The organism is Arthrobacter sp. TJ-263 (genome assembly GCF_058269155.1).
The window spans coordinates 268,799-384,141 of record NZ_JBZCNE010000002.1; the positions used below are offsets into that span (position 1 = coordinate 268,799).

At 69.2% G+C, this 115,343-nt stretch carries 88 protein-coding genes, 2 tRNA genes and 1 pseudogene (1 of these 91 cut by a window edge); 38 read left to right on the plus strand and 53 right to left on the minus strand.

Going from position 1 to position 115,343, the window contains the following annotated elements:
- Positions 1-2,661: PA14 domain-containing protein (locus AC4D2F_RS11830; protein WP_490910731.1), on the minus strand; the 2,661-nt coding region annotated here is incomplete at its 3' end.
- Positions 2,662-3,953: 1,292 nt separating this feature from the next.
- On the opposite strand from AC4D2F_RS11830, the gene AC4D2F_RS11835 reads away from it, so the two are divergent.
- Positions 3,954-5,249, plus strand: coding sequence for an O-antigen ligase family protein (locus AC4D2F_RS11835; protein WP_490910732.1), 1,296 nt, complete (start codon positions 3,954-3,956; stop codon positions 5,247-5,249).
- A gap of 336 nt (positions 5,250-5,585) precedes the next feature.
- Positions 5,586-6,866: pseudogene (locus AC4D2F_RS11840) on the plus strand (IS256 family transposase).
- A 152-nt stretch (positions 6,867-7,018) separates the two neighbouring features.
- Here AC4D2F_RS11840 and AC4D2F_RS11845 read toward each other — a convergent pair.
- From AC4D2F_RS11845 to AC4D2F_RS11865, 5 genes are all read right to left on the minus strand, one after another.
- Complete coding sequence (locus tag AC4D2F_RS11845) at positions 7,019-8,242, minus strand: lipopolysaccharide biosynthesis protein (protein WP_490911098.1); 1,224 nt, start codon at positions 8,240-8,242, stop codon at positions 7,019-7,021.
- Positions 8,243-8,368: 126 nt separating this feature from the next.
- Positions 8,369-9,439: a glycosyltransferase family 4 protein gene (locus AC4D2F_RS11850; protein WP_490910733.1), complete on the minus strand. Its 1,071-nt coding sequence runs from the start codon at positions 9,437-9,439 to the stop codon at positions 8,369-8,371.
- The gene (locus AC4D2F_RS11855) at positions 9,440-10,579 is read right to left on the minus strand and encodes a glycosyltransferase family 4 protein (RefSeq protein WP_490910734.1); all 1,140 of its coding nucleotides are present in this window, start codon (positions 10,577-10,579) and stop codon (positions 9,440-9,442) included. It lies immediately after the preceding gene.
- 28 nt (positions 10,580-10,607) lie between these two features.
- Positions 10,608-11,174: a glycosyltransferase gene (locus tag AC4D2F_RS11860; protein WP_490910735.1), complete on the minus strand. Its 567-nt coding sequence runs from the start codon at positions 11,172-11,174 to the stop codon at positions 10,608-10,610.
- A 958-nt stretch (positions 11,175-12,132) separates the two neighbouring features.
- Entirely contained in the window at positions 12,133-13,284 is a 1,152-nt protein-coding gene (locus tag AC4D2F_RS11865) for a glycosyltransferase (RefSeq protein WP_490910736.1), read from the minus strand.
- A 790-nt stretch (positions 13,285-14,074) separates the two neighbouring features.
- Here AC4D2F_RS11865 and AC4D2F_RS11870 point away from each other — a divergent pair.
- The 4 genes from AC4D2F_RS11870 (at position 14,075) to AC4D2F_RS11885 (ending at position 19,841) form a co-directional block, all read left to right on the plus strand.
- Positions 14,075-15,529, plus strand: coding sequence for a tyrosine-protein kinase domain-containing protein (locus AC4D2F_RS11870; protein ID WP_490910737.1), 1,455 nt, complete (start codon positions 14,075-14,077; stop codon positions 15,527-15,529).
- Positions 15,530-15,627: 98 nt separating this feature from the next.
- Positions 15,628-17,022 (plus strand): sugar transferase, encoded by a 1,395-nt coding sequence (locus tag AC4D2F_RS11875; RefSeq protein ID WP_490910738.1) that lies wholly within the window; start codon positions 15,628-15,630, stop codon positions 17,020-17,022.
- Between the two features lie 168 nt (positions 17,023-17,190).
- Positions 17,191-18,960, plus strand: coding sequence for a DUF4012 domain-containing protein (locus AC4D2F_RS11880; protein WP_490910739.1), 1,770 nt, complete (start codon positions 17,191-17,193; stop codon positions 18,958-18,960).
- A 266-nt stretch (positions 18,961-19,226) separates the two neighbouring features.
- Entirely contained in the window at positions 19,227-19,841 is a 615-nt protein-coding gene (locus AC4D2F_RS11885; RefSeq protein WP_490910740.1) for an LPXTG cell wall anchor domain-containing protein, read from the plus strand.
- Between the two features lie 360 nt (positions 19,842-20,201).
- On the opposite strand, the gene AC4D2F_RS11890 is transcribed toward AC4D2F_RS11885, so the two are convergent.
- The 6 genes from AC4D2F_RS11890 to AC4D2F_RS11915 form a co-directional block, all read right to left on the minus strand.
- On the minus strand, positions 20,202-22,907 hold the full coding sequence (locus AC4D2F_RS11890; protein WP_490910741.1) for a helix-turn-helix transcriptional regulator: 2,706 nt from the start codon (positions 22,905-22,907) through the stop codon (positions 20,202-20,204).
- The gene (locus AC4D2F_RS11895; protein WP_490910742.1) at positions 22,904-25,609 is read right to left on the minus strand and encodes a helix-turn-helix transcriptional regulator; all 2,706 of its coding nucleotides are present in this window, start codon (positions 25,607-25,609) and stop codon (positions 22,904-22,906) included. Before AC4D2F_RS11895 ends, AC4D2F_RS11890 begins: the two co-directional genes overlap by 4 nt.
- A 196-nt stretch (positions 25,610-25,805) precedes the next feature.
- Positions 25,806-26,786 carry a ribose-phosphate diphosphokinase gene (locus AC4D2F_RS11900; protein WP_104121083.1) on the minus strand — a complete coding sequence of 327 codons (981 nt, stop codon included), beginning with the start codon at positions 26,784-26,786 and terminating at the stop codon, positions 25,806-25,808.
- Positions 26,783-28,309 (minus strand): bifunctional UDP-N-acetylglucosamine diphosphorylase/glucosamine-1-phosphate N-acetyltransferase GlmU, encoded by a 1,527-nt coding sequence (gene glmU, locus AC4D2F_RS11905; protein WP_490910743.1) that lies wholly within the window; start codon positions 28,307-28,309, stop codon positions 26,783-26,785. The genes AC4D2F_RS11900 and glmU overlap by 4 nt, the downstream gene beginning before the upstream one ends.
- A 73-nt stretch (positions 28,310-28,382) precedes the next feature.
- Positions 28,383-28,454, minus strand: a tRNA-Gln gene (locus AC4D2F_RS11910).
- 129 nt (positions 28,455-28,583) lie between these two features.
- On the minus strand, positions 28,584-28,718 hold the full coding sequence (locus AC4D2F_RS11915; protein ID WP_258069957.1) for a hypothetical protein: 135 nt from the start codon (positions 28,716-28,718) through the stop codon (positions 28,584-28,586).
- A gap of 142 nt (positions 28,719-28,860) precedes the next feature.
- Between AC4D2F_RS11915 and AC4D2F_RS11920 the strand changes: the two genes are divergently transcribed.
- Positions 28,861-29,391: a hypothetical protein gene (locus AC4D2F_RS11920; RefSeq protein WP_490910744.1), complete on the plus strand. Its 531-nt coding sequence runs from the start codon at positions 28,861-28,863 to the stop codon at positions 29,389-29,391.
- Here the strand turns inward: AC4D2F_RS11920 and AC4D2F_RS11925 are convergent.
- The 5 genes from AC4D2F_RS11925 to AC4D2F_RS11945 all read right to left on the minus strand — a co-directional run bounded on the left by AC4D2F_RS11925 (position 29,366) and on the right by AC4D2F_RS11945 (position 38,455).
- The gene (locus tag AC4D2F_RS11925) at positions 29,366-30,907 is read right to left on the minus strand and encodes a dynamin family protein (protein ID WP_490910745.1); all 1,542 of its coding nucleotides are present in this window, start codon (positions 30,905-30,907) and stop codon (positions 29,366-29,368) included. The two genes, AC4D2F_RS11920 and AC4D2F_RS11925, sit on opposite strands and share 26 nt — an antisense overlap.
- On the minus strand, positions 30,904-32,778 hold the full coding sequence (locus AC4D2F_RS11930) for a dynamin family protein (RefSeq protein ID WP_490910746.1): 1,875 nt from the start codon (positions 32,776-32,778) through the stop codon (positions 30,904-30,906). The genes AC4D2F_RS11925 and AC4D2F_RS11930 overlap by 4 nt, the downstream gene beginning before the upstream one ends.
- 89 nt (positions 32,779-32,867) lie before the next feature.
- On the minus strand, positions 32,868-34,157 hold the full coding sequence (locus tag AC4D2F_RS11935) for an IniB N-terminal domain-containing protein (protein ID WP_490910747.1): 1,290 nt from the start codon (positions 34,155-34,157) through the stop codon (positions 32,868-32,870).
- 114 nt (positions 34,158-34,271) lie between these two features.
- The gene (locus AC4D2F_RS11940) at positions 34,272-36,449 is read right to left on the minus strand and encodes a LuxR C-terminal-related transcriptional regulator (protein ID WP_490910748.1); all 2,178 of its coding nucleotides are present in this window, start codon (positions 36,447-36,449) and stop codon (positions 34,272-34,274) included.
- Positions 36,446-38,455, minus strand: a complete 2,010-nt coding sequence (locus AC4D2F_RS11945; RefSeq protein ID WP_490910749.1) for an Hsp70 family protein — start codon at positions 38,453-38,455, stop codon at positions 36,446-36,448. The genes AC4D2F_RS11940 and AC4D2F_RS11945 overlap by 4 nt, the downstream gene beginning before the upstream one ends.
- Positions 38,456-38,730: 275 nt before the next feature.
- Between AC4D2F_RS11945 and AC4D2F_RS11950 the strand changes: the two genes are divergently transcribed.
- Positions 38,731-40,080, plus strand: a complete 1,350-nt coding sequence (locus AC4D2F_RS11950; RefSeq protein WP_490910750.1) for a right-handed parallel beta-helix repeat-containing protein — start codon at positions 38,731-38,733, stop codon at positions 40,078-40,080.
- Positions 40,081-40,144: 64 nt separating this feature from the next.
- Here AC4D2F_RS11950 and AC4D2F_RS11955 read toward each other — a convergent pair whose 3' ends face one another.
- From AC4D2F_RS11955 to AC4D2F_RS11990, 8 genes are all read right to left on the minus strand, one after another.
- Positions 40,145-41,554 (minus strand): UDP-glucose dehydrogenase family protein, encoded by a 1,410-nt coding sequence (locus tag AC4D2F_RS11955; RefSeq protein ID WP_104168402.1) that lies wholly within the window; start codon positions 41,552-41,554, stop codon positions 40,145-40,147.
- A 55-nt stretch (positions 41,555-41,609) separates the two neighbouring features.
- Complete coding sequence (locus AC4D2F_RS11960) at positions 41,610-42,695, minus strand: right-handed parallel beta-helix repeat-containing protein (protein WP_490910751.1); 1,086 nt, start codon at positions 42,693-42,695, stop codon at positions 41,610-41,612.
- Complete coding sequence (locus AC4D2F_RS11965; protein WP_490910752.1) at positions 42,692-44,533, minus strand: right-handed parallel beta-helix repeat-containing protein; 1,842 nt, start codon at positions 44,531-44,533, stop codon at positions 42,692-42,694. The genes AC4D2F_RS11960 and AC4D2F_RS11965 overlap by 4 nt, the downstream gene beginning before the upstream one ends.
- Entirely contained in the window at positions 44,530-45,873 is a 1,344-nt protein-coding gene (locus AC4D2F_RS11970; protein WP_258069958.1) for a glycosyltransferase, read from the minus strand. Before AC4D2F_RS11970 ends, AC4D2F_RS11965 begins: the two co-directional genes overlap by 4 nt.
- Before the next feature lie 528 nt (positions 45,874-46,401).
- Complete coding sequence (locus AC4D2F_RS11975) at positions 46,402-48,222, minus strand: ABC-F family ATP-binding cassette domain-containing protein (protein ID WP_490910753.1); 1,821 nt, start codon at positions 48,220-48,222, stop codon at positions 46,402-46,404.
- Between the two features lie 36 nt (positions 48,223-48,258).
- Positions 48,259-49,230, minus strand: a complete 972-nt coding sequence (locus AC4D2F_RS11980; RefSeq protein ID WP_490910754.1) for a 4-(cytidine 5'-diphospho)-2-C-methyl-D-erythritol kinase — start codon at positions 49,228-49,230, stop codon at positions 48,259-48,261.
- A gap of 92 nt (positions 49,231-49,322) precedes the next feature.
- Positions 49,323-50,216 (minus strand): 16S rRNA (adenine(1518)-N(6)/adenine(1519)-N(6))-dimethyltransferase RsmA, encoded by an 894-nt coding sequence (gene rsmA / locus AC4D2F_RS11985; RefSeq protein ID WP_490910755.1) that lies wholly within the window; start codon positions 50,214-50,216, stop codon positions 49,323-49,325.
- A 365-nt stretch (positions 50,217-50,581) separates the two neighbouring features.
- Positions 50,582-51,541: a TatD family hydrolase gene (locus tag AC4D2F_RS11990; protein ID WP_104168407.1), complete on the minus strand. Its 960-nt coding sequence runs from the start codon at positions 51,539-51,541 to the stop codon at positions 50,582-50,584.
- A 187-nt stretch (positions 51,542-51,728) separates the two neighbouring features.
- On the opposite strand from AC4D2F_RS11990, the gene AC4D2F_RS11995 reads away from it, so the two are divergent.
- Genes AC4D2F_RS11995 through AC4D2F_RS12005 form a run of 3 tightly spaced genes read left to right on the plus strand, consistent with a single transcriptional unit; the run spans position 51,729 to position 56,791 of the window.
- Positions 51,729-52,748: an AAA family ATPase gene (locus tag AC4D2F_RS11995; protein WP_490910756.1), complete on the plus strand. Its 1,020-nt coding sequence runs from the start codon at positions 51,729-51,731 to the stop codon at positions 52,746-52,748.
- A 48-nt stretch (positions 52,749-52,796) separates the two neighbouring features.
- A complete protein-coding gene (locus tag AC4D2F_RS12000; protein ID WP_490910757.1) occupies positions 52,797-54,338 on the plus strand; it encodes a DUF58 domain-containing protein in 1,542 nt (513 codons plus the stop codon).
- Entirely contained in the window at positions 54,335-56,791 is a 2,457-nt protein-coding gene (locus tag AC4D2F_RS12005; protein WP_490910758.1) for a transglutaminase TgpA family protein, read from the plus strand. The genes AC4D2F_RS12000 and AC4D2F_RS12005 overlap by 4 nt, the downstream gene beginning before the upstream one ends.
- Before the next feature lie 82 nt (positions 56,792-56,873).
- Here the strand turns inward: AC4D2F_RS12005 and AC4D2F_RS12010 are convergent, their stop codons facing one another.
- Positions 56,874-58,355 (minus strand): NAD-dependent succinate-semialdehyde dehydrogenase, encoded by a 1,482-nt coding sequence (locus tag AC4D2F_RS12010; protein ID WP_490910759.1) that lies wholly within the window; start codon positions 58,353-58,355, stop codon positions 56,874-56,876.
- Positions 58,356-58,502: 147 nt separating this feature from the next.
- Complete coding sequence (gene rsmI, locus AC4D2F_RS12015; protein ID WP_258070010.1) at positions 58,503-59,372, minus strand: 16S rRNA (cytidine(1402)-2'-O)-methyltransferase; 870 nt, start codon at positions 59,370-59,372, stop codon at positions 58,503-58,505.
- A gap of 204 nt (positions 59,373-59,576) precedes the next feature.
- On the opposite strand from rsmI, the gene AC4D2F_RS12020 reads away from it, so the two are divergent.
- Both AC4D2F_RS12020 and AC4D2F_RS12025 read left to right on the plus strand, forming a co-directional pair.
- A complete protein-coding gene (locus AC4D2F_RS12020; RefSeq protein ID WP_490910760.1) occupies positions 59,577-61,199 on the plus strand; it encodes a dolichyl-phosphate-mannose--protein mannosyltransferase in 1,623 nt (540 codons plus the stop codon).
- Between the two features lie 50 nt (positions 61,200-61,249).
- Positions 61,250-63,085 carry an AMP-dependent synthetase/ligase gene (locus AC4D2F_RS12025; protein WP_490910761.1) on the plus strand — a complete coding sequence of 612 codons (1,836 nt, stop codon included), beginning with the start codon at positions 61,250-61,252 and terminating at the stop codon, positions 63,083-63,085.
- 40 nt (positions 63,086-63,125) lie between these two features.
- On the opposite strand, the gene AC4D2F_RS12030 is transcribed toward AC4D2F_RS12025, so the two are convergent.
- Together AC4D2F_RS12030 and AC4D2F_RS12035 are read right to left on the minus strand one after the other, a co-directional pair.
- The gene (locus AC4D2F_RS12030) at positions 63,126-64,409 is read right to left on the minus strand and encodes a TIGR01906 family membrane protein (RefSeq protein ID WP_490910762.1); all 1,284 of its coding nucleotides are present in this window, start codon (positions 64,407-64,409) and stop codon (positions 63,126-63,128) included.
- Positions 64,410-64,518: 109 nt separating this feature from the next.
- A complete protein-coding gene (locus tag AC4D2F_RS12035; RefSeq protein WP_490910763.1) occupies positions 64,519-65,508 on the minus strand; it encodes a stage II sporulation protein M in 990 nt (329 codons plus the stop codon).
- A 112-nt stretch (positions 65,509-65,620) separates the two neighbouring features.
- Here AC4D2F_RS12035 and AC4D2F_RS12040 point away from each other — a divergent pair, with 112 nt between their 5' ends.
- The gene (locus tag AC4D2F_RS12040) at positions 65,621-66,421 is read left to right on the plus strand and encodes an RDD family protein (RefSeq protein WP_490910764.1); all 801 of its coding nucleotides are present in this window, start codon (positions 65,621-65,623) and stop codon (positions 66,419-66,421) included.
- Here AC4D2F_RS12040 and AC4D2F_RS12045 read toward each other — a convergent pair.
- From AC4D2F_RS12045 to AC4D2F_RS12060, 4 genes are all read right to left on the minus strand, one after another.
- Entirely contained in the window at positions 66,418-67,671 is a 1,254-nt protein-coding gene (locus AC4D2F_RS12045; RefSeq protein ID WP_490910765.1) for a L,D-transpeptidase, read from the minus strand. The genes AC4D2F_RS12040 and AC4D2F_RS12045 overlap by 4 nt on opposite strands.
- A 149-nt stretch (positions 67,672-67,820) precedes the next feature.
- Positions 67,821-69,320, minus strand: coding sequence for an adenosylhomocysteinase (gene ahcY, locus AC4D2F_RS12050; protein ID WP_490910766.1), 1,500 nt, complete (start codon positions 69,318-69,320; stop codon positions 67,821-67,823).
- Between the two features lie 58 nt (positions 69,321-69,378).
- Complete coding sequence (locus tag AC4D2F_RS12055; RefSeq protein ID WP_490910767.1) at positions 69,379-69,570, minus strand: hypothetical protein; 192 nt, start codon at positions 69,568-69,570, stop codon at positions 69,379-69,381.
- Positions 69,571-69,699: 129 nt separating this feature from the next.
- Entirely contained in the window at positions 69,700-70,086 is a 387-nt protein-coding gene (locus tag AC4D2F_RS12060; RefSeq protein ID WP_104168421.1) for a DUF3499 domain-containing protein, read from the minus strand.
- 136 nt (positions 70,087-70,222) lie between these two features.
- Between AC4D2F_RS12060 and AC4D2F_RS12065 the strand changes: the two genes are divergently transcribed.
- On the plus strand, positions 70,223-70,717 hold the full coding sequence (locus AC4D2F_RS12065) for a metallopeptidase family protein (RefSeq protein ID WP_104168422.1): 495 nt from the start codon (positions 70,223-70,225) through the stop codon (positions 70,715-70,717).
- A 39-nt stretch (positions 70,718-70,756) separates the two neighbouring features.
- Here AC4D2F_RS12065 and AC4D2F_RS12070 read toward each other — a convergent pair whose 3' ends face one another.
- From AC4D2F_RS12070 to AC4D2F_RS12080, 3 genes are read right to left on the minus strand one after another with little or no spacing between them, the layout of a single operon-like run.
- Positions 70,757-72,499, minus strand: a complete 1,743-nt coding sequence (locus AC4D2F_RS12070; protein ID WP_490910768.1) for a DUF5719 family protein — start codon at positions 72,497-72,499, stop codon at positions 70,757-70,759.
- Positions 72,496-75,987 (minus strand): glycosyltransferase, encoded by a 3,492-nt coding sequence (locus tag AC4D2F_RS12075; RefSeq protein ID WP_490911099.1) that lies wholly within the window; start codon positions 75,985-75,987, stop codon positions 72,496-72,498. Before AC4D2F_RS12075 ends, AC4D2F_RS12070 begins: the two co-directional genes overlap by 4 nt.
- A complete protein-coding gene (locus AC4D2F_RS12080; RefSeq protein ID WP_104168425.1) occupies positions 75,933-76,502 on the minus strand; it encodes a WhiB family transcriptional regulator in 570 nt (189 codons plus the stop codon). Before AC4D2F_RS12080 ends, AC4D2F_RS12075 begins: the two co-directional genes overlap by 55 nt.
- A 258-nt stretch (positions 76,503-76,760) precedes the next feature.
- Here AC4D2F_RS12080 and AC4D2F_RS12085 point away from each other — a divergent pair, with 258 nt between their 5' ends.
- Complete coding sequence (locus AC4D2F_RS12085; protein WP_490910769.1) at positions 76,761-77,522, plus strand: TIGR03089 family protein; 762 nt, start codon at positions 76,761-76,763, stop codon at positions 77,520-77,522.
- Here AC4D2F_RS12085 and AC4D2F_RS12090 read toward each other — a convergent pair.
- Positions 77,497-78,051, minus strand: a complete 555-nt coding sequence (locus tag AC4D2F_RS12090) for a GtrA family protein (RefSeq protein ID WP_490910770.1) — start codon at positions 78,049-78,051, stop codon at positions 77,497-77,499. The genes AC4D2F_RS12085 and AC4D2F_RS12090 overlap by 26 nt on opposite strands.
- Positions 78,052-78,344: 293 nt before the next feature.
- On the opposite strand from AC4D2F_RS12090, the gene AC4D2F_RS12095 reads away from it, so the two are divergent.
- From AC4D2F_RS12095 to AC4D2F_RS12115, 5 genes are read left to right on the plus strand one after another with little or no spacing between them, the layout of a single operon-like run.
- Positions 78,345-79,517 (plus strand): 5-(carboxyamino)imidazole ribonucleotide synthase, encoded by a 1,173-nt coding sequence (locus tag AC4D2F_RS12095; protein ID WP_490910771.1) that lies wholly within the window; start codon positions 78,345-78,347, stop codon positions 79,515-79,517.
- Entirely contained in the window at positions 79,514-80,062 is a 549-nt protein-coding gene (gene purE / locus AC4D2F_RS12100; RefSeq protein WP_104168428.1) for a 5-(carboxyamino)imidazole ribonucleotide mutase, read from the plus strand. Before AC4D2F_RS12095 ends, purE begins: the two co-directional genes overlap by 4 nt.
- Positions 80,059-81,672: an LCP family glycopolymer transferase gene (locus AC4D2F_RS12105; protein ID WP_490910772.1), complete on the plus strand. Its 1,614-nt coding sequence runs from the start codon at positions 80,059-80,061 to the stop codon at positions 81,670-81,672. Before purE ends, AC4D2F_RS12105 begins: the two co-directional genes overlap by 4 nt.
- Before the next feature lie 50 nt (positions 81,673-81,722).
- Positions 81,723-83,006, plus strand: a complete 1,284-nt coding sequence (manA, locus tag AC4D2F_RS12110) for a mannose-6-phosphate isomerase, class I (protein WP_490910773.1) — start codon at positions 81,723-81,725, stop codon at positions 83,004-83,006.
- Between the two features lie 4 nt (positions 83,007-83,010).
- A complete protein-coding gene (locus tag AC4D2F_RS12115) occupies positions 83,011-84,003 on the plus strand; it encodes a lipid II:glycine glycyltransferase FemX (protein ID WP_490910774.1) in 993 nt (330 codons plus the stop codon).
- 19 nt (positions 84,004-84,022) lie between these two features.
- Here the strand turns inward: AC4D2F_RS12115 and glpX are convergent, their stop codons facing one another.
- On the minus strand, positions 84,023-85,075 hold the full coding sequence (glpX, locus tag AC4D2F_RS12120) for a class II fructose-bisphosphatase (RefSeq protein WP_052274139.1): 1,053 nt from the start codon (positions 85,073-85,075) through the stop codon (positions 84,023-84,025).
- A gap of 153 nt (positions 85,076-85,228) precedes the next feature.
- Between glpX and AC4D2F_RS12125 the strand changes: the two genes are divergently transcribed.
- The 5 genes from AC4D2F_RS12125 to AC4D2F_RS12145 all read left to right on the plus strand — a co-directional run bounded on the left by AC4D2F_RS12125 (position 85,229) and on the right by AC4D2F_RS12145 (position 90,507).
- Positions 85,229-85,981 (plus strand): DUF4245 domain-containing protein, encoded by a 753-nt coding sequence (locus tag AC4D2F_RS12125; protein ID WP_490910775.1) that lies wholly within the window; start codon positions 85,229-85,231, stop codon positions 85,979-85,981.
- Between the two features lie 26 nt (positions 85,982-86,007).
- Positions 86,008-86,622 (plus strand): carbonic anhydrase, encoded by a 615-nt coding sequence (locus AC4D2F_RS12130; RefSeq protein ID WP_104168808.1) that lies wholly within the window; start codon positions 86,008-86,010, stop codon positions 86,620-86,622.
- A gap of 21 nt (positions 86,623-86,643) precedes the next feature.
- Positions 86,644-88,119: a class II fumarate hydratase gene (locus AC4D2F_RS12135; protein ID WP_490910776.1), complete on the plus strand. Its 1,476-nt coding sequence runs from the start codon at positions 86,644-86,646 to the stop codon at positions 88,117-88,119.
- Positions 88,120-88,228: 109 nt separating this feature from the next.
- Positions 88,229-88,885, plus strand: coding sequence for a TetR/AcrR family transcriptional regulator (locus AC4D2F_RS12140; RefSeq protein WP_490910777.1), 657 nt, complete (start codon positions 88,229-88,231; stop codon positions 88,883-88,885).
- A complete protein-coding gene (locus AC4D2F_RS12145; protein ID WP_490910778.1) occupies positions 88,882-90,507 on the plus strand; it encodes an MDR family MFS transporter in 1,626 nt (541 codons plus the stop codon). The genes AC4D2F_RS12140 and AC4D2F_RS12145 overlap by 4 nt, the downstream gene beginning before the upstream one ends.
- Positions 90,508-90,546: 39 nt before the next feature.
- On the opposite strand, the gene AC4D2F_RS12150 is transcribed toward AC4D2F_RS12145, so the two are convergent.
- Together AC4D2F_RS12150 and AC4D2F_RS12155 are read right to left on the minus strand one after the other, a co-directional pair.
- On the minus strand, positions 90,547-91,017 hold the full coding sequence (locus tag AC4D2F_RS12150) for an NUDIX hydrolase (protein ID WP_104168434.1): 471 nt from the start codon (positions 91,015-91,017) through the stop codon (positions 90,547-90,549).
- A gap of 5 nt (positions 91,018-91,022) precedes the next feature.
- Positions 91,023-91,529 carry a prepilin peptidase gene (locus AC4D2F_RS12155; RefSeq protein WP_490910779.1) on the minus strand — a complete coding sequence of 169 codons (507 nt, stop codon included), beginning with the start codon at positions 91,527-91,529 and terminating at the stop codon, positions 91,023-91,025.
- A gap of 58 nt (positions 91,530-91,587) precedes the next feature.
- Between AC4D2F_RS12155 and AC4D2F_RS12160 the strand changes: the two genes are divergently transcribed.
- Positions 91,588-92,343 (plus strand): hypothetical protein, encoded by a 756-nt coding sequence (locus AC4D2F_RS12160; protein ID WP_490910780.1) that lies wholly within the window; start codon positions 91,588-91,590, stop codon positions 92,341-92,343.
- Between the two features lies 1 nt (position 92,344).
- Here the strand turns inward: AC4D2F_RS12160 and phoH2 are convergent, their stop codons facing one another.
- Positions 92,345-93,676: an RNA 5'-3' helicase PhoH2 gene (gene phoH2, locus AC4D2F_RS12165; RefSeq protein ID WP_104168437.1), complete on the minus strand. Its 1,332-nt coding sequence runs from the start codon at positions 93,674-93,676 to the stop codon at positions 92,345-92,347.
- A 150-nt stretch (positions 93,677-93,826) separates the two neighbouring features.
- Positions 93,827-94,594 carry an isoprenyl transferase gene (locus tag AC4D2F_RS12170; protein ID WP_104168810.1) on the minus strand — a complete coding sequence of 256 codons (768 nt, stop codon included), beginning with the start codon at positions 94,592-94,594 and terminating at the stop codon, positions 93,827-93,829.
- Between the two features lie 195 nt (positions 94,595-94,789).
- Here AC4D2F_RS12170 and trhA point away from each other — a divergent pair, with 195 nt between their 5' ends.
- The gene (gene trhA / locus AC4D2F_RS12175; RefSeq protein ID WP_490910781.1) at positions 94,790-95,542 is read left to right on the plus strand and encodes a PAQR family membrane homeostasis protein TrhA; all 753 of its coding nucleotides are present in this window, start codon (positions 94,790-94,792) and stop codon (positions 95,540-95,542) included.
- Positions 95,543-95,552: 10 nt separating this feature from the next.
- Here the strand turns inward: trhA and AC4D2F_RS12180 are convergent, their stop codons facing one another.
- Positions 95,553-95,906, minus strand: a complete 354-nt coding sequence (locus AC4D2F_RS12180) for a hypothetical protein (protein ID WP_181033679.1) — start codon at positions 95,904-95,906, stop codon at positions 95,553-95,555.
- 92 nt (positions 95,907-95,998) lie between these two features.
- On the minus strand, positions 95,999-96,922 hold the full coding sequence (gene mca / locus AC4D2F_RS12185; RefSeq protein ID WP_104168439.1) for a mycothiol conjugate amidase Mca: 924 nt from the start codon (positions 96,920-96,922) through the stop codon (positions 95,999-96,001).
- An 80-nt stretch (positions 96,923-97,002) separates the two neighbouring features.
- On the opposite strand from mca, the gene AC4D2F_RS12190 reads away from it, so the two are divergent.
- Both AC4D2F_RS12190 and greA read left to right on the plus strand, forming a co-directional pair.
- Positions 97,003-97,437 carry a DUF4307 domain-containing protein gene (locus AC4D2F_RS12190; RefSeq protein WP_490910782.1) on the plus strand — a complete coding sequence of 145 codons (435 nt, stop codon included), beginning with the start codon at positions 97,003-97,005 and terminating at the stop codon, positions 97,435-97,437.
- 203 nt (positions 97,438-97,640) lie between these two features.
- Entirely contained in the window at positions 97,641-98,135 is a 495-nt protein-coding gene (gene greA, locus AC4D2F_RS12195; RefSeq protein WP_104168440.1) for a transcription elongation factor GreA, read from the plus strand.
- Positions 98,136-98,156: 21 nt separating this feature from the next.
- Here the strand turns inward: greA and AC4D2F_RS12200 are convergent, their stop codons facing one another.
- Genes AC4D2F_RS12200 through AC4D2F_RS12215 form a run of 4 tightly spaced genes read right to left on the minus strand, consistent with a single transcriptional unit; the run spans position 98,157 to position 102,319 of the window.
- Positions 98,157-98,756, minus strand: coding sequence for a rhomboid family intramembrane serine protease (locus tag AC4D2F_RS12200; protein WP_258069964.1), 600 nt, complete (start codon positions 98,754-98,756; stop codon positions 98,157-98,159).
- An 11-nt stretch (positions 98,757-98,767) separates the two neighbouring features.
- Positions 98,768-100,054: a threonine ammonia-lyase gene (ilvA, locus tag AC4D2F_RS12205; protein WP_104168441.1), complete on the minus strand. Its 1,287-nt coding sequence runs from the start codon at positions 100,052-100,054 to the stop codon at positions 98,768-98,770.
- Complete coding sequence (locus AC4D2F_RS12210) at positions 100,051-101,373, minus strand: AI-2E family transporter (protein WP_490910783.1); 1,323 nt, start codon at positions 101,371-101,373, stop codon at positions 100,051-100,053. The genes ilvA and AC4D2F_RS12210 overlap by 4 nt, the downstream gene beginning before the upstream one ends.
- A gap of 34 nt (positions 101,374-101,407) precedes the next feature.
- Complete coding sequence (locus AC4D2F_RS12215; protein ID WP_490910784.1) at positions 101,408-102,319, minus strand: aldose 1-epimerase family protein; 912 nt, start codon at positions 102,317-102,319, stop codon at positions 101,408-101,410.
- Between the two features lie 122 nt (positions 102,320-102,441).
- Here AC4D2F_RS12215 and AC4D2F_RS12220 point away from each other — a divergent pair, with 122 nt between their 5' ends.
- From AC4D2F_RS12220 to galK, 3 genes are read left to right on the plus strand one after another with little or no spacing between them, the layout of a single operon-like run.
- The gene (locus AC4D2F_RS12220; protein WP_490910785.1) at positions 102,442-103,242 is read left to right on the plus strand and encodes a DeoR/GlpR family DNA-binding transcription regulator; all 801 of its coding nucleotides are present in this window, start codon (positions 102,442-102,444) and stop codon (positions 103,240-103,242) included.
- Positions 103,239-104,369, plus strand: a complete 1,131-nt coding sequence (gene galT, locus AC4D2F_RS12225) for a galactose-1-phosphate uridylyltransferase (RefSeq protein ID WP_104168445.1) — start codon at positions 103,239-103,241, stop codon at positions 104,367-104,369. The genes AC4D2F_RS12220 and galT overlap by 4 nt, the downstream gene beginning before the upstream one ends.
- A complete protein-coding gene (gene galK, locus AC4D2F_RS12230; RefSeq protein WP_490910786.1) occupies positions 104,366-105,523 on the plus strand; it encodes a galactokinase in 1,158 nt (385 codons plus the stop codon). Before galT ends, galK begins: the two co-directional genes overlap by 4 nt.
- A gap of 105 nt (positions 105,524-105,628) precedes the next feature.
- Here galK and AC4D2F_RS12235 read toward each other — a convergent pair whose 3' ends face one another.
- Complete coding sequence (locus AC4D2F_RS12235) at positions 105,629-106,486, minus strand: Bax inhibitor-1/YccA family protein (protein WP_490910787.1); 858 nt, start codon at positions 106,484-106,486, stop codon at positions 105,629-105,631.
- Positions 106,487-106,783: 297 nt separating this feature from the next.
- Here AC4D2F_RS12235 and AC4D2F_RS12240 point away from each other — a divergent pair, with 297 nt between their 5' ends.
- The 5 genes from AC4D2F_RS12240 to AC4D2F_RS12260 all read left to right on the plus strand — a co-directional run bounded on the left by AC4D2F_RS12240 (position 106,784) and on the right by AC4D2F_RS12260 (position 111,840).
- Positions 106,784-108,115, plus strand: a complete 1,332-nt coding sequence (locus tag AC4D2F_RS12240; RefSeq protein WP_490910788.1) for a branched-chain amino acid ABC transporter permease — start codon at positions 106,784-106,786, stop codon at positions 108,113-108,115.
- Positions 108,116-108,124: 9 nt separating this feature from the next.
- Positions 108,125-109,105 (plus strand): branched-chain amino acid ABC transporter permease, encoded by a 981-nt coding sequence (locus AC4D2F_RS12245; protein WP_490910789.1) that lies wholly within the window; start codon positions 108,125-108,127, stop codon positions 109,103-109,105.
- Positions 109,106-109,272: 167 nt separating this feature from the next.
- On the plus strand, positions 109,273-110,259 hold the full coding sequence (locus tag AC4D2F_RS12250) for an ABC transporter ATP-binding protein (protein WP_104168814.1): 987 nt from the start codon (positions 109,273-109,275) through the stop codon (positions 110,257-110,259).
- On the plus strand, positions 110,259-110,999 hold the full coding sequence (locus AC4D2F_RS12255) for an ABC transporter ATP-binding protein (protein WP_043444082.1): 741 nt from the start codon (positions 110,259-110,261) through the stop codon (positions 110,997-110,999). Before AC4D2F_RS12250 ends, AC4D2F_RS12255 begins: the two co-directional genes overlap by 1 nt.
- A gap of 130 nt (positions 111,000-111,129) precedes the next feature.
- The gene (locus tag AC4D2F_RS12260; RefSeq protein WP_490910790.1) at positions 111,130-111,840 is read left to right on the plus strand and encodes a hypothetical protein; all 711 of its coding nucleotides are present in this window, start codon (positions 111,130-111,132) and stop codon (positions 111,838-111,840) included.
- Between the two features lie 127 nt (positions 111,841-111,967).
- Here AC4D2F_RS12260 and AC4D2F_RS12265 read toward each other — a convergent pair whose 3' ends face one another.
- The 4 genes from AC4D2F_RS12265 to AC4D2F_RS12280 form a co-directional block, all read right to left on the minus strand.
- Positions 111,968-113,374: an ABC transporter substrate-binding protein gene (locus AC4D2F_RS12265; RefSeq protein ID WP_490910791.1), complete on the minus strand. Its 1,407-nt coding sequence runs from the start codon at positions 113,372-113,374 to the stop codon at positions 111,968-111,970.
- Positions 113,375-113,627: 253 nt separating this feature from the next.
- Positions 113,628-113,700 (minus strand) — tRNA-Leu (locus tag AC4D2F_RS12270).
- Between the two features lie 132 nt (positions 113,701-113,832).
- The gene (locus tag AC4D2F_RS12275) at positions 113,833-115,272 is read right to left on the minus strand and encodes an NAD(P)/FAD-dependent oxidoreductase (protein WP_490910792.1); all 1,440 of its coding nucleotides are present in this window, start codon (positions 115,270-115,272) and stop codon (positions 113,833-113,835) included.
- A 34-nt stretch (positions 115,273-115,306) separates the two neighbouring features.
- Positions 115,307-115,343: the final stretch of a S8 family serine peptidase gene (locus tag AC4D2F_RS12280; RefSeq protein WP_490910793.1), read on the minus strand. 1,406 nt of this gene lie beyond the right edge of the window; 37 of the gene's 1,443 nt are visible here — the last part of the coding sequence; its start codon lies off the right edge, out of view; the stop codon is at positions 115,307-115,309.

The following is a 115,343-nucleotide window of genomic DNA, read 5'->3' on the forward strand; positions in this document are numbered from 1 at the left end:
CTCAATCTTTACCGGCGCACCGGCAAAATCCTTGCCCTTGAAGAACTCAGCCGTCCAATCACCCACAGCACACCCGTTATCGAGCTTCGTGTAGGAGACATCCGCGGAGGCTTTGCCCCATCTCTGGTAGTACTCGACCTCGACCACCGCGGACTCATCCAGCATCACGGCCGCGGTATGGGTCTGCGTCGCGCTCTGCGGGAACCACTTATCCAGCACCAGCTCCCCGTCGACCTTGATCCGGACACCGTCATCAGTACGCGCCTGGAATTCATAGGTCCCGGCACCTTCGGCCACGGTCTTCGTCCAACGCACCGAGTAATCGGTCGTACCAACACCGGCAGGACCCGCACCATCGGCGAACGCCTGATCAATATCGTCGACACACTCAATCTTTACCGGCGCACCGGCAAAATCCTTGCCCTTGAAGAACTCAGCCGTCCAATCACCCACAGCACAGGTTCCGGGTTCCGGTCCACCTTCTGCGGGCACCTGGACCTCCACCGCATCGGATGCAGCCGATGCGGCGCCGTCGTCGTTCACCGCGACGACCACGTAGTAGTAAGTGGTGTCCGCAGCAGCGGTCTCATCGGTGAACGTCACTCCCGATACCGGTGCGTCCCCGTTCAGCGCGGGCCCGTCGACGGCGACCTCGGCCGTGGTGCCGCGGTACACGTTGTACCCGGTGGCACCCTCGGACGCCGTCCACTCCAGCACCACGCCGGACGCGCCGGCCTCACCCCGGAGCCCGGCAGGAGCAGCAGGAACCGGACCGGCCTCGGCGGGTACCGTGACCTCCACGGCGGAGGAGGGGGACGAAGTGTCGCCTTCATCGTTCACCGCGACGACCACGTAGTAGTACGTGGTGTCCGCAGCAGCGGTCTCATCGGTGAACGTCACTCCCGATACCGGTGCGTCCCCGTTCAGCGCGGGCCCGTCGACGGCGACCTCGGCCGTGGTGCCGCGGTACACGTTGTACCCGGTGGCACCCTCGGACGCCGTCCACTCCAGCGCCACGCCGGACGCGCCGGCCTCACCCTGAAGCCCGGCAGGAGCAGCAGGAACCGGTGCGTCCTGGATCACGGAGTAGATATCGATGTAGGCGAGCTTGGTATTGAAGCCGCCGATGGCATCGATCGTCAGCTTGCCGTCGGTCACCTCGACAGTGCCTACGGCTTCATCGAACTGACGCGAAGCCGAGCCGACGAATTCCTCGAGAACCACGGTTCCTTCGGCCCTCACCAGGTGCTTGCTGTCGTAGTTGTTGGTGACGCCGGCGCCGGTGTCTCCCACGGCGGCAACGACGTTGTAGGTGCCGTTCGGGATGTCGTACTCCCATACGCCCTTCTCCGTGGTCACCCCGTTCGCGGGCGACGCGGAAGCAATGTCCCCATATTGCAAATGAATGATCGAGCTGAGCCTCGGGTCGGAATTTCCCGTCCGGGTCCGCGTGTTGAGGGAGAAGTCGAACGGGGTGCGGTCATCCTCGGTGATCCAGCCGGACCCGCGCGCTGCGTCATAAGCAGCGCCAGTGTCACCTGAATAACCGGCCGGCGGCGTCGCTGCGGACGGCTGGAAATTGATCTTCTCCAGGAGTGTCCCGGTGGGAGCCTGCGGAACGACCTCGCCGCTTTCCGTGGGCGTGGAAGTGTTCCCGGAGGTGTCCACTGCGACGACCGAGTAGTGGTAGGTGCCACCGATGAAGACCGATTCGTCCGTGAAGGACGGATCAGTAATCAGTTCTGCACCGGAGACGGGAGTTCCGGCGGTAGCCACGGGAGTGGTGCCGGAACGGTAGACGCGGTAGCCGGCGACGTCGGTGTCTGCCGGAGCTGCCCACGTGAGCGCGGCGGAGTCGGGCGCCGTCGCTGAGGTCACGTCGCCGGGTGCGGCGGGGGCTGTGGCGTCCAGTTCGGCGACCGAGAAGTCCAGGAACGAATATGTAACGGCGCTTGTCGCAGTCATATTGCGCTTGGTGGCGAAGAGACCGCCGAAGGAATCGACGTTGGGGACGTCGGCGGATAGCAGGGTTCCGTCGAAGAAGTTGGTGGGCAACGGCAGGGTGCCGAGGGAAGTCACCGCTCCGGCACCGATCTTGTAGCTCGCGATGGCGCTCTTGGTCACGCTGTTCACGTCGAGGATCAGCTGTACGTCCTGGTCACCGAGCGCGGTCTTCGCTATGTCGAAATTGCGCTGATCGGCGCCGACGGCCTGGTTCGTCACCCCGGCGACTTCGCGCGACAACTGGATCTGGCGCTGCGTGTCCGAGGGAGAAGCCAGAACGAGCTTCACGTAGTCGTCGTCGGTCGGGCCGAACCAGATGCCGGCCTGGGCGGCGGACGTGGAGTTCGACGGGCTTTTCAGCGTGGTGGTGAAGCGCAGGACATTGTCACTGGCGGTGAGTCCGACTCCGAGGGTGTTGTCCTGCTTGTTCTTGTCGATGTCGTTGGTGCCCGTGCCGTTCTTCAGATAGGCGATCCCCTTGGTCGCAGCAATATTCAGGCTGCCGTTGGCAACCTGAATACTTTCGGGAACGTAATAGATTGGGTCCGAGGACGAGGGCTGCACCATGGTGAACCCGGTTCCAACGTCCCCCGCGGCATTCAGCCCCCCGGCATCGTCGTCGAAGGTGAGTTGTAGGTCGTTGTCCGGCGCCGCCACCTCCACAGGCTCGAGGGGCGAGTAGGGCGTTGTTGCCCAATCCGCTGTATTTGCCGGAACTTCAGCAATGGGTAAAGCAACGGCTGGAGTAGCCATGAGCAAGGAAGCTATGAGTGCGCTGGCGGTGACTGCTGCTGCTGACCGCTGGATAACTTTCTGCGAACTGCTTCCGGTAGTACCTGATCGACGTGCCATTGTGCGCCCTATCCCCTGTTGAGGACATTCCGCGCGCACTGGAGAGGCGCGCGGGTCCTCGAATTGAGTGACATTCCCGGGCGGACGGCCCGGGCGCGGAAGACCTAGCCGTCATAAAGAGCGCAAACTCGGAGAGACGTCGTCCGAATTGGACCCCCAGCAGGTGTAGACCTTCGTCACACAACATAGAGATGACCAAGGCAACCATCACGAGTAGGCATTACCTAGGTTTTTGCGCCGACTACTTGCTTCACGAGTACCAACGACTCTACGTGAGCATGCTGAGGACCCCGTAGAACAGGGCAGTGGTGTGCGCCGCCGATCGTCGTAGAAACCGCAGAGCACGCTTATGTTGGCAAGCCCTATTCAGCCAAAGCAATCGACCGGCCGTGTGCGGCTTGATACGAGCGCCCGCACCAACGTTGGCCCCAGCCGGCACTCAATCTCGCGAAGTCAAAGTGCGCACCTGATACTCTCCGCATCGTCGGACTTTGGGCAAGCCGCGATCGTACAGGCGGACCAAACGACTGCGACCGGCTGCGACTGAATCGCGGCAGGCGGGTCGACAACGAACTGCCGCTTCACGGATAACCCGACCAGAATTTTCCGTAGCCGCACGACGTTGCTAGGCACAGCTTTATCCGCCAGTTCCTTCGTACACGTCATCAAGTGGCGGAAACACGGCGGTGGGAGCCGGCTCTTGCGCAACATAATCCTTTTCGGCGCAGCCCCTTTTAGCAAATAGCTGTCGCCAAGCTTACCCCGATTTCACCCTAATGAATTATCAATGCCTGCGATCAGGAACGATCCGACGCAAATTCGCCACCACTCCTTCATCACGCCGCAAGACTCCCGCAGTGAAGGTCACTGTCGGGGATCTAGCCCGCGAAGCTTAAGGCGATCCTGCAGAGGAAACTCACACCCTGTCCCCACCAATTCCGACGAAAACACTTGATCGACCCTCACAACTCGCTCCACCGAGTCGTCACCAACGTCACCACGTTCCAGGACCAAGGATTACAAGAGCTAAGATGCAAAGCAGAGCAGTCCGCTAGCACTGAGACGAGGATGGCAACATCTGGGACGAAAGGCACCACATGGACATAACGGATAAAACAGGGGTATCGAAACACAAACTTTTGTTCTTCACTGTGTGCCTACTCCCAATCGCTTACCCGCCAGTGGAAATTACCGGCGTTCCGATTGGAATGTCCCCGCTGGTTTTCGGCCTAAGTCTCATTTGCGCCTTCAAATACTCAATCTTTTCGACACGGGTGTCAACAGTAACGCTATTGGGCGTAGGACTAGCAGTTTGGTTCTTTGTTCGGCTGACGCTGTTTGGATTACTTGAGAACCAGGCCCTCTCCTGGGGCGATACACCGCGCGATACCGCTGTTGTTGTAAGCGCGTTGGTACTATATCAGGTTGCCCGAAGGCCCGAAACAACTCCGACCGTACTTATTGCACTCTCTGTCGGATTATTCGTCTCACTGGTCCTTGAGGTCTACCAAATTCGAGTGGGTCTACCCACGCTTCTATTGAACGGGTATTCAACTCCCCCTTTCTATTACAATACTGCGGACGGGACTTACCGCCCCTTTGGAGGATTCAACTCCCCCGTCGGCCTTGGTGCCTACTTGGCTACGACCAGCGTTGTAATACTTTTGGCAGGTCGACAAACAACATCCGTGCTGATTGGCATAGCTGGTCTCGTTGGAATGGCTTTCACTTACACTCGCAGCGCGTGGCTGGCAACTTTTTTTGCACTCACAGTCGGGCTGTTGAAACTTCATGATAAATTACGGAGCCGACTGATTGCTGGCGCCATCCCAGGCGGCCTAATTCTGATAATCGTCGGCCTGCTCTGGCCCGATCGAATTGCCTCTTTCGCGCAACGGTTCATGACTCTTGGCGACTTCACCCACACTTCCAACCTATCTCGCTTGAGTTTGTGGAGCGGAACGATTGAGGCCAGCATAGCCTCTCCCCTCATCGGGTACGGGTTGCGACCATTTCCGTCGGTGATTCAAGAGTATTCTGATTCAGCTCAATTAGGGCACGCACATAACGGATATCTCCAGATTCTTTTCCAGCACGGCTACATCGGACTATTTGGCTTTATTGCCCTACTCGCCGCAATGTTTTATCGAATCAAGCGGTCGAGTAAACCGGTGCATATTAGGACGGCATCTTTTAGTGGCTTACTCGCATTCACTTTATGTTCCGCTTTCGAAAACACCTGGGGCAGTTTGAACCTCATCTTTATCGCTTTTCTTATAGCAGGGCTTGGGTCAGATGATGTAGAAACGAACGATTTATACTCTCAACCCCATCGGTTCACCCTATATCCAAGACGCACCTCCACACCTAAACTGAGATTGATTCGCCACTGACGTACCGCCCCTTATGCGATTCTGCACGCTCATCGCTGCTGTCGCCGTCGCAGACCCACGCAAATGTTTCACCACCCTCACGACTGATTCATCTATCAGGCGAGAAACCTCGGTGGGATTATGCCCCGGCAACCAACACCATCACGCGCGCCCACGTTCACGAACTCAACCATCAGCAAGCCTCGGACGCGTTGTCGAACACGGCTCGACGAACTTTCAGGGTGATAGAGGTACTTTTCGCAGTTGTGGGGACGGTAAGAAGAACGGTGTGTGTGGTCCGGCCTGATCCGAGAGGAGATGGCCGTGAACGACTTCACGACCGAAGTGTCAGAGGCGATGATCGATCCTGTGACGGGAGAGATCATCGATCCGAGGGACCTTGCCGAACGGCTGCTGGCCCGGGCCAGGGAGCAGGGCGTGAGCCTGGTCGGGCCGGGCGGGCTGCTGAACCAGCTCACGAAGAACGTGTTGGAAGCCGCCCTGGAAGCCGAGCTGACCGAGCATCTCGGGCATGAGCACGGGCAGACGCCGATCGCGGCAAACATACGCAACGGGACGAGGCCGAAGACGATCCTGACCGAGATCGGCCCGGCGGAGATCGAGGTGCCGAGGGACCGTGACGGGTCGTTCGGGCCGGTCATCGTGCCCAAGCCGAAGCGGCGCCTGGATGGGATCGACGAGGTCGTCCTGTCGCTGTCCGCCCGCGGACTGACGACCGGCGAAATCGCAGCGCATTTCGAGGAGGCCTACGGAGCGAGGGTTTCCAAAGACACCATCAGTCAAGTCACGGAGAAAGTCGCCGGTGAGCTGGCCGAGTGGTCCTCCCGTCCGTTGGACCCGCTCTATCCTGTTCTGTTCGTCGTTCCCCACTTCGTCGGTGGTGCCCCCAGCGATCGTGGTCAAGGTCCGGGACGGGCAGGTGCGCAACATCCCGTTCTACGCCTGTCTTGGGCGTCACCGTGAACGGGGAACGCGACATTCTGGGGATCTGGGCCGGCGACGGAGGTGAAGGAGCGAGGTTCTGGCTGCAGGTCTTCTCGGAGCTGAAGAACCGGGGTGTCGAGGACGTGCTCATCGCCGTCTGCGACGGGCTGAAAGGTCTTCCGGAAGCGATCACGACCACCTGGGAGCGGACGGTTGTGCAGCAGTGCATCGTGCACTTGATCCGCAACAGCTTCCGCTACGCCGGCCGGCACCACCGCGACGGTATCGTGAAGGCGCTCAAACCCGTCTATACAGCCCCGAGCGAGGCCGCGGCGAAGGACCGGTTTCAGGAGTTCATAGCCGAGTGGGGCCAGCGGTATCCGGCGATCGTGAAGCTCTGGGAGTCTTCGTGGGCGGAGTTGGTGCCGTTTCTTGAGTACGACGTGGAGATCCGCCGGGTGATTTGCAGGACGAATGCGATCGAGTCGATCAACGCCCGCTACCGCCGAGCGGTCCGGGCCAGGGGCCACTTCCCGAACGAGGCCGCGGCCCTGAAGTGTCTCTACCTCGTCACCCGGTCCCTTGACCCCACCGGGGGCGGCAGAGCGCGCTGGGGTCATCAGGTGGAAGCCCGCCCTGAACGCGTTCGCGATCACCTTCGCGGGCCGGTTCGAGAAAACCACCCATCAATGAAACCGGCCGGACCCCACACACCGTTTATCGGACAGACCCAACATCGGCGGAAACCTCGAGGCCTTCGACACCGTCGACCAATTGGCGTCCATTGCGGCAACCCACAGTCATAGACCTCGACTGCAATTTCCGGGACGGAAAGACACCGCGGATCAAATTCGAACCGAACTCCTATAAATTGACCTAACCAAATTTCTCACGATCCCAAACAACAGAACACAGCACGCCATACTAAAAGCTGAAACCGCGTCCTCGCGGTTAAGAAAAGCAACCATAGCTAGCATCACAATTAGCGCCGACCCTGATGCAAGCACAAGTCCATCCGCGTCTTGTCGAGCGGAGTCCTGATAAATACCAAGTTGCCACTGATCATTTAGCAATTGGAATGCAATAAGCACCGCCGCAATCGGCACCAAGTTATCAAAGGTTGGCCCGAATAGTTGGGCTCCAAAATATCCGAGGATAACCAATATCAGAGATCCGCTAAGTAACGACGAGACTACACCAAGCCTCGATCTCTTCCCAAGAACTCCAGAATCAGCGTTCCCGTCGTGCGACATGAGCTTCGAATAAGTAACGTGGTTGAGCGCTTGAGTTAGAGCACCACTAGCGCTCGCACAAGTGACCGCTATGGTGTAGTTTCCCAGTACACTCGGCGCGACCAGTGCAGCGAGCAGGAGTTGATCAAGCCTACCAGCGAGGTTATCGGAAGCCGAAGCAAGCCAGTACCGAAGGCTGAACCGCCAAGGAGCATTCACCTTCGAGGCTCTTCTAATCAGCGGGATAGAGTACGCACTTCCCGCCAAAGTTGCCACGACTATACAAGTAAACGTGGCCAGAAACGCAACTTCTAATGTCAGCATACCTAATGAAGCGGCGATAATATAGGCGATAGAAGGAAACACTAGAGATGCGCTGCGAATACAGTTCCATTGCATCAGCCGGCCCTGGGCAAGCAAAAGGTCAAGCCCGAGATGACAAAACCCCGTAAGTAAGAGCGTAGAGGCAGCAACGCGTATACCAAGGGCAATGACAGGATTATCGTTGGCCAAAACATCCGCCGCGCAGAACACTAGGATCGTGCTTACTAAACCGAGCACAGCAAGTGACCAAAAACCTCGCCGTGAAGTCCGTCCATCACGAACTTGCATCACGGAAAGGCCGCGGGGCAGCCCCATAAACGAAAGCCATGACATGAGCTGGATAGACACGAACACGGCGGCGAGGCTCCCACGCCCATCAGCCCCAAGCGCCCGGGCAAGTAAGGGCGCGGAAACAACACTCAGCCCCATACCAAGATAGGTGACGGCAGCTGTACCTAGGAACGAGCGGCTAGCCAAAAATGTGGGCCTAATTCCGGCCGACAGAACGCGCATCACTCGCCACATTTCATTACTGCTAGTCAAATTGACCCCAAGACAGACGTTTTCATGAAACCCAACACACGAGTTCCATGTCCGGACGAACATGCATAATAAGTACAAGAAGTTTGAATATTTGTACTAGTCGAGAAGATTATGAAGCCACGCCGCGAGGTCTGCATAAGCTCGATCCTCTCGAAATGCCTCAGCGCCCTTCCGCGCTGCAAGCGCGCGGACATGGGCAGCGTCCTTGTCCAAAATAGTTCGAACTATCGCTTCGCCGAACGCCACACTGTCTGTGGGTTCTACCGCCAGGCACGAATATTCGTTCTCGAGCCATTCCATGTGTCCGCCCCGCGCGCTGCAAATTATGGGAATCCCGGCAGCAGCCGCTTGAGCAAGTACTTGGCCAAATGGTTCTGGGGTCAGACTGGCGTGCACTAGAAAGCCGCCTTTACGAAGATAGTTCCACGGATCCTCAACGTGGCCCGTGAACTCGACTTCATAGGTGACGCTCGGCAACTCGACCCTTTCCTCGAAAAGCGAGGCTCCTACTATGATCAAAGCCACTTTCGTACTCTCACTCGCAACCTGCAGAGCTTCCATGGCCTCAGATTGACCTTTCCACGCTGATACCCGACCGAGCATCAGTGCAGCATCAGACTCGGGTTGCCAACAATCAAAAAAGTCATCCGCTACCGCTGTCGGAACTACAATAGATGGCTTTTTCAAGCCCCAACTTCTCGCGGTTACTTGACTGTTGAAAACTACTCCCTTGCATAGCCAAAGCAACGACTTATAGATGAAGACCTCTAATCTCGATCGATTCCCTCCACGGCCCAAATCCCGAACATAAGCAACCAGGGGAACGCCTGCAACAGCGCAGGGAAGAGCCATGTGCAACAGCCCCTGCACGGAATTACTAATCACGCTTCGTGGTCGGTGCCCCCTAATCAGGTGAAAAGATTCAAACTGAGTAAGCACCAGTTCAAGGAGCGAAATGCAATTCCGCACCAATGCTTGAGACTTCCGATCCTGCCGGCGCGGCAAAACCCTGACGCCAATATTCTTGGATCTTGCCCTGTGCGCAACTTTTCCAGATCCTCGGATCCAAAGTTCCGCTCCTAAAGCTTTCGCGAGCCCTGGCGCGGCGAGTTCTGCACCGCCTTCTGCCGAGGTGTGACAATACAGAATATGTCCCGAGACGCCCATCTACACCGACACCCGTTCAACAATTTTCTGCGCTACATCGTCCCACCGGAAGGTCGCAGCATACTCAGACAAATGGGCGAGCTCCTTCGCTGATCCGTGGAGAGCATTCGCGGCCAGAACCGCTCGTTCAAGAGACCCGGGATCATCGAGGTCGAAAATGTATGGCTCCCTGCCCCAAGGCCCCATGGCCTCGGACAGACCACCTTGTCCCGTGCTGATTACTGGGAGACGCTGCGCCATCGATTCGAGAACAACCAAGCCGAAGCCTTCGAGTTGGGTGGTGGGCACCACTGCCATTCGGCAGCGGCCCATTAACTGCCGTAGCGCCTCGTCACTTAGAAACCCATGCAGTTCAACATCTGAAACTCTGCGATTCCGTGTCAGCCACGCCGATATATTGGCCTGCTCCGGTCCGCTGCCGACGATATGAAGCCGAATTCGGGACTCCCCAGCCCGCCAACCGAGCGTCTCAAGACTATCAAGTAATCGCAGGTGCCCCATGCGAGGCGTAAGTCGACGAACGCAGACTACTTCCAACTCAGTGCAGTCAGCCGAGCGGACACTTCCGCTCGGCTCGAACCACGCAGAATCAATCCCCGGCCGGATTACGTGGACCTTATGAGAAGGCACCTTAAAACGGACCGCTGCCTCGCTCCGAAACTCTGCGCTTAGGACCAGCACCTGATCGGATAGTCTCAGACAATATGCTTCTAGGCGGTGCTTAATTGCCACAGAGAGGCGGCCGCTCGCGCCTGCAACGCGCGACTCTTCAGCCCAAGGACCATGGAAATGATATACTACTTTCGGAAAATCGTACTTTTTGGCGAACGGAACGAGGCGCCGAAGACCGAACGATGCCCTCATCCCTGCCAAGAATGGCGCACCGTAGAGCGCAAAGTGAATGTTGAGTACATCACAACGCCGGCTAAGGTTGAATCCAGCCTTAAAGGCCTGGATCGCGCGTTCCATCGAACTCCCTCTAACGCGAAAAACTGATGCCGAACTTTCGCCAGAGTCTGCTATCAGTAACTTCGGGTCTAGCCCTATGCTGCGCATTCCTCCGATCATCCCTTGGACATATCGATTCAATCCACCAGGAACAAGATTTGAATCATCTTTTCCCACAACGATCCACCGCACTAGTTTGCTCCTCTATTAGGCGAATACATCAGCCTATCGATCCTAACCGTCCTTCAGTCCACAGGAGTAACTTGGAGCAGAATAGCTCCGAAGAGAAATCCCGCGCCCTCTCTCGAACTCTACTAGTGTCGACATGCTCCAACTTTGCTAGAGCTACACCTATTGAACTGACGTCTTCAATATCTGTGAGGTGAAAACCAGTGACGCCGTTAACCACGGTTTCTGATGCTCCACCGGTTGAGTTGACCACAACTGGAGTGCCAAGAGCCATAGCTTCGACAGGCAAGATTCCAAAGTCTTCAATGCCCAAAAATATGACGGCGGAAGCGCGTTGTATTATCGCGTAGAGAAGACTATCACCCGGTGAAATAACAAACCGAACCTGGACTCGCAGGGCCTCTGCAAGACCTCGCAAGTATCCTTCCTCCGGCCCAGCGCCAGCGATGACGACGGCCCGACCTTCAGCGTGTGCTGCGCGGATCACTAAATCCAGTCGCTTGTAGGAGGTAAAGCGAGACGCGCCTAGTATAAATTCATCCGGCAATTCGGCCATCACCTTTGCGTCTTCCGCATTCAAGACGGCTGCCCAGTCCATGACCGACTGTAGCCGAGCGACCTCGACAGGGGGATGAATCACCCGGGCTTCAACGCCCCAACACCGCCATATCCGCTCGCGAACGAATTCACTGTTCGCAGCAAATTCAGTGTTCTTTGTTTGCGCTTGCTGCCTATCTAAATTCCGAAAGTGAGGCGAAGCAAGTCGTGGCAGAAAGCCCCTTCCCCGCGGATCTAGCTCAGGTGCCCATATGTATCGAGCAGGGGTATGTGCGTATACGAAACGAGGCGGTGTTCGTGCCCCAATTTTTGCGTGGTGAGCGAATAAATGTGAGCTGATCAACATCCATTCGTACGACTCGTTGTTCACGTCGATGCTTTGCCAAACTCTCGGCATTAATGGAAGTGCCAGCGATTTACGCTTCCTAAGGAAGCTTTTTCCAAGTGGGGACTCAATTACGCGGCGGTTCGGGTATCGCTCAGGTGCATCATTCCACAAGCAATACAGGTCGGAATCTGGGTACGTTTGCATCATCGCGTCCAGGACCTTTTCCGCTCCACCAGATTTTTCTATCCACTCATGAACGATTAGTCCTGTCAAAATAACTGCACCTTCTTTCCCACTCTGCCTTTCTAAGGAGCCAAGACGCTCGCGGTCGGTTGCGCCTCGCGATTTGAACGGACGCATTAAACGTGCAAACTCCACTTAGCCGAGTGTGGCTACCGGTCCTATCATCTGTACCACTCCTGCCGCCGGCGCCCGTAGCCCGCTATTGTCAGGTTCAATGCGAATGAGCACCAACCGAATTGAGTCACATGGTCAAAGTCCGGCTAAGTGGGGGTAGCCCTTGCATCATTTAACAACAAAGGCGAGGCGTTCCTAATGAGAGACGTGTGTCGCCAGACACACCGCCCTTGAACGGTCCCGCAAAGGGTGGCGGTCCTCTACGAATGCACACAAAGTCGTCCAATCTAGCCATTCCCAGCTCATTACGTTGCTAGAGGGCCCCGACATCGACCCCCGTTAGGTTCAGCAGAACCTGAGCCTTGCTACGAGCAAGAGCTTTCGGACCAAACTCTTCTCGAACCCAGGCTGCCGCGACACGCTTTTCGTCGGACGTTGGTGGGTTTGTCCATAGCATCTGCTCGGCGGCCTGCGTCAGGTTCCGCACGTTGCGCTTGGTTACTATTCCCAGCCCCGTGGCCCTTACTGAATCGGCAAGCCCATGCACTTCAGTGGTGATTACGGGCAAACCGAGGGATAAAGCTTCATGACCCGCCATTGAAAATGTCTCATAACGACTTGCGATCATGAATACGTCGGCATCTGCGAGAAACCCGGCAACGTTATCTGTCCAGGACGCATGCTCCACCCGAATCCCTCTCAGTTTGCGCAATCGCTTCAGCATACGACTAGACCCCTTGCCGAGGACAATCAGTTCAATCTCCGCGTTTTTCCGCAAAGCGAGAATATTCAGGGCACGGGCAATTGGCATCAAGCCTTTTCGGCCCCACTCGCCTCCGACAAAAATCGCTTTCCGTCGATTCTCAAGGCCCGGAGAGCATCTCTCTCCGGGGTGTTGCGGATGATTGACGACTGGGTTGGGCAACACATCGATGTGTGCTTTCGGGTATCTAGCTTTTAGTCCACGTGCTTCCGACTCGCTCACAGCGATCAAAATTCTCGGCTCATAAATCTTCATCGTCCGATGCTCTGCCAATAGTGCAAATAGTCGACTGAGTGACTGAATTAGGAATTTCGGAACACTGCCCTCCCAAGAGCTCAACCATCGCGATGTCTTCAAGTGGTCTTCGTGCCAGAAATGCATCCACACTGCTTCTACTTGCTTACGAGTGATCGCACCGCAGGCGATAACTGGTGAGCGTGGGTACTTGTTGAGATATAGTGGAGATATAAACCAGAACCAAATGAACCGCACTAAGAATATGGAGTTTGGATCCGGCACTAGCGTGACACTAATGCCAGAGGATCGAATTTTGTCTGATACTTTGTATGCCACGACTGCGGTAGGAAATCCCGCAGCTTGCGAATAGAGGGCGAATTCTTCAAGAGCTTTCTCCTGACCGCCATATGGACCCACCGCATGAGCAAGGAAAACTACCGGCGCGTCAGCCATCTCAGTTGTCATTCGTCGTCCCCACGAATCTATTCAGCCTTTCTGAATGGGCCCCGCTTATCGAGGCACATCTCGGCAGTTCAACCTCGACGGTCAAGAACTTGCTGGTTGAGTGTGCTCGCAATCATCAATTGCTACACAATAGCGTAGTCGCGTCTGGTATCTCTGAGTTCGGTCCGCCGGCTCAGGCCAAGCGCCAGCGTTTCATCGTTAACGGTGGCGCTTACCGTGCCGAAGCCTCGAAGGTATCGAGATTGAGAGTCTCCATCAGCGTACTGCCAGTCGGTCTCGCCACGTTGTCTGGTCACGTGCGTTCGCTCGGCAAGTGTTAGTTTGGGTCGCTTACCTGACTCTGCGGAGGCGAAGGTCGAGGTCCGCCATTCTGTAGTGGTCCTTGACGTTCCGTGAGCTGTGAGGCGTATCGCTCGCCCGGCCCTGGATCGATCGAAGCCCTTAGCTTCTGGTCACGTTCGGAGCAGCAGGCATGTTGGCTTTTTGGTGCCCTACGGACCGACCGATCGGAACATGCACTCGTCCAGCACAAGGTGACTCGTTTAGTTGACTATGATGGCACCACAGTTGGTCCTCAACCTCCACGATGGGGGCTCATCGCCATCGTGAAGGGTGGCGGTGAGCCGGCTAGCAAATGGTGGCCGTTTGGCGAGCTGGCAGCGACGATTCTCCGGTGAATGGCTGCAATCACTGACGGCCCCTTTTGGTCGAGAGGCAAGTAGCCGCGCACGGACGACTACGAGGCTCACGCCCTCTCGGCGGGTCTCATAGCACTAGGAAGGTCTTAAAGTTGGAGTTAGTAGATTACCTCAAGGTGCTCCGTCGAAACTGGCGTGTGATCGCCGCCTTAACCATGCTCGGGGTACTGGCCGCGGGGGTGTTTTCGTTCACTGTGACTCCAAAATACACTTCGCAAACGAAACTCTTCGCGGCGACCCAGAACTCAGGATCAGTCGCGGAACTTCAGCAAGGCAACTCCTTCACGCAAGCCCGAATGGATTCCTACGCCGAAACAGCTGAGACTCCCCTTGTCTTGCAGCCAGTTGTCGACATCTTGAGCATGGAGGCGACCCCCGCGGAGCTCGCACAGGTTATCGAAGCCACGACGAACCCCAGCAATGTGCTACTCACCATCACAGCGTCTGATCCGTCGCCAATTCAGGCCGCAGCGATTGCTCAGGCAGTGGCAGAAAGCCTTGCAAGCGTCGTAGAGGACCTTGAAACCACTGCCGAGAATGGGGCATCTCCCGTGAAACTATCGGTAGTTACCCCAGCTGTAGCTCCAACAACAGCGTCATCGCCTAACGTTCAGCTAAACCTCGCTCTAGGACTCGTTGTAGGAATTATGGCTGGTCTCGTCGCCGCCCTACTTAGAACGACACTTGATACTCGGGTGCGGGGGGAGGTTGACCTGCGCCGACTGACCGAAGCGCCGATTCTTGGCGGGATAACATTCGATGGTGATGCCACGAGAAAGCCATTGCTAACACAGGCCCCGGCACAAAGTCCTCGGACTGAATCCTTTCGGCAAATTCGCACCAATTTGCAGTTCGCTCACGTCAGTAACAAGTCAAAGTCGGTCCTTGTTACCTCCTCCCTGCCAGGAGAGGGCAAGAGCACCACAGCAACAAACCTCGCCATTGCCATCGCTCAGAGTGGTCAGTCAGTCGTGCTCGTAGACGCCGATCTGCGTCGTCCTCGAGTAGATGAGTACCTAGGCCTGGAACGCAATGCAGGGCTCACTACGGCTCTTGTCGGCAGGGCCGATCTCGAGGACCTTCTCCAGCCGTGGGGCGCGGATGAGCTATATATCTTGACAGCGGGGCAGATCCCACCGAATCCCAGTGAACTATTGGGCTCCGACGCCATGAAACGGCTCATTGCCCGCCTTGAGCAAAGGTTCGATGCGGTCATCATCGATGCGCCCCCCTTGCTCCCCGTTACGGATGCGGCGGTGCTTGCGCAGCAGGTGGGCGGCGTAGTACTGGTCGTTGGTTCCTCCAAGGTCAGACTGCCTGACCTGCAGAAGTCTCTTGGGAATCTTGAAATGGTGGATGCGGACCTGCTCGGCATTGTCTTTAACTTCATGCCTAGCAAAGGCCCCGACGCCTACGCCTACTATTCTTATGATTCGGCCACCGCATCGACCATGGAAAGCGCGCCGCCAGTTTCCAGACGCTCCACTGAGGACTCTTCTTCCGGATTCAATGAGCACGTCCTAGAGGTTCCGGCTCAAAACAAGTAATCAGCACGTCGTTCAGCCGAGGCGTGCTCCGGGGATATGGGGAATTGGTGTCGCAGATTAGGGAGAATAGCGGGTGGGCTCTACGCTATGGGCATCGGTTGGCCGTCGTCGACGCGGCTGTCGTCTTGTGGGCGACAGTTGGGGCGCTCATTCTCAGGTTCGGGGTACCGGAAACAGAACGGCTGAGTGCACGCGAGCAGCCCTACATCGTCCTGTCCCTCGTGCTGGCGTTCGGCTGGTGGGTGATGCTGTCGTTACGGGGTAGCCGAGAGGCAACGGTGTTGGGGCACGGCACCGAGGAGTACAAGCGCGTTGTCAGCGCATCGCTGATCCTGTTCGGCCTGGTGGCAATCGTCAGTTATGCACTGCAGTTCGACACGGCTCGCGGATATGTAGGTGTTGCGCTACCGGCAGGGCTCATCATGCTCCTGCTGTCCCGCGCCATCATTCGCCGCTTCCTCCACATTGAACGCGAACACGGTAAGAGCTCACTTCGGGTGCTGGTGGTCGGCAGTTCCAGCGGCGTGCAACATCTTGCCGATTCCCTTCGGGCGCAGCCCATGGCCGGCTACTTGCCGATTGGAGCCTACCTTCCGGGAGTTGAGGAAGGCGCCTGTACAGCTGAGAAACTCGATCTTCCGGTAGTCGGCAGAGCAATTGAGGCCGGCCACATCATCTCTGATATCGAGGCCTTCAGCCCGGACGCCGTGGCGCTATCGAGCAGCATGCAACTGGCGCCCGAAACCATCAGGGCACTTGGGTGGGCGCTCGCCGACCTCAACATCCGCCTCATCATGGCGCCGGCACTCACCGACGTTGCTGGACCGCGTATCCACACGCAGCCCGTCGCCGGCCTTCCGCTGATCCACGTCTCGACGCCCAATCTGGAGACGGGTCAGCGCTTCGTCAAACGGTCGACCGACATCCTCGGCTCCGGTCTCCTCATCCTCGTGCTATCGCCGCTGCTCGCCCTCGTCGCGCTGCTTGTTCGGCTGGACTCCCGCGGCCCGATCTTCTTCCGCCAGGAGCGGGTGGGAACGGCTGGAGAACGCTTCGAGATGTACAAGTTCCGGTCGATGGCGGTCGACGCGGAAGCCAGGCTGGAGCAACTCCGCGAGAACCACGAGGGAAACGAAGTCCTCTTCAAACTGAAGAACGACCCCCGCATCACTAAGGTGGGCCAGTTCATCCGTAAGTTCAGCCTCGATGAACTTCCGCAGTTGTTCAACGTCCTCGGTGGCTCGATGTCCCTGGTGGGGCCTCGTCCGCCCCTGGCCGCGGAAGTAGAGCGCTACGACGTCCGGGCCCATCGTCGTCTACTGGTCCGCCCCGGCATGACCGGTCTGTGGCAGGTCAGCGGCCGCTCGCTCCTGTCCTGGGACGAGACAGTTCGGCTGGACCTCTACTACGTGGAGAACTGGTCCTTCCTCGGCGACCTGACCATTCTGCTCCGCACATTCAAGGCCGTCGTCGGCCGCCACGGTGCGTTCTGATGCATCGCTCCGCCACTGCACAGAAGGAATCCCTGAATGATTGACGGATACTCGACGAATGCAGGAACAGCGCGGCTTGGTGGGACGCATCCAACCACCTCACCTCGTTGGATGCGTAAGAACGGCCGTCCGAGCCGGGTGCGCTCCATCCTCGTAGGGGCGGGGGTCGTGCTGATACTCCTAGCAATCGTCGGCGGATGGCTTGCCTTCCGCGCGCAGGAGATCCGCAGCAACCTCGAGAGCAGCATGGCCCTCGTGCCCGACTTGCAGGCCGCCGTCGTCGAGCGTGACGCTGACCGCGCCAGCGCGGTCACCGCAGACCTGCAGGACCACACGACCGCAGCGCGCGCGGCAGGCTCCGACCCTCTGTGGAAGGCCGCCGGCCTTCTCCCCTTCATCGGTCAGAACTTCGGCGCCATCTCCGAGGTGAGTGTCTCCGCGGACGATGTGGTTACCCGGGCCGTTGCTCCAATGGTCGACAAGTTCGCGGCGCTGGACTGGAACTCCCTCACGCCCGTGGACGGCCGCATCGATACCGCTCCCCTGGCGGATATTGCCCCGACGCTGTCCGCGGCGGCCGCCACCGTCGAGTTGTCTCATGGCCGGCTCGAGGGGATCGACCGCTCGGAGCTGCTTCCGCAGATCGCGGGGCCGCTCGGGGACGCCGTGGAGGCGCTCGGAGAAGTGAGCGGACCCATCAACGGCGCGGCGCGCGCGGGCGAGTTGCTGCCGTCCATGCTGGGCGCCGAGGGATCGCGCGACTACCTCGTGCTCGTGCAGAACAGCGCCGAAATTCGCGCAACTGGCGGGATTTCCGGCGCGCTGGCCGTGCTCACCGTGGACGACGGGCGCATCTCCCTGACGGACCAGGGCAGCGCCTCCGAGCTGGGACGGTTCGAGCCGGCGGTTCCGGTGGACCCCGAGCAGGAGCAGATCTACTCCTATCGCATGGCCACCTTCATGCAGAGCGTGAACCTCACCCCGGACTTCCCCACCGCAGCGTCCACGGCCCGGCAGATGTGGGAGGAACGCCGACCGGGCGCCGGCATCGAAGGCGTGATCGCCCTCGACCCCGTGGTGCTGGCCAACATCCTCGAAGCCACCGGACCCGTGGAACTCGGTGAGGTCGGCGATCCCGCCGTCGACGCCCTGCTCGCGCAGACTTCCTTGCCCACCGCTCTCGATTCCATCAATGTGGTTCCAACCCTCCTTTCGGATGTCTACGCCGAGATCGAGGAGCCGGCGCTGCAGGACGAGTACTTCGCGGCCGTAGCGGCCAAGGTCTTCAGCGCCCTGACGGACGCGCAAGGCGATGGGACGCAGCTCATCGATGCCCTGGTCACGAGCGCCGAGCAGGGCCGCCTGTACGTGTGGTCCGCCACCTCGGAGGAGCAGGACCTCCTCGCCCAGACCAGCCTGGCGGGAAAGGCCCTCGGCCCCACGGTCGGCGGGGCGGCATTTGGCGTGTATTTCAACGACGGCACCGGCGCCAAGATGGACTACTACGTGCGGCGCACCGTGCAGCTCCTGAAGAGCTGCCCGGGAGACGGCTACTCCCTGTACACGGTCAAAGTGACACTGACCAACACGGCCCCTGCGGAGGCCGCGACGACCCTCCCGGCGTATGTCACCGGGGACGGCGCCTTCGGCGTCGACCCCGGTCGCGTGAAGACCAACACGGTGGGCTACGGCCCCGGGCAGGCGCTCCTGCAGCAGGCGCGGATCAACGGGGCCGATGTGCCGGTCGGCTCGTTCGCCCACGGCAGCCGGCCCGTCGGCATTCTCACCACAGAGCTCGCCCCCGGTGAGACGGTGACACTCGAGATGGACTTCTCAAAGGTGGTGCAGGAGACCGAGCCCGTGGTGGACGTAACCCCGACCGTGCAGGATCTCTCCGACGTCCTCCTGCCGGCCGAGGGCCTGGCGTCCTGCGGCTGACTGCGATCAACCGCGGTCCGCACTGTCGGCGAGGTTAACACTGCGTTACATCCTCGTCGGGAGCCTTTCCACTCTTCCGCTACCTATGTTTGCTTGCTACCGTGCGAGTAGGCGTACGACCGGATCCAAGTAGTAATCAGCATCAATTCGGGTAATTGGAGTTGGTCCTATAGGGTGACGGAAGTAGGCGCAGGGCGTTTGGGGAACGGACGTCCGGTCACTTCACGCATTTCTTCGTCTCAATCACCTTTATGGGGAGCCTCATCATGAACAAAACCGCCTCAGTCCTGGCCGTCGCCGGAACCATCGCACTCCTCGGAGCCGGCGCAGCGCAGGCCGCTCCTCTCAACGACTCCTATGTCACCGGCGAGACCGGCACCGTCAGCGATGGCACGATCGCTCCCGGTGAGACCGTCACCTTCAGCAGCACCGACGGACTCTTCGAGCCCGGCGAAGCCATCCGCATCACTGTCGACCGCACCGATGGAACGCCGTCGGCTGCCGGCTTCGGCGCTGGTGGAGCGGCTTCGGCCCGAGGCGGTCTGATCGTGCTCAACCAGATTGTCCTCGACAAGACCATCAACGCCGATGCTGACGGCAACTTCTCCTACGACGTGCAGCTCACCGAGGAAGGCGTCTACACGCTGACCGCCGCTGCGCTGGACGGCTCCCCCGTTGTCACCTCCCGCGTGGTCGTCGACTCCGCCAACGCTGTCGGAACCACCACCGGGACCACCGGCGGCACGACCTCCGCGTCGAACGGCCTGGCCAACACCGGCCTCGATTCCGCGATGCTCCTCTGGGGCGCTGCCGGCATCGGTGCACTCGGCCTCGGCGCCGGCAGCATCGTGGTAGCCCGCCGCCGCTCCGCCGAGGCATAAGCCTCCGCACCACAGAACGTCAAGAAGCCGGCCCGGAGCATTCGCTCCGGGCCGGCTTCTTCGTGTCCGACGTTCTGGACCGACACGTTAAACAGGAAGAGGCCAGCGGCAGCTGGGGACGGAGTCTTGGTCTCAGGAAGACTCCTTTGCCGCTGGCCCCGATCCGGGACCCGCTCTTCACGCGAGTAAGGGCCGAAGCCCTGCAGTTGAAGCGTCATCGGTTCAACAGATGCAACCCTACGCAGATCACCGGGATCGCTCACCAGTACGGACTACTTCAGTTTATCGGGTCAAGTACCTGAAACCCGTCGTCTGACTACTCACTCGCAGCCCTCCACGAACGCGCATGGGTGGCGTAGGTCAATGCTCGTCGTCGTACGCCCGCATCTCACCCTCGAGTTCCTCCCGGGTGGTGATGCCGAGCTTCCCGTAGATGCGGTAGAGGTGCCCTTCCACCGTCCGGGTCGACAGGACGAGCTCCTCCGCGATGGCGCGGTTGGATGCCCCGTCCGCGGCGAGCCTCGCAATCTCGCGTTCCCTGGATGTCAGCTCATGGGAGGCACGCAGGTCCCCCTCCTCGTGGGGCAGTACACCTTCGAGCAGGGACTGGCGGTGGCGTACGGTCCGCAGCGCCATGCGCCGGGCCCTTCCATCCCCCTGCTCCTCGAAGAGGTGCATGGCCCGCACCGACGCCTCGGCTGCGAGCGGGATCTTCTGCAATCTCTCCGCGTGGTCTGCCGCCGCAAGCAGGGCGTTGGCGTCGTGGTCCGCCAGCGCATGCGCGTACCGGGAGAAGACCTGCGCCTCCGAGCCCTCGAGCTGGTCGGCGAGTTCCGCGAGGCGCCAGGTCCTCTCGGTGTCGCCGAGGACCGCGAGGAGTTCCAGCATGTCCTTCTCGCACGAGCGGAAGCCCGTCTCCTGCGCAGTCTCCGCCAGTGCCCGGAGCCCGCTGAGGTCTCCCCAGCCGTCGGGCCCACCGATGCCCGCCGCAGCGAGGAACGCCCGCCCGCGGAGGAGCAGCGGGCGGCTGCCGAGCGACGCCACGCCGTCGAACTCCTCCTGGAAGGCCGCCGCGGCTCCATGCTCCCCCAGAGAGTGCGCAGCCCACGCGGCGACGCCGAGCGCGTAGGGCAGCAGCATTTCGGAGTCCACCTGCCGGAGGGACGCCAGCGCCGGCTCGAGGAGGTGCAGTGCGGTGCGGAACTTACCGCGGCGCGCTTCGAGGACGGCCTCGAGCGCCGCCAACGGACCACCGACGTACTCGAAACTCACCACGGGCCGCCGCCGGTACTCCTCGAGCGACTCTCGTGCGGTGGCGAACTCACCGGCGTGGATCAGTGCGCTGACGTACCTCGCCACGACGCGCGGACGCAGGTGCTCGAGGTCTCCACCGGAACGGTCCACGGCATCGAGCGCTGCGCGGATCCCTGCCAGCGCCGTGTCGGAGTGGCCGAGCGCTGCATCGACCTCGCCGCGGAAGAGCAGCAGGAGCACCGCCAGGGGGGATTCGGACTCCACCCCCGCAGGAGCGAGGGCAGGGAGGGCGTCCGCCTCCGCGCGGGCGGTCGCGAAGTCACCCTCGAGAATCCACCCGAGCAGGTGGAGCAGTCGCAGGGCATACGCTGCCTGCTCCGACTGCTCTGCCGGCGCTGCCCGCGCTGTCGACCCCTGCTCTGACACCCTGGCCAGCCGTTCCGCGCACGCGTCGGCAATGGCATGGATGCGGCTCGGGTCATCACCGCGCTGGACGCAGGCCAGTGCCTTGAGGACGGCGGCGTCCGCAGCGACGACGGGTCGAGCCGCATCCACCGGGACCTGCTCGAGCAGTTCCACGGCCACCGCGTACTCTCCGAGGCCGACCCGTACCCGCGCCTCCTCCACCACCCCGGCGGACTCCTCCCCCGCCGTACGCGCAGCGCTCGCGAACCGCAGGGCGGACTCCGGACTGGAGACGTGCGCCGCGGTGCGAGCCGCCGTCAGGAGGACGGCAGGCGGCACGGGAACACCGCAGTCGAGGGCCCAGTCGAGGTAGTCGAACATGCCCTCGTCCACGGGGGGCGGCACCACCTCGTCGTCGAAGACGCGGCGACGAAGGTCCGCGCTACGTCCAGCGGGAACGAGCGCCCGGACCACGCGCGCCATCATGGGGTGGGCCACCCTGAGCATGCTCGTGGATGAGCCGAGGGTGCGCAGGAGCCCGCGGCGCACGAGCTGCTGGGCCACTGCGTCCTCCTTGATCGCCGCCAGGCGCGCCTGCGGGACGCCACCGCTGAGCGCCACCACCTCATAGGCGGTCCGCTCCTGCTCCGTGAGTTCCTGCAGCAGGGTCTTCGCGAGGTCCATCAGGGGTGCAGCGGGAGGATGGAACCGGCCGGACAGGCACCACACGCCGTCGTGCTCCACGAGCTCGCCGGTGGTGGCGGCGTGGTCCAGGAGCGCGCGCAGCATCAGGGGATTCCCCGCGCTCTGCCGGGAAAGGTAGTGGCCTGCCCCCTGGGACAGCCGCCCGCCCTGGATCGCCTCGCACAACGCGACGGCGTCCGCCTCGGCGAGGCCGGGGAGGTCCACCCTGCTGATGAAACCGTCCGTGTAGAGGGAGAACAGGTCTCCGGCCCGCGGCGGCAGGCCGTCGGCGAAGAGGACCACCTTGATGATGCGGGAGATCACCAGCTGGGTGAGGATGTGGCTGCTGTCGTCATCGATGTACTGGGCATCGTCGACGACCACCACCGCGTTCCGTCCTTCGGATGCCGCCCTGAAGTAGGCGACAAGGGCACGGAGCGCGGAGAGGGAGGAATCGAGGGCCTCGGGTGTCGCGTGGGAGAGGTATGGGCCGAGCGCTCCGTACGGCACCGCCGCGAGGTTCTCCGCGGCCCTGACGAGGAAGAACCGCGTCTGGTGCGGGTCCCCGGCGGTCACGAGGCGCCGGGCGATCGCGCTCTTGCCCGTCCCGAACCCACCCACCACGAGTGCCCCGTGCAGATTGGGGTGGGACAGCGTCTGGGCGATGGCAGCGATGGGTGCCTCGACCCCCACGAGAGGTACTCGCCGGCCGTCGACGCTCATCCGAGGGGTGCCGGGAACAGCTCAGCGAGCTGGGAGCGGGAGGACACGTGCAGCTTCGAGTAGATCTGGTACAGGTGCCCCTCGATGGTCCGTACGGACACGCACATGGCGTCGGCGATCTCCCGGTTCATCAGGCCGCCGACTGCCAGCTGGGCGATCTCCGCCTCCCGCGGAGTGAGGCAGTCGAGCTGGGAGGTGGGGCCGTTGGCATCGGGGTCGCCCAGGACGCGGCGCGCCCGCTGCTGGACCTCTCGCACCATCGACTTGTCCCCCAGTGCCCGCGCCGCATGGAGGGCCGAACGGGCGGCATCCCGTCCGAAATTCTGGTCCCCTCCCGCTGCAGCGAGATCCATGGCCTGCAGGAGCACTTCGGCGTCGCGGTTGCTCACCCCTTTCGCGAAGGTCTCGCACAGGTGGGCGTAGGGGCCCTGCACGCGGGCGGCGACCTCGGAAAGCTCCGTGAGGACTCCGCTGCTGCCGAGCCGGACCGCGCTCGTGAACGCGGACAGTGCGAAGAGCGATGCACCGCGTTCCCTGTCGCTGCGTCCCAGGGCCTGCAGTTGCCGGGCGGCGTCCGGCTTCGCCTCCCGCAGCCCCACACTGAGCAGCTGCAGCTGGGAGGCGATCCGGCGCACCAGCCAGGGATCGCCCGCGGAGGGTTCCGCGTGCACCAGAAGGGGGATCGCGGCCTTGATGTTGTCCCCCACCGAATGGCAGTAGGCGATGGCCGTGGCCGCGAGGGGGAGCACGCGCTGCGGGTCGCCGACCCGCAGCTGATCGAAGGCCGGCGTCAGGACCGCCAGCGCGTCCTGCGGCGTGCCGTACCGGCCGCGGACGAGTCCCAGCGCCAGCTGCACGGCGGAACTGTGCAGCACGGCACCGCTGTCACCGTTCGTCAGGCGGAGCTTGCGTGCGCCCTGCTCCCAGGAGCCGGTCGCGCTGTAGATGGCGATCAGGCGCAGATAGGCCAGTTCCCGGGTACGGGAGGCAACCTCGGGCTCCTGCAGGCGGTCCGCGAGGGCATCGGCGAGCTGGAGCGCCTCCAGCTGGTTCTCCAGCATGGCCCACGCCTCGGTCAGCAGGACGTCGGCGGCGATGCCCTGGTCCCGGCCCAGCGGGACGCCGCCGGAACGCAGGGACAGCACCAGGTCCCGCGCGTCACCGAACCGGCCCTGCAGGGACGCGACCTCCGCGCGGGCGATGACGATGTCGGCCTGGAGCCGGGCGCGGCCCTGCGGCTCGACGCCGGCGTCGGCCTCGAGCCGCTCCCGGGCCTCGTTCAAGGCGTCCTCCACGCCGCCCAGCCCGAGGCGGTGACGCAGGAAGACGCCGGTGATCAGCAGTGGCACCGCCTCCGCGGCCGGCGCGTCGTCGAGCAGTGGAGCGGCGAGCAGCATCGCGTTGCCTGCGTCCTGGAAGCGCCCGGTGAAGGTGAGGGCACGGATGCGCTCGACGGCGGCAGCGACCGACGAGCGGTAGGCATCGCCGAGTTCGGTGTACGCGGCGGCGATGGAGTGCCGGCCGGCACGGTTCGCCGAGCGCGCGGCGGCGAGGGAGAGTTCGGCCGGAACGGGCCGCTGGGCCTTCAGCAGCCACTCCGCATGTCGCTCCGGATCGAGCTGGTCCCCGAGGGTGGCGCCCCCGACCCACCGCTCGTACAGCTCGCCAGCGCGCTGAGCGGACAGAGACGCGGCGGCGCCCGCGCTGACCACGGGGTCCTGGAACTCCACGCGCTCCTGCTCGCCGTGGCGTACCGCGAGCAGGCCGGCGGTCTGGAGGGCATCCAGGTCCGCGCTGCCGGTGATGGACTGCGTGACGGGGAGGGGCAGCCGCCCGGCCAGCGCGAGGACATGGGCGATCTCCTGCTGCCCGGGTGGCAGTTCCTCGAGGATGAGCTGGACCGCTTCGGCGATCTCGGAGGGCACGGGGGTGCTGCCCGGCAGGAGGACCCAGGTCTCCCCATGCCGCACCACGCTGCGTCCGCGAACCGCCCGGATGGAGGCCTGCAGGAACCGCGCGTTGCCGCCGCTCATGCGGTACAGCAGCGCCGCGGCCTCGGCGCTCACCGCTCCCTGCAGCTCGGCCGCCGCGAAGGCCCGTGACTCGAGGGCATCGAACGGCGCGAGGTCGAAGCGGCGCAGGGAGCCGTCCCGCCAGAGGCCGGCGAACTGGGGGTCCGCGGCGGCGAAGTCCTGGGCCGTCAGCAGCACACTGGCGGTCCCGCCGAGTACGAGCTGCCCGATGAGGGCCGCCGAGGACGGATCCAGGTACTCGACGTTGTCCACGGCGAGGACCACGCGGCGCCCGCGCGCCTGCTGGTTCAGGAAGTTCGCGACGGCGCGGAGCACCATCACGGGGCGCTCGACGACGTCCGCCTCGAGCTCCGAGAGGAGGAAGTTGACGGGTCGGTAGGACTGGTCCCGGAACCTCCTGGACCCCCGGATACGGAGGACGTACAGGCTCTCCGCACTGGATGAGAGCACCTGCTGCACGACGGCGGTCTTGCCGACGCCCGCTGCGCCCACGAGGACGGCGCCGACCGACCCGGGGGCGGTCAGGGCTTCCTCGACGGCCAGGAGGACATCCGCGCGACCGACGAAGGAGGGGGCATCGTCCGGAGCAGACCCCCGTCCGGCGCCTGCTGCGGGACCATCGGGTGGGATGGATCGAGCAAGTGACACGCCCTGGCCGTTCGCAGCCATCAGACCACATCCTAGGTTCGAGGGGGTCGATCGCCTCCGAGCCTAAGTAGAGTCACGACGAGCTACACGAGTAGCACCTACGGGAGTTGCGCTCCACCTACTCGATTCTCCACCCGCAGACTCTGGCGAGACTACTTCAAATCGGTCAAAAAACTACTTGTAATGTCAACTAGTCGCCTACCGGCCCGGACGTGGCTCAGGAGTTGCCGTCGAACAGGCTGGTGACCGAGCCGTCGTCGAACACCTCACGGATGGCCCGGGCGATCAGCGGGGCGATGGACAGCACCGTCAGCTGCGGGAACCGCTTCTCCGAGGGGATGGGCAGTGTGTTGGTGACCACGACCTCGCGGGCACCGGATTCGGCGAGCCGGCGCGACGCCGGCTCCGAGAATACCGCATGCGTGGCCGCGATGATGACGTCCTTTGCGCCGGCGTTCTTGAGCACCTGCACGGCGCCGGAGATGGTGCCGCCGGTGTCGATCATGTCGTCGATCAGCACGCAGGTGCGGCCCTCCACCTGGCCCACCACCTGCTTGGAGACGGCCTGGTTGGGGACGGTCAGGTCACGGCTCTTGTGCACGAAGGCGAGGGGCGCGCCGCCCAGGCGCTCGGCCCACTGCTCGGCCACCCGGACGCGGCCGGTGTCCGGGGAGACGACGGTGACGTTGTCGGCGTCGACGCGCGAGCGGATGTAGTCCGCCAGCAGCGGGATGGCCATGAGGTGGTCCACGGGGCCGTCGAAGAAGCCCTGGATCTGCGAGGTGTGCAGGTCCACGGACATGAGCCGGTTGGCGCCGGCCGTCTTGTAGAGGTCCGCGACGAGGCGGGCCGAGATGGGCTCACGGCCGCGGCCCTTCTTGTCCTGGCGGGCGTAGGGGTAGAACGGCGAGACCACGGTGATGCGCTTGGCCGAGGCCCGCTTCAGGGAATCGATCATGATGAGCTGTTCCATGAGCCAGTTGTTCAGCGGGGCAGGGTGCGCCTGGATCACGAAGACGTCCGTTCCGCGCACGCTCTCCCCCGACCGCACGTAGATCTCGCCGTTCGCGAAGTCGTAGGCGGAGACCGGCAGCAGCTCGGTGCCCAGCCAGGAGGCGATCTCCTCCGCCAGCTCCGGGTGCGCGCGCCCCGAGGCCAGGACCAGCTTCTTCTCGCCGTGTGCGGTGATCTCGCTCATGCCTGGGTGCTCTTCTCTTCGGTGGGGGTACTCGTGGGGGTTCCGGGGGAGGGCGCGTCCGCGGCGGCACCCGCCGCGGCGGCGGAGGCGGTGCCGGGCCGCTTCGCAGCCACCCAGCCGGGGATGTTCCGCTGGGCCGCGACGGTCACGGCGAGCGAGCCTGCCGGGACGTCCGCGCGGACCACGGCGCCGGCGCCGGTGTAGGCGCCGTCGCCCATGCTCACCGGGGCCACGAAGACCGTGTTGGAGCTGGTGCGGACGTGGGAGCCGATGACCGTGCGGTGCTTGTTCACGCCGTCGTAGTTGGCGGTGATGTTGCCGCAGCCGATGTTCGTGTACTCGCCGATCTCGGCGTCGCCGGCGTACCCGAGGTGGGACAGCTTGGAGCCGCGGCCGATCGTCACGTTCTTCGTCTCGTAGAACGCCCCGATCTTGCCGTCCTCACCGAGGACCGTGCCGGGGCGCAGGTAGGTGAAGGGGCCCACGCTCGCGCCGGCGCCGATGCGCGCGCCGCTGCCGTGCGTGCGGACCACGTGTGAGCCTTCGCCGATCACGACGTCGGTCAGCGTGGTGTCCGGACCCACCACGGCGTCGCGCGCCACGGAGGTCTCCCCGTGGAGCTGCGTACCGGGCAGGATGGTGACATCCTCCTCGAGGACCACGGTGGAATCGATCCAGGTGGTGGACGGGTCCACGACCGTGACACCCGCCAGCATCCACTGCTCGACGACGCGGCGGTTGAGTTCGGCGCCGAGCGCGGCGAGCTGTACGCGGTCATTGGCGCCCTCCACCTGCCAGCGGTCCTCCTGCACCACGGCGGCGACGCGCCCGCCGTCGGCGCGGGCGATGGCGAGGACGTCCGTCAGGTACATCTCGCCCTGCGCGTTGGATGCGTCGACCAGCGTGAGGGCGCGCCGCAGGACGTCGGCGTCGAAGGCATAGATGCCGGAGTTGACCTCGCGGATGGCCCGCTGCTCGGGCGAGGCGTCCTTGTGCTCGACGATCGCGAGCACGGTGCCGTCCTCGTGGCGCTGGATGCGCCCGTAGCCCGTGGGGTCCTCGAGGACCGCGGTGAGGACGGACACGGCGTTGGCCTCGCCGTGGTGGATGGCCACGAGCTCCCGCAGGGTCTGGGTGGTGAGCAGCGGGACGTCACCGTAGGTCACCACGACGGTGCCGCTCAGGGGGCTCCCGGAGCGGGCGTCGAGGCCCTCGAGCGCCACCTGCACGGCGCGCCCGGTGCCCGGCAGCTCGTCCTGGTCGATCAGGACGGCTTCCGGGTCCACGCTGCCCACGTGCTCCGCCACGCGGTCCCGCTCATGGCGGACGACGACGGCGAGCTCCCGCGGCCCGATGGCGCGGGCGGCCCGCAGTGCGTGCCCGATCATGGAGATCCCGCCGATACGGTGCAGGATCTTGGGGGTCCGCGACTTCATGCGGGTCCCCGCGCCGGCGGCGAGAACGATGACGGCAGCTGGTACGCCGGCGCCCTCCAGGTGCGTGGTTTCGTCCTGTGTGCTCACGAAGAAGCGCTCCTACCTGTAGGTGACCGGCGTGTGCGGCGGACTGGCTGATCCCTGGCCAGCGCCTCCCCCGTTCCGCCCATAGGATTCGAACCTATACTCCACAGCTCCAAAGGCTGGGGTGCTGCCATTACACCAGGGCGGACCGTGACGCACCCCGGGTGGGCCGGGGCATGTGCGCACGGTTATCTAGTTTGCCATGCCCGCGGGACTTTGCCATGACGTGCACGGCAGACCGCCCCGGCACGCTGCCGGGGCGGGACAGGCTGCCGGGTCAGAGCAGCAGGAACAGGACGACGGCGACGACGAACACCACGACGAGGGTCCCGATGACCGTCCAGCTGCGCTGCGTGCCCTCCCCGGCGCGACGGCGTCCATGGTCCGGCGACGGGGACGGTGTATTGGTCATGCACCAACGGTAGGAGCCGGCGCCACCGGGCCGACATCCTGCCGGATACTCGACTGCCGCTACCGACCACTTGCCCGCCTGCCGGCAGGCCCGCCGGCCGTCGACCGTTGAAGCCCCCGCGCGGCGGGGCTAGATTACGACCATGCGTCCTCCCCGGCCAGAGATGTCCAACGCCGTTCCGCCTCCCTCGCTCAGGGTGGCCGCTCCTCCCCCGCTGGTCCGGTACATGGGCGCACTGTGGCTCGCGGGCGGCGTCGTCGGCGTGGCGGCTCTCGTGTTCGCCTACCTGGACCGAGACGCGCATCTGGCCCGTCTCCGGGAGACCGCCGCGGGCATCGACGCCGGGGCGGACGCGGCGCGGCTGGACCAGGTCGCGGCGATCGCGTTCTGGGGCACGCTCGCGCTGTTCGCGGTGGTGCTGGTGGCCGAAGCCCTCCTCGTGCGCCCTCTGGTGCGCGGCCGCGGTGGCGTGCGCTGGGCACTCCTCGTGATGCTCGCGCTCAACGTGGGTGCGGTCCTGCTGGTGGTCGCCTTCCTCGGTGAGGACTCGGCGGGATTCCAGCCCACCGTGCATCTGGCGGGTGTCCAGTTGGCCCTCGCCGCCCTCGCCTTCCTCCTCTGCCTGCTCCCGCCGGCGGCGCGGTGGTTCAGGGACGCGCGCCCCCCGCGCTGACGACCTCGCCCGGTTCCGGCTCGCCCGCCGGTTCCCGCTCGCCCTCCAGGGGTGCCGGGCCTGCACGGACCACCAGTTCCTCGCAGGTGCGCACCACGATCTGGCACGCCTCCTGGGCCCCCCGGCTGGTCAGCGGGTTCTCGGCCAGCACACGCCACCGGTGCAACTGTCCGAGCGCGGCGGCCCGCACCTCCCCGTGATCGGCGGCCGGCTCCAGCCCGAGCCGGTCCGCGGCGGCCGTGCCGGAGCCTCCGACGAGGCGCTCGGCGTCGGCCACTGCCGGCGCGGGCAGCGGGACACGGCCGGCACGCAGGGCGGACAGCAGTCTCAGCTCGTTCATCTCGTGGGCGGTGGCGGTGATCCTCTCAACTCCCGCGTGCAGCCGCGCGGCGGCGTCCCGGGGGTGCGTGGCGAGGATCACCTCGAGTCCGGTCAGGGCCGTCCGGACCCGCAGGGCCGTGGCCCGCGCGTGGAACTGCCGCGTCATGAGCGTCATCAGCTGGTCGAGCCCGCTGCGCCGTGCCAGCTCGTGGGCCAGCGCCGTCGCACTGCCGGTGCCGCCGCGCACCAGGGCGGCGCCCAGCCGGAGCCCGAACATCCCGAACCGGTCCAGCAGGCGCGCGGCGTCCTCCGTCGAGAGGCCGAGAGCGGCGCTACCCGCGACGAAGCGGTCGGCGGAGATCAGGGTGCGCTCGCGGTCGGTCCTCCCGAGCGCTGCCAGCGCCACGAACCCCTGGTACTCCGCCTGCCGGAGGGTCCGCGCGCTCTGGGCGAGCAGTCCCGCCATGGGGAGCACGTCGAGGACCAGGGACCTGAGGGACGGATCGGCCCGGTAGCGGTCGGCGATGCGGGAGGCGGCGATCAGCGAATCGAGCCGCCCCGCCCCCACCTCGTCCGCGCGGGAGAGGACGGCGAGCGCGTTGATGGTGCCCGACCGGGCAGCGCTGGTGTCGTGGAACGCCTCGAGGAACAGCAGGTCCGAAGCGTGGAGGTGCCGCATCAGGTAGATGACGGCGTCGGCCTCGGACGGGGCGTCCTCCGGAGTGAGGAACCGTGTGCTGCGCTCCGAGACGTCCGTGGAGAGCGAGGCGATGCCCGGGGTGTCGATCAGGGTCATGGCGCGCAGGTTCTCGGCCGGCCAGTCGACCACGAGGCGCGCCACGTCCTCGGCCCGCTGCCCGCCGAGATCGAACACCAGCCGCCCGTCCACCCTGGTGAGAGGCAGCAGCCGCGGCTCGCCGTCCACGGGGTGCAGGGTGATCCGGGGCGTCGCCGCGTAGCGGTACCAGGTGATGATGCGCGTGCACTCCCCGGTGCCGGTAGGGGCGATCTCCTCGCCGATGATCGCATTGAGGAGCGTGGACTTGCCGGCCTTGACCATGCCGGCGACGGCGACGCGCAGCGGTTCGCGCAGCCGACGCGCATACCCCTCGAGTTCGGCCCGTACCGCGGGATCGTCGTCGTAGACCAGGAGGGCGTCCGCGAGGAGGGCTTCGACGGCGCCGCTGTCCCTCACGCGTGCGCTCCCGCCGCCACGGCGCCGGTGGATCCGGTGTCGGGCTGCGCGGGCTCCGTGGCCTGCGCGGGCTCCGGGAGGAGGCGCCCTGCCTGCGCGTGCAGGCGGTCGATCGCCGCGAGCTGGGCCTCCAGCTCGGTGATGCGCGCCTCGCGTTCCTGCCGGAAGGTCGACGCCGTCCGCTGCGCCGCCGCGACGGAGTCCGCCAGGGAGCGGTGGTGCTCCTCGGCGATGGCACCGAAGTGGTCGCGGATCTCGCGCTGGACGAGCCGCAGCCGGTCCTTGAGCTGCTTCCCCACCTGGAACACGACGTCGTCCATCTGGCGCCGCACCAGGGACTTCGCCTCACCCTGGCGGCGCTTGAGCCGTGCGTCCTTGTCCTCGCGGTACGCCTTGCGGCCGAGCAGGAGCCCGGCGCCCACCGAGAGCGGATTGATGAGGGCCATACCGATGATGCCGGTGAGCAGGCCGAACATCAGCACACCGCCGTAGGACCCCCGCATGCCGATGAGGACCTTGCCCGCGACGCTCACATGCCCGGGGTCGAGGTACGGCACCTCCTCCACGGGGGCGAGGACGCCGTCCGTGCTGGAGACCTCCAGCAGCGGCAGGGGTACCTCGTCGAGCGCGAACAACTCGGCCACCTGCTCGGCGAGCCACTGTGAGCGCTCGTTGGTCCACACGAAGGTGTCCGACACCGCAGAGGCCACGCGCTGCTCGAGCCACTCGGCGAACTGGTCCCAGATGAGCCCGGGATCGCCGTCGTCGATGGCGGCCTCGGCTTCCCGCTGGATGGACCGGAGCCGATCGCGGAGATCGTGCTCCATGTCGCTGATGAGATCCGACGCGCCGTCGTTGAGGGTGGTCTGCCAGCGCGAGGACCGCTTCCGCTGCTGGTCCGCCCGCTCCTTGGCCTCTTCCAGGTCGGCGAGGAGGAGGGGCACGCCCTCGGGGTTCCGGAGTGCCTGCAGTTCCGCCGTCACCGAGAGGCGCAGGTGATCGGCCGTGGACAGCAAGTCCTGGGCCACCGACTTCCGGCGCAGGACCTGCGCCTTGCCCACCACCTCGTTGCGGAGGTAGCCGATGAGTTCCGGGAACCCCGACTCCCGGTTCAGCTCCACGTCCTTGGTCTGCGACGCGAACAGGCGGAGGTCGGAGGACACCGGGATCAGCGGGGCCGGGATCCCCGCCTCGGAGAGGTGGCCGCGGTCGAGGTCCGCGACGGCCCGCCACTGCGGATACAGGTCCGTCTTGGAGAGCACGCAGCCGACGTTCGGCACGATCCGGGCGGCCTGCCGGAGGAAGCGCAGCTCCGGCTCGGTGTACTCCTGGGACGCATCCGAGACGAGGAGCATGGCGTCCGCCGTGGGCAGGGCGGTGAGGGTGGTCAGGGCGTGGGCGGATTCGAGGCCTCCCACCCCCGGGGAGTCGATGATCGAGAGCCCGTCGGCCAGCAGCCGTCGCGGAAGGCGGACCTCCGCCGAGGCGAGGCCCTGCCGGTTGGACGGGTTGCCCCGTTCGGAGACGAAACGGGCGATGTCCTCGAGGGCGATCTCGCGGCGCTCGACGGCCCCGCGGTCCGGGCCGCCGTCCTCGCGGGGCATCAGCACCGCCGCACTGGCGGGATCGCCGTAGCCCACCACCGTGGGCACGGAGGTGGCGATGTCGTCATCGACGGGGCACACCGGGGCGTTCACGAGAGCGTTAATGAGCTTGCTCTTGCCCTGCTTGAACTCCCCCACCACGATCACACGGATGTCCGGGGTGGCCAGGCGTCCCAGTGTCTGCTCCAGCCGCCGGCGCAGGTCGGCGCGGTCGCCGGAGGCGACCAGCCCCAGGCCGCTCTTCACGAGCGGAATCAGATCATCCATGTGACACTCCCCGGTGAGTTGTTCTATGAGACCACGGGCAGGCCCAACGGGAACAGCTCCCCGTTGGGCCTGCCTCGGTCGTGCTGCGATCAGAGCGAGGAATCCTCGACCTCGATCTCGGACTCGATCTCGACATCCACCTCGTTGTCGACGAAGAACGCGGAGTCGTCGATGGACGTGAACTGATCCGTCGAGTTGTCGGTCGCGGTGAACGAGTCCTCGATCACGACGTCGGTGTTGATCGACTCGTCCGTCGTGAAGGAGTCCTCGATCTCCACATCGACCTCGGTGGTGTCCGAGTTGTCGTTGTACGAGTCCGTCAGGGAGTTGTCCGTGATCGTCGTCGTCTCCTCCGCCGTGAACGAGTCCTCGATCCTCACGTCGACGTCGGTGTTGTCCGAGTTGTCGTTGTAGGAGTCCTCGATCGAGTTGTCCGAGCGGTCGGAGTTGTCGGTGTTGAGTGAATCCTCGATGTCGACGTCGATATCCGTGTCGATGTCGGTGTCGGTGTCCACCGAGTTGTCGGAGTTGTCGTTGTACGAGTCCTCGATCGAGTTGTCGGAGCGGTCCGAGTTGTCCGAGTTGTCGTTGTACGAGTCCTCGATCGAGTTGTCCGAGTTGTCGTTGTAGGAGTCGTTGGTGTTGCCGATGGCGACATTCGAGGAGCCGCCGGCGTGGACGTTGGTGGAGTGGTCTTCGGAGTCGTCGACCGAGTTGTCGACCGAGTTATCTACCTTGGCATCGCCGTCCGCCGCGACCGCCCGGTCACCGGAGGCGACGATGGCCTCGTTCTCGAACCACTGGGTGACGTCGCCGTCGGCCCAGATGTTCTGGTTCACGGACTGGTCGGTGATGGTGTCGCGGTCATCCACGGACGTGGTGTACGAGTAGTTGTTGACGATGTGCAACAGCTGCTGGATCGCGTGGCCGTGATCGCTGTCGTCGTGATCGTGGTCATGGTCATGGTCATGGTCATGGTCGTGGCCGTGATCACCGTCCTTCCCGTCGTCACCGTCCTTCCCGTCGTCGCCGTCCTTGCCGTCGTCGCCGTCCTTCCCGTCCCGGCCGGGAGCACCGTCCCAGCCGTCCTTGCCGTCGTCGCCTGGCCAGCCGTCCCTGCCGTCGTCGCCGTCCCGGCCGGGAGCACCCGGGCTCACATCGCCGGAGGAGTTCCCGCCGGTGTCGTACGTGCGGTCGAAGCTGACCGGGGCGTAGTCCAGGACCACGGGCAGGACGGCGTCGACGTCGTCGCTGCACACGTCGCCGAGGCCGGCGCTGGCCAGGACGGCTTCGGGATCGCTGATGAATTCGCGGGCCGCTTCCTCGTCGTTGAAGAGGTTCATCAGGAAGTCGAGGAGCTCTGAAGCGAGAGTAGTCATGAGATGTTCCTTCGGTGAGGTCGGATCCGCCGGCGGCTCTGCTGGCTTGTGTCCAACGTAGGAGTGGGGGGCGGGCGGGACATCGGTAGTTCCACCCCTGATCCCCGGGGCGCGTTAGGGGTTCCGCCGGCCCCGATTAGGGGAACCCACCGGGTTCGGGACCCGGCCCGGCAGTGGATGCTCGGCGGTGGAGGTCTCCGCGGAGGTGGTCCCGAGCGTCACCCGGAGCCGTGCCAGCAGGTCAGAGCGCGACGAAGCGCCGAAACGGCGCCGGATGCGCGCCACATGGTGCTCCACGGTCCGCGGGGAGATGAAGATCTCCTCGCTGATCTCGCGGTAGGTCCGTCCCTCCAGCACCAGCTGCGCGATCTCCCGTTCGCGGCCGCTGAGTGCCGGCCCTCCTGCCCTCCGTGCTGCGGGACCCCGCGTCCCGGCGTCGGCCCCCGGCGCTCCGGCATCGTGCGTCGCGGCACCGTGCGGGGGTGCCGTCCGGGCAGCCCTCGGTGTCCGGTCCCCCGGCGGGACAGGGGCTGCCGGGGAGGGCCCGACGTTGGGACGCGGGGTCCGCTCACGCGCGGGCCGTAGGTTGCGCGCGCAGGAGAGCAGTCGTGTCATGTCCCGGCGGTCGTCCGCCCGTGCCGCTGCGTGGCCGGCCAGGCGCGCACCCTCCCAGGCGAACCCCGCGGCGGCGAGGCCCTGCGCTGCCACCTCGACGGCGCCGGTCTCGAAGCGTCCGGCGAGGACGGAGACCCAGGCCTTGCCGGCGAGCGCGAAAGTGGCCGCCAGAGGGTAGGCGGAGGGCTGATGGACCAGCGCCGCAGCATGCGGGGCGAGGTCGCCGGGGCGTTCGAGCAGGAGCGCAGCCTGGGCGGCGGACCAGTGCAGAGGGACGGACCACAGCGGCGGATCCCCGAGCTGCGAGAGCAGCACCCATGCCTCGTCGAGGTGGGTCCGGAGTGCGTCGGAGTCGCGGAGCCGGGCTGCTGCGATGACCAGTTCGGTGAACGGGAGGAGGGTGAAGAGATCCACGGAGACGTGCAGCAACGCCTCGCGGGCACGCTGCCAGGCCTGGACGAGCGCCGCACTGTCCCCGGCACGCCGGGCCAGTCCCACCTCGAGCGCCTGCAGCAGGAGGTGGTCCCGCGGCGTGAGGCGCTGATCCTGTGCGCGGGCCTCGTCGCAGAAGTCCCGTGCCAGGGCGGGCTGATCCAGAAGCATGGCGGCCCAGCCGCCCAGGAAGCAGAGCCGGGGGCGCGACACCCGGCCGCCCTGCCCGCCCGCGAGCGCCGCCTGGATGACGGCGAGCGCGGTCTGGTGGTTCCCGGCGAGGAGCGCGACGGTCGCCGCGAGGCAGGCGGGCAGTTCCGGTGACGGGGCCACCCTCCCCGTGGCGTTGAGGGTGTCGGACGAGCGGATGAGGATGGGCACGGCGCTGGAGGGGTCGGGGCCGAGGGACTGCAGGGCACCCTCCGCGAGCAGGAGGTGCGCGACGTCCGCCAGCGACGGCGACGCCGCCGGGCCCCCGCCCGAGACCATCGCCCGGGCGCCCGTCGCATCCCCCGTGGCGAGCAGTGCCAGCGCCCCGAGGGGATCCACCCCGGTCGATCCTGCTCCCGCCGCCCAGCGGTGCACGTCGGCCGCTCGGGACATCATGCCCCGGTGGGCCCACAGCGCGGAGGCGACCCGCACGGCCCGCGCGGCATCGGCGAGGACCGGTTCGGCGTCGGCATCCCCGTGCCCGAAGTAGGTGTCGAGGATGCGGGAGGCGGCGTCGAGGTCGCCGGCACCGAGCGCTGCCTCCGCCCGGCGCGGACCGGTGCCCGTGGCGTCAGCTCCGGCGGCGACCGCGCTTTCCAGCAGGTCGAGGGCCGCTGCGGGATCGGTGCCCAGCAGCGCAGTGCCCTCCTCGGCCAGCACCCCGGCGACGCGGTCGTCGACGAGGCCGTCCGCGGCCAGCCGGCGCGCAAGCGGGCCGAGGGGGAGCGATTCGGAGCAGTAGAGATCCACGAGGGCGCGCTGCAGCCGGCGCACCTGGTAGGCGTCGGCGTCGCGCAGCATGGACGCCCGGAGCTCGGGCATCGGGCGGCCGTCGGGCTGCACGAGGCCGGCGGCCCTCGCCTCGGCGGCCAGCTGTTCGGCGGGCACACCTTCGTTGTACAGCAGCGGAGGGACGAGTCCGGGGATCGAGAAGCCGATGCACAGCGCGAGGACCACCTCGTAGGTCGCCGCGTCCAGCGGCCGGCCGTGGAGCGGGGGCGTCCCTGTCTCCACGTCGTGGGCGGTCACGGTCACGACTCCGACGTGAGGGACGACGGCGTGGCGGGATCGGCGGGCGGATCGGTGGGAGGCGGATCCGCGGGCGCCGGCGCTTCGGGCGTGGTGGGCTGGGGGTCCGGATCGGCGGGAGGCGGGTCGGTGGGTGCGGGGTCCGCCGGTGGCTGCGTGGGATCCGGGGCCGGCGGCGGCGTCACGGGATCGGGAACCGGCGGGGTGGTGGGCGGGGTCACCGGTGGCGCCTCGGTGACGGGAGGCGCGGGCGTCGGTGAGGGGGAAGGAGCAGGCGGCGTCGGACCGACCGGGCCGGCGCCGGGTTCCGGTGCGGACGGGGACGGCGTGCTGGTGCGCGGCGGCGTGGGCTTCGTGTCGCCCGCGGGCTTGGGATCCTTCGACGCAGCCTTCGTCGGGGTGCCGGGTGTGGGGGTCGCCTGCTTCGTCGGATCGGAGGAGGCGCCGGCACTCTTCTCCGTGGCGGTACCCGACGGGGTTGCCTGCCCGGCACCGTCGGGCGCCGTTCCCGCCATCGCCTCCGTCCTGTCCAGGAAGGTCCCGGCGTCGCCCGGCTCCAGCAGGGGCCCGATGCCCCCGTCCGTCTCGTCCGGGGTGGCGGTCACGCCCCCTGCCTCTGCCGTGGGGGCGGCTCCTTCGGCGGCCTCGGCCCGCTGGTCGCCGGACAGGGCCGAGAGCGCAGAGAACGGGTTCGGGGAATTCGTCGCGGACGCCGTCGCGATACCCAGCAGCGCCACGGCCGCGGCGATGGCCGCGACCCGTACCCCGAACCGCCTGGTCGGTAGCTGGGCTGCCGGCCCGTGCGTGGGCAGCGGGGCGCTGTGCGGGGCGGGCCGTGCGAAGCCGGCCGCGTTGACGGTCGGGGCCGCCGCACGCTCCAGGGGCACGCCGGTCACGTGACCCGGCGCCGCGGCGGGCCCGTCCCCCGGCGCATCGTCCAGGGCCGACGTGGCGAAGGCCGCGCCGAGGGCGACGGAGGCCTTGGGGTCGACGTCGATGGCCAGGGGCCGGTCGAACTCCTCGGACAGCAGCTGGGCCACCAGCGGGATGCGCGACGATCCGCCGATCAGCAGGATCGCGGCGAGATCCTGCCCCCTCACCCCCGCACTCTCGAGAGCGGAGCGGAGGGTGGTGAGCGTGTCACCGAGCGCCGGTTCGATCATCGCCTCGAATTCCGACCGGACGATGCGGACCTGCGAATGCGCACCGGGCATCATCACGGACACGGTGGCCTCGGAGTCGGAGGACAGGGCCTCCTTGGCCTCCGTGCACTCCTTCCGGAGGCGGGTCAGCGCGGCGAGGAGCGCCGGGTCGTGCTCCGGTCCGGCCAGCGGGACGTCCGAGCTCTCGAGGACGTGATCGAAGATCTCCTGGTCGAAGTCCGCTCCGCCGAGCCGCTCCAGGCCCTGGGGGGTGCCGAGGACCGCGAACGTGTCGGCATCGGTCTTCCGGAGCACCGTCGCATCGAAGGTCCCACCACCCAGGTCGTACACGGCGAGGGTACTGCCTGCGGGGACCTGCTCCCGCGCGGCGTACGAGAGCGCTGCCGCCTCGGGCTCGGTCAGCAGGACGACGTCGCCGATGCCGGCTTCGGCCAGGGCCTGCCGCAGCAGGGAGGTGCGGTGCTCGCCCCAGCCCACGGGGTGCGTGAGGGTGACGACGTCGGGCGCTCCGCCCTCCCTCTCGGTGGCGACACCCACGACCCAGCTGACGACGGCGGCGACGAGCTGCTGCGGGAGGACCTGTTCGCCGCCGACCATGAGGGGGATGTCGTCACCCATGCGCCGTTTGAACTCCCGGGCGACGCGGTCGGGCTGCGCGGCGCCCCTGCGCTCGGCGGCATCGCCGACCAGCCGGGTGCCGTCCGCACCGAGGAACACGACGGTGGGAATGGCCGCCGCGCGGCTGCCGAGGGAGAGGATCTGCGGCACGCCGGGACCATCACCGTCCGTCCGGAGGGTGGCGGCTGCAGTGTAGCTGGTACCTACGTCGACGCTGAGACCGTAACTCATAGCTCCCCATGTCGTGCTCATCCTTGACCACTCGAGCCCAGCTAACAGGACGGCACACGGCAAGACGAGAGTAACTTCGCGCACCCGCTACTCGTCTTGGGGAATCCATTACTTGGCCGCCGGCATCCATCGGACGCAAGGATCGGCAAGCATTTCCTCAGGTTCCACTGTTTCTTGCAAGGCCGGCGCGGGACTCCTAGGACCGGCTCGCGAGTGTGGCTAGCCTCTGACGAACTGGCCCGCATCAGCGGGAAGGTCTCTCCAGAAAGCAGCACATGTTCTCCTCCTCCAGCCTGCCTGCGTGCCGCCGCATGGCAGCCGCCGCCGTCGCCGCCGTCGCCGTCTCGCTCATCGCCTCCCCCGCGTCCGCCGCTCCCCCGACCGTCCGCGCCGACGGGCAGGCTCTCGCCGGGACCGTCCAGCACGACGGCGCCTTCCTCGCCTCCGTCGAGGCACCCGCCGGGTCCAAGGTGAAGTTCAAGGTGGACGGAACCTACCTCGGCCAGGACACCACCGCTCCCTACGCGTGGCCCGTGGCCGTCGGGGCCGGAACGCATAAGCTCGAGGTCCGGTGGGAATCGCCCGCCGGTCGACAGGAGAGCACCGTGTCCTTCTCCGTGGCCACCCCCCGACCCGCGGCCCCGGCGCCCGCCGCCACCCCGGCACTGAAGCCCGCGCCGGCCCCGGCGCCGAGGCCGACCTCGAAACCGACGCCCAAGCCGATATCGGCGCCGGCGCCGACCTCGACGCCCGCACCCGCGAACGTCGTGCAGGTCTCGACTGCCGCCGGGCTCAAGACCGCCCTCGCGAACGCACGGCCCGGGCAGGTCATCGAACTGCGGGACGGCCGCTACATCGGTGCCTTCAAGGCGTCGGCGTCGGGCACGGCGGCGTCCCCGATCACCCTGCGCGGCTCCCGCGGCGCCGTGCTGTCCAGCGGGTCCACGTCCTCCGGTTACGGCCTGCACGTCACGGGTTCGCACTGGCGCATCACGGGGGTGGCCGTAGCCTCCTCGGCCAAGGGGATCGTGCTGGACGGGTCGAGGAACACGATCATCGACGGCGTCGACGTGGGCACCATCGGCGCCGAGGCGGTGCACTTCCGGTCGGGGAGCTCCGACGGCGCCATCCGCAACTCCTTCATCCACGACACCGGCCTCAAGCAGCCCGGGTACGGCGAAGGCATCTACCTGGGCAGTGCGAGGAGCAACTGGTCCAGGGGCGTGGCCGACCGTTCCGACCGCATCGAGGTGAGGAACAACCGCATCACGAACACGTCCGCCGAGGGTATCGACGTGAAGGAGGGCACCACGGGCGGGGTGATCATCGGCAACACGTTCACCAATTCCGGTGGATCCGGCGCCAACTTCGCGGACTCCTGGGTGGACGTCAAGGGTAACGGCTACCGGATCGAGGGCAACACGGGCTTCGGGACGAAACTGGACGCCTTCCAGGTGCACTCGGTCCTCGCCGGGTGGGGCACGGGCACCACCTTCGCGGGCAACACGGTGCAGGGCGGGGTCCCGGGGTACGAGGTCTGGGTGCAGTCGGCAGCCCTCAGGACGGTCATCGCGTGCAAGCCGAGCGGGGCGGCCCGCGGGCTGAGCAACATCGCCTGCCGCTAGTCCGCCGGACACGGAAGGGGCCGGGTGGGAGTCCGCTCCCACCCGGCCCCTTCCGTCGTGCGTGCTAGCCGACGAGCGTGGGCGTCTCGTCGCGGACGTCCGAGGCCAGCGCGACCGTGCCGGCCTGGGCGGGACGGCCGAGCGCGCGGTACTGCCAGCCCTTCGACGTGTAGTCGTTGGCGTCCAGGGCGTGGCGCCCGTCCACGATGCGGCGGTGGTTCACGAGGGCGCCGAGCGCGTCAGGATCCGCGTTCCGGAACTCGGACCACTCCGTGAGGAGGGCGACGACGTCGGCCTGGTCCACGGCCTCGGCCATGGAGCCCACGTAGTTGAGGTCGGGGTAACGGCGGTGGGCGTTCTCGTTCGCCTCCGGGTCGTACACGCTGACGATCGCACCCTCGAGGTAGAGCAGGCGGGCGACGTCGAGCGCCGGGGCGTCACGGACGTCGTCGGAGTTGGGCTTGAACGCGGCACCCAGTGCGGCGACCCGCACGCCGTCGAGGTTGCCGCCGGCCAGCTCGCGGATGAGATCCACGGTCCGCACACGGCGGCGGTTGTTGATCGAGTCCACCTCACCGAGGAAGCTGACCGCCTGCCCGACGCCGAGCTCCTCGGCGCGGTACTTGAAGGCCCGGATGTCCTTGGGAAGGCAGCCTCCGCCGAAGCCGAGGCCGGGCTTGAGGAACCGGCCGCCGATGCGGTCGTCGAGGCTGAGCGCCTTGGCGAGGTGGTTGACGTCGGCCCCTGTGGCCTCGCAGATCTCCGCCATGGCGTTGATGAACGAGATCTTCGTGGCGAGGAAGGAGTTCGCGGCGACCTTCACCAGCTCGGAAGTCGCGAGGTCGGCGACGATCACCGGGGTGTCGAGGTCGAGGATCGGCTTGAAGACGGTGCGGAGCTGCTGCTCGGCCCACGCGGATTCGACGCCGAAGACGAGGCGGTCGGGGTACAGGGTGTCCTGCACGGCGAACCCCTCGCGGAGGAACTCGGGGTTCCAGGCGAGCTCCAGTTCCGCGCCGAGCGGGGAGATGGACTGCACCATCTCCGTGATGCGGGCGGCCGTGCCGATCGGGACGGTCGACTTCCCCACCAGCAGGGCCTTGCGGTCGATCCGCGTGGCCAGGGCCGTGAACGCGGACTCCACGTAGCGCAGGTCGGCGGCGGCGGAGTCGGCGGCCTGGGGGGTGCCGACGCAGATGAAGTGCACGTCGCCGAAGGCGGCGGCCTCGTCGAAGTCCGTGCTGAAACGCAGGCGGCCGGAGGCGAGGGCCTCCTCGAGCTTCTCGGGCAGGCCCGGCTCGAAGAACGGCACCTTGCCGGCGGTCAGCATGTCGATCTTGCGCTGGTCCACGTCGACGCCGAGGACGTCGAAGCCCATGATGGCCATGCATACGGCGTGGGTTGCTCCCAGGTAGCCGGTGCCGATGACGGTCACCCGCGGTGCGGGCTCGTGGTTCTCGGGGGAAGAGCTCATGGTCGGTCCTTTTCTAAAGTGGGGAGAAGCTGGGGTGGGGAACGCGGTCGGTGGGTCAGCCGGAGGTGCAGGGTTCATTCGACAGGCCTTCTCCGGCGTCGGAGGCCGTGTTGCTGCATTCGACGACGTTGTCGCGCACGGGTTTCAGCGAGTAGCCGAGGCCGGGTCCGTTGACCTGGGCCTCGTTGTCGCGGAAGACATTCTCGGTGCCCCAGCCGTCCACGATCTCGTGGGTCTGGAAGCCGTCCTGCGGCGAGTTGGCGCCGGTGTTGCCGTCGATCAGCCAGCCGCGGCCCTTCACGTCGACCCAGGAATCGGCCTCCACGAGGGCGGAGCCGTCGAAGGTGTTGGCGCGCAGGACGCCGTCGGCGGTCCCCTCCTTGATGTCCACGCTCTCCGAGGTGGTCCCGGAGATGGTGTTCCCGGCGACCTCGTTGCGGTCGGAGCGGTCGGGCTCGCAGTTGCTGATGTCGCACCAGTTGCTCTCGGCCGTGCCGATGTAGACGCCCTCGCCGAACTTGGGCTTGCGCAGGCCGGTGTCGCTGATGGTGTTCCCGATGACGCGGTTGTCCGTGCTGAACTTCCGCAGGTGGATGGCCTCGTCGCCGATGGTGGTGACGGTGAGGCCGGTGATCAGGGTGTCGGTGCTCTGGTCCACCATGACCCCCTTCTGGCCGTTGCGGACCGTGAAGCCCTGCAGCACCCAGTGGGCGGAGTCCTCCAGATGGAGGATGTAGCCGTCCTCGGTGGTACCGCCGTCCAGGATGCTCTCCGTGGAACCGCAGAGCATGATGGGCTGCTCGGCCGTCCCGGTGGCCGAGGCCGTGAAGTTGCCCGTGTAGACGCCCGGGGCGAGGGCGATGACGTCCCCCGGCTCCGCGGCGTCGAGCGCGTTCTCGAGGTCGGTCGCGTTGGCCACGGGAACCGTCGGTTCGGGGCACTCCGCCGGCGTCTCCACCGGGGCGGGCGCGGGGGCGGCGTCCTGGCTCGTCTCGGGTGGCGTCTCGGGCTGGGTGTCCTGACGATCCCGCGCCGCGCCGTCGCCGTCTTCCCGGTTCAGGCCGACGACCACGACGACGACGGCCACCGCGATGGCCACGACGGCGAGGAGGAGCGCGACGATCCGTCCGCGGCGCGTCATCGGGCGTCCCGGAGGTCGTCGATACGCACGATTCCGCGGCTGAGCGCCGTCAGCGGCACCCGCTCCTCGTAGGGGTTGCGGATGGTGCGGACGCGCAGGTGCCGCTTGCGGGTGAACGCGGTGGCCACGAGGAGGGCGCCGAGCAGCAGCCAGATGAAGGTCAGCGGCTGGAAGACGGAGTTCACGACGCTCTGGACGGTGGTGGCGGGGTGCCAATCGAGGACGTCGTTCTCCTCGACCAGCGCTCCCGTGGAGGTCTCGTCCCAGATCGGGATGGTGCCGTCCCCGCTGACGTCGTTGCCGGTGACCCGGGTGTCCGGCAGGCTGCCCACGAGGGTCACGCCGTGGCTCGAGATGGAGCTCAGGATGTTGCCGGTGACGACCGCCGAGGCGTCGCGGACGTACACGCCGGTGGGGGTGCCGGAGATCGTGTTGCCGCGGATGTCGGCCTGGGCGCCCGTGTCCCGGACGGCGATGCCCTGCTGCCGCTGGTCGCGGATCTCGTTGTCGATGATGCCGACTCCTTCTGCTGCATAGTTCACGACGATGCCGACCTCGTTGCCGCGGATGGTGTTGCCCGTGATTCGGAGGTTGTGGCCGCCGCTGAGTTCGATGCCGTAGCGGCCGTTGTCCGCGACCGTGCTCCGGACCACGCGGTTGCTGCCGTAGGTGACCACGGCGGTCCCGACGGCGTTGGGGCCGTCCGCGAGCGGCTGGCCGTCGAGCGAGAGCCCGTTGCGGCCGTTGCCGCTCGCGGTGATGTCCTGCAGTTCCACGCGGGCGCTGGAGCGTCCGACGGCGATGCCGTCCACCGCGTTGTCCGAGGACGTCGTCCCGGTGATGGTGGCGTCCGTGACGGAGCGGTGCAGGACCAGTCCGTCCACGAGGCTGCCGCTGATCGCGGTGTCGCGGATCGCGACGTCGCGGGCATTGGTGATGAAGAGCCCGAACGCGTTGTCCGTGACGGTCAGGTGGTCGATGCCGGCGGTGACGACGCTGTAGTCGAGCTCCGTCTGGTCGGCGAGCGACTGCAGGTCCGCTTCGGGCAGCAGGCGGGCGCCGGCCGGGGCCACGGGTTCTTCGGCGGCCGGGGCCTCCTGGAACGTCCCGGGCGTGTCGGTGCCGGTCAGGGCGAGGCCGCCCGTGTTCCCGCTCCAGAAGCCCAGCGAGGACACCGTGGCGTACGAGAACGAGGCATGCCCGCCGATGGCGCGGACGTAGGCGCGGCCGTCGGAGGTGTCGGTGTCCGCACCGGTGCCGTCCCAGCTCGTGACCGTGACGTCGGACTGCTCGGTCCCGGCCATGGTGAGCGAGCCGCCGAGGGCGACGATCGAGACGAAGGCGTCCTCGTCGCTGCGCATGCGCACGGTCACGCCGTCGTCCCCGCTGAGGGACAGGGTGGCGCCGGGCAGCACCACGATGTTCTCGGTCAGCAGGAACGTGGACGGCGCCTGCTCGGTGAAGGTGTCCGGGGCGAGCCCGAGGAGATCGGCCGTGGTGTACGGCTCGGTGCGTGCCGGGAGGACGAGCGTGTTCGTGGCCCCGGTGTTGAGCCGGTACGGGCCCTCGAGCCCGTCGACGCGCCAGCGGGCGGCGGAGGCGATGGTGCGCACATAGACGAGGCGCTCCTCCTCGCTCTTCACGATGCGGGCCTCGCTGCGGGGATCCCCCGTGTACAGCTCGCCCTGGACGTTGCCGTTGGCGGCGATCTCGTTGCGTCCGACGGCGTCCGCCTCGGATCTGTCCCAGACGTTGCCCGCGGCGAGGAAGCCGGCGCCCGCGAGGGCGACGACCAGGAGCGCGAGGAGGCCGAGGAGGATCGGTTTCCGGCTGGTCATGCGACCGCCTCCCGGGTGTCGGACGTGGTCTCGAGGCTCACGGCGTCCTGGCCGTCACCGCCGATCTGGTCCGCGTGCCGGGTCAGCCAGCCCTGCTTGTTCATGGTCGCGAAGGCGTACAGCTTGATGGGCAGTGCCACGAGGATCACCGCGAAGGCGAGCACCGGGAGGATGAGGATGTCCCGCGGATGGCGGCGCAGGTGGGAGATCCCGCGGATGCCGCGGCCCAGGAGCAGCCAGCACAGGGCTGCGGCGATGCCGAGCACGGTGAAGTCCAGCCGGTTGAAGATGAGGTAGAACATGGTCAGGCCCATGGTCACCGGGGTGAGCAGGATCTGCAGGACGGTGACCTTCGTGATGAAGGGTGTACGCCAGAGCCAGCCGGTACCGATGGCCGTGAGGTAGCAGCGGTAGGAGTTGCGGCTCCACCGCACGCGCTGCTTGACGAAGGCGCTGAAGCTCGCCGGGAACATCGAGAGGGCGCGTGCCGTGGACTGGTGCACGGTCTTGTACCCGGAGGCCAGGACGAGCCAGGTCAGGCGGCCGTCGTCGCCGGAGATGCAGCGCTTGCCGAGGAAGTACTCGTTCTCGAGGTGCTCGAGGACCGGCAGGACGGCGGACCGGCGGTACACCGCGGTGCGGCCGGAGATGCACGGCACGGCACCGGCGGCACCCATCGCCGGCACGTAGTCGAGGTAGCGCAGGTTGACGAGCCAGTCGGCGACACGCCGCCAGACGCTCGTCTCCCGCATGTAGACGGTCTGGTGCGTCCCCACCGCGCCGACGAGCGGATCGATGAAGGGCATCTGGACGTTGCGCAGCAGCTCGGGCTGCCACCAGGTGTCCGAGTCGGTGAGGACCAGGACCTCGTACTGCGCGAGGCGGATCCCGACGCCGAGCGCGGACCGCTTGCCCACGTGGTGGAAGAGGATCGGTTTGATCGTCGGGTCCTGGAGGGCCTCGATCCGGGCGTAGGCGTCGAGGTCCTTGACGTCGAGGACGATGATGATCTCGTCCGGGCCCTGGGCTCGCCAGGACTCGAGCGCGCTCATCAGGATCTCCGGGTCCTCGTGGAAGGACGGGACCACCACGGAGGTGGTGGTGCGGTGGTCGGTGACGATCGGCTTCGCCCGGCGCGACAGGATGAACCGGTACAGCCAGAGAGCCCACACGATCGTGCCCGCGACGGCCACGGGGAAGTACGGCGAGACCTCGGCCCAGAACGCGCCAGCGCCCGCCCAGTCGAGGCCTGAGGTCCAGGCCGACCACTGGGAGCCGAGGATGCTGAGGCCGACATCGAGGGATGTGCCGGCGGTGGCGGCAAGCGGAAGAGGATGCAAAGGAGTCCTTGGGCAGGCGGGAGCGACTGGGTGGGATGCACATCAGTGGGCTTGGGTCGCCAGGCAGCGTTGCAGGCGGGCTGCGGCGCGGCGGGCGCGGGTGGTAGCGGAACGATCGTCAGCCACCTTCTGATTCGACCCTAGGGCAGACCGCAAGGAAGCCGGATACCTGTCTATTTCCGCGCAACCACCTGTGACAGGATGCACAGCTACTCGGCTGAGAGGGACTACCTGAGCGCCGCGGAGGCGTCCTCGGTGCACCCGCCAGCCGTTCCGAGAGACCGTTGCGGGGCATCGAAAAGGGCCGTGCGCCCTTCCCGGCGCCACAACGGGCGGGAGAGGGCGCACGGCCCTACGTGGTCCGCAGGGGCGTCGTGTTGCAGGCCGACGTCGCCCCGGTTACGTGGCCGTTACGCGCCACTACCTGTTTTCTGGAGGGCCGCCCCTGTGCGCCTCGTCCAGGATGCTCCTCGGGGGTTCCGCGACGTGGGGCACATCACCGCGATGAAACCCGACCCCCGTGCTGGACTATTCGCCGATGATCTCTGCGGTTTCCATCCACTGCACTTCGAGGTCCCCGATCTCCGCCTGCAGCTCCTGCAACCGGGCGTTCAGGCCCGCGATGTGCTCGAAGTCGGCGTCGGGCCGTGCGCCGGCGTCGTTCATCTGCTTCTGGGTCTTGTCCTTCTGCGCGTCCACCTTGCTGATCTGCCGCTCGATGCGCGTCAGGTCCTTGCGGGCCTGCCGCAACTCGGCCTCGGACGTGCTGCCGGCGGACCCGCCGCTGACGGCCGGGGACGCGGCGTTCCCGGTGGCCGTGAGCGGGCCGGCGGCATTCCGCAGCTCGAGGTACTGGTCCACGCCGCCGGGCAGGTCGCGGAGCTTCCCGTCGCCGAGCAGCGCCATCTGGGTGTCGGTGACGCGCTCGAGGAGGTAGCGGTCGTGGGAGACCACCACGAGGGTGCCCGGCCAGCCGTCGAGCACGTCCTCGATGGCGGACAGGGTGTCGGTGTCGAGGTCGTTGGTCGGCTCGTCGAGCATCAGTACGTTCGGCTCACCCACGAGCAGCCGGAGCAGCTGCAGGCGACGGCGCTCGCCGCCGGAGAGCTCGCTGACCCTCGTCCACTGCTTCTCGTTGGTGAACCCGAGCTGCTCCACGAGCTGGCTCGCGGAGACCTCCTTGCCGCCGACGGCGAAGACGCGCTTCTCCGCCTCGATGACCTCGATGACGCGGCTGTCGCTGACGTCGTCGAGCTCCCTGACCTCCTGCGAGAGCACGGCGGTCTGGACCGTCTTGCCCCGCTTGAGCTTCCCCGCGGTGGGCTGCAGCTCGCCGTTCAGGAGCCGCAGCAGCGTCGTCTTGCCGGACCCGTTGACGCCCACGAGCCCGAGCCGCTGGCCGGGCGCGAGCCGCAGCGTGATCTTGTCGAACAGCGTCCGCTCCGCGCCGTCGCCGTCGTCGATCGTCAGGCTGACGTCCTCGAGGTCCAGGACGTCCTTGCCGAGCCGGGACATGGCCATCTTGCTGAGGGCCAGGGAGTCGCGGGGCTCGGGGACGTCCGCGATGAGCTCGTTCGCGGCCTCGATGCGGAACTTCGGCTTCGCGGTGCGGGCGGGGGCGCCGCGGCGCAGCCAGGCGAGTTCCTTCTTGACGAGCTGCACGCGCTTGGATTCGACGACGGACGCCATGCGGTCCCGCTCGGCGCGCGCGAGGACGTAGGCCGCGTAGCCGCCGTCGAAGTCGTCCACGACAGCGTCGTGGACCTCCCACGTGTGGTTGCAGACCTCGTCCAGGAACCAGCGGTCGTGGGTGACCACGAGCATGCCGCCCTCGGTGGGGCGCCAGCGCTGCTGGAGATGCCGCGCCAGCCAGGCGACACCCTCGACGTCGAGGTGGTTGGTGGGCTCGTCGAGCATGATGACGTCGTCGTCGGCGATCAGCAGCTTCGCGAGGGCCACACGGCGCTTCTGCCCGCCGGAGAGGGAGGACACCTTCGCGTGCCAGTCCACCTCGGAGACGAGGCCGCCCATGACGTCGCGGATCTTCGGGTTGGACGCCCACTCGTGGTCCGCCTGGTCGCCGACGATCGCGCGCCCCACCTCGAGGTCGCCGTCGAGCACGTCCGACTGGTCGAGGTAGCCCACGGAGACGTCACGCCGCTTGGTCACCCGGCCGGAATCCGGGGTGCTGCGCTGTGCGAGGAGCCGCATGAGGGTGGACTTGCCGTCGCCGTTGCGGCCCACCACCCCGATGCGGTCGCCGGCCTCGAGGCCGAGGGACACGTTGTCCAGGATGGTGCGGGTGACGAAGGCGACGCTGAGGCTTTCGGCGCCGAGAAGGTGTGCCAAGGAGATACTGCTTTCGGTTGGAACGGTGGTGCGCGGTCAGGCCGCGGATTCTGTGGCGATCCGCGCCCCGTGGGCCGGACCGTGGACGGTCATCGCCTGCAGCCCCTCGGCCCCGAGGAGCGACTCCAGTTCGGCCGCGTGGCCGGAACTCTGGGTGAGGAAGGCGATGGTAGGACCCGATCCGGACACGATCCCGGCGAGCGCACCAGCGGCCTCCCCCGTCTCAAGGATATCGCCCAGCCCCGGGGCGAGCTCGATCGAGGCACGCTGGAGGTCGTTGTGCAGCAGCGGGGCGAGGCGGAGGGCGTCGCCGGCCCGCATGGCCCCGAGGATCGCGGGGTCGATGGCCGGCTGCGGATCCGGGGCCAGGCCCTCACGCAGGCGGATCTTGTCCAGCGTGCGATACACCTCGGGCGTGGAGAGGCCGTAGTCGGAGGTCACGAGCACCCAGTGCAGGGGGGTCTTCGAGATGGCCGGGGTCAGGCGGTCCCCGACCCCGAGCCCGACGGCGGTCCCGCCGACGAGCGCGAACGGCACGTCGGCGCCGAGGTCGACGGCGATCTTCGCCAGCTCGTCCCGGGAGAAGCCGCTGCCCCACAGGGCGTCGCAGGCGAGCAGGGCCGCGGCGGCGTCCGCCGAACCGCCGCCCATGCCGCCCGCGATGGGCACGCGCTTGGTGATGTCGAGGTGCACGCCGGTGCGCCCGGGGCTGACCTCGGCGAGGAGTTCCGCGGCGCGCACCGCGAGGTTGGTGCGGTCCAGCGGGATGGACGCGGCGGGGAGGTTCAGGGTGCCCTCGTTGTTGACGCTCACGCTGATGCCGTCGCCGGCCGTCTCCGTGGCCGTGACCTCCTCGTACAGGGACACCGCGAGGAAGACGCTAGCGATCCCGTGGTAGCCGTCCTCCCGGGGCGGGCCCACCGCGAGGGAGACGTTGATCTTCCCCGGGGCCCTGACGCGCACGGACCGGGCGCCGGAGCGCATGTCGACTGTTCTGCCCGAGGCCATACCCACCAACCTAACCCACCCGTCTTCCGCGGATCCTCCTAGAACTTCTCCTGCGACCTGTCCCGCGGCCTGCCCGTGACCTGCCCGCGGCGTCAGTGCGCGGGCGCAGCGCCCGGGGCGTCCGCGCGGGCCTCCGCGATGCGCGCGAACGCCGTGATGTCGAGGACCTCGCCGCGGGCGGTCGGGTCCACCCCGGCCGCCCGGAGGGCCTGCTCCGCCAGGACCGGGCTGCCGGCCCAGCCCGCGAGCGCCGCACGCAGCGTCTTGCGGCGCTGGGCGAAGGCGGCATCGATGACGGCGAACACCTGCTCGCGCGTCGCCGTCGTCGCGGGTGGTTCCCGGCGGGTGAAGCGGACGAGGCCCGAGGCGATCTTCGGCGCCGGCCAGAACACGTTCATGCCGATCACCCCGGCCTTGGCCATGCTCGAGTACCAGGCGGCCTTCACGGACGGGACGCCGTAGGTCTTGGACCCGGGAGGCGCGGCCAGCCGGTCCGCCACCTCGTCCTGCACCATGACGAGGCCGTGGCGGAGGGACGGGAAGCGCTCGAGCAGGTTCAGGACCACGGGGACGGCGACGTTGTAGGGCAGATTGGCCACGAGGGAGGTCGGGGCGTGCGGCAGGGAGGTCACGCGCAGGGCGTCCTCGAGGACGACGTCGAGGGCCGCCGCGCGGTCGGGCCGCCACTGGGCGATGGTGTCCGGCAGCTTCCCGGCGAGGACGGGATCGATCTCGACGGCGACGACGCGCTCCGCGGCGTCGAGCAGGCCGAGGGTGAGGGACCCGAGGCCCGGGCCCACCTCGAGCACGATCTCGGCGGGGCCCAGGTTCGCAGCGGCGACGATCCTGCGGATGGTGTTGCCGTCGATCACGAAGTTCTGCCCGAGGGTCTTGGTGGGGCGGATGTCCACCTCTGCTGCCAGGCGGCGGATGTCCGCTGCTCCGAGGAGGGGTGCCGGCGGGCCGGCGGCGGGGGACGTGGTCACCCTGCCATCGTATCGGTCCGGGTGTGCCGGAGTCGGCGACGCCTGGTGGAACCCCTGGTCTCAAGAAGGGCTCCGGGCGCCGCCGACCCGCTGGGCGATCTCCCGGCTGGGGAGGGAGACCACCGGTTTGCCGCCGGCTTCCGGTCTCAAGAGAAGGGCGGCGGGAAGGCATCACCTGCGCCGGTGCGACACGGCGGGCAGCTCTGCCTCCCGCTGAACACTACGGAGGCGCCCGGGGCCGGGCACGCGTGCCGACCACCCGAGTGGTCCGGGCGGACACTCGGGTGCCGTCCGGGCGGACACTCGGGTGCCGTCCGGGTACCACCCGTTCTTCGGCGCTCGGCTACGGGGCGGCCCGCTCCCGGTCAGTCCCAGCTGCCGTAGACGGCTTCGGTGTTCGCCGTCAGCCGCGCGCACAGGGCGTCGAGGTCGGTGTCGAGGATTCCCGCCATGGCGCGCACGGTGTACGGCACGGCGTAGGAGGCGTTGGGCCGGCCGCGGTAGGGATGCGGGGTGAGGAAGGGGGCGTCCGTCTCCGTCAGGACGAGCGCGGGATCGGCCACGAGGAGGGCTTCGCGCAGGTTCGCGGCGTTCTTGAACGTCACGGTGCCCGCGAAGGACATGTACCAGCCGTGCTCGTTGCAGGTCCGGGCGAGCTCGGCGTCGCCCGAGAAGCAGTGCAGCACCACGCGGTCCGGCGCGGTGTCGGAGAGCAGCGTGGCCACGACGTCGTCGTGCGCCTCGCGGTCGTGGATCTGCAGCGCCCTGCCCAGCCGTCGGGCGATGTCGAGGTGGCTGCGGAAGGACGCCAACTGGCTGCCCCGGCCGTCCTCGCCGGTGCGGAAGTAGTCGAGGCCCGTCTCGCCGAGCGCGCGGATGCGGGGCCCGGCGGCGAGCTGCTCGATCTCCGTGAGGGCGTCGTCGAGCGTCCCCGCGGCGGCCAGCAGGGGTGCCTCGTTGGGGTGCAGGGCGACCGCCCCGAGGAGCCGCCGGTCCTGCTCGACGACGGCGGCGGTGAAGCGCGAGGACGCCAGGTCCGTTCCGACCTGGACGGCGCCCCGCACCCCGGCGGCCGCTGCGGCGTCGAGGGCCTCGCCGATGGTGACCTCCACCGCCCCCTCCCGGAAGTCGAAGTGCGTGTGGTTGTCGATCACGGGCACCGGCAGCGGCTCCGGCAGCGGCAGGTACTCACCCCTGCGGCGGCGTCGGGCCGCGGCGCCGTCCCCGGCGCCGTCGGACGTCCCGGCCTCCTCCGGTTCGCGGTAGGCGGGAGGCGTCTGCCCCACCGCGTAGGGGTGGGGGACGGGCAGCACGCTGGTACACATGGTGCCCAGCCTAGTTGTGGTACGGAACTATTTGCCCGGGAAGCAGGTTGAGCTAGTAACCTGTTGAATCATTCAGCTCGGCCAGTCCTGCCCAGCGCCGGAACGGCCGCTGCCGTTCCCTGCGTGTCGAGCGATCCCGGCCCTCCGGCGCCGCTCGGCGCGGCAGCCGCACGCATGGAGGATAGCCATGGACGTCCAGCACAACATCGCCGAGGTGGCTGCGGACCCACGGCTCGTGACGACGCCGGACCCGGACGCCGCGGGCTTCTACGCCATCGCCGCGCGCATCCTCGACTCCATCCAGACGGTGATCGACGGCAAGCCCGAGGCCGCGCGCCTCGCCCTCACGGTCCTCCTGGCCCAGGGCCACCTGCTCCTCGAGGACGTGCCGGGGGTCGGGAAGACCCTGCTCGCGAAGACCCTCGCCCGGACGATCGACTGCACCGTGAACCGCATCCAGTTCACCCCGGACCTGCTGCCCTCGGACGTCACCGGGGTGTCCATCTACAACCAGGACTCCCGTCGGTTCGAGTTCCGGCCCGGCCCGGTCTTCGCGAACATCGTCATCGGCGACGAGATCAACCGCGCCTCCGCCAAGACGCAGTCCTCCCTCCTCGAATGCATGGAGGAGCACCAGGTGACCGTGGACGGGCACACGCACCTGCTCGGCGACCCGTTCATGGTGGTCGCGACGCAGAACCCGATCGAGATGGAGGGTACCTACCCCCTCCCCGAGGCGCAGCGCGACCGCTTCATGGCCCGGATCTCCATGGGCTACCCCGACGCCCGCGCGGAGGCCGACATGCTGGAGACCCACCAGTCCGTGTCACCGCTCGCGGCCATCCGCCCGGTGGCGAGCGTGGAGGACATCGCCGGGATGATGCGGCAGGTCCGCGGGGTGTACGTCTCGCCGGCGGTGAAGGACTACACCGTGTCCATCGGCCGCGCCACCCGGGAGCACCCCCGGCTGAGGCTCGGTGCGAGCCCGCGGTCGCTGCTGCAGTTGCTGCGGGCCGCGAAGGCCGGCGCCGCCCTGGAGGGACGCGACTTCGTGCTCCCCGATGACATCGCGGCGATCGCCGACGCCGTCCTCGCCCACCGGCTGCTGCTCGACCGCAAGGCCACGAGCGCCGGGGAGACGGCGTCGAGCATCGTGGCGGACGTGCTCTCCCGCGTCCCCGTGGCCCGGGAGGCGCCCCGGCGATGACACTCCCCCGTCCCGGCACCCCCACCTCCTAGCGTCCGGCGGCCCCTGATGAACCTCATCGAGAAGCTCCCCTCGGGCCTCCTCACCGTGCGCGGCTGGGGGTTCGTCCTGACCGCCGTGGTCGCCCTGCTCTTCGCGCAGGTCCTCGGGCGCCGGGACCTCCTGTACGTGGGGATCCTGCTGCTCGCCCTGCCGCTGGCCTCCGTCGTCGTCCTCCGGCTCGTCAAACCGCGGTTCACGGTGGGCCGCCGGTTCCAGCCGCAGACCATGGAGATCGGCTCCACGACGACCGTCACGCTCTCCCTGACGGCGAGCGTCGCGGGCGGGGCGAGCATCGCCATGGAGGAGCAGCTCCCCGCGCGATTCGGCCAGGCACCCCGGTTCAGTTATCCCTCGCGCAGACCCACCCGCGACGGCGTCTCCCTCTACGAGTACCGGATCCGCTCCACCTCGCGAGGCGTCTACGAGATCGGGCCCGTCACCGCCGAGTTCACGGATCCGTTCGGCCTCGGGAGATCGCGCCACGTCCTCGGCACGGCGGACCCGCTGGTCGTCACCCCCGCGCCGGTCGAGCTGCTCGTCTCGGCGCTCGCCGGATCCCGCGGCAACGACGGCATGGCCGCGACCCGGCGCCAGGCCAACCCGAGCGACGACGACGTCATGACCCGCGAGTACCGGTACGGCGATTCGCTGCGGCGCGTGCACTGGGCCGCGACGGCACGTCACAGCGAACTCATGGTGCGGCAGGAGGAATCGGTGACCACGCCGCAGGCCACCCTGCTGCTCGACCAGCGGCACCACAGCTTCAGCACCGGTCTCAGCGCGGTCTTCGGCGGAGACGCCGCCGCCGCCGACAGCGCGCTGTCCACGTCGCCGACCTTCGAGTGGGCCGTCACGGCCGCCATGTCGATCAGCGCGCACCTGCTCGAACGCAGCTACGCGCTGCGGTTCCTGGACCAGCAGGGGGCGCCCGCCCTCCTGCACTCGCCCTCGGCGGCGTTCCCGGCCGAGGAGGAGCACCACGGGCAGGGCGCCGTCGAGGGCATCGCCGAGGGGCTCGCGGCGCTCGAACTCGCGCCCGAGGCCGGGCACCGCACGCAGGGCCACGTCGAACACTCGGGCAGCACCGCCGTGCGGGCCGGTGAGGCGGCGCGCAGCGCGGTGCGCCGTGGACGCCGGCCCGCCTCCGAGGCTCCCCCGAAGTCCCCGCACGCCAGGACCCCGCACGCCGCCTTCGGCGACGACCTCCTGGACCGGCTCGCCGCGAACCGGCACCGCGGGCCGCTGATCGCCGTCCTCGGCCTGATCACCACGGAGGACGCACGGGCCCTGGCCTCGGCGTCCGACTACGGGTCGCCGGCCTATGCCATCCTCGCCACCGACCGCCCCGCCGAGTCGCAGCCCCAGCTCGCCATCCTGCGGGATGCCGGCTGGCATGCCACGGCGGCCTCGCCCTCGGCGAAGCTGCCGGTCGTCTGGGCCGGCCTCGAACACGCCGTCGGCCGGACGTCCGCCCACGCCTCCCCGGCCGCCGCGTCGACGTCGCCCGGGCGATCCTCACGCGCCCCCGTGCCCGGGGGACGGGAATGACCTCCACCCTCCCCCGTGTGGCGTCGTCGCCGGCTCCCCCGGCGGCGCGACCGGCGCCGGCGGGGCCTCCGAGCGATCCCTGGCACTGGGTCGTCACGGGGAGCGTGCTGCTCGCCGTGCTCGCCGCCTCCACGAGCCTCAACGGCGTCGTCGAGCCGTGGACGTGGCTCCTTCCCGTGCTCCAGACGCTCGTCCCCGTGCTCCTCGCCATGGCGCTCACCCGGACCCTGCGCCTGAACGGCGCACTCACCGCGCTGGTCGGCCTCCTCGCGCTCGTCGGGGCGCTCACGGCGCGGTTCTTCCCGCGGCAGAGCATCCTCGGCGTCATCCCGGGGCCGGGAACCCCGCTCGAACTGCAGCGCCTCCTCGCCCAGGCGGAGGAGACCGTCGTCTCGCAGGTGGCGCCCGTGCTGCCCGGAGCGGGCCTCGTGCTGGTCCTGTGCGCCGCCCTGGGTCTCATCGCCATCGTCATCGACCTCGTCTCCACGACCATCTGCATGCCGGCGGCCAGCGGACTCGGGCTCTTCGCGATCCTGATCACCCCCGCCGTCGTGAAGCCCGACGGCGTGGGGATGCCCGCCTTCGTGGCCACCGTCCTGGCGTTCCTGCTGCTCCTGGCGCTCGCGCAGCGGCGGGAGGACCGCCTCGCCTCCGGCGGTGCGCGCGCCTCCGCCGGCTTCGCGGGCCGGAGCGCGATCATCGGCGCGGCAGCCCTCGCCGTGACGATGGCCCTGCCGCTCACCATCCCGGGGTTCAACTCCGGGGCCTTCCCGCAGGGCTCCCGGCTCAACGTGTGGGGCACCGCCACCGGGCTGAACCCCGCGGTGACCCTCGGCAACGACCTCCGCAACCCCACCGGCTTCGGCCGGATCACCTACTCCACCAACTCGGACGCCCCCCTGTACCTCCGCGCGGTCACCCTCGAGGACTTCAGCGGCAGGCGCTGGGAGCCCGACCAGCGGATCAACGACCGCGAGACGGGCGTGGCCGAGATCGGGGCGGAGGCGGGCACGCCCGAGAACCCACCCGCGAGCGACACCGTGTTCACGCGCGTCAGCACGCAGAGCTATGCGAGCCCCTGGCTCGTGGCCCCCTACGCGCCGACGGGCGTGGCGAACCTGGCCGGGGCGTGGGCCTGGGATCCGGCGAACCTCTCCATCCTCGCCACCGACGGCGGATCGACGGCACGCCAGGACTACCTGGTGCAGAGCCGCGCCGCGGACCTGACGCGCGAGGGGCTCGGCGTGATCGGCCCCGCGGACCCGGACGCCGTCGCGGAGGTCTTCATGGACCTGCCGGACGACACCCCGGAGATCGTCCGCACCCGGACCGCGGAGGTCACGGACGAGTTCGTGAATCCCTACGACAAGGCCATCGCCATCCAGAGCTACCTGCGGAGCCCCGACTTCTCCTACTCGGTGGAGGCCCCCGTGGACGGCGGGTACGACGGCAACGGCATGGACGTCATGGCCCGCTTCCTCGAGGAAAAGTCCGGGTACTGCGTGCACTACGCGGGCACCATGGCGGTCATGGCGCGTGCGGCGGGCATCCCCAGCCGCGTGGCGATCGGCTACACCCCCGGCAGTCCCACGGGCGACACCGAGGAGGGTCCGCTGGGCACGGAGCTCCGCGAGTTCGTCGTCGACTCCCGCAACGCGCACGCGTGGCCCGAGCTGTACTTCGAGGGCGTGGGGTGGGTCCAGTTCGAGCCCACGCCGTCCCGTGGCGTGGTGCCCACCTATGCGCAGCAGGCGTTCTCGCCGGTCGGGCCGCGCGCGGACGATTCCGATGCGCTGAACCCCGGGGGCAACCCGGATCCGCTGGACCCCTCGGCGGCCCCGACGGACGCCGCGCAGGACGGCGTGGAGGCCCGCGGCGGGGCGGCGCAGGACGACGCCCGACCCGTGGCGAACGTGGCGGCCGGGCTCGGCCTGGTGCTGCTCGCCCTCCTGCCGTTCCTCCTGCGGACGGCGAGGACCCGCGCCCGGCGCCGCACCGTCGTCGTCCGCGACGCGGCAGGTGCCACGGACGGTACTGCCGGCGGCAGGGCGGCGACCGCGGCCTGGGCCGAGACTACGGAGATCGCCGGCGACTACGGCTACCGGCTGGAACCCACCGACACACCCCGGACCTTCGCCGGGCGGCTCACTCGCGACGCCGGGTTCGAGGGCGATCCCGCCACGTCCCTCTCACGCCTGCGCACGGCCTACGAGTTCGAGGAGTACGCGGACCACGGCACCGGGAACCCCGGCTCCCCCGCGTACGTCCCGGCGCCCGGGCGCTGGCCCGCCCCGGCGTCGACCCGCACGCGGCCGGCCGCCGGGCCCCGCTGGGACGACGTCGACACCGTCACGCGGGCACTCCGGGCGAACAGCACGTGGTCCACCCGGGTCAGGGCGCGGCTGTTGCCGCAGTCGCTGCTCAACCGGTTCCGGAGCAGCGAACGCCGCTGACTCCGCGGGTTCGGGAGGCGGCATCGGAACGCACGAAGGCCGGCACCCAAGGTGCCGGCCTTCGTGCGTGGTCCCGGGAGGTCTAGGAGGCGTAGGGGTCCGCGATCCCCACGTACTGCGTGTACAGGTACTCCTCGATGCCCTCCGCGCCGCCCTCGCGGCCGAGGCCCGACTGCTTGACGCCGCCGAAGGGTGCCGCGGCGTTGGACACGACCCCGGCGTTGAGCCCCAGCATGCCGGTGTCCAGCCGCTCGCCCATCCGCAGGCCGCGGTTCAGGTCGCGTGTGAAGACGTAGGCGACGAGGCCGTACTCGGTGTCGTTGGCCAGTTCCACCGCTTCGTCCTCGGTGCCGAACGTGATGATCGGCGCCACGGGGCCGAAGATCTCCTCCTGCATGATGCGCGAGGACCGGGGCACGTCCTTCAGTACGGTGGCCTGGTAGAAGTAGCCGTCGCCCGTCACGGGGGCGCCACCGGTGACGGCGACCGCGCCGTCGCCGACGGCCGCGGTGACGAGCTCGTGGACCTTGTCCCGGCTCTTCCGGTCGATCAGCGGGCCGAGCTTCGAGGCGTCCTCCGTGCCGCGCGCCGGGGTCATGCCCTCCATGCGCTCGGCCAGAGCCGCGGCGAAGCGGTCGGCCACCGATTCGTGGACGATGAAGCGGTTGGCAGCGGTGCAGGCCTCACCCATGTTCCGGAGCTTCGCGAGCATCGCGCCGGTCACTGCGGCGTCGAGGTCGGCGTCCTCGAACACCACGAACGGCGCATTGCCGCCGAGCTCCATGGAGGTCCGCAGCACGTTCTTCGACGCGGCCGCGAGGAGGTTGCGGCCCACCGGGGTGGAGCCCGTGAAGGAGAGCTTGCGCAGGCGCGCATCCTCGATGAGGGGCCCGGTGACGTCCCCGGCCGTGGTGGTGTTGACGATGTTCAGCACACCGGCGGGAAGGCCTGCCTCCTGCAGGACGGTGGCGAACAGCGAAGAGGTGAGTGGGGTCAGGTTGGCGGGCTTGAGCACCATCGTGCAGCCGGCGGCGATGGCCGGCGCGATCTTCCGGGTCGCCATGGCAAGCGGGAAGTTCCACGGCGTGATGAGCAGGCACGGCCCCACGGGCTTCTTGGTCACGAGCAGGCGCGACTTCCCGTCCGGGGAGACCGAATACCGGCCCGAGGTGCGTACGGCCTCCTCGGAGAACCACCGCAGGAACTCCGCGCCGTAGGTGACCTCGCCGCGCGCCTCGGCCAGCGGCTTGCCCATCTCGAGGGTCATCAGCAGGGCGAACTCGTCGGCGCGCGCGGTGACGAGGTCGAAGGCACGCCGCAGGATCTCGCCGCGCTCGCGCGGAGCGGTGCGCGCCCAGCCGGCCTGCGCGGCGACGGCGGCGTCGAGCGCGGCCATGCCGTCCCCGGGGGTGGCGTCAGCGAGCGTGAGCAGGGTGCGGCCGGTCGCCGGGTCCTCGACGTCGAACGTGGCTCCGGACGACGACGCCCGCCACTCCCCGTCGATGAGGAGCCCGGTGGGCACCTTGTCGAGTACTGCCTTCTCCTGGTCGGCGGTGACAGCCATTGTGAGCTCCTTCGGGAAGATTCGGGGCGCGCCCCGTCGGGGCATTCCCGCTCACGCTAGACCGGGCGATGAACGGGTGTCCAGTAGGGGCTGCACCACGGAACCGGCTTCCCTTTGGACGAGTGCACAGCACCGGCACGCGTTCGATCAGCGCGCGGCGATCACCGCGGCATACAGTTCCCGCTTGCTGACGCGGGCCTCTTCCGCGACCGCCGCCACGGCATCCTTGAGGCGCATCCCGCCGTCGATGAGCGCGTTGACGTCCGCCACGTGGTCCTCGGGCCGTGAGGGCGGCGCCTCCGGGGCGCCGGCGAGGACCACGGCGATCTCCCCGCGCACCTCGTTCTCCTGTGCCCACTGGAGGAGCTCCAGGAGGGATCCGCGGATGACCTGCTCGTGCACCTTGGTCAGTTCGCGGGCCACGGCGGCCTGCCGGTCCGAGCCGAACGCCTGCTGCAGCGAGCGGAGCATCGCCTCGAGGCGGTGCGGGGCCTCGAAGAACACCATCGTGCGGCGCTCCGCGGCGAGGTCGGCGAGGCGCCCCGCCCGCACGCCCGGCTTGCGGGGCAGGAACCCCTCGAAACAGAACCGGTCGGTGGGCAGCCCGGACAGGGCGAGCGCCGCGAGCACCGCGGACGCACCGGGCACCGCCGTCAGGTCGAGGCCCTCGGCGACCGCGGCCTCGACCAGGCGGTAGCCGGGGTCCGAGACCGAGGGCATGCCGGCGTCGGTCACCATCAGCAGGGTCGCGCCGTCCCGGACGAGGTCGAGCAGCTCGGGCGTCCGCTCGGCCTCGTTGTGCTCGTGGTAGCTGATCACCCGGCCCGTCACCGTGACGCCGAGTGCCTGCACCAGGCGGTGGAGCCGGCGCGTGTCCTCGGCTGCGACGACGTCGGCGGTGTGGAGGAGGCCGATCAGGCGCTCGGTCGCGTCCCCCATGTTGCCGATGGGCGTCGCCGCGAGGACGATCCGCCCCCGGCCGCTGTCGTCGCCCGCAGTGCCGCGGTAGGCCGTGATGGGGCTCCGGACGGCGTCGTCGGACCGGTCCGTCTCCTGCGCCTGGTCGGGCGCCTCCCCCTCATGCGCCGAGGGGTCCTCCCGGACGGAGTCGGGGGCGTCGTCGTCGAATGGCTGGTTCACCGGACCAGCCTAGCGCTCCGCACCGGCCAGGCAACCGGCCGGGTGCGGAGCCCGCGCCTCCACCGCCGGTAGCATGGCAGGGTGAGCCCCACCGCCGTCCGACCCCGACGGGACAGCCCCCAGCAGGCCGGATCCTGGGTCCTCGCTCCCTCCCTCGCCTTCACGCGCGACGCGCTGCTGGCCCGCCTCCTCGGCTCTGCGTCCCCGGGCGGCGCCCTGCGCTGGGCCGTCCCGCTGGCCGTGGCCCTGCTCGCCGGCATCCTGCGCTTCGTGCGCCTCGGCGAACCCGGGTCCCTCGTGTTCGACGAGACGTACTACGTCAAGGACGCCTACTCGCTGCTGCAGTCGGGGTACGAGCGTGAATGGCCGGAGAACGCGAACGAGTCCTTCGACGCCGGCGATCCCGGCGTGCTGCTCGGCACCCCCGACTACGTGGTCCACCCGCCGGTCGGCAAGTGGATGATCGCCGTCGGCATGCTGCTGTTCGGCTCGGACAACGCGTTCGGCTGGCGCTTCTCCGCTGCCGCCGTCGGGACCCTCTCGGTGCTCCTGCTCGCCGTCGTCGCCCACCGGATGTTCGGCTCGGCGCTGCTGGGGGCCGCGGCCGGGCTGCTCCTCGCGGTCGACGGGCACCACCTCGTGCAGTCGCGCACCTCGCTGCTGGACATCTTCCTGAGCTTCTGGCTCCTCGCCGCGTTCGCGGCGCTCCTGGCGGACCGCGACGACGGACGGCGGCGGCTCGCGGACCGGCTCGCGGCGCCCCCGTACGGGGGCGGGCCCTCCCGCGCGCAGCTGACCTACGGCCCCTTCCTGGGATTCCGTCCGTGGCGCCTCGCAGCCGGCGTGTGCCTCGGACTCGCCCTCGGCACCAAGTGGTCGGCCCTCCCGTTCATCGCCGCGTTCGGCCTGATGACCGTCGCCTGGGACATGAGTGCGCGGCGCATCGCCGGGGTGCACCACTGGGTGCTGGGGGCTGCGCTGAAGGACGGCCCGCCGGCCTTCGCCTGCCTCGTCCCCGTGGCCGCGCTCACCTACCTGGCAGCGTGGACGGGGTGGTTCCGGTCCTCGGACGCCTACGACCGCACCTGGGCCCAGCAGAACCCGTCGGAACAGTGGGGCTGGCTGCCCGACGGGCTCCGCTCCCTCGCCGAGTACCACCGCAGCGCCTACGCCTTCCACCAGGGCCTCGGCTCCGACCACCCGTACGAGGCGAGCGCCTGGTCGTGGCTCGTGGTGGGCCGCCCGACGTCGTACTTCTACGAGAAGCCGGCCGGGTGCGGGGCGGAGGCGTGCTCGCAGGCCGTGACCGTGCTCGGCAACCCGCTCATCTGGTGGAGCGCCGCGCTGTCCCTGATCGTGCTCCTGTTCTTCTGGCTGGGCCGCCGCGACTGGCGCGCCGCGGCCATCCTCACCGGTGTCGCCGCGGGCTACCTCCCCTGGTTCCTGTACCCCGATCGGACCACCTTCTACTTCTACGCCGTGGCCTTCGAGCCGTTCCTCGTCCTGTCCCTGGTGTACTGCCTCGGCCTCGTGCTCGGCGGGCCCGCGGCGGACGGCGCCCGGCGGCGGACGGGTATCGTGCTGGTGGGGCTTTTCCTGGCCGCCGCCGTCGCGCTCTCGGCCTACTTCCTGCCCATCTGGACCGCCGAGGTCATCCCCTACGACCAGTGGCGCGACCGCATGTGGCTGCCGAGCTGGATCTAGGCCGCGGCCCCCGGGTCCTCCGGGCCCTACCGGAACGAAAGCGAGCACCTGTGCGCGAAGCCATCACGGAACTCCTGGTCGACCTGCCGGCGACCGGCAACATCACCGACCCCCTGCTGCGGACCCACGACGCCGATCCGGGGCGGGCGCTGTATGCGGTGCGGTCAGGGACGCGATGGCAGGACGTCTCGGCGGCCGAGTTCCTGCAGCAGGTGACGCGCGTCGCCAAGGGCCTGGTGGCGCGCGGTGTGCGGCCCGGCGACGCCGTGGCCGTGATGTCGGGGACGCGCTACGAGTGGACGCTCGCCGACGTCGCGATCTGGTTCGCCGGAGCCGTCACCGTCCCCATCTACGAGACCTCCTCCGCCCACCAGGTCGCATGGATCCTCGAGGACGCACGGCCCGCCGTCGTGTTCGTCGAGGACGGGACCCGGGCCGGCGTGGTCCTGGACGCCCTCGCACGGACCGGCCGGGCGGACGCGACCGCCCTGGTCCGGCTGGCCCGCGAGGCGCCCGACGGCGTGGAGAGCCTCGCGACGCTCGGCGAGGACGGCGCCGCGGTGTCCGACGACGCACTCGAGGCGGCGCGGTCCTCCCGCGGCCTCGGGGATGCGGCGTCCATCGTCTACACCTCCGGCACGACGGGACGGCCGAAGGGCTGCGTCATCACGCACGGCAACTTCGCGCTGTTCGCCGTCAACACCCTCGAGTTCCTGCCGGAGTTCCTGAGGCAGGAGAACGCCCGGACCCTCATGTTCCTGCCCCTGGCCCATGTGCTGGCGCGTGCCGTCCAGGTGGTGTGCTTCACGGGCGGCATCACGCTGGCGCACTCCGGCTCGGCGCAGCAGCTGCTCGAGGACCTGAGGACCTTCAAGCCGACGTTCCTGCTCGCCGTCCCGCGCATCTTCGAGAAGATCCACGCCACGGCAGGCCGGCGCGCGGCGGAGTCCGGCAAGGGGCGGCTCTTCGCGGCCGCCGAGCGCACTGCCGTCGCCTACTCGCGTGCGGTGGACGCCGGCGGCCGGGGTGGCCGCGGCCCCTCGCCCGTCCTGCGGGCATCGCACGCGGTCTTCGACAGGCTCGTGTACCCGCGGCTGCGGGACGTCTTCGGCGGCGAGGTCACCTACACGGTGTCCGGGGCCGGCCCGCTCAGCGAGCACCTGACCCACTTCTTCCGCGGCGCCGGGGTCATGGTGCAGGAGGGGTACGGCCTCACCGAGAGCACCGCGCCGTGCACGGTGAACACGGTGTCCCTGACGCGCGTCGGATCCGTCGGCATCCCGATGCCCGGCACCAGTGTCCGGCTGGACGACGACGGCGAGGTGCAGGTGAAGGGCGCGGGCGTCTTCGCCGGGTACCACCGGAACGGTGCCGCGACGGCGGAGGCCTTCACCGGTGACGGCTACTTCAGGACCGGCGACCTCGGCGCGCTCGACGACGACGGCTTCCTGACCATCACCGGCCGGAAGAAGGACCTGCTGGTGACCGCGGGCGGCAAGAACGTGGCACCGGGCCCCCTCGAGGAGAAGCTCCGTGAGCACGCGCTCGTCGGCCAGGCCGTCGTCGTCGGCGAGGGCCGGCCGTTCATCGCGGCGCTCATCAGCCTGGACCGCGAGGCCCTCGACCCCTGGGCGGCCGCGCACGGCCGGCCCGGGCTGACCGCGGAGCAGGCCGCCCTGGACACCGACGTCCTCGCCGACCTGCAGTCCGCCGTCGACGGCGCGAACGCCACCGTCTCGCAGGCGGAGCAGATCCGGAAGTTCACCGTGCTCGACGTCGACCTCAGCGTCGAGTCGGGGCACCTGACGCCCACCCTCAAGCTGAAACGGGGCGCCGTCGTCGCCGACCACGCCCTGGCGGTGGACGAGCTCTACGCCAGGCGGTGACCGCGGCGTCCCGGGGAGCCGCTAGGCGTCCGGGGATCTGCTAGGGGGCGTCCAGCGCCTCCCGGGACCGTGCCCGCGCTGCGTCCTGGGCCATCATGGAGCGGTCGCGGCGGGCCTTCGTGGGCCAGGTGAGGACCAGCGTGAGGATCGTCGCCGTGAGCACGAGAACCGCGACCGTCACGGCGGAGTCCGTCCAGAACTGCTCGGGGAACAGCCGGATGAGGGTGTCGTCCACACGGAAGGTCCAGGTGCCGTCGGCGAAGAACAGGGCGTGGACCTGCGTGAAGAAGGTCTGCCACGCGAGGACCGCCAGCACGGTCAGGACCACGATGCCGACCAGCGTCAGCACGGCACCGGAGAACAGCGCCCGGCGGACCCCGCCCTTGTAGTGCCGCGCGAGGTAGGTGCAGGCCGCGACGGCGAGGACGAGGAGCACGAGGGCGATGAAGAAGGACAGCCCGAGGACGCCCTTCACATCGGCCATGTGGCCCACCTCCGACTCGAGGAACAGCGGCTCGCCCTCGGGCGTCACCAGGTCGCCGAGGTACCGCGGCGGCGCGAAGTTCAGCACGTAGTCGAGCGCGTACGAGCCGTAGGTCATGCGGTCGTCCAGCGAGAAACCGAACCGGTCGGCGGGGAACCCGGGCCGGTGGTACTCCAGCCACAGGAACGACGACGTCGCCACGGCCCGGATGGCGGCCGCGACCACGATGACCGGGAAGAACAGGGCGACGACGACCTGCAGGAATCGCGGGAGCGCGGGCTTCGCCGCGGCCGCCTGGTCCCGGGCCGCGGCACGCCGGGCCGCTTCGCTGTCCGGGGGGCGCACGGAGAGGGCCGCCGTGTCCGTGGACGGCTCGACGGCGGCCGGCGCGTGACTCCCACTCCCCGACGAACCGGCTCCCGACGACGGCCCTGCCACCGCGGCGGCCGCCGGGACTCCGGCAGGGTCCTGTCCGTCCGGGGAGGCAGTCGCGGCGGTGGAAGCAGGGGAAACGGTCGAGGCGGTGGAGACCGTGGCCCCGTGACCGCCCGGGGTCCCTTCGTCCCCGTCGACGCCCGGGAGGTCCGGCCGGCCGGCGGCCTCCCGCATCGGGAGAGGGTCGCGCTGGGTGGTGGCAGGGATCGGCTCCTCCCCGGGATCGGGATCACCAGCGCCGGAGGCGGCCGTCCCGGCCGCGGCAGCGCCGGAAGCGGCGTCGTCCTCGACCCGGGAGGCATCGGGGGCCCCGGAGTCCGCCCCCACCGAAGCGGCGTCGTCGTCCATCCGTTCCGCACGGGATGCGACGGATGCGCTCGGACGGGTGCTGTCGGTCTCTGCCACTGCGATCTCTCCTTGATGGGTGCCGCCGGTGCCTGCATCCGGCGTCTTTCGACACTACCGGGCATTCGGGCGCTGAACGGGAGGCTCCCCGCACGCCCGTCGCTCGGGGTCAGGCGGTGACGACGGCCTCTCCCCGGTCAACGGCGCCGAGGTCGCCGCGGTGCCCCGCCGCGACCGCGCGCCGTCCGAGGATCAGGGTGTACGCCCAGTACGCGGCGAAGACCAGGAACCCGATGCCGAGGCGCAGCCACGGCGGCAGCCCGCTCGGTGTGACGAATCCCTCGACGAGCCCCGAGACGAGCAGCACCAGCACCAGCCCGAGTGCGACAGTGATGAGCGCACGGCCTTCCTCCGCGAGCGCCGCGGCGCGTGGCCTGCGTCCCGGAGCCACCCAGGCCCAGAAGATGCGCAGCCCTGCGGCGGCGGCGATGAAGATGGCGGTCAGCTCCATGAAACCGTGCGGCAGGATGTAGACGAAGAAGGTGTCGAGCCGGTCGTAGGACGCCATCATGCCGGCGGCCATGCCCACGCCCTGCGCGTTCTGGTAGAGGATGAACACCGGCCAGATGCCGGTGACGCCGAACGCGACGGCCTGCAGCGCGATCCACGCGTTGTTCGTCCAGACCAGCCCGGCGAAGGAGGCGGCAGGGTTCTCCGAGTAGTAGTCGACGAAGTCCTCCTCCACGTAGCGTCGGAGTTCCTCGTCCGGCCCGAGCGCCTGGATCACCCCGGGCGTGCCGACCCAGAGGGCGTAGAGCCAGGCCACCGCGATGAAGAGCACCCCGACCACCGCTGTAAGCCACCGGACGCGGTAGAACGCAGCGGGCAGGGAGAAGACGAAGAACTGCGCGATGTCCTCCATGGTGTTGGACTTCGCCCCGGTGAACCGGGTCCGCGCGCGGGAGAGCCGGGTGGACAGCGCCCCGGACAGTGCGCTCTCGGGGTCCACGGACCGGATGATGGACAGGTGCGTGGACACGCGCTGGTAGAGCACCAGCAGTTCGTCCGACTCCGCGCCGTCGAGCCGCCGCCGGCCCACGAGGTGATCCAGGCGTTGCCAGTCGCTGCGGTGCACGGCGATGAATGCGTCAACGTCCATGGCCCAACCCTATAGTTCCGGGGTCGTCGTGGAGCGGCAACGGCACGACGGCGCTACGCTGCAGGGAGCACGGGACCACCAGGACCCGTCACCGGTCGTCAGGGGGACATGCATGAGTTCGGTCGTCACCGGCGAGGCGGTGGTCCTCGAACTGAAGGCCGCCGGATTCGCCGCCCGGGGGCTGAGTGTCCTGATCGACATCATCGCCCAGGTCATCCTCGCGATCCTCCTGCTGCTGCTGATCGGGAACGTCTTCGGCGGCGTCCTCGACGATGCGCTCACGCGAGCCCTGGTCCTGGTCGTCGTCGTGCTGCTCCTCCTCGTCCTGCCGGTCACGGTGGAGACCGTGACCCGCGGGAAGTCGCTGGGCCGCCTCGTCATGGGGCTGCGGATCGTGCGGGACGACGGCGGTGCGATCCGCTTCCGGCACGCCTTCATCCGCGGCATGCTGGCGATCCTCGAGATCTACATGCTCGTCGGTTCGCTCGCGTTCCTCGTCTCCCTGTTCAACGAGCGCTCCAAGCGCCTCGGCGACCTGCTGGCCGGGACCTACGCGATGCGGGAGCGGGTCGTCGCTCGGCCCCGGGCCGTCCTCGTCATGCCTCCACGCCTGGAGCACTGGGCGGCCACGGCGGACATCGGGCGCCTGCCCGACGCCCTCGGCCGGAGGATGTCCCAGTTCCTGGCGCAGGCCCCGCGCCTCACGCCGTCGGCCCGCACCGCGCTCTCCCGGGATCTTGCCGCCGAAGCGGGCCGGCACGTCTTCCCCGCACCCCCGGCGGACACCCCTCCGGAGGAGTTCCTGCACGCCGTCATCGCCGCGCGCCGGGACCGCGACTATGCCGCGATGATGCGCCGCCGCGAGCGGACGGAGTCGACGGCGAAGAGGCTCCACCACCTGCCGTTCGGCTAGGGCTGGTCGACCCACTCGTCCCACGGCACGTTCCAGTCGCCGAAGCCGTCCCACACGTACATGGGGCCGTAGTCCGTGTTCAGGATCTGCACCACGTCTCCGGTCGCGAACGTGTCGTAGAAGTACTCGGCGCCCTCGGGCGACATGCCGATGCAGCCGTGGGAGACGTTGAACCTGCCGAGGGCCACCTGCGCGGCGGGGAGCGCCTCGTGCACGAACGCTCCGCCGTTGCTCAGGCGGCTCGCGTGGTTCACGACCGTCGGCGGGTAGTAGGCGGGATCGCCCGGCTCCAGGCCGATCGACTCCGCCGTGAACCGGGTGCTCTCGTACTGCTCCATCACCACCATGTAGCCCTCGGTGGAGGGCCAGTCCTCGGTGCCGAGGGTGATCGGGAACGTGGCATCGAGCTTCCCGTCGAGATAAACCTCCATGGTCTTGGTGGCGTTGTCGACCACGGCCAGGCGCGTGTTGTGCGTCTTCACGGTCCTGATCGTGTCGCCGTTGCCGATCATGCCGTTGCCGAAGTCGACGCCGAACAGCCTGGACTCGACCGTGATCGTGCTGTTCGGGGCCCAGAACGTCTCGGGGCGGTAGCGGGCCTTGGTGTCCGAGAGCCAGTAGAACGCGCCGGGCTGACCGCTCGTACTGGTGACGGTGATGGCCTTCTCGACGGCGTCCCGGTTGGTCACGGGTTCACTGAAGGTGAACTCGAGCGGCTGGCCCGTGCCCACCGTGGCGCCGTCCAGCGGGTACATCGCGGCGTCGGCCTCGTTCGCGGGCTCCACGGTCCTGAAGGTCGAGGTACCTCGCCGGGGCTGTCCGGCGGCGTCGCGGGCCGTGTAGGAGAGCTCGTACTCGGTGTCGAACGCGAGACGGTCCGTCGCGGTCCACTGCGTGCCGTCGTCGGACAGGGTCCCGGCGACGGGCGTGCCGCCCGCACGGCGGACGAGTTCGACGGCGTCGAGCGTCGCCCCGGTGACCGTCACCGCGGGCGGGGTGGCGGGGTTGACCGAGAACGCGCCGTCCGTGGGCGTGACGCCCACGGTGTAGTCGGACCGAGCATCGGGTGCCGACGCCGCGGGGGAGGATCCCGGGGACGACGTCGACGACGGCTCGAACTCGTCCCAGAAGGACGCCGTCGTGATGCCCACGCCACCGCCGACGGCGACGACCGCAGCGGCACCGATGGCCGCGATCGTCCAGATCTTCCGACTCGCTGCGGCCCTGCCCGATCCCTGCTTCATGCGCATGCGTCCAGCCCTTCACCGTCACTGCTCCTGAGCGGACTGTACGTCACGTGACGTGCCTCACCGCGGAGGCCGCGCGGCGTCCGTCGGGGACGGCTCCCACCGGCCCCCGAGGGAACCGGCAGCAGCCGCGTCGGGGGGGGGGGTGCTGCCTAGTAGCGGTACTGCTCCGACTTGTACGGACCGGCGACGTCGATGTCCAGGTACTCGGCCTGCGCCTTGGTCAGCTCGGTGAGCTCGACGCCGAGGGCGTCCAGGTGCAGGCGGGCGACCTTCTCGTCGAGGACCTTCGGGAGCACGTACACCTCGTTCGCGTACTCGCGGTTGCCCTCGGCGTCGTCCTGCTCGAACTTCGTGTACAGCTCGATCTGGGCGATCGTCTGGTTGGCGAAGGAGTTGCTCATGACGAACGAGGGGTGACCCGTGGCGTTGCCGAGGTTCAGCAGGCGGCCCTCGGACAGCATGATGATGGAGTGCTGCTCCACGCCCGCGGACTCGTCGGCGGGGATGACCCACTCGTGGACCTGGGGCTTGATCTCGATCTTCTCGACCCCCGGGATGCGCCCGAGGCCCGCGATGTCGATCTCGTTGTCGAAGTGCCCGATGTTGCCCACGATGGCCTGGTGCTTCATGCCCGCCATGTGGCGGGCCATGATGACGTCCTTGTTGCCGGTGGTCGTGATGAAGATATCGCCCTGCGCGAGCACCGATTCCAGTTTCGCGACCTGGTAGCCGTCCATCGCCGCCTGCAGTGCGCAGATCGGATCGATCTCCGTGACGATCACCCGGGCGCCCTGGCCGCGCATGGCCTCGGCCGCGCCCTTGCCGACGTCGCCGTACCCGCAGACGACGGCGACCTTGCCGCCGATCAGCACGTCCGTGGCCCGGTTCAGGCCGTCGGGCAGCGAGTGGCGGATCCCGTACTTGTTGTCGAACTTCGACTTGGTGACGGAGTCGTTGACGTTGATCGCGGGGAAGAGGAGCTTGCCCTGTGCGGCCAGCTGGTAGAGGCGGTGCACGCCCGTGGTCGTCTCCTCGGTGACGCCCTTGATGCCCGCGGCGATCGCGGTCCACTTCTGCGGCTCGGAGCCGATCGTGGAGCGGAGGGTGTCCAGGAACACGGTGTACTCGTGCGAGTAGTCGGCGTCGCCCTCCTGCGGGTTCGCGGGCACCGCTCCGAGCGCCTCGAACTCGGCTCCCTTGTGCACCAGCATCGTGGCGTCCCCGCCGTCGTCGAGGATCATGTTCGGGCCGAGGCCGTCCGCCTGGCCCGGCCAGGTGAGGATCTGGGTGGCGGTCCACCAGTAGTCCTCGAGGGACTCGTTCTTCCACGCGAACACGGGCACCCCGGCGGGCTCCTCGACCGTGCCGGTGCCCACGACGACGGCCGCGGCGGCCTCGTCCTGGGTGGAGAAGATGTTGCAGGACGCCCAGCGCACCTCGGCGCCGAGGGAGGTCAGCGTCTCGATGAGGACGGCCGTCTGCACCGTCATGTGCAGGGAGCCGGCGATGCGGGCTCCCGCGAGGGGCTGGGACTCGGCGAATTCGCGGCGCAGCGCCATGAGTCCGGGCATCTCGTGCTCGGCGAGGCGGATCTGGTGGCGGCCGGCCTCGGCGAGTGAGAGATCGGCAACTTTGTAGTCGAAGGTCATGGTGTCCTGGTCCTTGGAGGTTCGGAAGGGCTGGGGATCGGCGGTGCGGCTGGGCGGGTCAGGCGCGCGCGCCGCCGTCGAGTGATTCGCGGCGGAGGAGCACGGGGATGCCCTCGTCGAGGGTGTAGGTCAGCCGGGTGCCGTCGGGTCCCGGCGAGGAGGTCCTGAGGACGCGGCCCTCCTGGACGAGCTTCGACCCGGTGACGGGGCAGCGGAGGACGTCGAGCAATCGGGAGGGAAGATTCGCCACGGGGAGCACTTTCGCTCGGAAGGAAGAGGGATTCTGCCCTCCAGTCTACCGCGGGCGCCTTCTCCTGCCTCCATCGGAAGGTCCGGTCGGGCGGGGCCGGAGAGGTGCGGACCGGCCGGAGCCGCCCGGTCAGGGTTCCCGCAGGATCCTCAGGTGGCCGCGCCGGGGGCCGCTGACGCCGACCGGAGGCTCCATGGGGGCCTTGGTCCCGCGGGGTCCGACCGGCGGGGCCTCGACGGTGGGCTCCGCGGCGGCTTCCCGCACGGCGTCGGCCAGGGCCAGCAGGTCGTCGGAGTTGTGCTCGGGAGCGGCGTCGGGGAGCGTCAGGCGGACCACCTCCCAGCCGCGGGGCACGGTGAGGCGTTCGGCGTGGACCGCGCAGAGGTCGTAGGTGTGGGGCTCGGCGTAGGTTGCGAGGGGTCCGAGGACCGCCGTCGAATCCGCGTAGACATAGGTCAGCGTGGCCATCGCCCGCCGGGGGCAGGCTGATCTGGAGCATTGACGGAGTGATCCCACGATCCTCAACCCTACCGGGGATCGGCCGGGGCGGCCGCCGTGACGCGCCCCGGTGGCCGCCGCGCATCGGGGGCGCGCCCGCACCCGCACCAGCGCAGGAGTGCGTGCGGGGCGGTCGAAGGCTTAGAGTCGATGCATGCAGGATGCTCCCACACTTTCGGTGAACCTGACTGATCCGGCGGCCGCGGAAGAGGGTCCGGCGCGGTCGTTCTACGAGCGCCGTCGCAATCGCCGGGGGCGCGGCATGCGCGGTAACCTGCTCCCGCAGTACCTGCCGGGGTCGCGGACGCGGTCTGAGCAGTTCGACGACTGGGTGATGGAATCGGCCCAGCGGCTCGAGCGCCTGTGGGGCGAGCGCATCCAGGACGTGCAGATCGTGGTGCAGGAGATCCCGGACGGCCTCGAGGACATGACGCCCGAGTCCCTGCGGGGACTCCTGGGATCCTGCTCCCCCGCCTCGCCGAACCGGCCGGCCGTCATCACCATCTACCGGCACCCCGTGCTCATGGCCGCGAGGGACGTCCTGTCCGTCAACGAACTCGTGCATGACGTCGTCGTGGAACAGACCGCCGAACTCATGGGACTCGCCCCGGAGGCCGTCGATCCCGCGTACGGCCGCTCCCAGGCCTGACGGTTTCAGCGGTCCGGCGACCTCCCCGCGGAGCACCGGTCAGTAGCCGAGTTCCACCGGGATGCTCTGCGGACCCGTGGCACCGGCCGGGACGCCCGCCACGGAGATCCCGCTCCTGTCCCCGGGCAGCGTCATCATCTGCGCACCGTACACGGGGTCCCCGGTCGCATCGACGACCACCGCGACCGGCGACCGGCCGAGGGACGACGACGGCACCGTCACGGACGTACCCCCCGCGATCCCGATCACCACGGGCTCGCCCAGCGCGCCGTCGGCCAGGACGGGCGTCAGCGTGACCTCGCCCCTGCCGCTCGGCGCACCCAGGACCAGGGAGGTGTCCACGCCCTCGGCCAGGGCCATCGCGTGATCGCTGCCGAGGCGGACCGCCCCCGGGGCGCCCGCGAGGTCCACCGGTTCGCCGTCGTCGGTCCCGCGGGTCACGCGTGCGGCCGCGACCATCGAGACGTCGGAGGTGACGGCGACCGTGTAGTTCCCCTCCGGGAGCGCGTCGAGGGGGACGCTCGTGACGGAACCGGCCGCCGCGGTCACGACTCCCCCGCCCGGCAGGGCCACGTCCCCGTCCGGCCCGAAGACCCGGATGTCGAGCACGGCGTCGCTGGACCCGGGGACGAGCACCTGCAGTGCGGGGGACGCGCTGCCGTACCCTTCCTGCTCGCGGATGCGGCGCGCCGTCGCGGCGTCCTGGACGGCGACGCCGGGCACCACCTGGGTCAGGCCGGCCGGAGCACTCGGCGACAGGAGGTCCACCCCGCCGGGCGTCAGTCCGCGCAGCACGCTCTGCTGGATGACCCCGCTCACGCGTCCGCCGTCGCTGCGCACGCGCACGGCCACCTGCTCGTGGTTGCCGGCGAGGGCGGCCAGCACGATCCGCCGGGTCTCCCCGGGGGCCACCAGCCCACCGCGCGTCCCGGCTGCCTCGATGGGTCCGTCCGGCCCGTAGAGCTCGAGCGACACGGCGGCGGGCGTGCCCGTGGGGTTGGTCAGGGTGAGGGTGGAGGACTGCCCGACGGTGGTCGCGGCGCCCAGCAGCCACAGATCACTGGAAGGCACCTGGCAGGCGGTCGCTGCGAGCCCCCGGAGGTCCCCGTCGGTGGCGGTGTAGGTGGCGGTCGCCGCGGCCACCGGGGTGAGCCCGCCCTGCGACTGCGCGCGGAGGACGGACGGGGCGTCGACGGCGATGCCGCGGGCGACCCCCGCGACGCGGTTCGTCAGGCCGTCCTCACCACTGCTGGCGGGGCGGTCCGCCGCCAGGGAGGACGCGGGCGCGAACTCCCGGATCAGCGCCAGCGGCTCCTCCCCGGTGACGGGCAGCAGCCCGCTCCCCGTCACGGTGGCACTCAGGTCGCTGAGCACCACACCGGACACGGTGGTCTTCGCGCTGGCCGACGCGGGACCGAACTCGGGATCGGCGCCCTCTCCGGCGGACTCGAGCAGGCGCGGCGGCGCAGGACACACCGCGGTGTAGTCGCCGGCCGGAACCGCTGCCGCCGGGACCCCGACGTCGGATCCGGGGCTCGTCGGCAGGGCCGCGGTCACGCCTCCGGAGGCGATCGCGGCCGTCGCCGCGAGGAGCACGACGCCGGTCGCGGCGCCCAGCGCGGTGCCGAGGCGGGTACGCCGTGGGACGCCGGCCGCCCTGTCCCGGGCGACGGCGCGCGCGGCGACGGCCGTATCCGCGGCGACGGCGGTATCAGCACGGAGCGGTGTGTCCGCCGCCCGGATACCGTGCGCCGACCGGCCGGTCGTCCGTCGACGGCTCACATCGCACCGCTTCCAGTGGTCGCCGGCTGCGGGGACGCGCCGGCCATCGCGTCGTCCCGCGGGCTCCCGGGGACGGCGTCATCGGAGAAGGGACGCCGGGTGGTTTGCCGCGCCGGGTGGCCATCCTTCGGCCTCGCGACCGCGGGCCGGGACGGGATGGGCAGGGCGAGGAGCGCCGTCAGCCCGAAAACGACGGCCTGGAGCGCCTCCACCCAGGGCTCGAAGACGCTGGAGTAGGAGATGTCCACCCTGCCGCCCGCGGCGGGCAGCACGAAGGCCTGCTGCCACCCGTCGGACACGGGCTCGAGCCGCCCACCGTCGAGGCTCGCGCGCCATCCGGGGTCGGCCTCCTCCGCCAGGACGAGTCGCCGCCCCTCCGCGCCCGGGGGGACCGCGCCGCCCGCGTCCACGCCCGACGACGGGACGATGGCCTCCGTCCGGCCCTCGGCACCGACGACCCGCGCCCGGGCCGGAAGGTCCCCGATGTCCTCGGTCCCGCCGTCGGACATGGCCGGAGCGACGCGCCAGAGCCGGCCCGTCTCCGTGTCACCCACGGCGGTGAGGCCGGGCACGGAGTCGATGCGGCCGCTGAGGAAGTCCCCGGCGGCCTCGGACTGCCGGAGCACGACGAAGCCGACGCCGAGGTCGCGCAGGTCACCACGGGGATCCGCGCCCGTGGCGCCGACGATCACGGCGACGCTCGTGCGCAGGAGCCGCTCCGATGCTCCGTCCTCCTGCAGGGCCACCTCCCCGGTCCCCTGCAGACTGCGGGCCGCGTACAGCGGGTTCAGCGCATCGAGGGTCGTCCCGGCACCGCGGGTCAGGGCGGCACGGACGTCGTCGTCGTCGTCGACCGTGATGACGAGTGTCCGGGTCCGGTCCGGGCCCGTGCCGCGGTCCGCCGCCGTCGCGGGCAGCGGGCGCTCGGCCACGGGGTCCAGGCCGATCGCGGTGCCGAAGTCCGAGGAGCGGGCACTGGTGGCGGGTGCCTCCGCGGCGGGACTGCCGGGAAGCAGCACCGGCTCGGCGACCGCTGCCGGCGGGCCGGCGAGCCCGGGGGCGAGCCACAGGCCGAGACTGAGCAGCGGGCCGACGGCGAGCGCCGTGCCCGCGGCGACCCGCAGGAGCCGCCGGCCGGCGCCGGCCGGAGCCGCGGGGACGCCCGCGTCCGGGCGGCCCGGCAGCCCCGCGAGGGCGGCCGCGAGCAGGCACAGGGTCACGGCCGAGACGAGCGGTCCGGGGAACACCCCGACCAGGGCCGGGCCGTCCACCGCGACGGGGAACTGCGGGATCACCGCGCCGAGTGCCAGCGCGAGGATCGCCAGGAGCCAGAACGGGCGCACGAGGGTGCCGCGTCCGCCCCGCAGGAAGAGCGCGACGGCGGCCAGGGCGATCACGGGCCCGCCGATGACGATCGCGGCGACGAGCGACCAGGGGCCCGGGCCGAGGAGACCGGCCGCGGCGGGCGCGAGCATCGGGTCGAACCGCACCGGGAACCCGAGGAGCTGCTGCCAGGGTGCGGCCGGAGCGAAGGCGAGCGGCACGCCGGGATCGCCGAGGACACCGCGGGGGGTCGCGAGGGCCGAGAGGAGGTACGGCAGGTACAGCGCGACGACGGGCAGCAGGGTCCACCACAGCGTGCGTGCCCTCGTCCCGCCGACGACCAGCGCGACGACCAGCCCCGCCACGGCGAGTGCCCCGAGGGAGGGCGCCGACGCCGCGACCACGGCGAGGACGAGCCCGGCCGCGGCGCCGGCGGTCCAGCTGCGCGTCCCGTCGCTGCCGGGCGTGACGATGCCCTCCGGCACCGTACGCACACTCACCGCGCCCCCGACCGCCCGGACGATCCCCAGCAGGGCGAGGGGAAGCAGGATGTGGGCGAGCAGCGCGCCGAGCCGCCCCTGCCCGAGCGCGACCTGCAGGGCGGGCGCGGCGCCCCAGAAGACTGCGGCCCAGAGCCGCAGCGCGCGGGACCGCGTCAGGGCACCGGCCGCGAGCCATGCGGTGAGGCCGGCGAGGGGAAGCGCGCAGACCACGGCGACGACGACGGCCGTGTTCGCCGAGCCGAGGCCCAGCAGGGACAGCAGCCACAGCACGTACGCGAACGGCGAGCCGTGGGCGGGGAACCCGGCCCCCAGGCCGGTCCACCACGCGGTCGCGCTGTCCCAGACGGCGCCCGGGGTCGCGGCGACCGGCAGCAGCGCCCCGCCCGCCAGGGCCGGCGCCCCGATGAGGCGGTGGAGGCCCAGGACCGCGGCGGCGAGCAGCACCAGGACGGCCAGCACGGCCCCGGATCCGACCCAGAGCCGCGCCGGGGTGGTCAGCGCGGCGAAGTCGTCGTTGCTGTCCCCGGACGGGATGTACTCCTCGGTCCGCGGGTCCTGCCCGGCGGAGGCGCCGCGCGAGGTGAACGCGTCGACGACCGACCGGCGGTGGGACCACACCTCACGGCGGGACGTGATGAGCGGGCGCACGGTGGAGCGCGGCCGGCGCCGGCTCCGTCCGGCGGAGCGGCGGGACCGCAGGAGGTGGATCGGCCGGCAGACGCCGGCGAGGCTGCCGAGCAGCTGGCCCGCGCCGTGGGCGGGGTCCTTCGCCAGGAGGCCGAGCAGCAGCCGGCCCAGGCCTCCGAGGACGGCGCCGACGGCGAGGAAGGGCACGGCCGGCGCGGTGGCGTGCTTGAGCCGGAGATACACCTCGGCGGCCCGCGCGCCGTGCGGCGTGGACACCGGGTGCGGCCTGGGCCGCGCGTGGCGCAGCACCGCCCGGGGCACCACCACCACGCGGTGGCCGGCGAGGCGGTTCCGCCAGCACAGGTCGACGTCGTCGCCCACGCCGTGGAGGGCCGGGTCGAAGCCCCCGAGGGCGTCCCACACGTCGCGGCGGATCAGCATGCCCGCGGAATTGACGGCGAAGACGTCGCTCCGCGCGTCGTACTGGCCCTGGTCGTGCTCGTCGACGTCGATCAGCGTGAGCCGTTCCGCCCACCGGCTGATGGACAGCCCGACGTCCACGAGTTCGCGGCGGTCGTCCCAGGCCACCTGCTTCGCCCCGGCCACGGTGACCGACGGGGCACGCTCGACGGCGAGGAGCAGTTCGGCGAGCGCTCCGGGTTCGGGAGCGGAATCGTCATGGAGGAGCCACAGCCAGTCGTGGGCGTCGCCTTCCCCGGACCCCCCGTACGGCGGGATCTCGGCGACGGCGGTCCTCACGGCGGTGCCGAACCCCGCCCGCGCGGGAGCGCCGACCACGGGGCTGCCGACCGGCAGGTGGAGCTGGAGCAGGGACGCGGACCCGTCCGTCGATCCGGTGTCGACCCCGACGCAGAGATCGGCCGCGCGTCTCTGACGTCCCAGGGCTTCCAGCGTGGCCGGAAGGTACTCGGCACCGTTGTGGGCTACGACGACGGCGGTGACGCGGAGGTGCTGCTGAATCAGACTGCTCGCTTCCGCAACCTGCGGCGCTCCCGCTCGGACAGACCACCCCAGATGCCGAAGCGCTCATCGTTCTCCAGCGCGTACTCGAGGCACTCGGACTTCACGATGCAGGACCCGCACACCTTCTTGGCGTCGCGGGTGGACCCGCCCTTCTCGGGGAAGAAGGCCTCGGGGTCGGTCTGCGCGCACAGGGCGTCCGCCTGCCAGGACAGCTCGCCGTCGTCGTCGACGTTGCCCGGCGCGAGCGGCTGCCCGATCCAGGTGGGCCGGTCGGCCGGCGCCGACTGCGGCCGGGCATCCTCCTGCACCTCGGGATCCAGGCCCGGAAGAACGAGGAGGCTGCTGGGGCCGTCGACGTCGGGGAGGAGCGTGAGGGTCTGGTGGGCGCTGAGGAACGCGGTGGCCTGATCCTCGAGCACGGAACGCGTGCCTTCGCGGTACCGCTCGCCTGCCACCGGGTCGGCGGGATCGAGGAACCAGTCGGCCGGAACGCCCCGTGACCCGTAGCGGGCCGAAGCCTGCGCCGCGATATCTGGTCGTTCCTGTGTGCGTTCTGCCTGCCCCATGATCAGCCTTCCCGGTGTCGCCGTTCCAGCATCAGCATGGGGCGACCCTCGCGCCCGCCTGCTGGAACAGATCCGTTGCCCTAATTACACGGGTGTAACACGATTTTCGTCAAGCGGCGGGGGGAACCTTATAGAGTCGGAGCGTGACACGCACGAGTGGCACGCCGTCAGGACTACCTGTTTTCGTCGGCGAGTCGGCAAGTAGTCATCCCCACCGCGTCGGCGCGAAACCGACCCTCGAGCTGGAAGAGGCCCATCATGCCACAGACACCGGGACAGCTCCTGACAAGGATGCGGACCGTCAACCCCACCTCTCCCCGCCTGGTCTGGCATGGCCGGGAAGGCCGGATCGAGCTGTCGGGGCGTGTCTTCGACAACTGGGTCGCCAAGAGCTCGAACCTCCTCGTCGACGAACTCGATGCCGCCGGCGGGACGACCGTCGCCGTCGACCTGCCGGTGCACTGGAAGACCCTCGCCCTCGTGTTCGCCTGCTGGCAGGTGGGTGCCGTCGTCGTGCTCGCGGACGACGGCACCCGGTCCGCTGACACCGACATCGTGCTGTCCTCGCGAACCGGTGTCGAGGTGGACCCGGGCCGCCTGCTGGCCTGCGTGGCCCTCGGCTCGCTGGCGCTCCGGTGGGAGGGGCCGCTGCCGCGGGGAGCGGTGGACTACGCGGCCGAGGTGCGGTCCCACGGCGACGTCTTCCTCGACGCGGCGGACGGTCCCGGGGCGCCGTCCGCTCCCCTGGTCCGCACCGACGGGAGGACACTGACGGCCGCGGACCTCGCGGGGAGCGTCGTGCTGCCGACGGGACCCGGGCGGGCCGCCGCTGCCGACACCGCTGCGGCCGGATCCCCCACGGTGCTCCTGGAACCCGGCGTCGATCTGCTGCGGGCCCTCGCCGCCGCGTTCGCGGTGTGGGAGCGGGACGGCGCGCTGGTCCTCGTGGAGGAGGGTGTACCCGTCACCGAGCGGTTGCTGAGCGGTGAAAAGGTCACTGACCGGCTGGGGACTGCCTGACCTTCTCGTCCGCCGGCGTCGCCGCGGTCGGGGCGGCCTTGGCCGGGTGCCCGCCCTCCGGGTGGACGAGTTCCTGGTCGTGGCTGAACGCCGGATCCTCGTCGAGTTCCACGTTGAACACCCAGAACCGGTAGGCGACGAAGCGGACGAAGGTGGCGAGCACCGTGCCGAAGACCCCGACGACGAACAGCGGGGTCGGTTCGACGACGTCGAACATGTACTTGGCCACCCACACACAGCCCGCGGCGATGCCCATGCCGATCACGTTGATGAAGACGAACATGGCCAGTTCCCGGGCCGGGTTGGGCTGGCGGCGGCGGCGGAAGGTCCAGTAGCGGTTGGCGACCCACGCGAAGATCGTGGCCACGCCGGCCGAGACGAAGCGCGCCTTGACCTCGCTGCCGCTCATGGGCCCGTGGATCAGGTACCAGTAGAGGCCGTTGTCGATGACGAACGCCACACCGCCGACGGCCCCGAATTTCGCCACTTCACGCCAGAAAAGGGAGGCGAGGCCCCTGATCCGGTCCATGAGTCCTGCCACTGTCAACCTCCGGGGTGCGATACGAACGCCGGGGCCGCAGGGCATGCTCCCGGCGGACCTGCAGGACGAACCGCGACGGGGCCAGCAGAGCGAGCAACCCAGGCTGACCTTTGCATGGCGTGTTTCGCTCCACTTTACGTCCTCCCTCCGACCCCCGGGCTCCGCAGGGGCCCGGAAACACCCGATGGCGGGCTGGCAGCTTCCTGTGAAACGTACCCCGGGCCTCCCGATCCTGCCCCCCGGATGGCCGGGTCCGGCCGCGCCGTGGTTACCCTGTAGTGGTGACTTTTCCCGTGATAGGCGTCATCGGCGGCGGCCAGCTCGCCCGCATGATGGCCGGTCCAGCCGTCGAACTCGGCCTCGAACTCCGCGTCCTGGCGGAGGGCCCCGACGTGTCCGCGGTGGCCGCCGTCGCCTCCTCGCAGGTGGGCGACTACCGCGACCGCGAGACGCTGCGTGCCTTCGCCGCGGGCGTGGACGTGGTCACCTTCGACCACGAGCACGTCCCCGGTGAGCTCCTCGCGGACCTGGCGGCCGACGGCGTGCGCCTGCACCCCTCGCCGGCGGCGCTCCGGCACGCCCAGGACAAGCTCGTGATGCGGCGGGCCGTGGACGGACTCGGGCTGCCCAACCCGCGGTGGCAGGCAGTGACCGACCCCTCCGACGTCGAGGCGTTCGCGGCGTCCACCGGCTGGCCGGTGGTCCTCAAGACACCCCGCGGCGGCTACGACGGCAAGGGGGTCCTCGTGCTGCGTGACGCCGCGGCCCTCGGGTCCGCCCGCGACTGGTTCACCGGCGGCGAGCTGCTGGTCGAGCAGTTCGTCCCGTTCAGCCGCGAACTGTCCGTCCTCGTGGCCCGGCGGCCGTCCGGGGAGGCCGTCACGTGGCCCGTCGTCGAGTCGATCCAGGTGGACAGCGTCTGCGACGAGGTGATCGCCCCCGCCCCGGCTCTGGCGGCCGACGTCGCCCGCGACGTCACCGCGGCCGCGCTGCACCTCGCGGAACGCCTCGACGTCACCGGCGTCATGGCGGTCGAACTCTTCGAGACCCCCGGGTCGGGAGCGGGCTACCTCATCAACGAACTCGCCATGCGTCCGCACAACTCGGGGCACTGGACCATGGACGGCGCCGTGACCGGCCAGTTCGAACAGCACCTGCGTGCCGTGCTCGACCTCCCCCTGGGATCGACGGCGCCGCTGGCGCAGCACGCCGTCATGAAGAACATCCTCGGCGGCGTGAACACGGACATCTACGCGGCCTATCCGTCGGCGCTGTCCTCAGGACCGTCCGCTAAAGTGCACTTCTACGGCAAGGGCGTACGTCCCGGCCGGAAGATCGGCCACGTGAACGCGCTGGCGGCCCCCGGGGAACCGCTGGCCGACGTCCGCGCGAGGGCCACGAGGGTAGCCGCGACGCTCCGCGACGGCACCGGGATGCCCCCCACTCAGCAATGACCGAAGGGAATGCAGTGACGAACGCCCAGGTAGGCCTCGTGATGGGCTCGGACTCCGATTGGCCCGTCATGGAAGCCGCAGCGGCTGCACTGGCCGAATTCTCCATCCCCTACGAGGCCGACGTCGTGTCCGCGCACCGCATGCCCGCCGCGATGATCGAGTACGGCAGGAGTGCCCACGAGCGCGGACTCCGGGTCATCATCGCCGGCGCCGGCGGCGCCGCCCACCTCCCGGGCATGCTCGCCTCCGTCACGCCGCTGCCCGTGATCGGCGTCCCGGTCCCGCTGCGCTATCTCGACGGCATGGACTCGCTCCTGTCGATCGTGCAGATGCCGGCCGGTGTCCCCGTGGCGACCGTGTCCATCGGCGGCGCCCGCAACGCGGGGCTGCTCGCCGTCAGGATGCTCGCCGCCGGCACGGACGAGCAGTCGGCCACCCTGCGCCGGCAGCTCATCGAGTTCGCCGGCGCGCTCCAGCGGACCGCGGAGGAGAAGGGCAGCGCCCTCCGCTCCCGCCTGACGGCGTCGACGGCCGACGGCGCATGATGACAGCCACCCGCAACGACGGCAATGGAGCGCACGGGGCCGGCACCCTCACCGATCCCGTGCGGTACCCGGAGTCCGCTCCGCCGGCGGTCCGCACCAAGCGCGCCTTCGTCCTCCTCGCCCTGACGCTCGTCCTGCCGGGCTCCGCGCAGACCGTCGCCGGGGACCGGCGCCTCGGCCGCAGGGCCCTGCGCACCACGTTCGCCTGCTGGGGCCTCCTGGTCCTCGGGATCATCCTCGCCGTCACGAACCGGACCCTCGTGGTCGGCATCGTGACCAACCGCTGGTGGTCGCTGCTGCTGATCGCGGTGATCCTCGGGATCGCCGTCGGGTGGGTGCTGCTGTTCCTGAACACCCTCCGCCTCATCCGCATGCCCCTGCTCGACCGCGGCGCGCGCCCCCTCGTGGCCGGGGCCCTCGCGGTGCTCATGGTGCTCACCAGCGGATCCCTGGCCTACGGCGCCTACGTGCTCGGGGTGGGCCGGTCGACGGTCGGCTCCATCTTCCAGTCGGGGCCCGCCTTCGACCCCGTGGACGGGCGGTACAACTTCCTCCTCATGGGCGGCGACGCCGGCGAGGACCGCACGGGCCGCCGGCCGGACAGCATCTCGGTGATCAGCGTCGACGCGGAGACGGGCGCCACCGTCACGTTCAGCATCCCGCGCAACTTCCAGAACGCGCCGTTCCCCGAGGGCTCCCCCCTCCGGGAGGTCTACCCCGACGGCTACAACTGCGGCGACCCGTGCATCATCAACAGCCTGTACACGGACGTGACGCAGAACTACACGGACCTGTACCCCGACGCCCAGGATCCCGGCGCCGAGGCGATGATGGACGCCGCGAGCGGCGTCCTCGGGATTGAGGTGCAGTCCTACGTCCTCGTCGACATGAACGGGTTCGAGCAGCTGGTCGACGCCATGGGCGGGATCCGGATCGATGCCGGCGGCTGGGTGCCCATCACCGCCGCGGAGATCCCCGGCACCTACCCCATCCGCCACTACCCGCCGGACGGCTGGATCAAGCCGGGCGTCCAGACCCTGGACGGCTACCACGCCCTCTGGTACGCCAGGAGCCGCGAGTTCGTCACGGACTACGAACGCATCTCCCGGCAGCAGTGCGTCCAGCAGGCCATGATCGCGCAGCTGGACCCGGCCACCCTCCTGACGCGGTTCCAGTCGATCGCCGCGGCGGGCACGCAGATCGTCGAGACGGACATCCCGCAGGATCAGCTGGCCGGGTTCGTCGACCTCGGGCTGAAGGCCCAGGGCCAGGAGACGCGCCGCCTGACCATCGGTCCCCCGGACTTCGGCACCCCGGCCGAGAACTTCGTCACCTACCCGGACTTCGACCGCATCCACGCCCGCGTGCAGGAGATGCTCGCGGTCGGTGCGGCCGACCCGGCCGCTGCCGGTCCGCTGCCGCTGGAACGCGCCGGCGTCGTAGCCCAGGTGCCGTCGCGGACCGTCGACGACGGCACCACGGACGGCACCACCGGCGACGTGACGGACGTCGTGATCACCGAGGAGTACCTGCAGGAACTGGCCACGATCGGCGACGACCTGACCCTCGGTGACCTGCTGGCCAACAACGGCGAGTGCTCCCCCGCCTGACCCGGTAGAGGCCTCCCCGACGATCATCCCGACCATCCAAGGACCTGACGATGTACCTCCTCGACAACACCCTCCGCCCCTACGCCTGGGGATCGGATTCCGCGATCGCCGACCTGCTGGGCAGGGAGCGGTCGGGCGGCCCCGAGGCGGAGCTGTGGATCGGCGCGCACCCGGACTCGCCGTCGGTGGTGCTCGCCCCGGCCGGACCGGACGGGGCCCCCGCCCCTGGCGCCGGCCCGGCGGACGGCCGCGCGCTGGACGGGTTGATCGCGGAGGACCCGGAGCACCACCTGGGCGCCGGGGTCGCCGCCGACTTCGGGCGGCTTCCCTTCCTGCTCAAGGTCCTCGCCGCCGACAGCCCGCTCTCGCTCCAGGTACACCCGACGCGCGAGCAGGCCCGGGAGGGCTTCGCCCGTGAGGAGGCGGCCGGGGTGGACCGTGCCGCGGCGGAACGCAACTACAAGGACGACAACCACAAACCGGAGATGCTCCTGGCGCTGACGCCGTTCGCGATGCTGTGCGGCTTCCGGCCGCCGGCACAGGCGCGTGCCGTCTTCGAACTGCTGGCGGCGCACGTCGATCGCGCCGGCCTCGCGCTCCCCCCTCTGGTCCCCCTGCTGCTCGACGATCTGGCCCGGCAGGAGGAGCGCACCGCCCTGCGGTCGGCCTTCGAACGGCTGATCAAAGGCGGCACGGACGTCACGGAAGCGACGGCCGCTATCGTGTCCACCCTCGCCTCCGGAGCCCCGACCGCGCCGTACGAGGAGGAGCTTGCCACCGTCGTCGCGCTCGACGCGCAGTACCCGGGCGATCCGGGCGTACTGATCTCCCTGCTCCTCAACCGCGTCTCCCTGGCGCCCGGGGAGGCCGTCTACCTCCCGGCCGGCAACGTCCACGCCTATCTGCACGGACTCGGCATCGAAGTCATGGCCTCCTCGGACAACGTCCTGCGCGGCGGACTCACGCCGAAGTTCGTGGACGTGCCGGAGCTGCTCCGTACGGTCTCCTTCGAGCCCGTCGGCGTGCCGATGCTCGGCCCCGAGAGGACGTTGCTGGGACAGGAGGTCTTCCGGCCGCCGTTCCGGGAGTTCCAGCTCCAGCGCATCGAGCTCGAACCCGGCGCCGGGCCCGTCCCGCTGGTGCAGGAGGGGGCCGCCGTCGTCCTCGTGGTGTCGGGGTCCGTCCTGCTCGACTCACCGAGGAGCGAGCTGCGGCTGGACCGTGGTGACAGCGCCTTCCTGCCCGCGGCGGAGGCCCCGGTCAACGCGCACGTCGTGTCCGGCGCCACCGGCGCCGCCCTCGCCTTCGCCGTCACCACAGCCCCGGAGGACTGAGACCGTGGACCACTTCCTGCAGAGCCCGCCGTGGGGCGCACTCCAGCGCGACCTGGGACGCACCGTCCACGAGCGTTCGGGCCCCGGCTGGCGCTTCCTGGCCATCGAGGAGCGCAATCCCGCAGGGACCCTGCTCTACGCCCCCTACGGTCCGACGGCCACCTCCCTGGCCGCGTTCGACGCCGCCCTGGCCGCACTGACGGACCTCGCCCGCAGCTGCGGGGCCGTGTTCGTCAGGATCGAGCCGGTGGATGCCGGCCTCCCGGAGGCCGATCCCGCCGCCCTCCTGCGCACGCGCGGCCTCCGGCCGGCCCCGGCCAACCAGCAGCCGGAGCTCACCTGGGTCGTGGACGTGGACCGGGACTTCAAGGACGTCCTCGCGGAGATGAAGCCGGTGAACCGCAATCTGTACCGGAACATCCACAAGAAGGGCGTGACCTTCCGGTCCAGCCAGGACCCGGCAGAGATCCCGGTCCTGCTGAGGTTCCTGCACCTGACGGCGGCGCGCAACGGCTTCAAGCCGCAGAGCGACGACTACCTGACGCAGGTGGCCCGATCCCTCATGCCCGCCGGCGCTGCGACCCTCTTCATCGCGGAGCTCGACGGCGAACCGATCGCCGCCGCCCTCACCTATGACTCGGCGGACACGCGGACCTATGCCCACGCCGCACTGGACGACACCCACCGGAAGCTCAGCGCCGGGATCCCCCTGCTGGTCACCCTCATGGCCGACGCCCGGGACAAGGGCCTGCAGCAGGTGGACCTCTGGGGCGTCGCCCCCGCGGACCAGCCGGACCACAAGTGGGCCGGCTTCACGGCGTTCAAGAAATCCTTCGGTGGCCGGGAGGTCGCCTACCCCGGGACCTGGGACCTGCCGGTGAGGAAGCTGCGCTACCGCGGCTACCAGCTGGCCCGGACCGGGGCGCAGGCCGCCCGTCGCGGCGTCGGCGCGGCCCGGACCCTGCCTGCCCGGGTGCGCGGCGCGCTCCGCCGCTGACCCGGCAGCGCCCGGCCCGCTAGTCCCTGACGCGGGCGTACGTCTCCCACTTGTGGGCCTGGTGCTCGCCGTCGACCACGCGGATGGTGCCGGACTTCGAGCGCATGACGATGGACTGGGTGAGGACCTTGTCCTTGCTGTACCGCACGCCGCGCAGGAGGTCGCCGTCGGTGATGCCCGTGGCGGCGAAGTAGCAGTTGTCGCTGGTGACGAGGTCGTTGGTGGACAGGACGCGGTCGAGGTCGTGGCCGGCGTCGAGCGCCTTCTGCTTCTCCTCGTCGCTCGTGGGCCAGAGCCTGCCCTGGATGACGCCACCGAGGGACTTGATGGCGCAGGCCGCCACGATCCCCTCGGGGGTGCCGCCGATGCCCATCAGGGCATCGACGTCCGTGCCCTCGCGGGCCGCGGCGATGGCCCCGGCGACGTCGCCGTCCATGATGAACTTGGTGCGCGCGCCGGCCGCGCGGATCTCCTCCACGAGCGGCTTGTGCCGGTCGCGGTCCAGGATCATGACGTTGAGCTGGCTGACCTTCTTGTTGTTGGCCTTCGCGATGAGGTGCAGGTTCTGCTTGACCGGCAGGCGCAGGTCCACCATGTCGGCGGCCTCGGGCCCGGTCACGAGCTTCTCCATGTAGAAGACGGCCGAGGGGTCGAACATCGAGCCCCGCTCCGCGACCGCGAGCACGGCGAGCGCGTTGTTGATGCCCAGCGCCGTCAGGCGGGTGCCGTCGATCGGGTCGACGGCGACGTCGCACTCGGGTCCGCTGCCGTCGCCCACGCGTTCGCCGTTGAACAGCATGGGGGCCTCGTCCTTCTCGCCCTCCCCGATCACCACGATGCCGTTGAAGTGCACGGTCTGCAGGAGCGACCGCATGGCGTCAACCGCGGCGCCGTCGGCCAGGTTCTTGTCACCGAACCCGACCCAGTGGCCGCCGGCGATGGCCGCGGCCTCCGTGACGCGGACCAGTTCGAGCGCGAGGTTCCGGTCCGGTTCCTTGTCCCCGACGGCCAGGGCCGGTGACAGTGTCGAGTACTGGGCATTCGTAGCGTTCTGGGACACGTCTATCCTCATCGTCGAAGGTGATCGGTGGGCACGCGGGCGTACCTGTCCGGTGCTGTCATCATAGGCGCGCCGACGGCGCCGTGCCCGGTCATGACGCGCACGTGCAGCGCCGCGGACGAGCGTCCGTTAGGTGCGGTGGCCGGCATCAGCGAAAATGGAGGGGTGAGCGATCAAGGGAACGAGCGGACGACCCCCGGGACACGACCGGGCTCCGGGGACGGGCAGGGCCCGACCGTGCAGCCCGCCGTGCAGCAGGCACGGCGACCGGCCGACGATGCCCGTCTCGCCGCGGAGCTGAACGACGACGCCCCGCCCATCACGCTCAGCCCGAACCAGGCCAAGCGCGCCAGCTCCACGGCCCGCGGCATGCTGATCGCCACCGGCGCGACCATCGCCGTCGTCCTCCCCGTCTACTTCCTGAATCCCACGTACACCGCGGACACCTACCAGCGGGACATCGACGTCGAGACCGTGGCCCGCCAGGCGGCGGGCGACGCCGGCTACCTCCCGGCGTCGCCCGCCCTGCCGGAGGGCTGGACCTCCAACTACGCGCGCTGGGTCACCGGACGCAGCGACGCCGTCGATTTCTGGGAGGTCGGGTTCCTCACCGCGGACACGGGCTTCATCCAGCTCACCCAGACCGACGACGCGAACCCCACCTGGACGGCGCAGCGCATCGGCGACGCGCAGGTCTCGGGGACACGGACCATCGGCGGGCTCGACTGGGAGCTCCTCGACGCACCGAACGGGGACACGGTGCTGACGTCGGAGGTCGACGGCGCCACGGTGATCCTCAACGGGGAGGCCTCCCTCACCGAGTTCGACACCGTGGGCGAGGCCGTCGTCGAGGACGTCCGGCAGAATGCCGTCGAGGAGGCCGAGCGCCTGTCATCTTCGGACACGGACGGCTCGTGACGGACGGAGACAGTACAGTGGGCGGCGTGACCCAGCAACTGACTCCCGCCGCCGCCTGGCAGCGACTGCAGGAGGGCAACGCGCGGTTCGTGGCCTCCGACGTCTCGCACCCCAACCAGGACGCCTCCCGCCGCACCGCGCTCGTGAACGACCAGCACCCCTTCGCCGTCATCTTCGGCTGCTCGGACTCCCGGCTGGCCGCGGAGATCATCTTCGACCTCGGCCTCGGTGACGTCTTCGTCGTCCGCACGGCCGGGCAGGTGATCGACGACGCCGTCCTCGGCTCGCTCGAGTACAGCGTGAGCGTGCTCGGCGTCCCCCTGATCGTGATCCTCGGCCATGACAGCTGCGGCGCCGTCACCGCGACGATGGACGCGGTCGAGACCGGGGACATGCCCACGGGCTTCCTCCGCGACCTCGTCGAGCGGATCACGCCGTCCGTCCTGACGGCGCGGCGCGCAGGCATCACCGACGTCAACACGACGGTCGTCGAGCACACGAAGCAGACCGCCCGGCGGCTGGTCGACAGCTCCCGCGTCATCTCCGACGCCGTCGAGACCGGGACGGTCGCCGTCATCGGTGTCTCCTACCGACTGGACGAGGGCAACGCCGTGCTGGTGTCAGGATTTGGCGCACTGTAGAGCAGCGGTAAGAATTGCGGCATGACTCCAACGCCTGCAGCCGGTCCTGAATCCACCTCGACGACGGGCGCCGCGCCCGGCGCGGAGACCGTCGGATACCGCATCGAACACGACACCATGGGTGAGGTGCGTGTCCCGGTCGACGCCCTCTACCGGGCGCAGACACAGCGGGCCGTCGAGAACTTCCCGATCTCCGGCACCACCCTCGAGCGCGCGCACATCGAGGCGCTCGCCCGCATCAAGAAGGCCGCCGCGACGGCCAACGCCGAGCTCGGCGTGCTCGACGAGGAGCGCGCGTGGGCCATCGAGGCGGCGGCGGAGGACGTGGCGTCGGGCCGGTACGACGGCGACTTCCCGGTGGACATCTACCAGACGGGCTCCGGGACGTCGTCGAACATGAACGCGAACGAGGTCATCGCGACCCTCGCGAGCCGCGCCCTCGAGGCTGCCGGGAGCTCCACCTCGGTGCACCCGAACGACCACGTCAACGCGTCGCAGTCCTCGAACGACGTCTTCCCCACGTCCGTCCACGTCGCCGCGACCTCGGCGCTCGTCAAGGACCTCATCCCGGCGCTGGCGCACCTCGCCGAGGCGCTCGAGCGCAAGGCGGAGGAGTTCGCGACCGTCGTCAAGTCGGGGCGCACCCACCTCATGGACGCCACCCCGGTCACCCTCGGCCAGGAGTTCGGCGGCTACGCGGCCCAGGTGCGCTACGGCATCGAGCGCATCGAGGCCTCGCTGCCCCGGGTGGCCGAGGTACCGCTGGGCGGCACCGCCGTCGGCACCGGCATCAACACCCCGGCGGGCTTCTCGGCGCGCGTCATCGAACTGCTCGCCGAGGACACCGGGCTCCCCCTCACCGAGGCACGCGACCACTTCGAGGCGCAGGCCAACCGCGACTCCCTCGTCGAGGTCTCCGGCATGCTGCGCACCATCGCGGTGTCGCTCACGAAGATCCACAACGACCTGCGCTGGCTCGGGTCCGGCCCGAACACCGGCCTCGGCGAGATCGCCCTCCCCGACCTGCAGCCCGGCTCGTCGATCATGCCCGGCAAGGTGAACCCCGTGATCGCGGAGGCCGTCATCATGGTCTGCGCGCAGGTGGTGGGCAACGACGCCACCGTGGCGTGGTCCGGCACGAACGGCGCGTTCGAGCTCAATGTCGGCATCCCCGTGATCGCCCGGAACGTGCTGGAATCCATCCGCCTGCTGAGCAACTCGACGCGCGTGTCCGCGGACCGCATGATCGACGGCATCACGGCGAACGTCGAGCGCGCGCGTTTCCTCGCCGAGGCGTCCCCCTCGATCGTGACGCCGCTCAACAAGCACATCGGGTACGAGAACGCGGCGAAAATCGCGAAGAAGGCGGTTGCCGAGGGTCTCACCGTGCGCGAGGCCGTCGTCGCCCTGGGCTTCGTCGAGCGCGGCGAGCTGACCGAGGAGCAGCTGGATTCTGCGCTGGACGTGCTCTCGATGACACGGCCCCCGCAGGCCTGACGCGAGGGCAGGACCGGCTCCGGGAGGGGCGTCCCCGATGCGGGTGCGCCCCTCTCTCGTGCGCAGCGACAGTTTGCACTCTTTTGTTCAAAGTGCAAATATGTACTCCATGCCTGACAGTGCAAACACTGAGGACGTAGGGCTGCGGGAACGCAAGCGCCGCCGGACTCGCGCGTCCCTCGTGGCCGCGGCCCGCCGTCGGACGCTCGAGCACGGCCTCGCCGGCTTCACGGTCGAGCAGCTCTGCGACGAGATCGGCATCTCCCGCCGGACGTTCTTCAACTACTTCCCCTCCAAGGAGGACGCCGTCCTCGGCTCCCCCGACGAGGTGCTGCCCCAGGAGATCCTCGACGGGTTCGTCGCGTCGGGGCGGACCGTCCCGCCGAAGCCGCTGCTCGACGCCCTCACCGATCTCCTCGCGGAGTTCGGCGCACGGATGGCCATCTCCCGCGAGGAGTACCGGCTGATGTCCGCCGTCCTGCACCGGGAGCCACAGCTCATCGCAAAACTGTTCGCCCGGGCGGAGTCGAAGGCCCAGCTGCTGGTCGACCTCATCGCCGTCAGGGAGGGCCTGCCCGCGGAGCATCCCGTGCCCCGCGTCGCCACCTTCGTGCTGGGCGGTCTCGCCCGCCGGTCCCTCGACGAGTTCTTCGCCGAGGGCAACGAGCTGTCCTACCCCGACGTCATCCGCCGGAACATCGACGCCCTGCGCTACCTGTTCCCTTCCTCCCCCGCCCCCCAGAACCAGAACCAGGACACGCCATGAGTACACCGACGGCGCAGGACGGCCCGCTCCTCCTGACCCAGAGACGCATCTGGATCATCTTCTCGGCGCTCATCGCCGGGATGCTGCTCTCCAGCCTCGACCAGACCATCGTCTCCACCGCCATGCCCACGATCGTCGGCCAGCTCGGCGGCGTCGAGCACCAGGTGTGGATCACGACGGCATACCTCCTCGCCACCACGATCGTGATGCCCGTCTACGGCAAGTTCGGCGACGTCCTCGGGCGCCGCAACCTCTTCCTCTTCGCCATCGCGCTCTTCACGATCGCCTCGATCGGCTGCGCCTTCGCCACGGACTTCTGGGCGTTCGTGATCTTCCGGGCCATCCAGGGCCTCGGCGGCGGCGGGCTGATGATCCTCTCGCAGGCGATCATCGCCGACATCGTCCCGGCCAACGAGCGCGGCAAGTACATGGGCCCCCTCGGCGGCATCTTCGGTCTCAGCGCCGTCGCCGGCCCCCTGCTCGGAGGCTACTTCGTGGACCACCTCACGTGGAACTGGGCGTTCTACATCAACATCCCCATCGGGATCGCCGCCTTCGCCATCGCCTGGTTCACCCTGCGGCTGCCGTCCAAGAAGGCCACCAAGCGCATCGACATCCCCGGCGTCGTCCTGCTGTCCGTCGCCACGACGTGCCTGATCTTCTTCACCGATTCCGGCGGGGACGCCGCGGAGGGCTGGACCTCGCCGCTCACCTGGGCCTTCGGGGCCGGCATGGTCCTGGCGACGGTCGCGTTCATCCTCGTGGAACGCCGCGCGGAGGACCCGATCATCCCGCTGGAGCTCTTCCGCAACCGCACGTTCGTCACCAGCACCGGCATCGGCCTGACGCTCGGCCTCGGCATGTTCGCAGCCCTCGCCTTCATGCCGACCTTCCTGCAGATGGCCTCCGGGACGTCCGCCGCCGTGTCCGGGCTGCTCCTCGTCCCGATGATCGTGGGCCTGATGGGCACGTCGATCTGGTCCGGGATCGCGATCTCCCGCTCCGGCCGGTACCGCAGGTACCCGATCGCCGGCGTCTCGATCACCCTCCTGACCCTGGTCTGGATGTCGACGCTCACGGCCGGCACGCCGATCTGGGTCATCTGCACCATGCTGTTCTTCTTCGGCGCGGGGCTCGGCCTCATCATGCAGGTGATCGTCCTCGTGGTGCAGAACGCGGTGTCCCCGACCATGGTCGGCGTCGCCACGAGCACCAACAACTACTTCCGCGAGGTCGGTGCGTCGCTCGGCGTCGCCGTCTTCGGCGCCATCTTCACGAGCCGCCTCTCGGAGCGCCTCAACGGGACGTTCGCCTCGTTCGGTGCCGACCCGGAGGCCGCCGGCCAGGCGACGTCCACCCTCGATCCTGCCACGCTCGACGCCCTGCCGGACCAGGTGCGCGACGCCGTCGTGAGCGACTACGCCGAGTCGCTGGCCCCCGTGTTCCTCTACCTCGTGCCGTTCCTGGTGATCGCCCTCGTCCTCGCCCTCCTGCTGCGCGAGATCCCGCTGTCGACGACGTCGGGCATGGTGGCGCGGGGCGAGGCGATCGGCGGGGAGGAGGCCGTCCGCCTGGAGCGCGAGCGCGCCGCCGCCGGGTCGCCGGAGCGTTCCGGCGCCTGACCCTCGCGGAGGCGCCCGACGGGCGCGCCGGCGGACAGGTCAGGACACGAAACGGGCCACGCCGTCGAACGAGGCCGCCCCCTGCACCAGGGCAAGGTGCCGGGGGCTGAGGTCGGGCAGGGCGTCCGGGGTGAACCAGCGGACGTCGGTCGACTCGTCGTCGTTGACCCGGGCGGTGCCGCTGACCCAGCGGCAGCGGAAATCGAGGTTCAGGAACGTCGTCACATCGCCGTTGGGGTAGGTGATGGGCCCCACGACGTTCGTCCCCAGCAGGCACTCGACCTCGACGAGCACGCCGGTCTCCTCCTCGACCTCGCGGCGCAGGGCCACCGCCGGCTCCTCGCCGGGGTCCACCATGCCGGTGATGATGGCCCACGCACCGTTGTCGGCCCGCCGGCCGAGGAGCACCCGCCCGTCGTCGTCGAACACCACGCCGCCCACGCCCGGCAGCCAGAGAGGGGCATGGCCGATCGAGCGGCGCAGGGCGAGGACGAAGTCCGGGGTAGGCATGATTTTCAGCCTAGTACAGCGAGGCCGAGGGCCGCTCCCGCGATGAGGAACGGCCCGAAGGCCACCGACGAGCGCAGCGTCGCCCGCCGCGCCGCCAGGAGCAACAGGGCCCACCCGCCGCTGAGCACGACGGCGAGGACCGGCCCCCACCAGAGCTCGTCCCAGCCGGCGAACCCCAGGTACAGGCCGAGAAGCCCCGCGAGCTTCACGTCCCCGAAGCCCAGCCCCTGCGGGTGGAGCAGGTGCAGCGCCGCGAAGGCCACCAGCAGGATCGCTCCCCCGCCCAGCATCCCCGGGATACGGTGCCAGTCCCCCGCGGCCCCGGCGGCCGCCCCCAGGAGCAGGACCGCCGCGGGGTAGGACGGCAGGACGATGCGGTCCGGGAGCCGGTGGGTGCGCCAGTCGATGACGCTCAGCCGCACACCGACGACGGCGAATCCCGCGAGGGCGGCGGCGAGCAGCACGAAGGCGACGGGCTCCCGGCCCAGGTAGTCGGCGAGCACGGAGGTCACGGCTCCAACCTATGCGACGGCCCTGATCCGGCGGCGCACCGACGGTTACACTGTGGAAATGTCGGCCCAGCACAGTTCCAGCCCCGAGGAGACGTTCCGCTCGCTCTGCCGCTCCTCACCCTGGCGCTGGGAGACCCTGCGCTTCACCATCACCTGGCGTGCGCCGTCGGAGTCGGGCAGCGACACGGCACCGCCGCTCATGGCCTGGCTGCGCCGACCCGCGGCGCTGCGCGTGGAGGCCGCGGACGGCACGCTCCTCCATTCGACCACCGGCAACGAGACCTCCCGCGACGCCATGTACGTGAGCGCCACACGGAAGTCCTGGCTCCTCGCACCGCGCCTCGTGACCCCCGTGTACGACGACGCCGGGTTGGTGCGACGCCGCCCCGAGGCCGCCTACGGCGAGGCGGTCTTCGGCGATCCGCGCTGGTCCTCGATGCTGGACCCGGTGGAGCTCGCCGGGAACGCACCCGTGGCGATGGTCTTCCCGGGGGCCAACCGGGTGGAGATCGGGGATCTCGCCGAGGAGGTGTTCGCGGGCCGCCCGGTGCTGGCCGCGACGCTCACGCCCAACGCCGGCTACACCGCGGCCGCGCCCGGCCATCCCCTCATCGGCGAGGGGCGGACGCGCGTGCTCGTCGACGTCGGCACCGCGGTCTGCGTGTCGACGACGGCGCTCGACGGCCCGTCGAGCGGCGCCGGCCACGACCTGCAGATCCTCGGTGTGGACGAGTACCTGACGGACGACTACTTCCGGGCGGCGCCGCCCGAACTGAGCGATGTGAGCCGGCACGTGCCGTGGATCGTGGAATGACCTAGAGCTCCGCGCCCTCCAGCAGGTCCGTCACGAGGGCCGCGATGGGCGAGCGCTCCGACCGCGTCAGGGTCACATGACCGAACAGCGGGTGGCCCTTGAGGATCTCGACGACGGCCGCGATGCCGTCGTGGCGTCCCACCCGCAGGTTGTCGCGCTGGGCGACGTCGTGCGTGAGGACGATCCTGGAATGCTGCCCGATGCGGCTCATGACGGTCAGGAGCACGTTCTTCTCGAGGGACTGCGCCTCGTCCACGATGACGAAGGAATCGTGCAGGCTCCGGCCGCGGATGTGGGTGAGCGGCAGCACCTCCAGCATGCCGCGGTCCAGGACCTCCTCGACGACCTCCTGCGACACGAGCGCGCCGAGGGTGTCGAAGACCGCCTGCCCCCAGGGATTCATCTTCTCGTTCTCGCCGCCGGGCAGGTAGCCGAGCTCCTGGCCGCCCACGGCGTAGAGCGGCCGGAAGACCACCACCTTGCGGTGCTCCCGGCGTTCGAGCACGGCCTCGAGTCCCGCGCACAGGGCGAGGGCGGACTTCCCGGTGCCGGCGCGGCCACCGAGCGAGACGATCCCCACCTCGGGATCCAGCAGGAGGTCGATGGCCAGGCGCTGCTCGGCGGAGCGGCCGTGCAGCCCGAACACGTCGCGATCACCCCGCACCAGGCGGACGTGCTTGTCCGCCCCGACACGCCCCAGCGCGGACCCGCGCGGCGAGAGCAGGATGACGCCGGTATTGACCGGCTGCTCGGCCGCGGCCGGCGTGAACACGGCCTCGTGGCTGTACAGCGTGTCGACTTCCTCGACGGTGGCGTCGAGTTCCACCACGCCGGTCCAGCCGGAATCCCGGACGAACTCGTTGCGGTACTCCTCGGCCCGGAGGCCCATCGCGGACGCCTTGAGGCGCAGCGGCAGGTCCTTCGAGACCACCGTGACGTCCCGTCCCTCGACGGCGAGGGACTTCGCGACCGCGAGGATGCGCGCATCGTTGTCGCCGCTCCTGAACCCGACCGGCAGCACGTCCGGCGAGACATGGTTCAGTTCGACGCGCAGCGTACCGCCCTCGTCGCCGAGGGGGACGTCCCGGTCGAGTCCGCCGTGGGCCACCCTCAGGTCGTCCAGCAGCCTGAGCGCCTTCCGCGCGAAGTACCCCAGTTCGGGGTCGTTCCGCTTGCCCTCCAGTTCGGAGATCACGACGACGGGCAGGACCACCTCGTGTTCCTCGAACCGCAGGATGGCGCGGGGGTCGGAGAGCAGGACCGAGGTGTCGACGACGTAGCTGCGACGGTGGTGCGATGCATCGGGCGATGGTGCGGTGGTGCTTGTGGCCATGTGGACTCCGCTCCGGGGTGAGCCCACCCCGACGTCGTAGGGCTGACGCGGGCACGGATCCGAACCCCCGTCGATGGCTCGACCCTACGCCTCCCGTCCGTACGGTGCGCGCCGGACGCGTCGTGTCGGTGGTGAAGGAACGGTGAACTCTCAGGAACCGAAACGGCGCTGGCGTCGGCCGAAGTCGCGCAGGGCACGCAGGAAGTCGACGCGGCGGAAATCGGGCCACAGGGCCTCGCAGAAGTAGAACTCGCTGTACGCGCTCTGCCACATGAGGAAGCCGGAGAGCCGCTGCTCGCCGGAGGTGCGGATGACGAGGTCCGGGTCCTGCTGGCCGCGCGTGTAGAGGCGGGAGGAGATGTGCTGGTCCGTCAGCTCCTCGGCGAGCGTCTCCAGCGACATCCCGCGGGCCGCGGCGTCCCGCATGAGCTCCTTGACGGCGTCGACGATCTCGCGCCGCCCCCCGTAGCCCACCGCCACGTTGACGTGGATCCCGTCGATCCTCTCCGTGGAGGCGGCGAGGTCCACGAGCTTGCCGCTGAGGTCCTCCGGCAGCAGGTCGAGGGCGCCGACGGGCTGCACCCGCACCCGGTTGCTCTCGCCCAGGCGGTCCAGGGTGTTGGCGATGATGTCGAGGAGCTGGTCGATCTCCTCCTGGGGCCGGCCCATGTTGTCGGTGGAGAGCATGTAGAGCGTGACGACGTCGACGCCGAGTTCCTCGCACCAGCCGAGGAACTCGTGGATCTTGTCAGCGCCGGCCTGGTGGCCGTGGCTCGTCGGAGCGCCCGCGAGCTTCGCCCACCGCCGGTTCCCGTCCACCATGACACCGATGTGGTGGGGGATCCGCTCGGGCGCGAGGTGACGCTGCAGCCTGCGCTCGTAGAAGCTGTAGCCGACTTCGGGGAACTTCCACGTCACGCCCGGCAGCACCTCCTGAGTCCATGCTCCGGCGGGTCCGGAGCGTCGCCGCGACGGAACACCGGCGCCTTGCGCATACCTCTTCCTACCGTACCGGCAGTCGCCTTATAAAGACCTGCACCGCCGCCGTCGAGGTGTTGCGCATGCCTCGTCCGCCGCCGCCTGCAGGCATCGCCGTGGGCTAGAATCCGGGCTATGACCCCGCACGACCAGGCCCCCCACTCCCGCCCGTCGGACACCGCCGGCGGCCGCACCGCGGCGCTCGAGGACACGGTCGGTTCGGTGGCGGGACCCCTCGCGGACGCCCTGGCCGCCAAGCCGCTGTGGCGGGGCTGGATCCATGCGGTCGCGACCCCGTTGGCGGTCGCGGCCGGGATCGTCCTCGTGGCGCTCGCGCCGACGCCGGCACTGAGGATCACCTCCGCCATCTACGCCTTCACCGGCGTGCTGCTCTTCGGCGTCAGCGCCGTCTACCACCGCGGGAACTGGAGCCCCCGGGTGAAGGTGGTGCTGAAACGCCTCGACCACACCAACATCATGCTGGTCATCGCCGGCTCCTACACGCCGCTCGCCTGGGCGCTGCTGGAGCCGGGGAAGGCCGAGACGCTGCTGTGGATCATCTGGGGCGGCGCGATCGCCGGGGTGCTGTTCCGCAACCTCTGGGTCGATGCCCCGCGCTGGCTGTACGTTCCGATCTACGTGGCGCTGGGCCTCGGCTCGGTGTTCTACATGCCCGATTTCTTCAGGGCCGACGTCGCCGCTGCCGTCCTCATCTGCGTGGGAGGCGTGCTCTACATCGTGGGTGCCGTGTTCTACGGGATCAAGCGTCCCAACTTCTCGCTGCGCGTGTTCGGTTTCCACGAACTCTTCCACGCCTTCACCGTGGCGGCCTTCGCGGCGCATTTCATCGCGATCATGCTGGCCGTCCTGAACCCGGTCCAGGCCTGACTGCAGCGACCTAGCGGTTGTCCGGGCCGTGCTTCCCGCCGGGCATGGGCCGCCCGGCATCGTCGGGGCCCTGCGCGCCACCCCGGCGGTCGTCGCCGGCGGCCCCGCCGTCGGCTGCGCCGCCCGGATCAGCGGCGCCGGCCTCGCGCCGGGCTCGTGCCTGGTCCACCTCCGCGGTGTAGCGGACGCGGCGGATGCGCTTGGTCATGTCGCGGATCAGGAGGATGACCAGCACGACGACGAAGAGGGTGGCCAGGAACCCGAGGGTCCCGGGCGTCACGGACGCCGGGTCCAGCCCTGGTTTCAGCGTCGGATCGCCCGACGGCGTCATCGTCGTTGCAGCCAGGCTGAGGTCAAGGAACACGCAGGCACCACTTTCGAAACTCGCAGCGGATCACGATGACCGCCGCAGGCAATTCTACGCGGGATAGAACTGGCCCGTGGACCGGGAGGGTCCTACGCGTCGGCGGTGATGCCCGCGAAGAAGTCGTGCTCGGGCAGCTGCGACTCCACCCTCGAGGCGATGAGCGAGTAGTCCTCCCACGGCCACACCTTCTGCTGCATCTCGATCGAGACGGCGAAGAAGAAGCCCTCGGGGTCCACCTGGGTGCGGTGCGCGAGGAGCGCCCGCTCGCGGTGCCCGAAGAAGTCGGCGCAGTGGATCTGCGTGGTGGTCGCGTGGGTGGGCGCGGGCGGCTGGTGCCCCTCGGCGTCGGACTCGAGCCACTGGGCGATGCGCTCGGCGTAGGGGGACTGCAGGCCGGCCTCCTCGAGGGCGAAGTGCAGGGCACGGAACCGTTCGGGATTGAACGCGCGGTCGTAGTAGAGCTTGGACGCACTCCACGCCGCGCCCGTCCCGGGGTAGCGCCCCGGATCGGCCGCGGCCTCGAAGGCCTCCACGGCCACGCGGTGGGCCATGATGTGGTCGGGGTGCGGGTAGCCCCCGTTCTCGTCGTAGCTGACGATCACGTGGGGGCGGAACTCGCGGACGAGCTTCACGAGGGGTGCGGCCGCCCGCTCGAGCGGCTGCAGGGCGAAGCACCCGGCCGGCAGGTCGGGCAGCGGATCGCCCTCGGGCAGTCCCGAGTCCTCGAAGCCGAGCCACCGGTGCCGGACGCCGAGCTCGGCGGCGGCACGGGCCATCTCCAGCCTGCGGAGGCCCGGGAGGTCGCGCTTGCCGTGCGCGTCGTCGTTCATCGCCGCATTGAGGATGTCGCCGCGCTCGCCACCGGTGCAGGTCGCGACCATCACCTCTGCCCCGGCCGCCACGTAGCCGGCCATCGTAGCCGCACCCTTGCTCGACTCGTCGTCCGGGTGGGCGTGGACTGCGAGGAGGCGGAGACCCTCGCGGGACTCGCCGGGCTGATCCTGGGGTGGCAACACGCGCTCCTGGCTTGTCGGGGGAAGAACGGAGGAGGCGCCCGGAGGGGGCCGCCGTCGACGGACGGTAAAATGGGAGCGTGAGCTCCGCCGGAACGCCAACACCAAGAGTAGCCAATCGCTACGGCACCCCCAAGCCGAAGAGGCCGATGGGCCGTCTGCGGATGCTGGTCATCGCCGTGGTACTCGCAGCCGTGGCAGCGATCGCCGCCGTCGCCCTCACCACGGGCAGCCCGCCGGTGTCCTCGAAGGACGTCGGTTTCTCCCTCGCCTCGGACGAACTGGCGAGCGTCGATTTCGAGGTGACGAAGGATCGCTCGGCGACCGCGCAGTGCGCCGTGCAGGTGCTCAGCGAGAACTATGCGGTGGTCGGCTGGAAGACCGTGACCATCGGCCCGAACAGCGCCGAGGAGGGCGCCAACGACGGCGGGACCACGGCGCACCGGACCGATGTCCGGCTCGATTCGCCCGGCGTCTCCGGCGGTGTCAACGCCTGCTGGATCGTGGAGGACTGACCTCGGCGGCCGGACTGCTTGGGTTCTGGCCCTCCCCCCTCTAGAATGGGGGGATACGTTTCGCCCCGCTTCACCGGCGTACCGGCCACCCGGTCCCACGAGGCGGGGTGTTTGCTTGCCGGTGACCTCGGCTGCACTGCCGGCCCGTCGAGTGACCATGAGCCCCGCCGTCCTGGTGGCGGCCGTACTGAAGGAGTTATCCCGTGTCCACGAACAGCGTTCCCATCGCCGCCTGGCTCACGCAGGAGTCCTACAACCGGCTCAAGACCGAACTGGACCACCTGTCCGGTCCCGGTCGCACCGAGATCGTCGCCCGCATCGAGCAGGCCCGCTCCGAGGGCGACCTCAAGGAGAACGGCGGCTACCACGCCGCCAAGGAGGAGCAGGGCAAGGCCGAGGCCCGCATCCGGCAGCTCACGCACCTGCTGGAGAACGCACACGTCGGCGAGTCCCCGGCGGACGACGGCGTCGTCGAGCCGGGCATGATGGTGTCCGCGAAGATCGCGGGCGACGTCGAGAACTTCCTCCTGGGCAGCCGCGAGGTGGCCGGTGACACGGACATCGACGTCTACAGCGAGAAGTCCCCCCTGGGCGCCGCCATCCAGGGGACCAAGGCCGGCGACACCGTCACCTACACGGCGCCCAACGGCAAGCAGATCACCGTCGAGATCATCTCGGCCACCCCGTACGTGGGCTGACGGTCCGGCTTCACCCGCCGGCTACGAGCCGATGCCGAAGCGGTCCGCCCTCCCGGGGGCGGGCCGCTTCCGTTTGAGCAGGAACGCGGCGAGGACCCCGCCGAGGGCCCCGAAGAGGTGCGCCTGCCAGGAGATGTTCGAGCCGATCGTGGGCAGGACGCCCCACAGGATGGAGCCGTACGCGAGGAACAGGACGACGGCGAGCAGGATCTGCTTCCAGTCCCGGTTGTAGAAGCCGCGCGTGATCAGGTAGGTGAAGAGGCCGAACACCACGCCCGAGGCGCCGATGGTGAGCCCGCCGCCGAAGAGCCAGGTGCCGATGCCGGAGGCGAGCCAGCTGATGCCGATCGCCGCGGCGAAACGCCGCGCGCCCTCCAGGAAGGCCACGAACCCGAGGACCAGCAGGGGCAGCGTGTTGCTCGCCAGGTGCTGGACACCGCTGTGCAGGAGCGGCGCGAAGACCACGCCGTCGAGGCCGTCCACGCTGCGGGGTGCGATCCCGAGGGTCCTCACGAGCGTGTCCCCGAGCAGGGCGTTCACCAGGAACACCGCCCACATCGCCGCCACGAGGCCGACGACGGTGACCAGTCCGGCCTGCGCCCTCCGGGCGAGGGGTTGCACGTCCCCGGCCCTCACCCCTGGACGACCACGGGCTGGAAACCCTCCGCGCGCAGGTTGCTGAGAACCTGCTCGCAGTGCTCGTCGCCCTTGGTCTCCATGTTGATCGTGATCGCCACGTCACCCATGCTGATCGATCCGCCCACGCGCGTGTGGTCGACCCCGGTCACGTTCGCGTCCGACTCCGCGATGATCCGGGAGATGGTCGCGAGCGAGCCGGGGCGGTCGTCGAGGAGCATGCGCACCACGAGGTAGCGTCCCGCGGCCGCGAGACCGCGCTGGATGACCTTCAGCATGAGCATCGGGTCGATGTTGCCGCCGGAGAGCACCACCACCGTGTTGCCCGGGTCGGCGCCGTCCTCCGTCAGCTTGCCGTCGAGGAGGGCCGCCACACCGACGGCGCCGGCCGGCTCGACGACCATCTTGGCGCGTTCCAGCAGGAAGATGAGCGCCCGGGCGAGGGAATCCTCGCTCACCGTCACGACGTCGTCCACGAGCTCCCTGATGATGGAGAACGGCAGCTGGCCCGGCCGGCCGACGGCGATGCCGTCCGCCATGGTCGAGACCTTGGTGAGGGGCACGAGGGCGTCCGCGGCGAGGGACGGCGGATAGGCGGCCGCGTTCTCCGCCTGCACGCCGATGATGCGGATCTCCCGCCCGAGCTCCTTCGCGCGTGCCTTGACGGCGACCGCCACCCCGGCGAGGAGTCCGCCGCCACCCACGCCGATGAGGATCGTGTCGACGTCCGGCACCTGCTCGAGGATCTCGAGCCCGAGGGTCCCCTGGCCGGCCACGACGTCCACGTCGTCGAAGGGATGCACGAACACCGCACCGGTCTCGTCGGCGTACTTCCGGGCCTCGGCGAGCGCCTCGTCGACGTTGTGGCCGTGCAGCACCACCTCGGCACCGTGTCCGCGCGTCGCGGCGAGCTTCGGGAGTGCAACGCCGAGGGGCATGTAGATGCGGGCCGAGATGCCCAGCCGCGCGGCCGCCACCGCCACGCCCTGCGCGTGGTTGCCGGCGGACGCCGCGACGACGCCGCGGACGCGTTCGGCGTCGGTCAGCTTCGCCATCCGGTTGTAGGCGCCGCGCACCTTGAAGGAACCGGCGCGCTGCAGGTTCTCGCACTTCAAGGACACGGTGGACCCGGTGATCCGGCCGAGGGCCCGCGACTGCTCGATCGGGGTGCGGGCGATGACCCCCTCGAGGGTCCGGTGTGCCGCTTCGACGTCGGCGAGGGTCACGGCGAGGTCGACGGCGGGGTCGGTCGCGAAATCGGTGGTTGCGGTCTGCTCGGTCACGGGGAGGTCTCTTCCTGGGGGGCTGGCGCGGCGGTCGGGTCCGGGGTGCTGGCCGGTGACGACGAAGACTGGTGCTCCGCCGGGACCGGCCCGCTAATGCCGGCCCCTCCCCCCTGGGGCCAGCCCTGCCGGAGCACGACCTCGTCGTCCTCCCAGGCCCTGCGCGAGATGTAGCGGACGGATGAGTTGAGGACCGCCAGGATGGGGACGGAGAACAGGGCGCCCGGGATCCCGGCGACGATCGTTCCGCCGGCGACGGCGAGGACCACCGCGAGCGGGTGGAGGGAGACGGCCGGTCCCATGACGAGCGGCTGGAGCACGTGTCCCTCGACCTGCTGGACGAAGAGCACGATCGCGAGCATGATCAGTGCGTTCACCCACCCGTTGGCGACGAGCGCGAGCAGGACGGCGACGGAGCCGGTGGCCAGTGCGCCCACGACGGGGATGAAGGACCCGAGGAACACGAGGACGCCGAGCGGTAACGCCAGGGGCACCCCGATGATGGCGGCCCCCACGCCGATGCCGATCGCGTCCACGCCCGCGACGAGGATCTGGACGCGGACGTAGCGCGCCATGGACAGCCACCCCGTGCGGCCGGCGCCGTCGACAGCTGCCCGTGCGCGGACCGGCGCGAGTCCGACGACGAACCGCCAGATCCCGGGGCCGTCGAGCATGAAGAAGATCAGCGAGAACACGGTGAGGAAGATCCCCGCGGCGATGTGCCCCGCGGTGGACCCGAAGGAGAGGGCGCCGCTGAGGATGGAGGCGCTGTTGTCCTGGATCGCGCCGCCGAGGTCCTGCAGGTACTGGTCGATCTGCGTCGCGGTGAGCTGGAGGGGGCCCTGGGACAGCCAGTCCAGCAGCTGCTGCACCCCCGCGGCGGCTTCACCCCACAGGCTCGCCATCCCGACCGTGAGCTGCTGGCCGACGAGCAGGAGGGCTGCCACGATGACGCCGAGGAACCCGACGAGCGTCATCGCGACGGCGAGGCCGTTCGGTACGCGCCGGCGATGCAGCGCGATCTTCAGCGGCATGAGCAGCGCGGCGAGCAGGCCCGCGATCATGAGGGGGATGACGAGCACCGAGATCCAGCTGAGGAGGTAGATCAGCACGCCCCCGACGACGATGACGAGTCCCAGCCGCCAGGCCCAGGAGGCGGCGATGCGCAGGGCGTAGGGGACGTCCGACCGCCCGTCGGTCCGGACGGGACGGGGCACGAGTGCGGCCCGGTCCTGCGACGGTCCGGGGAGGGTCACAGCACCGCGGCTCACGGCGCGCTGCAAGGCGCGCTGGGGGTTCGCTCCGCGGAGACGATGCATGGCCCAATCCTTCCATAGAACCCGCGCGCGCCCGCTACCCGAGAGCCGGCAGGATCCCCCAACGGGCCGAGAACGACGCCCCCGCGTCGAGCCACCGCAGGCCCTCCCCCGAATTGAACGCATCGGCGGGGGCGGTCATGGGCTCGATGGCCACGGCCCTGTCCACGCCGGGGTAGATGGTGCTCACGTACACATGGGCATAGGCGAAGGACGCGTCGGCCCAGAGGGTGACGCTGCGTCCGTCCGGAGCGGCGAGGACGTGCTCGTAGCGCCCCCCGACGGTGTGCAGGCCCGTGAAGGCCGTGTCGAACTGCAGGTCGCCGATCCTCCGGCCGTTCCGCAGGTCGTGCTGCCCGGTGACACCCACGGTGCCGGTCGGGATCGACCGGTCGTCGGTCTCGAACATCCCGTCCGCCAGCAGCGTCAGTGTCAGGTCCTCGGTGGGCACGTCGGAGATCTTGAGGTACGGATGGGCGCCCAGGCCGAAGGGCGCGGCGTCCGGTGAGAGGTTCGTCAGCTCCTGGGTGACCGTGAGCTGCTCCTCGGTGAGCTCGTAGGTGGCGCGGTGGAGCAGGTGGAAGGGGTAGCCGTGCTGGGGGAAGATCTCGGCCTCGAGGATGGCGTGGGCGGGACCGACGTCGACCGCCCGGTAGCCGGTGTTGCGGAGGAGCCCGTGGGTGGCGTTGCCCTTGGACGGCTCCGTGATGTCGAGGCGCTGCTCCGTGCCGTGCAGCGACCAGCGGCCGCCGGCGACGCGGTTCGCCCATGGCGCGAGGAGGATCCCCCCGCCCCCGGCGGGGATGTCGTCGTCGCCCCAGGTCTCGGTGAGTGCGACGCCGCCGCACTCGTAGGAGCGCAGGGCCGCCGCGAGGCTGGCGACGACCACCGTCGACGCGCCCGCCCGCAGGGTGTGGTTGATGCCGCTTGCCGGCCGTGGAGTCGCCATGCAGCGATGCTACCCGTACGCGAACTTTCCCTGCGCCGGGGTGGCGTGGGGCCCTATGATGGATTTTGTTCGTTTGAGTGCGGACTCGTTCGTTTCTCATCCCGTTCCACGGCAGGAGGGCCATGCTCGCAGCAGAACGCCAGGCGGCGATCCTCGAGCGCCTCTCCGGGCAGCCGGCCGTCCGGGTGAGCGGGCTGGCGATCGCGCTCGGCGTCTCGGAGATGACGGTCCGGCGGGACATCGACACCCTCGAGGCCCGCGGGGCGCTGGTCCGCGTCCATGGAGGAGCGGTGCGCCCGGGCAGCCTCAGCTCGGTCGAGGCGGGCTTCGACGTCAACCGGACGCGGGCCGGTGCAGCGAAGCGGCAGATCGCGGCCGCGGCGGTGTCGCTCCTGGCCCCCGGCATGACCGTCTCCGTGACGGGCGGCACCACCACCTTCGCCCTCGCCCCCCTCCTCTGCCGGGTCCGGGGCCTGACGGTGATCACCAACTCGCTCCCCCTCGCGGACGAACTGTTCCGGCTGAGCGCCGCTGCGACCCCCGAGAGCACCCCCCGGGTGCTGCTCTCGGGCGGGGAGCTCACCCCGTCGAAGGCCCTCGTCGGCCCGCTCGCGACCGGCACCATCTCCACCCTCCGGGCGGACCTGTGCTTCATGGGCGCCCACGGCGTGGACGCCACCGCGGGCATCACCACGCCCAACCTCGCCGAGGCGGACACCAACCAGGCCTTCGCCCGCACCTGCGGGAGGCTCGTGGTGCTCGCGGACGCGACCAAGATCGGCGTCGTGAGCCTCGCCCGTGTCGCGGCACTCGACGCCGCGGCCATCCTCGTCACCGACCGGCACCCCGGCGCCGACTACGCCGCACGCACGCGCATCCTCTGCGACCCCATCACCGACCCCCACCCGGAAGAGCGCCCATGACCCTCATCACCCCCACCCGCCTGTCCGACGGGCGCGAGCTGATCTACTTCGACGCGCACGAGTCCAGCGCCACACGGCACCGCGACGCTGCCGCGACACGTGACGCCCGCGAACTGCCCGCGCGCGGACCGGCCGGGACCGCCCGGTACGACGCCCTGACCGGCGAGTGGATCGCGGTGGCGGCCCACCGGCAGTCGCGCACCCACCTCCCTCCGGCGGACCAGTGCCCGCTGTGCCCGACGACGCCGTCGAACCTCTCGGAGATCCCGGCCTCCGACTACGAGGTCGTGGTGTTCGAGAACCGCTTCTCCTCCTTCGGCCCCGACCTCGGCGACCTGCCGGCCGCCCCCGCCTGGGGTACGACGACGACGGCGTACGGCCGGTGCGAGGTCGTCGCGTTCGATTCCGCGCACGAGGGATCCTTCGGGTCCCTGCAGCCGGAGCGCGCGCGGACCGTGATCGACGCATGGGCCCAGCGCACCGAGGCGCTGTCCGCGATGCCGGGCATCAGGCAGGTCTTCTGCTTCGAGAACCGTGGAGCGGACATCGGCGTGACGCTGCTGCACCCGCACGGCCAGATCTACGCCTACCCGTTCATCCCGCCCCGCGCCGCGACCCTCGCCGGGAAGGCCGCGGAGTTCTTCGAGGCATCCGACGGACGGCAGACGCTCATGGGGCACGCGCTCGCCGCCGAACGGCAGTCCGGCGAGCGCATGGTCATCGAGGGCGAGCACTTCAGCGCCTTCGTACCGTTCGCTGCCCGCTGGCCCCTCGAGGTCCATCTGGTCCCCCACCGGCAGGTCGCGGACATCGCGGGCCTCACGGGCGAGGAGCGCGACGAACTCACGACGGTCTACCTCGAACTCCTCGGCCGGCTCGACGCCCTCTACCCCACGCCCACGCCGTACATCGCGGCCTGGCAGCAGGCGCCCGTCGACGCCGCGCTGCGGCCGGCGAGCTACCTCCACCTCCAGCTCACCTCTCCCCGCCGCGCCGCCGACAAGCTGAAGTTCCTGGCGGGTTCCGAAGCGGCCATGGGCGCCTTCATCAACGACACCACCCCGGAGAAGGTGGCGGACGCCCTCCGCAGCGCCTCTCCCGCCACAGCCCGGAAGGACCAGGCATGAACACCACCCCCCACGATCTCGCGGCCGCCTTCACCGACCGCTTCGGCAGCGAACCGGACGGCCTGTGGTCCGCCCCCGGCCGCGTCAACGTCATCGGCGAGCACACCGACTACAACGACGGCTTCGTCCTCCCCTTCGCCATCAAGCACTCGACGACGGTCGCCGTGGCGGTGCGCCCGGACCGCATCGTGCGGGTCGCCTCGACCTTCTCCACGGACGACACCCCGGTGACCGCGGACCTCGACTCCCTCGAGGAGGGCAGCGTGGAGGGCTGGGCGGCGTATCCCCTCGGCGTGCTGTGGGCCATGGAGCAGTCCGGCTACCGCTGTCCCGGCATGGACATCCTGGTGGACTCGTCGGTCCCGGTCGGTGCCGGACTCTCCTCCTCCGCCGCGCTCGAGTGCGCCGTCGCCGTCGCGGTGAACGATCTCTCGGAGGCCGGCGTGTCCCGCCGGGAGCTCGCCACGATCGGGCAGTTCGCCGAGAACCGCATGGTCGGAGCGCCGACCGGCATCATGGACCAGTCCGCGTCGCTGTTCGGCGAGGCGGGGCATGCCGTCTTCCTCGACTGCCGGTCCGGGGAATCCCGGCTGGTCCCCCTCGACCTCGAGGGTGCGGGGCTCGAACTCATGGTCATCGACACCCGCGTCAGCCATTCGCACTCCACCGGGGGCTACGCGGCCCGCCGCCGGTCCTGTGAACTCGGCGCCGAGCTCATGGGGGTCCCCGCGCTGCGCGATCTCTCGGTGAAGGACCTCGCCGAGGCGGCGGGCGTCCTGGACGAGGAGACGTTCCGGCGGGTGCGCCACGTCGTCACCGAGAACGCGCGCGTCGAGGACGCCGTGGACGTCCTCTCCCGGAAGGGCCCCGCCGACCTCGGGTCCCTCCTCGTGGCCAGCCACGCCTCGATGCGCGACGACTTCGAGATCTCCTGCCCCGAACTCGACACCGCGGTGGACGCCGCCCTGGACGCCGGAGCGCTCGGCGCCCGGATGACCGGCGGCGGGTTCGGCGGCGCCGCGATCGCCCTCGCGCGCGTCGACGACGTCCCCGCCATCCGCTCCGCCGTCAAGGCGGCGTTCTCCGCGGCGGGCTTCCGCGCCCCGGTCGTCTTCGGCGTCCTGCCCGGGGCGGGCGCGGCGCGCGTCGCCTGAGACCACGGGACCCCTGCGAACGGCCCTGAACGGCGAAGGACCCGCACCCTGGAGGGTGCGGGTCCTTCGCTGTGACGACCCCTGGTCGTCACCGATCGGTGGGTGCTAGTCGCTGCCGCGAAGGATCGCGAGCAGGCGCAGGATCTCGACGTACAGCCAGATCAGCGTGACGGTCAGGCCGAAGGCCGCGGTCCACGAGTACTTCTGGGGGGCGCCGTTGCGGACGCCCTCGCTGATCGAGGTGAAGTCGATGATCAGGGAGAAGGCCGCGAGGCCGATCGCGAAGAGGCCGATGACCACGCCGAACGGGATGTTCGTGCCCGGGATCATCTCGCTCCGCATTCCGAACATGCCGTCCGTCACACCGAAGACCATCATGCCGAGGTTGACCAGCGAGAACACCGCGTAGCTGATGATCGCGATCATGAAGAACTTCATCGCCTTCGGCGTCGCGCGCACCTTGCCGCTCTTGAACAGCGCCAGAGTGACGCCGAACACGATGAAGGTGCCGACCACGGCCTGGACCGCGATGCCCGGCCACATGGACTCGAAAAGCATGGTGAGTCCACCGACGAACAGTCCCTCCAGACCCGCGTAGGCGAGGATCAGCGCCGGCGACGGCTCACGCTTGAACGCGTTGACGAGGCCGAGCACGAAGCCGCCGAGCGCGCCGATGACCATGAGGGGCAGGGCGAGCCCGGGCAGCACGAAGGCGGGGATCGCAGCGCCCACCAGGACGACGCCGATGCAGAGCAGCGTCTTCACGATCACGTCGTCGAAGGTCATGCGCCCCGTCTGGGCGGGTCCGGCGGACGGCTGGTTGTACATGTGCTCCAGCTGCTGCTGGTTGGCCATGGTCTGGCCCGCGTACATCGTGGTGCCGACTCCCGCCGCCTGGTTGCCGCCCCGGGTAGCGGAACGGAAGGTCTTCCCGTTGAATACCGGATTACCGCCAAGTGCCATTTCTGTAGTCCTCCAATAGGGGGCCGAGTGTCTAACGAACCCTATCAAGTGCAACGGTCCTGCCCGGGGTTTGTTCCCGGCGGCGACCGTGCTCCCGGCCGGACGGAATTTCAATACCAAGGAGCCTTGGTAAAACATTCGTTATCGAATTGCTACCTTGGCCGGATGCTTTTGCGAAGAGGGGAAACACGCCGCTAGTAAAGTGATCCCCACGCCCGTGACACTCGTCACAACTACTGATCCCAGCGGTTCGCCGCCGGGCTTGCCCCCACCGTGGAGGTTCCCATCTTGATCACCATGTCCACGCCTGCACGGATCAGGAGGTCGCTGCTCCTGGTGCTCGGCCTCCTGACGCTCGTGCTGCTCGGCGCCCCTGCCGCGCAGGCGTCCCAGCCGTCGTCGATCCCGGCGGTGCATCAGGCGCAGACCGCCGCCACCATCCAGGCCTCCGAGTTCGACAACCGGATCGGCGGCGTCCTCCGCGGCGCCGACGGACCCATCGCCGATGTGACGGTCACCGCCAAGGGCAACGGTTTCGAGGGTGAAGCCACCTCCGGCCCCAACGGCGCCTGGAGCATCGGGGTCCCCGAGCAGGGCACCTACGAGGTGGAGATCGACGAGGAGACGCTCCCCGAGGGGGTGGCCCTCGCGGAGGGCCAGGAGAACCCCCGCCAGGTGACCTTCGCCAACACCTCGAGCGCCACCACCCTCTTCCTGTTCGGTGAGGGAATCGTCTCGCAGCAGGCGTCCTTCCTGGACACCCTCGCCGAACGGGCCCTCGCCGGGTTCAGCTTCGGCCTCCTCCTGGCACTGAGCGCCGTCGGGCTCTCCCTGATCTTCGGCACCACGGGCCTCACGAACTTCGCCCACGGCGAGATGGTGACCATCGGCGCGGTCCTCGCGTTCGCCTTCTCGGCCGCCGGGCTGCCGATCACCGTCGCGATCGTCCTGGCGGTCATCGGCGGCGGCCTCCTCGGCTACGTGCAGGACGCCGGTCTCTGGAAGCCCCTCCGGCGTCGCGGGACCGGCCTCGTCCCCATGATGATCGTGAGCATCGGCCTCGCGCTCGCGCTGCGCTACACCATCCAGTTCTTCTTCGGCGGGGCCACCCAGCAGCTTCCAGGATCGCAGAGCGAGATCATCGATCTCGGGTCGGTGTCCATCTCCCGCAACAACCTGACCTCGCTGATCGTGAGCCTCGTGATCATCCTGCTGGTCGCCTTCCTGCTCCTGCGCACGCGCATCGGCAAGGCCACCCGCGCCGTCGCCGACAACCCCGCCCTCGCCGCGGCGTCGGGCATCGACGTGGACCGCGTCATCAGGATCGTCTGGGTCATCGGCGGCATGCTCGCGGCCCTCGGCGGCATCCTGTGGGCCTACTACCGCCCCGGGGTCTCCTACAACATGGGCCAGCAGATCCTGCTGCTCATCTTCGCGGGCGTCACGCTCGGTGGCCTGGGCACGGTCTTCGGCGCCCTCGTCGGTTCCATCATCGTCGGCCTGTTCGTGGAGATCTCCACGATCTGGCTCGAGGCGGACCTCAAGTACGTCGGCGCACTGCTCATTCTGATTCTCGTGCTCCTCTTCCGGCCACAGGGCATCCTCGGCCGCCGCGAGCGCATAGGTTAGGGGCTCTTCATGGACTTCGGAAACATCCTCATCAACGCCTTCGGCGAGATGATCAGCCCCACCACGGCGGCGTACGCCCTCGCGGCCCTCGGTCTCGCGGTGCACTTCGGCTATTCGGGCCTCCTGAACTTCGGACAGGCCGGCTTCATGGCCGTCGGGGCCTACGGGTACGCCATCGCGACCCTCAGCTTCGACGCACCGCTCCCGGTGGCGGTGCTGGTGGCCGTCGTCGCCTCCGTGATCTTCGCGATCATCCTCGGTATACCGACCCTCCGCCTGCGGGCGGACTACTTGGCGATCGTGACCATCGCGGCAGCGGAGATCGTCCGCTACATCGTGACCACCAACGGGCTCACGGATGTCACCGGTTCGGCCAACGGGCTGGCGGCCTTCGAGGGCGGGTTCTTCGGCCTCAATCCCTTCCCCCAGGGGACCTACAACATCGGCCCCCTCGGGATGAACGAGCGCGACCTGTGGATCCGCGTCGTCGCCTGGAGCGTCGTCACCATCGCGTGCCTCCTCGTCTGGCTCCTCATGCGCAGCCCCTGGGGCCGCGTGCTGAAGGGCATCCGCGAGGACGAGAACGCCGTGCGCTCGCTCGGCAAGAACGTGTACGCCTACAAGATGCAGGCCCTGATCATCGGCGGTGTCCTCGGGTCGATCGCGGGCATCATCTTCACGCTGCCGCGCGGCGCCGTCCAGCCCGCGAACTACGCGACCGAGCTGACGTTCTTCCTCTACACGTGCCTCCTCCTCGGCGGCATGGCCACTGTCCTCGGACCGGTCGTCGGGGCGATGATCTTCTGGGTGGTGCTCTCGTTGACGCAGGGAATCCTGTACGGCCTCATCGAGGTCGGCGCCATCACGTTCCTCACCAACTCTCAGGCGGGTCAGCTGCGCTACATCCTCGTGGGTGTGGCCCTGATGCTGCTCATGATCTTCAGGCCGCAAGGCGTCCTGGGCAACAAGAAGGAGCTGGCGTTCGCATGACCGGCAACCACGGTGAGAACACCCACGACAACCATCACGACAACGACCCGGGGATCACCCCCGGCGATGCCGCTCCGGCGGCGTCCGGCGCCCACGCCGCGGCAGCCCCGGCCGGCGGCGTCCCGGGCGGCTCGGCGGCGGGTGCGGCCCCGCCGGGCCAGGACTACATGACGGACTCCGAGCCCATCGCCACCGGGGAGGCGAGGCCGGGGTGCAGCAAGCGCGATCCCATCGTGGTCGCCCGGAAGGTGACCCGCAGCTTCGGCGGCATCAACGCCGTCGACGTCGAGCACCTCGAGATCCCGCGGCACAAGATCACCGCCCTGATCGGCCCCAACGGCGCCGGCAAGACGACGCTGTTCAACCTGCTCACCGGGTTCGACACCCCGAACAGCGGCGACTGGGAGTTCGACGGCAAGCCGCTCGCGAAGGTCGCCTCGCACAAGGTGGCACGGATGGGCATGGTGCGCACGTTCCAGCTCACCAAGGTCATGGGCAAGCTCACCGTCATGGAGAACATGCGTCTCGGTGCCGCGGACCAGCCCGGCGAGAGCCTCGGCCGGGCCCTGTTCAAGGGCATCTGGGGAGGCCGGGAACGCGAGATCACGCAGCAGGCGGAGGTGTTGCTGGAGAAGTTCAAGCTCGACGCCAAACGCGACGACTACGCGGCGTCCCTCTCCGGCGGGCAGCGCAAGCTCCTCGAGATGGCGCGGGCGCTCATGGTCCGGCCGCGGCTCGTGATGCTCGACGAGCCGATGGCGGGCGTCAATCCGGCGCTCACGCAGTCCCTGCTGGAACACATCAAGAACCTGAAGGCGGAGGGCATGACCGTCCTGTTCGTCGAGCACGACATGCAGATGGTCCGCCACATCGCCGACTGGGTGGTGGTCATGGCCGAGGGCAAGGTGGTCGCGGAGGGTCCGCCCGCCATCGTCATGAAGGACCAGGCCGTGATCGACGCCTACCTGGGGGCCCACCACGACGTGGACCTCGGCGACGCCGAGGGCATCGAGCGCCTCGAGGCGGAACTCGCCCACGACGAGGAATCGGTCATCGGCACCGAGGATGAAGGCCTCCTCGGCCGCGGGGTCATCGAGCTCGGAGGCGAGCCGCGCACGGCAGGCTCCGCCCACAAGGACGAGGAGACGAAGTAATGGCTGAATTCGAGGGCGACTCCGTCGTCAAGGTCACCGATCTCGTGGCGGGCTACCTGCCCGGCGTGAACATCCTCAACGGGTGCAGCATCGAGGCACGCCGCGGTGAGCTCATCGGGATCATCGGCCCGAACGGGGCCGGCAAGTCGACGCTCCTGAAGGCGATGTTCGGACTCGTGAAGGTGCATTCCGGCACCGTCATCGTCCGTGGGCAGGACCTCACGGGCCTGAAGGCGAACAAGCTGGTCAGCCTGGGCGTCGGCTTCGTGCCGCAGAACAACAACGTGTTCTCCACCCTGACCATCGAGGAGAACCTCCAGATGGGCATGTACCAGAGGCCCAAGGACTTCAAGGAGCGCTTCGACTTCGTCGCGAGCCTCTTCCCGGAACTCGCCAAGCGGCGGGCGCAGCGGGCGGGGTCGCTCTCCGGCGGGGAGCGCCAGATGGTCGCGATGGGCCGGGCCCTCATGATGGATCCCGCGGTACTGCTGCTGGACGAGCCCTCCGCCGGCCTCTCGCCCGTGAAGCAGGACGAGACGTTCCTGCGCGTGCATGAGATCAACAGGGCCGGGGTCTCGGTGATCATGGTGGAGCAGAACGCACGCCGCTGCCTGCAGATCTGCGACCGCGCCTACGTGCTGGACCAGGGCAAGGATGCCTACACGGGCACCGGCCGCGAGCTGATGAAGGACCCGAAGGTCATCCAGCTGTATCTCGGCACCCTGGCCGACACCGCCTGAGGTCCGCACCTCAAGGAGCCGTGAAGCGCAAGGGATGGGCGGAACCGGGAACGGTTCCGCCCATTGCCGTGTCCGGCCCGCTACCTTGGCAGGAGGACGCCGGACGGCGTGCACCCGGGAAGGACGACTCATGGCAGGACTGGCCAGCAGCGCGATCGGGAAGGGCTTCGAAGGCGTGTTCCGGGGCATCAAGCGCGTCCGCCGGCACCGCCCCATCCACACCCGCGGGCTGCGGCTCGACGGCACGGTCATGGTCCACGAGCACGGCCTGCACAGCGGGATCGCGTGGATCGATCAGCCGGGGCGGGCCCCCGCGACGGCCCGTGTCTCGCGCTCGGTCGGTACTCCGGACGGCCTGCCGGACATCATGGGACTCGCGGTGCGGGTTCATCACCCGGACAACGGGGCGGGGCCCTCGACCTTCTCGGACATCCTGCTGTCCTCGACCGGCTGGTCCGTCCCCGGCCGCTTCGTCCTCGTGCCGAGGCTTCGGCTCTCGCGCACGCCGTTCGGCACGATGATGCCCTACCGCGGCGACCACGGCCCGGTGCTGCTCGGCGCGCGCACGCTCGACCCCGCCGGGCTGCCCGCGTCACTCCGTGCGCTCGAACGCGCCCTCGGACCCTCGACCTGGCGGCTCGGTCTGTTCTTCGCGACGCCGCTCGGTGCGTGGCAGCACTTCGGCACCCTCACCCTCGTCCTGGCCCCGGAGGCGGAGGAGAGGGATCTCCGCTTCGACGCCATCCTCCATCCCCTCGCCGGCGCCGCGACGTACGAGTGGGCACGCCGCGTCCGCGAGCCCTCCTACGCCCTCTCCAGGCGTCCGCCGGGCGTCGACTGATCGCGGGGACGGCAGGGCCCGACGGCGTGTGTCCGGGCAGCACAAGGCCCCGGTCGCGCCTTCCGGGGAAGGGCGGCCGGGGCCGTGTCGCCTGTGTCACCGGTCGGGGTGACACACCGGACAGTCCCTAGAGCTTGCCGACCTCGGAACGGCTCGGCTGGGGCTTGTTGTCGGCGTCGTACTTGTAGATACCGATGGCGGCCTCGGTGGGATCACCGTTCTCGTCGAAGGAGACAGGACCGGAGATGCCGTCGTAGTCGATGTCCTCGCCCTCACGGAGCAGCGTGACGCAGCCCGCGAAGTCGAAGCACTTGGTGCCGTCCTTCGATACAGCTGCGAGCTGCTCGGAGATGGCCGTGCCCTCGACGCTCCCCGCCGCCTCGGAGGCGAGCGCGATGAGGTTCACGGCGTCGTAGCTCTCGCCCGCATAGGCATAGCTGTTCAGGTTCGGATCGACCGTGGCCAGGGCTTCCTGGAATCCGGTCCCGGTGAAGGGGCCGGGGATGGTGCCCTGGGCTCCTTCGAGGGTGCCGGGATCGAGGTCGGCACTGTAGTCGGAGGTGTTGCCGTCGACCATGAAGATCGAGCTGGCGTCGATACCCTTGGCGACCAGCAGCGGCACGATGCTCTTGGCCTCGTCGAAGCTGATGAGGACGATCGCGTCGGGCTTCGCCGCAGCGATGGCGTCCACCTGGCTGGAGAACTGGGAGTCGCCGGTGTTGAACATCTCGTTGCCGACGACCTGCCCGCCTGCCCCTTCGATGACCTCCTGGATGTTGCTCTGCAGGCCGGTGCCGTAGGAGTCGTTGAGCGTGATCATGCCGACGGTCTGCGCGCCGCACTCCATGATGTAGTTGCCGAGCGTGCGTCCCTGGAGCACGTCCGAGGGAGCGGTACGGAAGTACAGGCCCTTGTCGTCCCAGGTGGTGAACTCCGGCGAGGTGTTGGCGGGCGAGAACTGCACGACGCCGGCACCCGTGATCTGGTTGATGACGGTCTTCGACACACCCGAGGACGCGGCGCCGATGATGGCGCTGACGTCCTGGGACAGCAGGTCGGTCACGGACTGCGTGGCGATGTCGGTCGTGGTGTCGCCGGAATCGCGATGCGTGATCGAGATGTCCTGGCCCAGCACACCGCCGGCCGCGTTGACCTCCTCGACGGCGAGGTTGACGCCCGCGATCTCCGGCGGGCCGAGGAACGCGAGCGTCCCGGTGGTCGGCAGGATGGATCCGAGCTTCAGCGGCTGGGGGCTCGTGGTCTCGCTGGCGGGTACGGCCGCAGGATCACCCTTCTCGCCCTGCTCCTCGCCGGTCCCACCCTCGCTCTCGGGACACGCCAGCGCGGATGCGCCCGCGGCCGCCGTGGTCTCCGTGCTGCCGCTGTCGCCGCCGTCGCCCTCGGAACCCGTGGTCCCGCCGCCACCGCAGCCGGAGGCGAAGAGCGCGACGCCCAGGCTCAGGGCAGCGATCTTCGCCGCGCGCGGGGCGTTCTCCCCAATGCCGAAACGCGCGGAGTTGCGTGTTGCAGTCATGAATTAGTCTCCTCGACCGAAAGGCTCTTGCTGCCTTTGATGCGTGTTGCCAGGTGTTCCTGGCTTATGGAAAAGCTAATCCAATTTCGTGTCCGAGATAAGGGAATCCGGTTACATCCTTGTAACGCTCGTCACAGCCGACAGATCCCACTCTTGACAGCAGGCACTGATCAGTATCCTGTCGATCGACGGCGGCCGGACACTTCCGCGGCCATTCAGCGGACCGATCCGGTGGCCACTCGCGCGGGAGAAGTGCCCCAGCAGGGACTCGAACCCTGACTGAACAGATTTTAAGTCTGCTGCCTCTGCCATTGGGCTACTGGGGCCGACCGGACGCTCCAGCCTACCGCGGAGGGCAGGCTCGGTCCCTCGGCGGCGGCAGATCCGGCGGGGCGAAGCAGAACGACGGCGGCCCGGGGCGGGCCGCCGTCGTTCTCCTCACGGGTGGTGCGCGGTGCTCAGGCCGTCGCCTTCGCGGAGGCCGCCTTGCCCGCCGGGGTGGGCGGCTGGCTCTGCAGCGCGGTGTCCTTCTTCGGCGCCGGGGTGGCCGCTTCGCGGAACTGGCGCTGGGGGGTCTGCAGGTCGGAGAGCGGAGCAAGGTCCCGACCGAACAGGAAGCTCAGGCTCCAGTTGACGATGACGCGTGCCTTGCGCTCGTACATGGGCATCGCGAAGCCGTGGTAGCCGCGGTGCGCCAGCCACGCCGGGAAGCCCTTCATGCCGAAGCCCATGATGTTCGCGACACCCTTGAACTGGCCGAAGCCGGCCACGGCACCGAGGTTGGTGTGGCGGTATTCCTTGACCTCGTCCACACCGTAGTTCGCAGCGAGGATGTTGGCGGCCAGCAGCTTGGCCTGGCGGACGGCGTGCTGGGCGTTCGGGACGCAGAAGCCTCCCACTCCCCCGCCCGTGAGGTCGGGGACGGCCGCGACGTCGCCGGCGGTCCAGGCGTGCTCGATGGGTCCGTCATCGCCGGTGATGCGGAGTTCCGGGGAGGCACGGACGCGGCCGCGCTCGTCCACGGGGAAGTCCGTGGAGCGGACCACGGGGTTCGCCTGCACACCGGCCGTCCAGATGAGGGTGTCGGTGCCGAACTCGTCGGCCGGGGTCTTGTCCGGCATGTTGATGAGCTTGAGCGTGCCCTCCACCGCGCTGGAGAGCGAGGTGTTCAGCAGGACCTCGATCTGGCGTGACCGGAGGTGCTCGACGACCCACTCGGCCTGCTCGGCCGTGACCTCGGGCATGATGCGCCCCATGGCCTCGACCAGGACGAAGCGCAGGTCGCTGCGGCTGAGGCGCGGGTTGGCCTTCACGGCGTCACGGGCTGCGTCCTCCATCTCCGTGATGGTCTCGATGCCGGCGAAGCCGCCGCCGACGACCACGAAGGTGAGGGCGCGGTCCCGCTCGGGGCCTTCGGGGAGGACCGAGCCGGTCTCGATGCGCTCGAGCATGCGGTCGCGCAGGGCGACGGCCTCCTCGATCGTCTTCAGGCCGATGCCCTGGTCCTTCAGGCCGTCGATCGGGAAGGTACGCGTGATGGAGCCTGCGGCGACGACGACGTCCGTGTAGCCGAGCTCGAAGGACTCCCCGCCGCCCGAGGGGGCGATCGTCGCGGTGCGGCCCGCGTGGTCGATCGACGTGACCTTGCCGGAGATGAGCTCCGTCTTCCTCAGGTGCTTGCGGTGGGACACGATGGCGTGGCGCGGTTCGATGTTCCCGGCGGCGACCTCGGGGAGGAACGGCTGGTAGGTCATGTAGGGCAGGGGATCCACCAGCGTCACGATGCCGCCGTGGTCCTTGACCTTTTTCTGGAGCCGGTGCGCGACGTACAGGCCGACGTAGCCGCCGCCGACGACGAGGATGCGCGGGCGATCAGAGAAGTGTGGGTTCGATGCCATCCCTCGATGCTACCGGACTTTGTGAAAATCTTCACTAGCTCGGTGGGTGGCCCGGCAGCACTCTCGGGCCC

Coding starts and splice junctions, on each gene's coding strand:
- AC4D2F_RS11895 (WP_490910742.1), bottom strand. CDS start 25,609: ATGGCTGCGAACGGCCAGGGCGTGTCACTTGCTCGATCCATCCCACCC.
- AC4D2F_RS11950 (WP_490910750.1), top strand. CDS start 38,731: ATGTTCTCCTCCTCCAGCCTGCCTGCGTGCCGCCGCATGGCAGCCGCC.
- AC4D2F_RS12080 (WP_104168425.1), bottom strand. CDS start 76,502: ATGGGGCAGGCAGAACGCACACAGGAACGACCAGATATCGCGGCGCAG.
- phoH2 (WP_104168437.1), bottom strand. CDS start 93,676: ATGGCCACAAGCACCACCGCACCATCGCCCGATGCATCGCACCACCGT.
- trhA (WP_490910781.1), top strand. CDS start 94,790: ATGACCCCGCACGACCAGGCCCCCCACTCCCGCCCGTCGGACACCGCC.
- AC4D2F_RS11900 (WP_104121083.1), bottom strand. CDS start 26,786: ATGAGCGAGATCACCGCACACGGCGAGAAGAAGCTGGTCCTGGCCTCG.
- AC4D2F_RS12090 (WP_490910770.1), bottom strand. CDS start 78,051: ATGGACCGGATCAGGGGCCTCGCCTCCCTTTTCTGGCGTGAAGTGGCG.
- AC4D2F_RS11885 (WP_490910740.1), top strand. CDS start 19,227: ATGAACAAAACCGCCTCAGTCCTGGCCGTCGCCGGAACCATCGCACTC.
- AC4D2F_RS11865 (WP_490910736.1), bottom strand. CDS start 13,284: ATGACAACTGAGATGGCTGACGCGCCGGTAGTTTTCCTTGCTCATGCG.
- AC4D2F_RS12250 (WP_104168814.1), top strand. CDS start 109,273: ATGACGGACTCCGAGCCCATCGCCACCGGGGAGGCGAGGCCGGGGTGC.
- AC4D2F_RS12105 (WP_490910772.1), top strand. CDS start 80,059: ATGATGACAGCCACCCGCAACGACGGCAATGGAGCGCACGGGGCCGGC.
- AC4D2F_RS12220 (WP_490910785.1), top strand. CDS start 102,442: ATGCTCGCAGCAGAACGCCAGGCGGCGATCCTCGAGCGCCTCTCCGGG.
- AC4D2F_RS12235 (WP_490910787.1), bottom strand. CDS start 106,486: ATGGCACTTGGCGGTAATCCGGTATTCAACGGGAAGACCTTCCGTTCC.
- AC4D2F_RS12010 (WP_490910759.1), bottom strand. CDS start 58,355: ATGGCTGTCACCGCCGACCAGGAGAAGGCAGTACTCGACAAGGTGCCC.
- AC4D2F_RS12210 (WP_490910783.1), bottom strand. CDS start 101,373: ATGCATCGTCTCCGCGGAGCGAACCCCCAGCGCGCCTTGCAGCGCGCC.
- AC4D2F_RS12160 (WP_490910780.1), top strand. CDS start 91,588: ATGTCGGCCCAGCACAGTTCCAGCCCCGAGGAGACGTTCCGCTCGCTC.
- AC4D2F_RS11990 (WP_104168407.1), bottom strand. CDS start 51,541: ATGTGTACCAGCGTGCTGCCCGTCCCCCACCCCTACGCGGTGGGGCAG.
- AC4D2F_RS12045 (WP_490910765.1), bottom strand. CDS start 67,671: ATGCGCATGAAGCAGGGATCGGGCAGGGCCGCAGCGAGTCGGAAGATC.
- galK (WP_490910786.1), top strand. CDS start 104,366: ATGAACACCACCCCCCACGATCTCGCGGCCGCCTTCACCGACCGCTTC.
- AC4D2F_RS11850 (WP_490910733.1), bottom strand. CDS start 9,439: ATGGGCGTCTCGGGACATATTCTGTATTGTCACACCTCGGCAGAAGGC.
- AC4D2F_RS11845 (WP_490911098.1), bottom strand. CDS start 8,242: ATGCGCGTTCTGTCGGCCGGAATTAGGCCCACATTTTTGGCTAGCCGC.
- AC4D2F_RS12150 (WP_104168434.1), bottom strand. CDS start 91,017: ATGCCTACCCCGGACTTCGTCCTCGCCCTGCGCCGCTCGATCGGCCAT.
- AC4D2F_RS12085 (WP_490910769.1), top strand. CDS start 76,761: ATGCCACAGACACCGGGACAGCTCCTGACAAGGATGCGGACCGTCAAC.
- AC4D2F_RS12000 (WP_490910757.1), top strand. CDS start 52,797: ATGAACCTCATCGAGAAGCTCCCCTCGGGCCTCCTCACCGTGCGCGGC.
- ahcY (WP_490910766.1), bottom strand. CDS start 69,320: ATGACCTTCGACTACAAAGTTGCCGATCTCTCACTCGCCGAGGCCGGC.
- AC4D2F_RS12140 (WP_490910777.1), top strand. CDS start 88,229: ATGCCTGACAGTGCAAACACTGAGGACGTAGGGCTGCGGGAACGCAAG.
- galT (WP_104168445.1), top strand. CDS start 103,239: ATGACCCTCATCACCCCCACCCGCCTGTCCGACGGGCGCGAGCTGATC.
- AC4D2F_RS12005 (WP_490910758.1), top strand. CDS start 54,335: ATGACCTCCACCCTCCCCCGTGTGGCGTCGTCGCCGGCTCCCCCGGCG.
- AC4D2F_RS12265 (WP_490910791.1), bottom strand. CDS start 113,374: ATGACTGCAACACGCAACTCCGCGCGTTTCGGCATTGGGGAGAACGCC.
- AC4D2F_RS12240 (WP_490910788.1), top strand. CDS start 106,784: ATGTCCACGCCTGCACGGATCAGGAGGTCGCTGCTCCTGGTGCTCGGC.
- AC4D2F_RS11835 (WP_490910732.1), top strand. CDS start 3,954: ATGGACATAACGGATAAAACAGGGGTATCGAAACACAAACTTTTGTTC.
- AC4D2F_RS12145 (WP_490910778.1), top strand. CDS start 88,882: ATGAGTACACCGACGGCGCAGGACGGCCCGCTCCTCCTGACCCAGAGA.
- AC4D2F_RS11980 (WP_490910754.1), bottom strand. CDS start 49,230: ATGGCCTCGGGCAGAACAGTCGACATGCGCTCCGGCGCCCGGTCCGTG.
- AC4D2F_RS11915 (WP_258069957.1), bottom strand. CDS start 28,718: ATGACCAATACACCGTCCCCGTCGCCGGACCATGGACGCCGTCGCGCC.
- manA (WP_490910773.1), top strand. CDS start 81,723: ATGTACCTCCTCGACAACACCCTCCGCCCCTACGCCTGGGGATCGGAT.
- AC4D2F_RS11920 (WP_490910744.1), top strand. CDS start 28,861: ATGCGTCCTCCCCGGCCAGAGATGTCCAACGCCGTTCCGCCTCCCTCG.
- AC4D2F_RS11935 (WP_490910747.1), bottom strand. CDS start 34,157: ATGACTACTCTCGCTTCAGAGCTCCTCGACTTCCTGATGAACCTCTTC.
- AC4D2F_RS12040 (WP_490910764.1), top strand. CDS start 65,621: ATGAGTTCGGTCGTCACCGGCGAGGCGGTGGTCCTCGAACTGAAGGCC.
- AC4D2F_RS12035 (WP_490910763.1), bottom strand. CDS start 65,508: ATGGACGTTGACGCATTCATCGCCGTGCACCGCAGCGACTGGCAACGC.
- AC4D2F_RS12245 (WP_490910789.1), top strand. CDS start 108,125: ATGGACTTCGGAAACATCCTCATCAACGCCTTCGGCGAGATGATCAGC.
- AC4D2F_RS11860 (WP_490910735.1), bottom strand. CDS start 11,174: ATGGACTGGGCAGCCGTCTTGAATGCGGAAGACGCAAAGGTGATGGCC.
- AC4D2F_RS11890 (WP_490910741.1), bottom strand. CDS start 22,907: ATGAGCGTCGACGGCCGGCGAGTACCTCTCGTGGGGGTCGAGGCACCC.
- AC4D2F_RS12255 (WP_043444082.1), top strand. CDS start 110,259: ATGGCTGAATTCGAGGGCGACTCCGTCGTCAAGGTCACCGATCTCGTG.
- AC4D2F_RS12065 (WP_104168422.1), top strand. CDS start 70,223: ATGCAGGATGCTCCCACACTTTCGGTGAACCTGACTGATCCGGCGGCC.
- AC4D2F_RS11945 (WP_490910749.1), bottom strand. CDS start 38,455: ATGAGTTACGGTCTCAGCGTCGACGTAGGTACCAGCTACACTGCAGCC.
- glpX (WP_052274139.1), bottom strand. CDS start 85,075: ATGAGGATAGACGTGTCCCAGAACGCTACGAATGCCCAGTACTCGACA.
- AC4D2F_RS11930 (WP_490910746.1), bottom strand. CDS start 32,778: ATGGATGATCTGATTCCGCTCGTGAAGAGCGGCCTGGGGCTGGTCGCC.
- AC4D2F_RS11965 (WP_490910752.1), bottom strand. CDS start 44,533: ATGACCAGCCGGAAACCGATCCTCCTCGGCCTCCTCGCGCTCCTGGTC.
- AC4D2F_RS12275 (WP_490910792.1), bottom strand. CDS start 115,272: ATGGCATCGAACCCACACTTCTCTGATCGCCCGCGCATCCTCGTCGTC.
- AC4D2F_RS12135 (WP_490910776.1), top strand. CDS start 86,644: ATGACTCCAACGCCTGCAGCCGGTCCTGAATCCACCTCGACGACGGGC.
- AC4D2F_RS11955 (WP_104168402.1), bottom strand. CDS start 41,554: ATGAGCTCTTCCCCCGAGAACCACGAGCCCGCACCGCGGGTGACCGTC.
- purE (WP_104168428.1), top strand. CDS start 79,514: ATGACCGAAGGGAATGCAGTGACGAACGCCCAGGTAGGCCTCGTGATG.
- AC4D2F_RS12260 (WP_490910790.1), top strand. CDS start 111,130: ATGGCAGGACTGGCCAGCAGCGCGATCGGGAAGGGCTTCGAAGGCGTG.
- AC4D2F_RS11995 (WP_490910756.1), top strand. CDS start 51,729: ATGGACGTCCAGCACAACATCGCCGAGGTGGCTGCGGACCCACGGCTC.
- AC4D2F_RS11960 (WP_490910751.1), bottom strand. CDS start 42,695: ATGACGCGCCGCGGACGGATCGTCGCGCTCCTCCTCGCCGTCGTGGCC.
- AC4D2F_RS12215 (WP_490910784.1), bottom strand. CDS start 102,319: ATGGCGACTCCACGGCCGGCAAGCGGCATCAACCACACCCTGCGGGCG.